This is a genomic window from Agromyces larvae (genome assembly GCF_022811705.1).
GTDB lineage: Bacteria > Actinomycetota > Actinomycetes > Actinomycetales > Microbacteriaceae > Agromyces > Agromyces larvae.
This window is the reverse complement of the sequence record NZ_CP094528.1, coordinates 2,656,186-2,771,528: the sequence shown is the minus strand read 5'-3', so window position 1 is coordinate 2,771,528 and position 115,343 is coordinate 2,656,186. Positions and strand designations below refer to the sequence as shown.

The 115,343-nt window shown below is 70.0% G+C and carries 97 protein-coding genes and 3 pseudogenes (1 of these 100 running past the window's edge); 56 read left to right on the top strand and 44 right to left on the bottom strand.

The features are described from left to right. Nucleotides 1-644: 644 nt before the first annotated feature. The 6 genes and pseudogenes from MTO99_RS13315 to cofD form a co-directional block, all read right to left on the bottom strand. Nucleotides 645-1,268: an ATP-dependent DNA ligase gene (locus MTO99_RS13315; RefSeq protein WP_243554125.1), complete on the bottom strand. Its 624-nt coding sequence runs from the start codon at nucleotides 1,266-1,268 to the stop codon at nucleotides 645-647. A 21-nt stretch (nucleotides 1,269-1,289) separates the two neighbouring features. Next, on the bottom strand, nucleotides 1,290-2,348 hold the full coding sequence (locus MTO99_RS13310; protein ID WP_243554124.1) for an IS110 family RNA-guided transposase: 1,059 nt from the start codon (nucleotides 2,346-2,348) through the stop codon (nucleotides 1,290-1,292). A 536-nt stretch (nucleotides 2,349-2,884) separates the two neighbouring features. Beyond that, nucleotides 2,885-3,562: pseudogene (locus MTO99_RS13305) on the bottom strand (ABC transporter ATP-binding protein); the annotation flags it as partial. Beyond that, nucleotides 3,559-4,641: a putative F420-0 ABC transporter permease subunit gene (locus MTO99_RS13300; protein ID WP_435520760.1), complete on the bottom strand. Its 1,083-nt coding sequence runs from the start codon at nucleotides 4,639-4,641 to the stop codon at nucleotides 3,559-3,561. The gene MTO99_RS13300 and the pseudogene MTO99_RS13305, both read right to left, overlap by 4 nt. A 50-nt stretch (nucleotides 4,642-4,691) precedes the next feature. Next, the gene (locus MTO99_RS13295) at nucleotides 4,692-5,744 is read right to left on the bottom strand and encodes a putative F420-0 ABC transporter substrate-binding protein (RefSeq protein WP_243554122.1); all 1,053 of its coding nucleotides are present in this window, start codon (nucleotides 5,742-5,744) and stop codon (nucleotides 4,692-4,694) included. A gap of 310 nt (nucleotides 5,745-6,054) precedes the next feature. Beyond that, nucleotides 6,055-7,074: a 2-phospho-L-lactate transferase gene (cofD, locus tag MTO99_RS13290; protein ID WP_243554121.1), complete on the bottom strand. Its 1,020-nt coding sequence runs from the start codon at nucleotides 7,072-7,074 to the stop codon at nucleotides 6,055-6,057. 154 nt (nucleotides 7,075-7,228) lie between these two features. Between cofD and MTO99_RS13285 the strand changes: the two genes are divergently transcribed. Next, a complete protein-coding gene (locus MTO99_RS13285) occupies nucleotides 7,229-10,144 on the top strand; it encodes an HYR domain-containing protein (protein ID WP_243554120.1) in 2,916 nt (971 codons plus the stop codon). Nucleotides 10,145-10,324: 180 nt separating this feature from the next. On the opposite strand, the gene MTO99_RS13280 is transcribed toward MTO99_RS13285, so the two are convergent. Further along, a complete protein-coding gene (locus MTO99_RS13280; protein ID WP_243554119.1) occupies nucleotides 10,325-12,463 on the bottom strand; it encodes a bifunctional lysylphosphatidylglycerol flippase/synthetase MprF in 2,139 nt (712 codons plus the stop codon). Nucleotides 12,464-12,710: 247 nt separating this feature from the next. Between MTO99_RS13280 and MTO99_RS13275 the strand changes: the two genes are divergently transcribed. Continuing rightward, a complete protein-coding gene (locus tag MTO99_RS13275; protein ID WP_243554118.1) occupies nucleotides 12,711-13,907 on the top strand; it encodes an ATP-binding protein in 1,197 nt (398 codons plus the stop codon). A 170-nt stretch (nucleotides 13,908-14,077) separates the two neighbouring features. Here MTO99_RS13275 and MTO99_RS13270 read toward each other — a convergent pair whose 3' ends face one another. After that, nucleotides 14,078-15,466: an aminotransferase class I/II-fold pyridoxal phosphate-dependent enzyme gene (locus MTO99_RS13270; protein ID WP_243554117.1), complete on the bottom strand. Its 1,389-nt coding sequence runs from the start codon at nucleotides 15,464-15,466 to the stop codon at nucleotides 14,078-14,080. Between the two features lie 236 nt (nucleotides 15,467-15,702). Here MTO99_RS13270 and MTO99_RS13265 point away from each other — a divergent pair, with 236 nt between their 5' ends. The 9 genes from MTO99_RS13265 to MTO99_RS13225 all read left to right on the top strand — a co-directional run bounded on the left by MTO99_RS13265 (nucleotide 15,703) and on the right by MTO99_RS13225 (nucleotide 26,509). Further along, a complete protein-coding gene (locus tag MTO99_RS13265; RefSeq protein WP_243554116.1) occupies nucleotides 15,703-16,551 on the top strand; it encodes a nitrilase-related carbon-nitrogen hydrolase in 849 nt (282 codons plus the stop codon). Nucleotides 16,552-16,704: 153 nt separating this feature from the next. Then, entirely contained in the window at nucleotides 16,705-18,141 is a 1,437-nt protein-coding gene (gene hydA, locus MTO99_RS13260; RefSeq protein ID WP_243554115.1) for a dihydropyrimidinase, read from the top strand. A 186-nt stretch (nucleotides 18,142-18,327) separates the two neighbouring features. Then, on the top strand, nucleotides 18,328-19,359 hold the full coding sequence (locus MTO99_RS13255) for a TIGR03842 family LLM class F420-dependent oxidoreductase (RefSeq protein WP_243554114.1): 1,032 nt from the start codon (nucleotides 18,328-18,330) through the stop codon (nucleotides 19,357-19,359). After that, entirely contained in the window at nucleotides 19,356-20,330 is a 975-nt protein-coding gene (locus MTO99_RS13250; RefSeq protein ID WP_243554113.1) for an ABC transporter permease, read from the top strand. Before MTO99_RS13255 ends, MTO99_RS13250 begins: the two co-directional genes overlap by 4 nt. Beyond that, nucleotides 20,327-21,265: an ABC transporter ATP-binding protein gene (locus MTO99_RS13245; protein ID WP_243554112.1), complete on the top strand. Its 939-nt coding sequence runs from the start codon at nucleotides 20,327-20,329 to the stop codon at nucleotides 21,263-21,265. Before MTO99_RS13250 ends, MTO99_RS13245 begins: the two co-directional genes overlap by 4 nt. Then, nucleotides 21,265-22,107 carry an ABC transporter permease gene (locus tag MTO99_RS13240; protein WP_243554111.1) on the top strand — a complete coding sequence of 281 codons (843 nt, stop codon included), beginning with the start codon at nucleotides 21,265-21,267 and terminating at the stop codon, nucleotides 22,105-22,107. The genes MTO99_RS13245 and MTO99_RS13240 overlap by 1 nt, the downstream gene beginning before the upstream one ends. A gap of 37 nt (nucleotides 22,108-22,144) precedes the next feature. Continuing rightward, entirely contained in the window at nucleotides 22,145-23,302 is a 1,158-nt protein-coding gene (locus tag MTO99_RS13235; RefSeq protein ID WP_243554110.1) for an ABC transporter substrate-binding protein, read from the top strand. A 104-nt stretch (nucleotides 23,303-23,406) separates the two neighbouring features. Beyond that, nucleotides 23,407-24,726 (top strand): aspartate aminotransferase family protein, encoded by a 1,320-nt coding sequence (locus tag MTO99_RS13230; protein WP_243554109.1) that lies wholly within the window; start codon nucleotides 23,407-23,409, stop codon nucleotides 24,724-24,726. 247 nt (nucleotides 24,727-24,973) lie between these two features. Next, a complete protein-coding gene (locus MTO99_RS13225; protein ID WP_243554108.1) occupies nucleotides 24,974-26,509 on the top strand; it encodes a CoA-acylating methylmalonate-semialdehyde dehydrogenase in 1,536 nt (511 codons plus the stop codon). 67 nt (nucleotides 26,510-26,576) lie between these two features. Here MTO99_RS13225 and MTO99_RS13220 read toward each other — a convergent pair whose 3' ends face one another. The 5 genes from MTO99_RS13220 to MTO99_RS13200 all read right to left on the bottom strand — a co-directional run bounded on the left by MTO99_RS13220 (nucleotide 26,577) and on the right by MTO99_RS13200 (nucleotide 31,833). After that, nucleotides 26,577-27,350 (bottom strand): enoyl-CoA hydratase/isomerase family protein, encoded by a 774-nt coding sequence (locus MTO99_RS13220; RefSeq protein WP_243554107.1) that lies wholly within the window; start codon nucleotides 27,348-27,350, stop codon nucleotides 26,577-26,579. Between the two features lie 76 nt (nucleotides 27,351-27,426). Beyond that, entirely contained in the window at nucleotides 27,427-27,714 is a 288-nt protein-coding gene (locus tag MTO99_RS13215; protein WP_243554106.1) for a DUF4143 domain-containing protein, read from the bottom strand. Nucleotides 27,715-27,768: 54 nt separating this feature from the next. Beyond that, nucleotides 27,769-29,937 carry an MMPL family transporter gene (locus tag MTO99_RS13210; protein WP_243554105.1) on the bottom strand — a complete coding sequence of 723 codons (2,169 nt, stop codon included), beginning with the start codon at nucleotides 29,935-29,937 and terminating at the stop codon, nucleotides 27,769-27,771. A 53-nt stretch (nucleotides 29,938-29,990) separates the two neighbouring features. Continuing rightward, nucleotides 29,991-30,872: a hypothetical protein gene (locus MTO99_RS13205; RefSeq protein ID WP_243554104.1), complete on the bottom strand. Its 882-nt coding sequence runs from the start codon at nucleotides 30,870-30,872 to the stop codon at nucleotides 29,991-29,993. Nucleotides 30,873-30,930: 58 nt separating this feature from the next. Then, complete coding sequence (locus MTO99_RS13200; RefSeq protein WP_243554103.1) at nucleotides 30,931-31,833, bottom strand: LysR family transcriptional regulator; 903 nt, start codon at nucleotides 31,831-31,833, stop codon at nucleotides 30,931-30,933. Between the two features lie 150 nt (nucleotides 31,834-31,983). On the opposite strand from MTO99_RS13200, the gene MTO99_RS19055 reads away from it, so the two are divergent. The 18 genes from MTO99_RS19055 to MTO99_RS13115 all read left to right on the top strand — a co-directional run bounded on the left by MTO99_RS19055 (nucleotide 31,984) and on the right by MTO99_RS13115 (nucleotide 54,881). Continuing rightward, the gene (locus MTO99_RS19055; protein ID WP_256461014.1) at nucleotides 31,984-32,106 is read left to right on the top strand and encodes a hypothetical protein; all 123 of its coding nucleotides are present in this window, start codon (nucleotides 31,984-31,986) and stop codon (nucleotides 32,104-32,106) included. 203 nt (nucleotides 32,107-32,309) lie between these two features. Further along, the gene (locus tag MTO99_RS13195; protein ID WP_243554102.1) at nucleotides 32,310-33,062 is read left to right on the top strand and encodes a Type 1 glutamine amidotransferase-like domain-containing protein; all 753 of its coding nucleotides are present in this window, start codon (nucleotides 32,310-32,312) and stop codon (nucleotides 33,060-33,062) included. Next, on the top strand, nucleotides 33,059-34,417 hold the full coding sequence (locus MTO99_RS13190; RefSeq protein WP_243554101.1) for an anaerobic C4-dicarboxylate transporter family protein: 1,359 nt from the start codon (nucleotides 33,059-33,061) through the stop codon (nucleotides 34,415-34,417). Before MTO99_RS13195 ends, MTO99_RS13190 begins: the two co-directional genes overlap by 4 nt. Nucleotides 34,418-34,424: 7 nt before the next feature. Continuing rightward, on the top strand, nucleotides 34,425-35,795 hold the full coding sequence (locus MTO99_RS13185) for a threonine/serine exporter family protein (protein WP_243554100.1): 1,371 nt from the start codon (nucleotides 34,425-34,427) through the stop codon (nucleotides 35,793-35,795). Between the two features lie 10 nt (nucleotides 35,796-35,805). Beyond that, nucleotides 35,806-36,381: an orotate phosphoribosyltransferase gene (gene pyrE, locus MTO99_RS13180; RefSeq protein WP_243554099.1), complete on the top strand. Its 576-nt coding sequence runs from the start codon at nucleotides 35,806-35,808 to the stop codon at nucleotides 36,379-36,381. After that, nucleotides 36,381-39,860 carry a hypothetical protein gene (locus MTO99_RS13175; RefSeq protein ID WP_243554098.1) on the top strand — a complete coding sequence of 1,160 codons (3,480 nt, stop codon included), beginning with the start codon at nucleotides 36,381-36,383 and terminating at the stop codon, nucleotides 39,858-39,860. Before pyrE ends, MTO99_RS13175 begins: the two co-directional genes overlap by 1 nt. Continuing rightward, a complete protein-coding gene (locus MTO99_RS13170; protein WP_243554097.1) occupies nucleotides 39,857-40,816 on the top strand; it encodes a ribokinase in 960 nt (319 codons plus the stop codon). Before MTO99_RS13175 ends, MTO99_RS13170 begins: the two co-directional genes overlap by 4 nt. Next, on the top strand, nucleotides 40,813-41,745 hold the full coding sequence (locus MTO99_RS13165) for a nucleoside hydrolase (RefSeq protein ID WP_243554096.1): 933 nt from the start codon (nucleotides 40,813-40,815) through the stop codon (nucleotides 41,743-41,745). Before MTO99_RS13170 ends, MTO99_RS13165 begins: the two co-directional genes overlap by 4 nt. Nucleotides 41,746-42,026: 281 nt before the next feature. Continuing rightward, nucleotides 42,027-43,643, top strand: a complete 1,617-nt coding sequence (locus MTO99_RS13160; protein ID WP_243554095.1) for an ABC transporter substrate-binding protein — start codon at nucleotides 42,027-42,029, stop codon at nucleotides 43,641-43,643. Continuing rightward, complete coding sequence (locus MTO99_RS13155) at nucleotides 43,643-44,653, top strand: ABC transporter permease (protein ID WP_243554094.1); 1,011 nt, start codon at nucleotides 43,643-43,645, stop codon at nucleotides 44,651-44,653. The genes MTO99_RS13160 and MTO99_RS13155 overlap by 1 nt, the downstream gene beginning before the upstream one ends. Nucleotides 44,654-44,656: 3 nt before the next feature. Continuing rightward, nucleotides 44,657-45,523 carry an ABC transporter permease gene (locus tag MTO99_RS13150; RefSeq protein WP_243554093.1) on the top strand — a complete coding sequence of 289 codons (867 nt, stop codon included), beginning with the start codon at nucleotides 44,657-44,659 and terminating at the stop codon, nucleotides 45,521-45,523. 1 nt (nucleotide 45,524) lies between these two features. Next, the gene (locus tag MTO99_RS13145; protein WP_243554092.1) at nucleotides 45,525-47,258 is read left to right on the top strand and encodes a dipeptide ABC transporter ATP-binding protein; all 1,734 of its coding nucleotides are present in this window, start codon (nucleotides 45,525-45,527) and stop codon (nucleotides 47,256-47,258) included. A 211-nt stretch (nucleotides 47,259-47,469) separates the two neighbouring features. Beyond that, nucleotides 47,470-48,627, top strand: a complete 1,158-nt coding sequence (locus MTO99_RS13140) for an acyl-CoA dehydrogenase family protein (RefSeq protein ID WP_243554091.1) — start codon at nucleotides 47,470-47,472, stop codon at nucleotides 48,625-48,627. Between the two features lie 91 nt (nucleotides 48,628-48,718). Further along, complete coding sequence (locus MTO99_RS13135; RefSeq protein WP_243554090.1) at nucleotides 48,719-50,254, top strand: NtaA/DmoA family FMN-dependent monooxygenase; 1,536 nt, start codon at nucleotides 48,719-48,721, stop codon at nucleotides 50,252-50,254. Beyond that, entirely contained in the window at nucleotides 50,251-51,564 is a 1,314-nt protein-coding gene (locus MTO99_RS13130) for an acyl-CoA dehydrogenase family protein (RefSeq protein ID WP_243554089.1), read from the top strand. Before MTO99_RS13135 ends, MTO99_RS13130 begins: the two co-directional genes overlap by 4 nt. Beyond that, nucleotides 51,561-52,982, top strand: coding sequence for an NtaA/DmoA family FMN-dependent monooxygenase (locus tag MTO99_RS13125; protein WP_243554088.1), 1,422 nt, complete (start codon nucleotides 51,561-51,563; stop codon nucleotides 52,980-52,982). Before MTO99_RS13130 ends, MTO99_RS13125 begins: the two co-directional genes overlap by 4 nt. Nucleotides 52,983-53,029: 47 nt before the next feature. After that, complete coding sequence (locus tag MTO99_RS13120; RefSeq protein ID WP_243554087.1) at nucleotides 53,030-54,067, top strand: aldo/keto reductase; 1,038 nt, start codon at nucleotides 53,030-53,032, stop codon at nucleotides 54,065-54,067. A gap of 100 nt (nucleotides 54,068-54,167) precedes the next feature. Continuing rightward, nucleotides 54,168-54,881 (top strand): NUDIX hydrolase, encoded by a 714-nt coding sequence (locus MTO99_RS13115; RefSeq protein ID WP_435520759.1) that lies wholly within the window; start codon nucleotides 54,168-54,170, stop codon nucleotides 54,879-54,881. Nucleotides 54,882-55,162: 281 nt separating this feature from the next. On the opposite strand, the gene MTO99_RS13110 is transcribed toward MTO99_RS13115, so the two are convergent. The 4 genes from MTO99_RS13110 to MTO99_RS13095 all read right to left on the bottom strand — a co-directional run bounded on the left by MTO99_RS13110 (nucleotide 55,163) and on the right by MTO99_RS13095 (nucleotide 59,197). Continuing rightward, nucleotides 55,163-55,960, bottom strand: coding sequence for an HAD-IIA family hydrolase (locus MTO99_RS13110; RefSeq protein WP_243554086.1), 798 nt, complete (start codon nucleotides 55,958-55,960; stop codon nucleotides 55,163-55,165). Then, nucleotides 55,927-57,012, bottom strand: a complete 1,086-nt coding sequence (locus MTO99_RS13105) for an ATP-grasp domain-containing protein (RefSeq protein ID WP_243554085.1) — start codon at nucleotides 57,010-57,012, stop codon at nucleotides 55,927-55,929. Before MTO99_RS13105 ends, MTO99_RS13110 begins: the two co-directional genes overlap by 34 nt. Nucleotides 57,013-57,180: 168 nt before the next feature. Then, a complete protein-coding gene (locus tag MTO99_RS13100) occupies nucleotides 57,181-57,843 on the bottom strand; it encodes a metal-dependent transcriptional regulator (protein WP_243554084.1) in 663 nt (220 codons plus the stop codon). A gap of 34 nt (nucleotides 57,844-57,877) precedes the next feature. Continuing rightward, a complete protein-coding gene (locus MTO99_RS13095) occupies nucleotides 57,878-59,197 on the bottom strand; it encodes an Nramp family divalent metal transporter (RefSeq protein ID WP_243559092.1) in 1,320 nt (439 codons plus the stop codon). Nucleotides 59,198-59,320: 123 nt separating this feature from the next. On the opposite strand from MTO99_RS13095, the gene MTO99_RS13090 reads away from it, so the two are divergent. The 4 genes and pseudogenes from MTO99_RS13090 (at nucleotide 59,321) to MTO99_RS13075 (ending at nucleotide 64,163) form a co-directional block, all read left to right on the top strand. Beyond that, nucleotides 59,321-60,016, top strand: a complete 696-nt coding sequence (locus MTO99_RS13090) for a TrmH family RNA methyltransferase (RefSeq protein ID WP_435520758.1) — start codon at nucleotides 59,321-59,323, stop codon at nucleotides 60,014-60,016. Between the two features lie 129 nt (nucleotides 60,017-60,145). Next, a pseudogene (locus MTO99_RS13085) lies at nucleotides 60,146-61,162 on the top strand (magnesium and cobalt transport protein CorA). A gap of 51 nt (nucleotides 61,163-61,213) precedes the next feature. Continuing rightward, nucleotides 61,214-63,952, top strand: coding sequence for a CocE/NonD family hydrolase (locus MTO99_RS13080; protein WP_243554083.1), 2,739 nt, complete (start codon nucleotides 61,214-61,216; stop codon nucleotides 63,950-63,952). A gap of 109 nt (nucleotides 63,953-64,061) precedes the next feature. Then, nucleotides 64,062-64,163 carry a PEP-CTERM sorting domain-containing protein gene (locus tag MTO99_RS13075; protein ID WP_243554082.1) on the top strand — a complete coding sequence of 34 codons (102 nt, stop codon included), beginning with the start codon at nucleotides 64,062-64,064 and terminating at the stop codon, nucleotides 64,161-64,163. Nucleotides 64,164-64,280: 117 nt separating this feature from the next. Here MTO99_RS13075 and MTO99_RS13070 read toward each other — a convergent pair whose 3' ends face one another. Beyond that, nucleotides 64,281-65,834, bottom strand: coding sequence for a PKD domain-containing protein (locus MTO99_RS13070; RefSeq protein WP_243554081.1), 1,554 nt, complete (start codon nucleotides 65,832-65,834; stop codon nucleotides 64,281-64,283). Nucleotides 65,835-66,178: 344 nt separating this feature from the next. Between MTO99_RS13070 and MTO99_RS13065 the strand changes: the two genes are divergently transcribed. The 6 genes from MTO99_RS13065 (at nucleotide 66,179) to MTO99_RS13040 (ending at nucleotide 75,506) form a co-directional block, all read left to right on the top strand. After that, on the top strand, nucleotides 66,179-67,606 hold the full coding sequence (locus tag MTO99_RS13065; RefSeq protein ID WP_243554080.1) for a PKD domain-containing protein: 1,428 nt from the start codon (nucleotides 66,179-66,181) through the stop codon (nucleotides 67,604-67,606). 14 nt (nucleotides 67,607-67,620) lie between these two features. Further along, nucleotides 67,621-69,195, top strand: coding sequence for a PKD domain-containing protein (locus MTO99_RS13060; RefSeq protein ID WP_243554079.1), 1,575 nt, complete (start codon nucleotides 67,621-67,623; stop codon nucleotides 69,193-69,195). A gap of 128 nt (nucleotides 69,196-69,323) precedes the next feature. After that, a complete protein-coding gene (locus MTO99_RS13055) occupies nucleotides 69,324-70,739 on the top strand; it encodes a PKD domain-containing protein (RefSeq protein WP_243554078.1) in 1,416 nt (471 codons plus the stop codon). Next, nucleotides 70,736-72,331, top strand: a complete 1,596-nt coding sequence (locus tag MTO99_RS13050) for a PKD domain-containing protein (RefSeq protein WP_243554077.1) — start codon at nucleotides 70,736-70,738, stop codon at nucleotides 72,329-72,331. The genes MTO99_RS13055 and MTO99_RS13050 overlap by 4 nt, the downstream gene beginning before the upstream one ends. After that, nucleotides 72,238-73,899, top strand: coding sequence for a PKD domain-containing protein (locus tag MTO99_RS13045; protein WP_243554076.1), 1,662 nt, complete (start codon nucleotides 72,238-72,240; stop codon nucleotides 73,897-73,899). Before MTO99_RS13050 ends, MTO99_RS13045 begins: the two co-directional genes overlap by 94 nt. After that, complete coding sequence (locus MTO99_RS13040; protein ID WP_243554075.1) at nucleotides 73,809-75,506, top strand: PKD domain-containing protein; 1,698 nt, start codon at nucleotides 73,809-73,811, stop codon at nucleotides 75,504-75,506. Before MTO99_RS13045 ends, MTO99_RS13040 begins: the two co-directional genes overlap by 91 nt. Nucleotides 75,507-75,668: 162 nt before the next feature. Here MTO99_RS13040 and MTO99_RS13035 read toward each other — a convergent pair whose 3' ends face one another. The 4 genes from MTO99_RS13035 to argG form a co-directional block, all read right to left on the bottom strand. Further along, nucleotides 75,669-77,615 carry a YhgE/Pip domain-containing protein gene (locus tag MTO99_RS13035; protein WP_243554074.1) on the bottom strand — a complete coding sequence of 649 codons (1,947 nt, stop codon included), beginning with the start codon at nucleotides 77,613-77,615 and terminating at the stop codon, nucleotides 75,669-75,671. Continuing rightward, nucleotides 77,612-78,259 carry a hypothetical protein gene (locus MTO99_RS13030; protein ID WP_435520757.1) on the bottom strand — a complete coding sequence of 216 codons (648 nt, stop codon included), beginning with the start codon at nucleotides 78,257-78,259 and terminating at the stop codon, nucleotides 77,612-77,614. Before MTO99_RS13030 ends, MTO99_RS13035 begins: the two co-directional genes overlap by 4 nt. A gap of 17 nt (nucleotides 78,260-78,276) precedes the next feature. Next, nucleotides 78,277-78,921 carry a TetR/AcrR family transcriptional regulator gene (locus MTO99_RS13025; protein ID WP_243554072.1) on the bottom strand — a complete coding sequence of 215 codons (645 nt, stop codon included), beginning with the start codon at nucleotides 78,919-78,921 and terminating at the stop codon, nucleotides 78,277-78,279. Nucleotides 78,922-78,995: 74 nt separating this feature from the next. After that, nucleotides 78,996-80,423 (bottom strand): argininosuccinate synthase, encoded by a 1,428-nt coding sequence (gene argG / locus MTO99_RS13020; RefSeq protein WP_243554071.1) that lies wholly within the window; start codon nucleotides 80,421-80,423, stop codon nucleotides 78,996-78,998. Nucleotides 80,424-80,528: 105 nt separating this feature from the next. Here argG and MTO99_RS13015 point away from each other — a divergent pair, with 105 nt between their 5' ends. Both MTO99_RS13015 and MTO99_RS13010 read left to right on the top strand, forming a co-directional pair. Further along, on the top strand, nucleotides 80,529-81,080 hold the full coding sequence (locus MTO99_RS13015; RefSeq protein WP_243554070.1) for a DUF3151 family protein: 552 nt from the start codon (nucleotides 80,529-80,531) through the stop codon (nucleotides 81,078-81,080). Nucleotides 81,081-81,085: 5 nt separating this feature from the next. Further along, on the top strand, nucleotides 81,086-82,372 hold the full coding sequence (locus MTO99_RS13010; protein ID WP_149160769.1) for an adenylosuccinate synthase: 1,287 nt from the start codon (nucleotides 81,086-81,088) through the stop codon (nucleotides 82,370-82,372). Between the two features lie 174 nt (nucleotides 82,373-82,546). On the opposite strand, the gene MTO99_RS13005 is transcribed toward MTO99_RS13010, so the two are convergent. Further along, nucleotides 82,547-82,765, bottom strand: a complete 219-nt coding sequence (locus MTO99_RS13005; protein ID WP_243554069.1) for an antitoxin — start codon at nucleotides 82,763-82,765, stop codon at nucleotides 82,547-82,549. Between the two features lie 114 nt (nucleotides 82,766-82,879). On the opposite strand from MTO99_RS13005, the gene MTO99_RS13000 reads away from it, so the two are divergent. Then, on the top strand, nucleotides 82,880-83,512 hold the full coding sequence (locus MTO99_RS13000) for a GNAT family N-acetyltransferase (RefSeq protein WP_243554068.1): 633 nt from the start codon (nucleotides 82,880-82,882) through the stop codon (nucleotides 83,510-83,512). Nucleotides 83,513-83,557: 45 nt separating this feature from the next. Here MTO99_RS13000 and MTO99_RS12995 read toward each other — a convergent pair whose 3' ends face one another. From MTO99_RS12995 to MTO99_RS12985, 3 genes and pseudogenes are all read right to left on the bottom strand, one after another. Further along, entirely contained in the window at nucleotides 83,558-84,064 is a 507-nt protein-coding gene (locus tag MTO99_RS12995) for a hypothetical protein (protein WP_243554067.1), read from the bottom strand. Then, nucleotides 84,061-84,492, bottom strand: a pseudogene (locus MTO99_RS12990) (RNA polymerase sigma factor); the annotation flags it as partial. The pseudogene MTO99_RS12990 and the gene MTO99_RS12995, both read right to left, overlap by 4 nt. Before the next feature lie 57 nt (nucleotides 84,493-84,549). After that, nucleotides 84,550-85,776 (bottom strand): IS256 family transposase, encoded by a 1,227-nt coding sequence (locus MTO99_RS12985; RefSeq protein ID WP_243553753.1) that lies wholly within the window; start codon nucleotides 85,774-85,776, stop codon nucleotides 84,550-84,552. A gap of 707 nt (nucleotides 85,777-86,483) precedes the next feature. On the opposite strand from MTO99_RS12985, the gene MTO99_RS12980 reads away from it, so the two are divergent. Beyond that, the gene (locus tag MTO99_RS12980) at nucleotides 86,484-86,819 is read left to right on the top strand and encodes a hypothetical protein (RefSeq protein ID WP_243554065.1); all 336 of its coding nucleotides are present in this window, start codon (nucleotides 86,484-86,486) and stop codon (nucleotides 86,817-86,819) included. Between the two features lie 79 nt (nucleotides 86,820-86,898). On the opposite strand, the gene MTO99_RS12975 is transcribed toward MTO99_RS12980, so the two are convergent. From MTO99_RS12975 to MTO99_RS12960, 4 genes are read right to left on the bottom strand one after another with little or no spacing between them, the layout of a single operon-like run. Then, complete coding sequence (locus MTO99_RS12975; RefSeq protein ID WP_243554064.1) at nucleotides 86,899-88,377, bottom strand: sodium/solute symporter; 1,479 nt, start codon at nucleotides 88,375-88,377, stop codon at nucleotides 86,899-86,901. 13 nt (nucleotides 88,378-88,390) lie between these two features. Continuing rightward, complete coding sequence (locus MTO99_RS12970; protein WP_243554063.1) at nucleotides 88,391-88,915, bottom strand: hypothetical protein; 525 nt, start codon at nucleotides 88,913-88,915, stop codon at nucleotides 88,391-88,393. Continuing rightward, nucleotides 88,912-89,664, bottom strand: a complete 753-nt coding sequence (locus MTO99_RS12965; protein ID WP_243554062.1) for a LytR/AlgR family response regulator transcription factor — start codon at nucleotides 89,662-89,664, stop codon at nucleotides 88,912-88,914. The genes MTO99_RS12970 and MTO99_RS12965 overlap by 4 nt, the downstream gene beginning before the upstream one ends. Further along, nucleotides 89,661-90,884, bottom strand: coding sequence for a sensor histidine kinase (locus tag MTO99_RS12960; protein WP_243554061.1), 1,224 nt, complete (start codon nucleotides 90,882-90,884; stop codon nucleotides 89,661-89,663). Before MTO99_RS12960 ends, MTO99_RS12965 begins: the two co-directional genes overlap by 4 nt. A 182-nt stretch (nucleotides 90,885-91,066) precedes the next feature. On the opposite strand from MTO99_RS12960, the gene MTO99_RS12955 reads away from it, so the two are divergent. Continuing rightward, nucleotides 91,067-91,465 (top strand): DUF485 domain-containing protein, encoded by a 399-nt coding sequence (locus tag MTO99_RS12955; RefSeq protein ID WP_243554060.1) that lies wholly within the window; start codon nucleotides 91,067-91,069, stop codon nucleotides 91,463-91,465. Continuing rightward, complete coding sequence (locus MTO99_RS12950) at nucleotides 91,465-93,084, top strand: monocarboxylic acid transporter (RefSeq protein WP_243554059.1); 1,620 nt, start codon at nucleotides 91,465-91,467, stop codon at nucleotides 93,082-93,084. Before MTO99_RS12955 ends, MTO99_RS12950 begins: the two co-directional genes overlap by 1 nt. A 383-nt stretch (nucleotides 93,085-93,467) precedes the next feature. Here the strand turns inward: MTO99_RS12950 and MTO99_RS12945 are convergent, their stop codons facing one another. Together MTO99_RS12945 and MTO99_RS12940 are read right to left on the bottom strand one after the other, a co-directional pair. Continuing rightward, nucleotides 93,468-93,659, bottom strand: a complete 192-nt coding sequence (locus MTO99_RS12945) for a hypothetical protein (RefSeq protein WP_243554058.1) — start codon at nucleotides 93,657-93,659, stop codon at nucleotides 93,468-93,470. Nucleotides 93,660-93,853: 194 nt separating this feature from the next. Next, nucleotides 93,854-94,459, bottom strand: a complete 606-nt coding sequence (locus MTO99_RS12940; protein WP_243554057.1) for a tyrosine-type recombinase/integrase — start codon at nucleotides 94,457-94,459, stop codon at nucleotides 93,854-93,856. Between the two features lie 61 nt (nucleotides 94,460-94,520). Between MTO99_RS12940 and MTO99_RS12935 the strand changes: the two genes are divergently transcribed. Further along, on the top strand, nucleotides 94,521-94,871 hold the full coding sequence (locus tag MTO99_RS12935) for a hypothetical protein (RefSeq protein ID WP_243554056.1): 351 nt from the start codon (nucleotides 94,521-94,523) through the stop codon (nucleotides 94,869-94,871). Here MTO99_RS12935 and MTO99_RS12930 read toward each other — a convergent pair. Continuing rightward, a complete protein-coding gene (locus MTO99_RS12930; protein WP_243554055.1) occupies nucleotides 94,868-95,176 on the bottom strand; it encodes a hypothetical protein in 309 nt (102 codons plus the stop codon). The genes MTO99_RS12935 and MTO99_RS12930 overlap by 4 nt on opposite strands. Before the next feature lie 145 nt (nucleotides 95,177-95,321). On the opposite strand from MTO99_RS12930, the gene MTO99_RS12925 reads away from it, so the two are divergent. After that, nucleotides 95,322-95,549, top strand: coding sequence for a hypothetical protein (locus tag MTO99_RS12925; RefSeq protein ID WP_243554054.1), 228 nt, complete (start codon nucleotides 95,322-95,324; stop codon nucleotides 95,547-95,549). Continuing rightward, a complete protein-coding gene (locus MTO99_RS12920) occupies nucleotides 95,546-95,956 on the top strand; it encodes a hypothetical protein (protein WP_243554053.1) in 411 nt (136 codons plus the stop codon). The genes MTO99_RS12925 and MTO99_RS12920 overlap by 4 nt, the downstream gene beginning before the upstream one ends. A gap of 64 nt (nucleotides 95,957-96,020) precedes the next feature. On the opposite strand, the gene MTO99_RS12915 is transcribed toward MTO99_RS12920, so the two are convergent. The 3 genes from MTO99_RS12915 to MTO99_RS12905 all read right to left on the bottom strand — a co-directional run bounded on the left by MTO99_RS12915 (nucleotide 96,021) and on the right by MTO99_RS12905 (nucleotide 97,309). Continuing rightward, nucleotides 96,021-96,626 carry a hypothetical protein gene (locus tag MTO99_RS12915; RefSeq protein ID WP_243554052.1) on the bottom strand — a complete coding sequence of 202 codons (606 nt, stop codon included), beginning with the start codon at nucleotides 96,624-96,626 and terminating at the stop codon, nucleotides 96,021-96,023. Beyond that, nucleotides 96,623-96,820: a hypothetical protein gene (locus MTO99_RS12910; RefSeq protein ID WP_243554051.1), complete on the bottom strand. Its 198-nt coding sequence runs from the start codon at nucleotides 96,818-96,820 to the stop codon at nucleotides 96,623-96,625. Before MTO99_RS12910 ends, MTO99_RS12915 begins: the two co-directional genes overlap by 4 nt. A gap of 144 nt (nucleotides 96,821-96,964) precedes the next feature. Next, nucleotides 96,965-97,309 (bottom strand): hypothetical protein, encoded by a 345-nt coding sequence (locus MTO99_RS12905; RefSeq protein ID WP_243554050.1) that lies wholly within the window; start codon nucleotides 97,307-97,309, stop codon nucleotides 96,965-96,967. 357 nt (nucleotides 97,310-97,666) lie between these two features. Between MTO99_RS12905 and MTO99_RS12900 the strand changes: the two genes are divergently transcribed. Further along, nucleotides 97,667-99,010 carry a hypothetical protein gene (locus tag MTO99_RS12900; RefSeq protein ID WP_243554049.1) on the top strand — a complete coding sequence of 448 codons (1,344 nt, stop codon included), beginning with the start codon at nucleotides 97,667-97,669 and terminating at the stop codon, nucleotides 99,008-99,010. A 597-nt stretch (nucleotides 99,011-99,607) separates the two neighbouring features. On the opposite strand, the gene lpdA is transcribed toward MTO99_RS12900, so the two are convergent. Next, nucleotides 99,608-101,008, bottom strand: a complete 1,401-nt coding sequence (gene lpdA, locus MTO99_RS12895; RefSeq protein WP_243554048.1) for a dihydrolipoyl dehydrogenase — start codon at nucleotides 101,006-101,008, stop codon at nucleotides 99,608-99,610. Between the two features lie 10 nt (nucleotides 101,009-101,018). Continuing rightward, nucleotides 101,019-101,633 (bottom strand): signal peptidase II, encoded by a 615-nt coding sequence (locus tag MTO99_RS12890; protein WP_243554047.1) that lies wholly within the window; start codon nucleotides 101,631-101,633, stop codon nucleotides 101,019-101,021. 103 nt (nucleotides 101,634-101,736) lie between these two features. Here MTO99_RS12890 and MTO99_RS12885 point away from each other — a divergent pair, with 103 nt between their 5' ends. Beyond that, a complete protein-coding gene (locus tag MTO99_RS12885) occupies nucleotides 101,737-102,735 on the top strand; it encodes a DMT family transporter (RefSeq protein ID WP_354002485.1) in 999 nt (332 codons plus the stop codon). Between the two features lie 4 nt (nucleotides 102,736-102,739). Here MTO99_RS12885 and MTO99_RS12880 read toward each other — a convergent pair whose 3' ends face one another. Further along, nucleotides 102,740-104,134, bottom strand: a complete 1,395-nt coding sequence (locus tag MTO99_RS12880) for a serine hydrolase domain-containing protein (RefSeq protein WP_243554046.1) — start codon at nucleotides 104,132-104,134, stop codon at nucleotides 102,740-102,742. A 110-nt stretch (nucleotides 104,135-104,244) separates the two neighbouring features. Here MTO99_RS12880 and MTO99_RS12875 point away from each other — a divergent pair. The 6 genes from MTO99_RS12875 to MTO99_RS12850 all read left to right on the top strand — a co-directional run bounded on the left by MTO99_RS12875 (nucleotide 104,245) and on the right by MTO99_RS12850 (nucleotide 109,496). Next, a protein-coding gene (locus MTO99_RS12875) for an IS5 family transposase (protein ID WP_435520756.1) occupies nucleotides 104,245-105,136 on the top strand; the annotation gives its coding sequence in 2 pieces (ribosomal slippage) (nucleotides 104,245-104,589 and nucleotides 104,591-105,136; 891 coding nt in all). A 68-nt stretch (nucleotides 105,137-105,204) separates the two neighbouring features. Next, a complete protein-coding gene (locus MTO99_RS12870; RefSeq protein ID WP_243554045.1) occupies nucleotides 105,205-105,579 on the top strand; it encodes a hypothetical protein in 375 nt (124 codons plus the stop codon). Nucleotides 105,580-105,746: 167 nt separating this feature from the next. Further along, entirely contained in the window at nucleotides 105,747-106,106 is a 360-nt protein-coding gene (locus MTO99_RS12865) for a GntR family transcriptional regulator (RefSeq protein ID WP_149160782.1), read from the top strand. Next, a complete protein-coding gene (locus MTO99_RS12860) occupies nucleotides 106,103-107,011 on the top strand; it encodes an ABC transporter ATP-binding protein (RefSeq protein ID WP_243554044.1) in 909 nt (302 codons plus the stop codon). The genes MTO99_RS12865 and MTO99_RS12860 overlap by 4 nt, the downstream gene beginning before the upstream one ends. Continuing rightward, entirely contained in the window at nucleotides 107,008-107,775 is a 768-nt protein-coding gene (locus MTO99_RS12855; RefSeq protein ID WP_243554043.1) for a hypothetical protein, read from the top strand. Before MTO99_RS12860 ends, MTO99_RS12855 begins: the two co-directional genes overlap by 4 nt. Before the next feature lie 86 nt (nucleotides 107,776-107,861). Continuing rightward, complete coding sequence (locus MTO99_RS12850) at nucleotides 107,862-109,496, top strand: alcohol dehydrogenase catalytic domain-containing protein (protein WP_243554042.1); 1,635 nt, start codon at nucleotides 107,862-107,864, stop codon at nucleotides 109,494-109,496. Between the two features lie 36 nt (nucleotides 109,497-109,532). On the opposite strand, the gene MTO99_RS12845 is transcribed toward MTO99_RS12850, so the two are convergent. From MTO99_RS12845 to MTO99_RS12825, 5 genes are all read right to left on the bottom strand, one after another. Continuing rightward, entirely contained in the window at nucleotides 109,533-110,729 is a 1,197-nt protein-coding gene (locus MTO99_RS12845) for a bifunctional 2-methylcitrate synthase/citrate synthase (protein ID WP_243554041.1), read from the bottom strand. After that, complete coding sequence (gene prpB / locus MTO99_RS12840; RefSeq protein WP_243554040.1) at nucleotides 110,726-111,634, bottom strand: methylisocitrate lyase; 909 nt, start codon at nucleotides 111,632-111,634, stop codon at nucleotides 110,726-110,728. Before prpB ends, MTO99_RS12845 begins: the two co-directional genes overlap by 4 nt. Continuing rightward, nucleotides 111,634-113,160 carry an MmgE/PrpD family protein gene (locus MTO99_RS12835; RefSeq protein WP_243554039.1) on the bottom strand — a complete coding sequence of 509 codons (1,527 nt, stop codon included), beginning with the start codon at nucleotides 113,158-113,160 and terminating at the stop codon, nucleotides 111,634-111,636. The genes prpB and MTO99_RS12835 overlap by 1 nt, the downstream gene beginning before the upstream one ends. 63 nt (nucleotides 113,161-113,223) lie before the next feature. Beyond that, nucleotides 113,224-114,420, bottom strand: a complete 1,197-nt coding sequence (locus MTO99_RS12830; protein ID WP_243554038.1) for a cytochrome b/b6 domain-containing protein — start codon at nucleotides 114,418-114,420, stop codon at nucleotides 113,224-113,226. A 425-nt stretch (nucleotides 114,421-114,845) separates the two neighbouring features. Further along, nucleotides 114,846-115,343, bottom strand: partial view of an electron transfer flavoprotein subunit alpha/FixB family protein gene (locus tag MTO99_RS12825; RefSeq protein WP_243554037.1) — the 3' end only. 504 nt of this gene lie beyond the right edge of the window; the window shows 498 of its 1,002 coding nt (coding positions 505-1,002); its start codon lies off the right edge, out of view; the stop codon is at nucleotides 114,846-114,848.

The following is a 115,343-nucleotide window of genomic DNA, read 5'->3' as shown; positions in this document are numbered from 1 at the left end:
CCCTGGCGTGGCATCATCGACGCTCCGGTGCGCAGGGCAGCAACGCACGGGGCACTTTTCCACCGCAACCTGTCCCAGGTTGGGACACCATGTGTTCGTGTCCCAACATGGGACACGGCAAGCGTCGGATGGAACTTGAAGCAGCCCTCCTCGCATATCGCAATGCGCGGTCACGACGACTCGCAGCGCAGGACGTCGAGGAAGACGCGCTCAAATTCGCTCTCTTCGAGGGCGGACAACTCGGTGGCCTGACCCCTTTCCGTGCGAGAACTCGCTGCGATGGTGCGGCTTCCGAAGACGACCGTCGCGCGTCTTCGGATCAGCGGCGCTGTCGGTGGCGGGGAGGGTTGGATCGCGGATGATCCGGTCGAGTACGTCGCCGCTCACAACTCAGCGTGGTCTCACGTGCCCTCGAGACAGATCGCCGAAGCGCCCTTCACCGTTGAGCACAACGACGACGGCAGCCATACTGTCCAAGTACGACCCCGGGGTGTTGCGAGGCTCAGGTCGATTAAGGGTGATCACACCGGCGGTTGAGCGACGGTGAGCGGGTCGAGTTCGGAGCGTAGCCGAACGAATCGCACCAGGTGGCGGAACGCACCGCCGGCCGTCGCGACCTCGGCCGAGATCTCGGCGACGACGGGTTACACAAGCGTGAGCTCGATCGGATCGCGGGCACCCGTGAAGCGCCCGCCGAGCGCAGCTGGCGCGAGCACCGCCGGCCACGGGTGCCCCGGGTCGGCCGCGCGCAGCTGCGCGCCGAGCTGTCGGCAGACGTGCGGCTGCAGCGGTGCGGAGCGCCCCGCGATCCGCAGTCGGCCGTTCTCGTCGTAGCGGCCGACGACGACCGCCTCGGGCCGCGTAATCGGACCGATGACGGCCCCGAGTACGACGTCGAGCGTCTCGCGGCGCTTGACCTTGATCCAGTCGAGGGCACCGCAGACGTAGGGGCCGGCGGCCGCCTTCGCGACGACCCCCTCGACGCCCGCGGCCGCGAGTTCGTCGAACCACTCCCGTGCTTGCTGCAGCTGGTCGGTGACCATCGAGAGGTGCAGCGTCGGCCGCCATTCGGCGCCGAGCTCGTCGAGCAGCTGGCGGCGCCGCTCGAGCGGGAGCGAGCGCACGTCAGCGGCGACGACGAGAATGGCTCTAAACCCGTCCCATTTGGGCTCATAGAGTGTGCCGCCGCGCAGCGCTGCCGCCGCCGGGAGTTCGGCCGCGGAGCGCGCCAGCGCGACCGCCGCGGCACCGCGAACGGGATTCGCCATGCGTTTCTCATATGTCAAGTGTTAGGCCGCGAGTGGGTGGCTCGCGGGGGTTTGTGCGGGGTGCTGGTCGGTGTGGAGGGCATGGAAGACGATGCGGACGAGGCGTCGTTTCAGGCAGCGGAGGGCTTCGACGGTGGAGTCGCCCGTGTCGAGTCGTTTGCGGTAGTAGGCGCGGCCGAGGCTGTCGAGTCGGATCTGGGTGACGGCGATGCGGTGAAGGGCTGCGTTGAGTTGCCGGTTCCCGGTGCGACTCATCCGGACCCGCCCTTTGGTGTTCCCTGACCAGACCGGCAGGGGTGCGACGCCGGCGTTCATCGCGAAGCATGCTTCGGACCGGAAGCGGTCGACGTTCGCGGTCTCTCCGGCGATCTTCGCCGCCGTCAGAGCGCCGCAGCCGGGGATCGCGAGCAGGTGCGGGTAACGGTCCTCGACCAACGCAGTGATCCGCTTCTCGAGGTCGTCGATGCGGGAGCTGCCCGCGTCAATGTCCGCGAGGACATCGCGTGCCAGTTCAGCGACCAGTCCGTCGCGGCCGTCCAACCAGTCCGCGACGCGTCTCCGTTGCTTGCTGATCGCGAACCCTTTCACCGGAACATCGAACTCGGGATCCAGTTCATGCAGATGCCAGCGGAGTCGGTTGATCTGACGGGTTCGTTCGCCGACCAGGTCTTCCCGCCTGTCGACGAGCAGTTTCAGTTCACGGGTCGACTCGTCGTGCGACGCGACCGGGAGGTCGGGTTCGCGCAGCGCCGCGCGGGCCACGGCCATCGCATCGATCGGATCGGACTTGCCCCGTTCCCGGGACGATGCGCGGGACTGGGCCATCAGTTTCGGCGGCACCCGCACCACGTCCTGCCCCGCCGCGAGGAGGTCGCGCTCGAGTCGTGCTGACAGGTGGCGGCAGTCCTCGATACCCCACCGCAACTCGCCAGGGAACTCGCGTCTGGCCCACCGCATCGCCGTCTCGTGGCCACCGGTCGTGGCCTTCACGGTCTTCTCACCGAGCTTGCGGCCCACGTCGTCGACCGCGACGAACGTGTGCGTGGCCTTATGGACATCCGCACCGATGACGATCACCATGGGAATCGTCTCCTTCCAACATCCGAACGGGACAGGTTGGGCCGGTCGGCGGACAAACCTCAGTCGGGGGCGATGCCACGCTCCTATCAAGTCACGCCGGCCGGTCCATCACACCCGGCATCGGCAAAACGCATGCACGCCAACCCGAAAGCGGCAGTCACGCTACGAGCCAGACACCAGGTGATCAGGATCCAACCACCGCGAAGCGGCACTGTCACCCTGACACTGAGGTCCACGCTACGCCCGTGAGGATGCCTCGCAGCGGGCCATCCGTCCCGACTCGCGCCGGGCATCCGTCCCGACTCGCGCCGGCCATCCGTCCCGACTCGCGCCGGCCGGCCGGCGCGTCAGCGCGCGATGCCGAGGTAGTGCACCACCGGTCGGCCGGTGCGCGGATGCCGGGTCACCTCGGCGTCCACGCCCCACACGTCGCGCACGAGCGACGCCGTGATCACGCGGTCGGTCGGGCCTGCGGCGACGACGCGGCCCTCGGCGAGCACCACCACGTGATCGGCGTAGGACGCCGCGAGGCCGAGGTCGTGCAGCGCGGCGAGCACGGTCAGTCCGTCGGCCGCGAGTCGGCGCAGCAGGTCGAGGGTCACCAGTTGGGCGCGCACGTCGAGGTGGTTCGTGGGCTCGTCGAGCAGCAGCAGCTCGGGCTCCTGGGCGAGCGCACGGGCGAGGTTGACGCGCTGGCGCTCGCCGCCCGACAGCTCGTCGTACCCGCGTGCGGCGAAGGGCGCGGCATCCACCGCCTCGAGGCTGCGCGCGACGACCTCGCGGTCGGCGGCCCGGTCGCCGCCCCACGCGCCCTGGTGCGGGATGCGCCCGAGCGCCACGACGTCGGCGACGCGCAGCCCCTGCGTGCGCGCGTCGCGCGTCTCCTGCTCGGCGAGCGCGATGCGTCGGGCGCGTTCGCGGCGGCGCAGCACGGCGAGGTCGTCGCCGCCGAGCAGCGCGAGCCCGGCATCGGGCCGTTCCACGCCCGCGAGCACGTGCAGCAGGCTCGACTTGCCGGCGCCGTTCGGCCCGACGAGCGCGCCGACGGTGCCGCGGGGCAGCTCGACGCCGACGTCGTCGAGCACGAGACGGTCGCGTCGGGCGAACCGCAGGTGGGCGACATCGAGGGCGGATGCCTCGGGCGCCGCGCCGTGCGTCGGGGCGGGCGCCGTGGCATCCGAGTGCGGAACCGTCGTCAGCGACGCATCCGTCATGCGCTCCTCCTCGACCTGATGAGCAGGGCGGCGAAGACCGGGCCGCCGACCAGCGCGGTGAGGATGCCGACCGGCAGCTCGCGCGGGTCGAAGATCGTGCGCGCACCGGTGTCCACCCACACCAGGAACACCGCGCCGGCGAGCGCCGACAGCGGCAGCAGGGCGCGGTGGCCCGGCCCGATCGCGAGCCGCACCGCGTGCGGCAGGATGAGTCCGACGAACCCGATCGCACCGCTCACCGCGACGAGCGCACCCGTGAGCAGCGCGGTCGCGATCAGCAGCAGCACCCGGGTGCGGGCGACGTGCACGCCGAGCGCCGCCGCCGCCGAATCGCCGAACGTGAACGCGTCGAGTGTGCGCCCGCTGCACAGCAGCGGCACGCCGACGACCGCGAGCGCCCCGCCCGCGAGCGCGACCGACCACCAGTCGGCGCCGGCCAGCGAGCCGAGCAGCCAGTTCAGGATCTCGCGGTAGCTGTCGGTCGTGGCGCTCCAGAAGATGATGAGACTCGTGACCGCGCCGAAGGCGGCCGACACGGCGAGCCCGGCGAGCACCGTGGTGGTGGGGCTGAGACCGCCGGCCGCGCGCGCGAGCCCGAGCGTCGCGGCGAGCGCGGCGAGTGCGCCGATGAACGCGGCCAGCGGCAGCATCAGCCCGAGACCGAGCACGAGCACGAGCACGGCGCCGACCGAAGCGCCCGACGACAACCCCAGCAGGTAGGGGTCGGCGAGCGGGTTGCGGGTGAGCGCCTGCATCACCGCGCCGCAGAGCGCGAGGCCGGCGCCGACCGCCGCCGCGGCGAGCACGCGGGGCATCCGAAGCTCCCAGACGATCGCGTCCTGCAGATGGGTGAGGTCGGAGGTGCCGAGCCCCAGGTGCGCGGCGACGGTGCGGATCACGTCGACCGGCGCGAGGCCGGCCGGGCCGATCGTGACGGCCGCCACGATCGACACCGCGAGCGCGACGGCCAGGCCGCCGGCCCAGAGGGCGGCGTTCGTGCGCCGACCGCCTACTGGTCGAGGAGCGAGCGTCAGCGAGCGTATCGAGACCTGGTGAGCGGCGTTGCGGGGTCTCGACACGGTCGCGTCGTTCCCTGCTCGACCAGCGGAGGCGGCACCCGCTGGGCGCATCAGCCCAGCTCCCCCAGCTGTTCGACGAGCGACTGCACCGCCGAGACGTTCCGCACGCCCGCCTCGGTCGCCGGGAAGTCGACCACGAGGTAGCGCCCCTGCTGCACCGCCGGCATCGCCGCGGTCGCGGGGTTGGCTTCGAGGTGCGCGATCTTCTGGTCGGCGGTGTTCCACGGCGCGTCGACGAGCACGATCACGTCGGGGTTCGCGGCGACGATCGCCTCCCACCCCATCGACGTCCAGGTGTCGTGCACGTCGCCGGCGACGTTCTCGAGCCCGGCGGCCGCCATGATCATCTGCGGCGCGCCGATGCCGGCGCCGACGTACGGGGTCTCGTCGCCCGAGCTGTACCAGAGCGCGGTGAGTCCGCGGTCGTCAGGGGCGACGTCGTCGAGCGCGGCGCGCTGGGCCGTCACGAGTCGCTCCGCGGCATCCGGCACGCCGAAGATCGCGCCGGCTTCCTCGAACTCGCGGAAGACCTCGTCGAACGTGAGCGGGTCGGGCATGTACCCCTCGCCCTTGCAGGCGGCGGGTGCGACGTAGGTGCGCACGCCGAGCTGCTCGAGCAGCGCGCGGTCGCCCGCGCCGTCGGCGGTGAGGTTCGACTCCCACCCGGCGAAGACGAGGTCGGGCTCGAGCGCGAGGGTCGCCTCCTGCGACGGCACCTTGTCGCTGACCACGGGCGGATCGGATGCCTCGCCGGCGAGCCCGGGCGCGCCGATCACGTCGTCGGGCACCGGCCCGTCGCTGAACGCGGTGCCGACCACCCGGTCGCCGAGACCGAGGGCGAGCAGCAGTTCGAACGTCGATGACTTGATCGTCACCACCCGCTCGGGCGCGGCGTCGAAGGTCACCTCGGTGCCGCAGTTGTCGACCGTGAGCGGGAAACCGGATGATGCGGTGTCGGCCGCCGACTCGGCGTCGCCGCTGTCGCCGTTCGCGCTCGGGGCGGCGCAGCCGGCCAGCAGGAGGAGCGCGGCGGGCAGGGCCGCGAGCGCGAGCGTGCGGCGGGTGCGGTGCGAGCGGGGACGACGGATGGTTCGCAATGGCATGGATGCTCCGGGGCAGGCGTGACGGCGTGGATGAGGTGCATCCGACGGAGGTCGGGGACTCACGGCCCACAGCCCGGGCCATCGCGACCGGCCACAGCTCGGCCGGCGGTCTTCGCCCAGTCTAGGTGCAGCGGTGCAGGGGAGGGCTCCCCATGTCCCGGTCGTCCCGTCGATCGCTAGCGTGCCGGAAAGGGAACACGAGGGGAACGCCGCGTCGGTCGACACCGCCTGCGGCGGCGTTCGGACGCGTTTCGGCGGGTTTCCGGCCAGGGTTGCCGCCGAAACGCGTCCGAACGCCGGGGGTGGAGGGTCAGGCGGCGGGGCGCAGCCCGCCGGCGAGGTCGAGCGCGTCGCGCGCGAGCGCGGCCGACGTGTCGACGTCGCGCATCCAGAGCGGCACGGCGCGCGTCGTGATGCCGTCGGCGGTCAGGGCGTCGGCGGCCGGGGCATCCGTCTCGTCGACGAGCCAGCCGTCGAGCAGGCCGCCCGAGCCGCGGGCGCCGTAGTGCCGCGCGACCGCGCCGGCGTCGGTCTCGACGCCGATCGCGTGCAGGCATGCGTCGGCCATGCCGCGCACGACCTTGCCGCCGATGATCGGCGAGACGCCCACGACGGGCGCACGTGTCGCCGCGAGCGCGTCGCGCATGCCCGGGATCGCGAGGATCGTGCCGATCGACACGACCGGATTCGATGGGGCGATGAGCACGACGTCGGCATCGGCGATCGCTTCGGCCACCCCGGGTGCGGGACGGGCTGCGTCGTTATTCCGCTGACGGAATGCGAGTGCGGGCAGCGCGGCGCGGTAGCGGGTCCACCACTCCTGGAAGTGCAGTTCGGCCGTCGCGGGGGCGCCGGGCAGGGGTGCCGCGCCGCTGAGCCCGGCCGCGTCGACGAGCACGTGCGTGTCGACCTCGGTGTCGGTCGCCGGAATGAGCCGTACCCCGATCGGCCAGCGTCGCTGGAGGCGTTCGCCGACCTGCGACGGGGTGAGTCCGTCGCGCAGCCACGAGGTGCGGGCGAGGTGGGTGCCGAGGTCGAGATCGCCGAGGGTGAACCACGGCCAGCCGACGCCCCACTCGCGCAGTTCGGCCGCGACGCGCTCGGTCTCGCCGGCTCGACCCCAGCCGCGTTCGGCGTCGTTCACGCCAGCGAGCGCGTAGAGGATGGAGTCGAAGTCGGGCATGAGGCGCACGCCTGCCAGCCACAGGTCGTCGCCGGTGTTCACCACGACGGTGATCTCGTCGCCGCCGCGGCGACGGGCGACCTCCTCGCGCACACCGCGCACGAACCGCGCGCCGCCCACACCGCCCGCCAGCACCGTGATCCGCATCGTCCCAGCGTAGGCGGCGGCCCGGCACGATCAGGGCCAGCCCTGATATCGCGAGGATTCCTCGTGGATCCTCTTGACGGGCATCCCCGCCGACTGGTTGCCTGAGCACCAGCGCAGCAGTCATCGTCGATTGGGGGCCGTGATGGCGTTGAGGATGTCCCGTGCACGGTCGGCCCGCGCCGCAACGAGGCGGCGTGCCGCCGCGGCATCCGTCGCCGTCGCCGCCGCCACCGGCCTGCTCGCCCTGGGGGTCTCGGCGCCCGCGTTCGCGGCACCGCCCGACTTCACCGACCCGCCCACCCGCCTGTACATGGCGCCGGCCGATTCGCTGCCGGTGTCGCTGCCCGACGGGTTCCCGACGATCATCCCCGAAGGGGAGCTGAAGTTCGACGGCTCGACCGACCTGATCTCGCAGGACGTGCGGTCGATCGTGGTCGAGTCGGGGGAGCAGGGGTGCGCGATGGTCGCGCCGGACTGGCCGTTGGGCGGGTGCACCGCCGTGCAGCTCTCGGTCTCGCACGGCGAGCTGACATTCGATCCGCTGCCCTCGGTCGAAGACGACGGCGACAGCGACGACGACGTGCTGAAGTTCCCCGACGGAGCCCTGGAGCGCGACAAGCACCTGCTCGACGACCTCCCCGCGCCCGCGGTCGCCCTGATCGGCACGACGGCGCAGGTGAATGCCGCGCTGCAGACGCTGGTCTACCTCCCCGATACCGATGAGGACGACGACGGCACGGCCGACGATCCTTACTCCTACAACGGCGCGAACCCCGAAACGCTCCTCGTGCAGCTCGGCGCCGGCGACCCCGCGATCGGCACCGCGTCGATGGACGTCGAGATCCGCGTGCAGAAGATCAACGGGTTCCCCGAGGTCACGGTGCCCGACCAGGTGTTCCAGGTGCCGTCGGGCGGCACGGGCTTCCTCGGTGATGCCGGCTCCGATGTCGGCGAACCCGATGAAGAGGACTGGAACGTCGTCGATGAGGACAACGACGAGCAGGACGACAACGACACCCTCGACGGGCCGGGCGACGAGTGGTTGCTCATCGCGTGGGCCGACTGCGGCATGTTCTCCATGCCCGCCTCGCCGTTCTCGATCTACGAAGACCTCGAGCAGCTCATGCAGGACACGCTCGACTTCGCGGTCTCACCCGACGAGGCCACCGAACCCGAGGCGTTCGCCGAGTACGAGGCGAACAAGGCGCTGGTGATCGAGGCGGCCATGAACGCGCTGCCCGACGAGGTCAAGAACCTGCCGTTCGCGACCGGCAACCCGAGCGATCCGCACAGCGCGTTCGCCGGCGTCGTGAGCGGGCTGAACGCGATCGACGACCTCAACTACGTCCTCGATCAGGTCGAATTCGACGCGACGGGTCTGGCCGACGTGACGTGCACCGTGCGGTTCCTGGTCAGCGACCTCGGTAACAACGGGCTGCCGTTGCAGTACCTCGGCGATCCGCCGTACGGCATCCAGGTGCCGTTCTTCGGATTCGACTTCGACACGAACGACTTCCCGACCGTCGAGAAGGTCGTCGTCGAGGTGGGCGAGGGCACCGAGATCCAGGTCGCGATGCCGACGGATGTCTCGATCCCCGAGGGCAGCGCCGACGTGGTGCCGATCACGGTGACGCCGACGACTCACCCCGCGTTCGACGTCATCGTCTCGACCTCGGCGGTGCCGCCGACGAGTGCGACCGACTTCTCGCCGATCACCGCCCAGACGTTCACCATCCCCGAGAACGCGGCGTCGATCGACATCCCGGTCGACGCGCTCGACGACGACGAGGTCGACCCCGATGAGACCTACTTCGTCTCGATCGACGGCTTCCCGGCCGACCCGCCGTTCCCGCCGGGCTTCGACGTCTCGATCACCGACGGCACGGCGACGGTCACGATCATCGACACCGATGTGCCGGTCGACACCGAGGCCCCGACGGTGACGATCAACCAGGGGGTCGGGCAGGTGGATCCGACGTCGGTGTCGCCGATCGTGTTCGATGTGCAGTTCAGTGAGCCGGTGACGGGGTTCACGAACGCGGATGTGGTGTTGTCGGGTTCGGCGAATCCGACGACGGCGACGGTGGTCGCGGTGGATGGCGATACGTACACGGTCGAGGTGTCGGGCATGAACGCGGACGGGTTGGTGATCGCGGAGATTCCGGCGGGCGCCGCGCAGGATGTCGCGGCGAATCTGAGCGAGGCGTCCACGACGTTCGACAACCAGGTGACGTTCCAGTTCGACGAGGGCGATGTGACCGCCCCGACGGTGACGATCAACCAGGGTGCCGCCCAGGTCGACCCGACCAGCGTGCTGCCCATCGTGTTCGACATCCTCGTCTCCGAGGCGGTCGCCGGCTTCGCCGCGAGCGACGTGCTGCTGGATTGGACCGGCCCCGGCGTTCCGACCGCGACGCTCGTGCCGGGCGCGACCGAGACGCTGTACACCCTCGAGGTCGACGGGCTGCTCGGCGACGGAACGCTCACCGCGAGCATCCCCGCCGCCGCGTTCACCGATGCGGCGAACCTGCCCAACGCGGCATCCCTCTCGACCGACAACTCGGTGACCTACGTGCTGCCGACGGCGAGCGACCCGCTGACCATCACGGCCCCCGACGACATCGTCGTCACGGCCGACCCGGGAGAGAGCGGGGCGAACGTCGACTTCCCGCCGCCGACGGTGACCGGCGGCATCCCGCCGATCACGACCGTGTGCGACGCCGCTTCGGGCGACTTCTTCCCCATCGGCGTCACGACGGTGACCTGCACCGCCACGGATTCGGCGCCGCCCGAGCAGATCGTGCTGTTCGCGGTGGTCAGCGATTCGTTCACGATCACGGTGAACGAGGCCACCGAACCGGGCGGCCCGGGTGAGGATCCGGGTGGCAGCGGCGGCTCGGGCGGCTCGGGCGGCGGTTCGGGCGGTGCCGGGGCGGGGCCGACCGGTCGGATCGCCTCGACCGGCGCCGAGGCTGAGGCAGCCCTGCTCGCTGCCCTCGCGCTGCTGCTCGCCGGTGCCGCGGCGGTGCGGATCGGGCAGCGCCGCCGCGAGGCATCCGCCCATCGTTGAAGCGACCCGCGCACTCGGGGCGACTCCGGCACTGATGCCACCTGCGCATCAGTGCCGGAGTCGGTGACGAGTGATGAGTCCGCGGGCCGAGCGCACCTCGGAACGTGCTTCCCGCATTCGAGCGCGCCACCCGCTCGCGCCGCGCTATCCGCTCGCGCCATGCCACCCGCTCGCGCCGCGCTATCCGCCCATCGTCAGCCCGGCGCGCACGAGCTGCGGCACCGAGGCATCGGGCAGGTACGCGCGCACCAGCGCGACGCCGATGCGCGCGAGATCGGCGCCGTCGCCGTACAGCAGGTACAGCGGTTCGGCGCGCGGGTTGAACTTCTGCTTGAACCGGTGCAGCGAGCGGAATCCATAGGCCGGTTCGAGCAGCGCGCCCAGTCGGTCGAGCACGCGCTCGACGGATGACTCGTCGTCGAGCTCCTCGGAGTGCGCGAGCGGCGCGCCCGAGAGCGACAGGAACTGCGCGCCCTCGTCGCGGAACGCGAGCGCCGACGACCCGATCAGGAACTCCATCACCGGGGGGAAGCCGCCCTCGCGCCGACGCATGAGATCGAGCGTCCACCCGCGCGGGGCGCCGCCGGGTGCGTACACGGGCAGCCAGCTCAGGAACCCTTCGATGGTGCCGTCGGATGTCTCGGCCAGCGCCATCCGCACCGCGGGGTCGAGCGCCTCATCGATCGACCCGAGGGTGAAGCGCATCTCGGGCAGGCCCTTGTCACCCACCCACTGCTCGGAGATCGCGCCGATCTGCGCCCGCACCGACCGCGGCTCGGTCGCGAGCGAGGCGAACCGGAACCGCACCCCCTCGCGTTCGGCGCGGTTCAGCGACGTGCGCACCGCGCCCCAGCGTTTGCCGGTGAACTCCAGGCCAGGCAGGTCGACGATGGTGTCCTCGGCGATCTGCAGCGCGTGCCATCCGCGCGGCATCGCGTCGCGAGCCGCGGCGCTCGCGCCGAACACGCACACGATGAAGCCCGCGTGCTCGGCGGCGGCGATGAACTCGGCGAGGGTCGCCCCGAGCCGATCGGGGGGCGCGATCGGGTCGCCGAGGACGAGCGCCACGCCCTGGTGCGTCTGGTAGGCGACGACGGTGTCGGGCGAACCGAAGTAGTGCCGGTTGTCGCGCCAGGTGGCCATCCACGACAGCACGCCGCCGCCGGTCGTCTCGACGGTGTGGCGCGTCTCCGTGAGGCGTGTCCCCGGCCGATCGGCGCCGCGGTCCCCCATCAGCCGCCGGCGCAACCGCGCGCGGAACGCCCGCGCGCAGACGAGCAACCAGACCAGCAGCACCGCCCACAGGAATCCGGTGGCGGCGGCGAACGCGAGCCCCTCGCGATCGTCGGGGTCGGCCGCGTCGAGCGTGCTGTCGAGGCCGCCGAGGAGTTCGGGGTGGGCGATGAGGAACACCGCGAGCGCGCCCGCGAGCACGTTCACCGTCGCGAGCACCAGCGTCGTGACCCATGCCGCCCGGTACCCGCGCCGCAGCCCGGTCGCGACGACCACCACGATCACGGTGTCGAGGAGCACGTCGAACAGGTCGATGCCGCCGGCGTAGGTCGCCCCGAACGGGCCGCGCGTGGGCACGAGGGCGGCGAGCACCTGCACGGCGGTGAGGGCGACGATCGCGACGAACGCGACGAACCGCTGCTCCCGCACGGTCGGCTTGGTGAACGACCGGGCGTTCATGAGCAGGACCGTGCCGACCGCGACCGCGTGCTCGACGTCGGCGATCGATCCGAGGAACAGCACGCTGACCAGCACGTACGCCGTGAGCACGAGCAGCGCCCGGCTGCGCCACGGGGACTCCAGGCTCGCAGCCGCCGCGGCCAGGCACGCCATGACCCCGCCCGACGGGCCGACGTCGACCTGGGTGACGAGCCCGGCGGCCCAGCTCGAGCCGAGCTCGGCGAACCCGGCGATGAGCACCGCACCCGCGATGACAGAGATCAGCTGCCCGCCGAAGAAGTAGGCCGCCGCGGCACCCGAGCCCCGGCGCACCTCGAGCCATCCGACCCCGAGCGGCACGAGCACGGCCAGGATGAGGTACCCCCACGGCGCGATCACGAGGAACGTGCCGGTGACGACCGTCCACCATCGGGCGTCGGCGAACGACGGCGCACCGTAGGCGAACGTCTCGTACCAGTCGGCCTCCGTGATCGGCCGCACCAGTCCGCCCGTCGCGATGCCGACGACGAGCAGTGTCGCCATGAGCGCGAGCGTGAACGGCACGCGGGCGAGAAACGCGATCGGGCGCGGGATGGTGCGTGCGGGCGCGGCGGTCGCCGCCGGTTCGCGTTCGGATGTCACGGTCATCGGATGCCTCCCCCAAGGCGTGTGCCCACGGTATCGGCGCGCGCCGCAGCGCGACAAGCGAGTGGCTGTGAGGCGGCTGGCATGGCGACCCTGTTCGCACTGGGTCGGCGGTCTTGAAGGGACACCCGGCGACCGCACGTACCCGGAGATGTGAAAGGGCCGGTCGTCAATCGTGAACGAGGCGCCGATATGGATGTATCTTCGCGTATAAGCAGATTCCATATACGACTTGAGAAAGGGTTAGAGAATGGAGTCGTTCAGGTCGAACCCGTTCCGCCCGGGCGCAGGTCGCGTCCCACCAGAACTCGCCGGCCGAGACGTCATCCTCGGGCAGGTCGCCGGTGTGATGGAACAGGTGATTGAAGCGTCCGAGGGTGACCGTCCGATCGTCATCTCCGGCCTTCGGGGCGTAGGCAAAACGGTGCTCCTGAACGAATTCGTCCGAAACGCGACGGAATCCCGTCGATGGATCGCCGTGAAGGTGGAAGCCATCGCGGGCGGCAGTCTCCGAAAGACGCTTGCGCAGGCGCTGCACTTGGAACTGCGAAAGCTCGCGACGCCCGGTGAGCAGATCCGAGATCAAGTGGCTCGCCTCCTCCGAGTCTTCCGGTCATTCCAGCTGACCGTCGACCCGGCCGGTACGTACTCGTTCGGGTTCACGGTCGAGGCGATGCCCGGTCGCGCGGACACCGGCGACTTCGAACGTGACATCCTCGACCTCTTCGAGGAACTGGGGCTCACGGCGAGGGATCTCGGCATGGGTGTTCTCGTAGCGATCGACGAACTGCAGGACGCACCGAAGACTGATCTCAACGGCCTGAATGTCGCATTGCACACGCTGGGCCAAGCTCCCCGGCCGGTGCCGATCGTGTTCATCGGTGCCGGCTTACCCTCGCTCCCGTCGGTACTCGCCGACGCGACGAGTTACGCCGAACGTCTGTACGACTATCGGCATCTCGGACTGCTGAATGATGCCGAGACCACGACGGCACTCACGAAACCGGCCGAAGCCCGGGGGGTTGAATGGGAGGAATCCGCGCTCGTGGCTGCGCGGCGAGCGATCGGCGGGTATCCATATTTCGCTCAGGCCTGCGGCAAGCATGTCTGGGACGCACGAGCAGTACCGGACCGCATCACGGACGACGACGCACGCGTCGGAATCGAACTCGCGCGCGACGAAGTCGACCGGGGGCTCTACCAATCGCGGTGGGACCGCGCCACACCTGCCCAGCGAGACATGATGAAGGCGATGGCGAAGGACAAGGATCGGCCATCCGCAATTCAGGACCTCGTCCAACGGACGGGGAAGTCGCGCACCAGCGACCTCTCGGTCTCGCGGAATGAACTCATCAAGAACGGGCACATCTACTCGCCCGACCGCGGGTACGTGGCGTTCACTGTCCCGGGCATGGCCGACTTCATCGCTCGGAAGCACTCGGACTGATCGTGGAGGATCTCACCGCGCCGCTCGCCGAGTTCGAGGCGGTGGCGAGTGCGCTCGAGGCGTCTGCCGGTTCGGAGTAGGCGTCAGGCAACCCGCACGACCCGGCGCAGGTCACGAGGTCTCGAGCGCGTCCTCGCTGCGCTCGGGCGCTCCTCGACCAGCGGTGGGCGCTACGCCCAGCGGTGCTCGAGGGAGTAGACGCCGGGCGGGTGGGGCAGGGCGGCTGCGGCGAGGGCGGCGGCGACGCCGGAGGCATCCTCGCGCATCATGCCCACCGTGACGCGCACGAACGCGCCGGGCACGAACGCGCTACCGCCCGCGCCGCCGTCCGCTGCGAGGAACGGCGAGCCGGGCGCGACGCGGATCCCCGCCGCCGCGAGCTGCACGAGCGCCGATCGCTCGTCGTGCACGGGCAGCCAGGTGTTGATGCCGTCGGACCGGGTCGGCTCGACGCCGAACCCCTCGAGCGCCGCAGCCAGCGCGCGCTGCCTGGCGTAGTACTGCCGGGTCGCCTCGGCGACCTCGTCCATCGACTCGCCGTCGGTGAGCAGGTCGACGAGGATCCGCTGCAGCATGCGCGACGTCCACCCGGGCCCGAGCATCCGGCGCGCGACGATCGGGTCGACGACCTGGGCCGGGCCGCCGATGGCCGCGATCCGCAGGTCGGGGCCGTGCGACTTCGAGAAGCTGCGCACGTGCAGCACCCGGTCGGGCAGCCAGCGGCCGAGGCTGACGTCGGCCGACGTCGAGATCTGCCCCGAATGGTCGTCCTCGATGACGAGCACGTCGCCGCCGTTGGGGTGGGTCGCGAGCAGGCGGGCGAGCCGCTCGGCGCGTCCGGCCGTCATCGATGCGCCGGTCGGGTTCTGGGCGCGCGGCTGCAGCAGCACGACCCGGGGCTTCTGCCCGAGCGCGGCCGAGAGCGACTCGGGCGTCACGCCCTCGGCATCGACCGCGACCGGCACCCGGCTCGCGCCGAGCGCGTCGAGCAGGTCGAAGAACGGCGGGAACCCGGGTACCTCGACGGCGACGCGGTCGCCGAAGCGCACGGATGCCTCGAGCGCGCGGCTCACCGCATCGAGCGCGCCGTCCACCACGGTGATCGCCTCGGCCTCGTACGGCCAGCCGTCTCGCAGCACGCGTTCGAGTTCGGGGATGACGGGCAGGTCGTGGTAGCTCGGGGTGTCGGCGATCGCCGACACCCGGGCGAGCGCGCGGCCGAGGCGCGGCAGCAGCAGGGGGTCGGGGGTGCCGCGCGAGAGGTCGAGCCGGGTCGGGCCCAGGTGGCCGGCGAGCCCCTGCGTGCGCGGCGGCAGCCACGAGGCATCCGCTCGCCTGACGAAGGAGCCGGCCCGCCCGCGCGACACGATGAGCCCGGCGCGAGACAGCGCCTGCCAGGCCTGGCTGACCGTCGCCGGGCTGACGCCGAGCTGCGCGGCGAGGGCCCGCACGGTGGGCAGCCGTTCGCCCGGAGCGAGCTGCCCGTCGGTGATGAGCCGCGCGATCGACGCGGCGATGTCGCTCGGCGACCCGCCGTCGATCTCGATCCCGTTCTGCACGGTTCCACCCTGTCTGCCTCTTGCCGCGAAGAGGGGCGACCCTCACAATGACTTACACGTACGTCACAGAGTGAAACACAAGGGAAATGTTCACGCCGAAGAATAACAGAACGGGTCGGATGGCCCGTCGCAGCGTTCTCGGCACCACCTCTCGGCGTCCCCCAGCGCCCCGGTAGGCAGCAGGCACCATCGCCCACCGCGGACGGCAATGACGCCGACCCGAAACAGGAGGCAGTATGACGATCGTCCGAGCGGCCATCACGCAGACGACCTGGACCGGCGACAAGGACTCGATGCTCGACAAGCACGAGCAGTTCGCGCGAGACGCCGCCGCGCAGGGCGCCCAGGTCATCTGCTTCCAGGAGCTGTTCTACGGGCCGTACTTCGGCATCACCGAGGACGTGAAGTACTACGACTACGCCGAGCCGGCCGACGGCCCCATCGTGCAGCGCTTCGCCGCGCTCGCGAAGGAGCTCGGCATGGTCATGGTGCTGCCCATCTACGAGGAGGAGCAGCCCGGCGTCTACTACAACACCGCGGTCGTCGTCGACGCCGACGGCACCATCCTCGGCAGATACCGCAAGCACCACATCCCGAACCTCGACAAGTTCTGGGAGAAGTTCTACTTCCGCCCCGGCAACCTCGGCTATCCGGTGTTCCAGACCGCGGTCGGGCCGATCGGCGTGTACATCTGCTACGACCGGCACTTCCCCGAGGGGTGGCGCGAGTTGGGCCTGAACGGCGCGCAGATCGTGTTCAACCCGAACGCGACCAAGCCCGGCCTGTCGAACCGGCTGTGGGAGATCGAGCAGCCCGCCGCGGCCGCCGCGAACGGCTACTTCATCGGCGCCGCGAACCGGGTCGGCCTCGAAGACAACGAGTACGGCGACCTCGCCGTGAACTTCTACGGCAAGAGCCAGTTCGTCGACCCGCAGGGCAACATCGTCGGCGACTACGGCTCCGAGACCTCCGAAGAGGTCGTCGTGCGCGACCTCGACCTCGACATGATCCGCCAGGTGCGCAACGCCTGGCAGTTCTACCGCGACCGCCGCCCCGAGTCGTACACGTCCATCCCGAAGCCGTAGTCGTTCGCTCCCTGAGCCTGTCGAAGGGAGCGGATCCGATCGCCGCCCCTTCGACAGGCTCAGCCCTTCGACAGGCTCAGCCCTTCGACAGGCTCAGCCCTTCGACAGGCTCAGCCCTTCGACAGGCTCAGGGAGCGGCGGAAAGGAATCCCCATGACCACCACACTCATCTCCGGCGGCACCGTCGTCAGCGCCACGGGCCGCGTCGCCGCCGACGTGCTCGTCGACGCCGAGCGCATCGTCGCGGTGCTCGAGCCGGGCAGCGAACTGCTCGGGTCGGATGTCGCGACCTCCGTCGACCGCGTCATCGACGCGACCGGCAAGTACGTGATCCCCGGCGGCATCGACGCGCACACGCACATGCAGCTGCCGTTCGGCGGCACCGAGGCATCCGACACCTTCGAAACCGGAACCCGCGCGGCCGCGCACGGCGGCACGACCAGCATCGTCGACTTCGCGGTGCAGACCTACGGTCAACGCGTCGAAGACGGGCTGGCCGCCTGGCACGAGAAGGCCGCCGGCAACTGCGCGATCGACTACGGGTTCCACCAGATCATCGGCGACGTGAACGAGGCCTCGCTCGACGCGATGCGGAAGCTGCCCGACGAGGGCATCACCAGCTTCAAGCTCTTCATGGCCTACCCCGGTGTCTTCTACTCGGATGACGCGCAGATCCTGAAGGCGATGCAGGTGTCGCGCGACACCGGCATGCTCACGTTGATGCACGCCGAGAACGGGCCCGCGATCGACGTGCTCGCCGCACAGCTCGTCGAGCAGGGCAAGACCGACCCGTACTACCACGGCATCGCCCGCGCCTGGGAGATGGAGGAGGAGGCGACGCACCGCGCGATCATGCTCGCGAAACTCACCGGCGCACCGCTGTACGTCGTGCACGTGTCGGCGAAGCAGGCGGTGGAGCAGCTCGCCTGGGCGCGCGACAAGGGGCAGAACGTCTACGGCGAGACCTGCCCGCAGTACCTGTACCTCTCGCTCGAGGAGCAGCTCGGGGCATCCAGCGACCAGTGGGGCGCCTTCGAGGGCGCGAAGTGGGTGTGCTCGACGCCGCTGCGCTCGCGAGCAGAGGGCCACCAGGACTCGATGTGGCAGGCGCTGCGCACCAACGACCTGCAGATGGTGTCGACCGACCACTGCCCGTTCTGCATGAAAGACCAGAAGGAGCTCGGGCTCGGCGACTTCCGCAAGATCCCGAACGGCATCGGCTCGATCGAGCACCGCATGGACCTCATGTACCAGGGCGTCGTGACCGGCGAGATCACGCTCGAACGCTGGGTGGAGCTCACCTCGACGACCCCGGCGCGCATGTTCGGCCTGTACGGGCGCAAGGGCGTGATCCAGCCGGGCGCCGACGCCGACATCGTCGTGTACGACCCGAACGGGCACACCTCGATCGGGTACGGGAAGACCCACCACATGAACATGGACCACTCGGCGTGGGAGGGCTTCGAGGTCGACGGGCACGTCGACACGGTCATCTCGCGGGGCAAGGTCGTCGTCGACGGGAACGAGTACCTCGGCGCCAAGGGCGACGGGAAGTTCCTGAAGCGCGGCCTGTCGCAGTACCTGATCTGAACGGATGGCTCGCTGAGCCTGTCGAAGCTCGCTGAGCCTGTCGAAGCTCGCTGAGCCTGTCGAAGCGAACGCTCTTCGACAGGCTCAGGGAACCGGGAAACGAAGGAACGGATGGCTCGCTGAGCCTGTCGAAGCGAACGCTCTTCGACAGGCTCAGGGAACCGGGAAACGAAGGAAGGAGCATCCATGGAATTCGGCGCCGTCCTCCAGACGAACCCGCCCGCCGCACGCACCGTGCAGCTCGCGAAGCTCGCCGAGGCGCACGGGTTCAGCCATGTCTGGACCTTCGACTCGCATCTGCTCTGGCAGGAGCCGTACGTCATCTACAGCCAGATCCTCGATCAGACCAAGCACATCAAGGTCGGTCCGTTCGTGACGAACCCGGCCACGCGCGACTGGACGGTGACCGCGTCGATCTTCGCGACCCTGAACGAGATGTACGGCAACCGCACGGTCTGCGGCATCGGCCGCGGCGATTCGGCGGTGCGCGTGACCAACGGCAAGCCGACGACGATGGCCGAGCTGCGCGAGTCGATCCACGTGATCCGCGAACTCGCGAACTCGCGACCGGTCGAGCACAAGGGCTCGACGCTGCAGTTCCCGTGGTCGAAGGGCTCGGAGCTCGAGGTCTGGGTCGCCGCCTACGGCCCGATGGCGCTGAAGCTCACGGGCGAGGTCGGTGACGGCTACATCCTGCAGCTCGCGGACGTCGACATCGCGAAGTGGATGATCCAGACGGTGCGGGATGCCGCGGAGCAGGCCGGCCGCGACCCGATGTCGATCAAGTTCTGCGTCGCGGCGCCGTTCTACATCGGCGACGACTGGGCGCACATGCGCGACCAGTGCCGGTGGTTCGGCGGCATGGTCGGCAACCACGTCGCCGACATCGTTGCGAAATACGGCCCTTCGACGGGTTCAGGGACCGGCGACGTGCCCGAGGCGCTGACCGCGTACATCGAGGGGCGCACCGGGTACGACTACAACACCCACGGGCGCGCCGAGAACGACCACGTCGACTTCGTGCCCGACGAGATCGTCGACCGGTTCTGTCTGCTCGGCACGGCGTCCGACCACATCGCGAAGCTGCAGCAGCTCGCCGAGCTCGGCGTCGACCAGTTCGCCGGATACCTCCAGCACGACAATAAGGAGGAGACGCTTCGCGTCTACGGCGAGACGGTCATCCCCGCGATGACCGAGCACCTGAGGGCGAAGTCATGAGCGGTTCTCGCTCCCTGAGCCCGAAGCTCCCTGAGCCTGTCGAAGGGCTCCCTGAGCCTGTCGAAGGGGCGAAAGCCCACCGCCGGGGCTCGCTTCGACGGGCTCAGCGAGCGTCGGCCGTCGGGTGGGGCATCGGCGGCATCCTCGCGCTCGTCGCACTGTGGGAGGCCTACAAGCTGCTCGCCCCGGCCGACGGCGTCGTGATCGGCGGGCTGCGCGTGCTGCCCCGCACCACCGACCTTGCGATGCCGCACGTCTGGGAGATGCTGGGCCGGCTCGCCGAGCCGGTGACGCGTTCGCCGAACGCGCTGCCGCTGTGGCTGGTCATCCTGCTCGCGGCGCTCACCACGCTCGGCATCGCGGCGGCCGGATGGCTCGTGGGCCTCGTCGTGGGCGTCGGACTCGCCCTCGTGATGCAGCGGTGGCGGCTCGCCGAGTGGGGCCTGCTGCCGTGGATCATCCTCAGCCAGACCGTGCCGCTCATCGCATTCGCACCCGTCGTGAAGAGCTGGGGGTCGCGCATCGAGATCGGTGCGCTCGAATGGCAGGACTGGATGTCGGTCGCCCTCATCGCGAGCTACCTCGCGTTCTTCCCGATCGCGGTCGGCGCGCTGAAGGGCCTGCAATCGCCCGACCGCATCCACACCGAGCTGATGCAGACCTACGCGGCCGGCTACTGGGCGACGCTATGGAAGCTGCGGGCTCCCGCGGCCGTGCCGTACCTGCTGCCCGCGCTGCGCCTTGGTGCGGCGAACGCCGTCATCGGCGCCGTCGTCGCCGAGGTGTCGACGGGCCTGCAGGGCGGCATCGGGCGCATCCTGATCCAGTTCGCCGGGCAGGCGTCGGGCGACCCCGCGAAGGCGTGGGGCCCGATCTTCGGCGCCATCCTGCTCGGCCTCGTCGCCGCGGGCTCGGTGGCCCTGCTCGGCGTGCTCCTGAAGAACTACCGACGCAACGAGGAGACGGCATGACCGACACTGGACGCGACGAGCCCTCGCGCGCTGAGCGCTCGCTCGCTGAGCGCTCGCCCGCTGAGCGCTCGCTCGCTGAGCCTGTCGAAGCGGGCTCCCTTCGACAGGCTCAGGGAGCGCCGGCCGTCGAGATCACCGGCGTCGACAAGGTCTTCGACACCCGCTCGGGCGACGTGCAGGCGCTCGAGGCGATCGACCTCACGATCGCTGCGGGCGAGTTCGTGTCGCTCATCGGCCCGTCGGGCTGCGGCAAGTCGACGCTCATGCGGCTCGTCGCCGACCTGGACGAGCCGAGCACGGGCACGGTGACGGTGTTCGGCAAGACGGCGAAGCAGGCCAGGCTCGACCAGGACTACGGCATCGCGTTCCAGCAGGCGGGGCTGCTGCCCTGGCGCACGGTCGCCGACAACGTGGCGCTGCCGCTCGAGGTGCACGGCGTGGCATCCGCAACCCGGCGCGACCGGGTCGCGCACCTGCTCGACATGGTGGGTCTGACCGAGTTCGCCGACCGCTACCCCGACCAGCTCTCGGGCGGCATGCAGCAGCGCGTCGCGATCGCCCGCGCGCTCGCCGAGCAGCCGCGGCTGCTGCTCATGGACGAGCCGTTCGGGGCGCTCGACGAGATGACCCGCGAGAAGATGCAGGCCGACCTGGTGCGCATCGCGGGCGAGACCGGTGCGGCCGTCGTGTTCGTCACGCACTCGATTCCCGAGGCGGTGTTCCTCTCCGACCGGGTGGTCGTGATGAGTCCGCGACCGGGTCGCATCCGCGAGATCGTCACCATGGAACTGGGGCCGGATGCCTCGAGCGGCACGCGTGCCGGACGCACCGAGGGCCTGCGCGAGGAGCGCGCGTTCTTCGACATGGTGACGGCCGTGCGCGAGGCGCTGCACGGGGCACCGGTCGCCGGCGCCCGCGGGGTGGAGACGCGCTGATGGCGAGCACGGCGAGCACGACGGCGAACACCACGGCGGTGATCGGGGCGCGCCTCGGCGCTTCGCGCGCCGCGCGCAACCGCCGCGAGACCGTGCTGCGAATCCTCGCGCCGATCGTGGTCGGGCTCGTGGTGCTCGGCATCTGGCAGTTCCTGGTCAGCGTCGTCGGCGTCTCCGACTACCTGCTGCCGAGCCCCGCGTCGATCGCCGAGGAGTTCGCCGCCTACTGGCCGTCGATCCTGCAGGCGTCGATCATCACCGGCACGAACGCCCTGCTCGGCCTCGTCGTCGGCTCGCTGCTCGCGCTCGTGCTCGCCGCGCTCGCCGCGCGCTGGCGCGCGATCGACCTGATGAGCGCACCGGTGGTGGCGTCGCTCGCCGTCATCCCGATCGTCGCTCTCGCGCCCGTGCTGAACTCGATGTTCGGCGCCGACAGCCAGTTCGGCCGGCAGGCGATCGCCGCGCTCGCCTCGTTCGTGCCGGTGTTCGTGAACACGCTGCGCGGGTTCCGCCAGACCGCGCCCGTGCACCGCGACCTGATGAAGGCGTACGCGGCGGGCTCGGGCCAGGTGCTGCGCAAGCTCACCCTGCCGACCGCGCGACCGTTCGCCCTCACCGGCATCCGCATCGCGTCGTCCCTCGCGGTGATCTCGGCGCTCGTCGCCGAATACTTCGGCGGCCCCCGCGGCGGGCTCGGCGGGCTGATCTCCACGTCGGCCGCGTCGAGCGCGTACGCCCGCGCCTGGGCGTACGTCGTGGCATCCATCGCACTCGGCCTGCTCTTCTACCTCGCCACCCTCGCCCTCGAACGGCTCGTCCAGCCCCACCGCGCCCAGCGGTGACCCGCACCATCCGACAACGCACCACGGAAGGATCGACATGAACCACAGCAGACCGCGTCGCCTCGCGACGTTCGGTGCCCTGGCCGCAGCCGCGGCACTCGTGTTCACCGCCTGCTCGTCGGGCGACTCCGGCGGAGACGGGGGAGGCGGCGGCGACGCCGGCGAGCTCACGCCGGTCAAGCTCCAGCTCCAGTGGCTGCCGCAGGGCCAGTTCGCCGGCTACTTCGCGGCCGCCGACCAAGGGTACTTCGAAGAGGAGGGGCTGGACGTCGAGATCATCCCCTCGGGCGGTGACATCGTGCCGCAGGACGCGCTCGCCAACGGCGACGTCGACTACGCGATCGCCTGGGTGCCGAAGGTGCTCGGCTCGATCGAGCAGGGCGCGAACCTCACCGACATCGCGCAGATCTTCCAGCGCTCAGGCACCCTGCAGGTGTCGTGGGCCGACTCGGGCATCGAGGAGGTCGCCGACTTCGAGGGCAAGAAGATCGGCTCGTGGGGCTTCGGCAACGAGTGGGAGATCTTCGCCGCGATGGCGGCCGAGGGCCTCGACTCGACGACCGTCGAGATCATCACGCAGGACTTCAACATGAACGCGTTCCTGCAGGGCGACATCGACGCGGCGCAGGCGATGACGTACAACGAGTACGCGCAGCTGCTCGAGTCGGTGAACCCCGACACCGGCGAGCAGTACCAGCCCGAGGACTTCAACGTGATCTCGTACGAGGACACCGAGGGCGCCATGCTCCAGGACGCGATCTGGGCCGACACCGAGCGGCTCGAGAGCGACGAGGAGTACCAGGAGACCACGGTCAAGTTCCTGAAGGCCGTCATCAAGGGCTGGGTGTTCGCCGCCGAGAACCCCGAGCAGGCGTCCGAGATCACGATCGCGGCCGGCAGTGGCTGGGGCCCCAGCCACGAGCTGTGGATGGTCAACGAGACCAACAAGCTCATCTGGCCGTCGCCCGACGGCATCGGCATCATCGACGAGGCCGCCTGGGACAAGACCGTCGCGGGCGCGCTCGCCGCGGTCAACGAGTCGGGCGCCCACCTCATCACCGAGGAGCCGCCCGCGTCCGCGTGGACGAACGAGTGGATCCAGAAGGCGCTCGACGAGCTCGACGGCGAAGGCCTCGACCTGACCGGTGAGAACTGGTCGCCCATCGAGGTCGAGCTCCAGGAGGGCGGCAACTAGCACCCGCGATCGGCCGCTCCCTTCGACGGACTCGGGGAGCGGCCGGTCCCGGCCCCTGAGCCTGTCGAAGGGCCAGCGGTCCATCCAAGAGAAAGGCACACCCCATGACCGACGACACCGTCGCCGACCTCGACGCACTGGCGCGCGAGCTCGACCGGGCGCACGTCTTCCACTCCTGGTCTGCACAGTCGCAGGCCTCCCCGCTCGTGATCGCGAGCGGCCGTGGCTGCCGCGTGTGGGATCACGCCGGCCGCGAATACCTCGACTTCTCGAGCCAGCTCGTGAACGTCAACATCGGGCACCAGCACCCGGGCGTCGTCTCGGCGATCCGCGAGCAGGCCGAGCTGCTCACCACCGTCGCACCCGCCACCGTGAACCTCGCCCGCGGCGAGGCGGCCAAGCGCATCGTCGCGCGCGCGCCCGAAGGATTCCGGCGCGTGTTCTTCACCAACGGCGGTGCGGATGCGAACGAGAACGCGATCCGGATGGCACGGCTGCACACCGGCCGCGACAAGATCCTGTCGACGTACCGCTCGTACCACGGCAACACGGGCGCGGCGATCGTGTCGACGGGCGACTGGCGTCGCGTGCCGAACGAGTTCGCCCGCGGGCACGTGCACTTCTTCGGGCCGTACCTCTACCGGTCGGAGTTCTGGGCGACGACGCCCGAGCAGGAGACCGAGCGAGCGCTGCACCACCTGCGTCGGGTGATCGAGGCCGAAGGGCCGACGTCGATCGCGGCGGTGCTGCTCGAGACGGTGCCCGGTACCGCCGGCATCCTCGTGCCGCCGCCCGGCTACCTCGCGAGGGTGCGCGAACTGTGCGACCGGCACGGGATCCTGCTCATCCTCGACGAGGTGATGGCCGGATTCGGTCGCACCGGCCGGTGGTTCGCGTTCGACGGGTACGACGTGCGGCCCGACCTCATCACGTTCGCGAAGGGCGTGAACTCGGGGTACGTCCCCGTCGGCGGCGTCATCATCGACGAGCCGATCGCGCAGACCTTCGACGACCGGGTGTTCCCCGGCGGCCTCACCTATTCGGGGCATCCGCTCGCGATGGCCTCGATCGTCGCCGCGCTCGACGCCATGGAGTCCGAGGGCATCGTCGACAACGCGCGCGCCATCGGCGAAACCGAGATCGGGCCGGCGCTCGCCGACCTCGCCGACCGGCACGCGGTCATCGGCGAAGTGCGCGGCGAGGGCGTGTTCTGGGCGGTCGAGCTCGTCGCCGACCGTGAGACGCGCGAGCCGCTGCCCGCCGCGGCGGTGGGCCGCATCAAAGCCGCGCTCGTCGAGCGCGGGCTCCTGCCGTTCGTGCAGGACAACCGCATCCACGTGGTGCCGCCGTGCGTGGTCACGGCGGAGGAAGTGGCCGAAGCTCTGGCGATCTACGATGAAGCCCTGAGCACCGAACTCACCTGAGACGTTCGGCCCCCTGAGCCTGTCGAAGGGGTCGGGATCACGATGGCTCGCCTCGACAGGCTCGGCGAGCGGATGGATGGACGTTCGGCCCCCTGAGCCTGTCGAAGGGGTCGGGATCACGATGGCTCGCTTCGACAGGCTCGGCGAGCGGATGGATGGACGTTCGGCCCCCTGAGCCTGTCGAAGGGGTCGGGATCACGATGGCTCGCCTCGACAGGCTCGGCGAGCGGATGCATGGAGGCATCTCATGAGCCAGACACTGACCGAAACCCCCGCCCGGGCCGAAGAGGTCGGCACCGTCGACCACTGGATCGACGGGGCATCCGCCTCGGGAACCGGCGACCGCAGCGGGCCGGTCTACGACCCCGCCCGCGGCGTCGTGCAGAAGCGCGTGCGGTTCGCGAGCGCCGCCGATGTCGACACCGCGGTGCAGGCCGCGAAGCGGGCGCTCGCCGACTGGAGCGCGACCTCGATCTCGAAGCGCCAGGGCGTGCTGTTCGCGTTCCGCGAGCTGCTGAACGCCCGCAAGGGCGAGCTCGCCGAGATCCTCACGAGCGAGCACGGCAAGGTGCTCTCCGACGCGGGCGGCGAGATCGCGCGCGGCCTCGAGGTCGTCGAGTACGCGTGCGGCATCGCCCAGCTCATGAAGGGCGAGTACAGCGAGCAGGTCTCGACCGGCATCGACGTGTACACGGTGCGCCAGCCGATCGGCGTGGTCGGCATCATCTCGCCGTTCAACTTCCCGGCGATGGTGCCGCTGTGGTTCTTCCCGATCGCGATCGCGACCGGCAACACGGTGGTGCTGAAGCCGAGCGAGAAGGACCCGAGCGCCGCGATCTGGATGGCCCGGCTGCTGCAGGAGGCCGGCCTGCCCGACGGCGTGTTCAACGTCGTGCACGGCGACAAGGAGGCGGTCGACGCGGTGCTCGAGCACCCCGACATCGCCTCGATCTCGTTCGTCGGCTCGACCCCGATCGCGCAGTACATCTACGAGACGGCGGCCCGCAACGGCAAGCGCGTGCAGGCGCTCGGCGGTGCGAAGAACCACATGCTCGTGCTGCCCGACGCCGATCTCGACCTGGTCGCCGACTCGGCGGTGAACGCGGGATTCGGCTCGGCGGGGGAGCGCTGCATGGCGATCTCCGTCGTGCTCGCGACCGACTCGATCGCCGACGACCTCGTGGCCAAGGTGAAGGAGCGGATGGCGGGTCTGAAGACCGGCGACGGCCGCCGCTCGTGCGACATGGGGCCGCTCATCACCGAGCAGCACCGCGACAAGGTCGCGACCTACATCGACCGCGCGGCCGGCGACGGTGCGACGGTCGTGGTCGACGGGCGCGACGGGGAGTTCGACGGCGAGGCATCCGGCTTCTGGCTCGGCCCGACCCTGATCGACCGGGTGCCGCTGGACTCACCCGTGTACACCGACGAGATCTTCGGGCCGGTGCTGTCGATCGTGCGCGTCGAGGGGTACGAGGAGGGTCTCGACATCATCAACCGCGGCAAGTACGGCAACGGCACCGCGATCTTCACGAACGACGGCGGCGCCGCGCGGCGGTTCCAGCGCGAGGTGCAGGTCGGCATGGTCGGCGTGAACGTGCCGATCCCGGTGCCGGTCGCGTACCACTCGTTCGGCGGCTGGAAGGCGTCGATGTTCGGCGACGCGAAGGCGTACGGCCCCGCGGCCGTGCAGTTCTTCACGCGCGAGAAGGCGATCACGAGCCGCTGGCTCGACCCGGCGACGCACGGCGGCATCAACCTGGGCTTCCCCCAGCACGACTGATCCCAACCTTCGCCGGTCGAGGAGCGTCGCGTTTCGCGCGACGATCCTCGACCGGCGCGGAAGGCGGTCAGCGCGCCGTGAAGGCGGCGATGCGGGCCTGCGCGGCCGGCGTCTCGAAGGCGGCGCCGATGGTGCGGGCCTCGTCGTCGAGCGACGCGGCGAACGAGCGTTCGGCGGCCGCGCGCACCAGGCGCTTGGCCTCGCGATAGGCGCCGGATGCCGCGACCCACGCCTGCGCGATCGCGAGCGCGCGGTCGGCGAGCGCGTCGGGGGCGACCGCCTCGGTGACCAGCCCCCACTCGACGGCCTCGGCCGCGCTCAACCGTCGCGGGGTCAGGGTGAGCTCCAGCGCGCGGCGCTGGCCGACCGCCTCGGGCAGCAGCCAGCTCACCCCGCAGTCGGGCGTGAGGCCGACGTCGGCGTACCCGCTCTGGAACACCGCCTGCTCGCTCGCGACGATCAGGTCGGCGACGAGCATGAACCCCAGCCCGCCGCCGGCGACGACGCCCTGCACGGCGGCGACGATCGGGACGCCGCTGTCGCGGAGCATCCGGTGGCCCTCGTGGATCTCGTCGGCCAGCGCCGTGATCGTCGCACCCGCCGGCCCGTCGGAGGAGGCCGCGAGTTCGCTCATCGCGCGCAGGTCGCCGCCCGCGCAGAACGCGCGCCCGACGGCGTCGAACACGATCGCGTGCACGTCGTCGCGCTCGGCGACCTCGTGGGCGATCTCGTTCCAGCGCCGAATCGCGTCGGGGTCGACCGCGTTCAGCCGGTCGGGGCGGTTCAGGGTGATGCGGCCGATGCCGTCGGAGACCTCGAAGAGGATCGCGTCGTTGCTCACCCTGCGAGCCTAGACGAGCGGTTCTCGCGGTTCCGGCTCGGCGATGGTTTGTCCGTACCGTCCGTTCGCTCTGCGACTACGGGCCGAGCGTGGTGATCGGGATCACCTGCACGCCATCTGTGCGACGGTAACCGTATCCGGTGCTCGTGATGACGCCGAGGACCGCAGGAACACCGTGGCGTTCTGTGTCGACGGAGGCCGTGAACCGCAGCAAGGACCTCGCTGCGTCGTCCGCGGCGGTCGGATCCAGCTTGACCTCGAACGCTCCCCATCGGCCGTCGCGGACGGTGACCACTGCGTCGACTTCGTTGCCGTTCGAATCCCGCCACGATTCCACCGTGCCGTTGAGCGGCTGGGTGTACACCCGGAGTATCAATCGACGTTCTGCCGCAATTCCGGTCGACGTTCTGCATGACGCTCAGGCGCGGTCTTGCGCACCGAGCCGCCGCGACTCATCGCCGCGCCCAGCCCGCTCGTCGCGCCACAGCTTCGACGGCCACCAGATGGCCGGGCCGATGTCGTACGACAGCGCCGGGATGACGAGCGATCGCACGACGAGCGTGTCGAGCAGCACGCCGAACGCGACGATGAACGCGATCTGCACGAGGAACAGCACGGGGATCACCGCGAGTGCCGCGAACGTCGCGGCGAGCACGATGCCGGCGCTGGTGATCACGCCGCCGGTCACGGTGAGCCCGCGCAGGATGCCGGGCCGGGTGCCCAGGCGCGCGGACTCCTCGCGCACGCGCGTCATGAGGAAGATGTTGTAGTCGATCCCGAGCGCGACGAGGAACACGAACCCGTAGAGCGGCACCGCCGGGTCGGCGCCCGGCGAACCGGCGACGGCGAAGACGACGGATGCCACCCCGAGCGCCGCCGCGAACGACACGATCACGCTCGTCACGAGCAGCACCGGCGCGAGGATCGACCGGAGCAGCAGCATCAGGATGACGAGGATCACCGCGAGCACGAGCGGGATGATCACCGTGCGGTCGTGGATCGACGCCGCATCCGAGTCGAGCATGGTCGCGGTGTAGCCGCCGACGAGGGCGTCGGGGTCGACCGCCCGCACGGCGTCGCGCAGGTCGGTGACCGCCTGCTCCGCGACATCCGAGTCGGGCGCGCCCTCGAGCGTGGCTTGCAGCATGACCTGCCCGTCGACGACGGTGGGCTCGAGCGGTGCGAGCGTCGGGATCGGGAACGGCGGTGCATCGGTGCCCGCCGGCATGGTGCCGGTCGGCGAGTTCTGCGACACCGCGACCACCGCCGAGACCCCGTCGACCTCGAGCGCGGCGTCGGCGAGCGCGGTCAGGTCGGCTTCGGCGCCGACGATGAGCGCCGGGTTGCCGGCGCCCGCCGGGAAGTGATCGCCGATCACCTCCTGGCCGTCGCGGGCCTCGCTCTCGCCGAGCACGACGTCGCTCTGCGGCACGCCGTCGGCGTCGAGCACGAGCACGCCGAGTCCGGCGACGAGCAGGGCCGCGGTCGAGATCACCCAGACCGCGCGGGCGTGCCGCGAGACGAGGCGCGCCACCGCGGGCCAGAACCCCTTCGCGTCGGGGGAGGTGAGGTCGGGCTGCGGGTCGCCGAACTTCGGCCGCTGCGGCCAGAACGCGGCCCGTCCGATCGCGAGCATGACCGCGGGCAGCAGGGTGAGCGTCGCCGCGAGCGCGAACACGATGCCGACCGCGGCCACCGGGCCGAGCGCCCGGTTCGAGTTGAGTTCGCTGAGCAGCATGCAGAGCAGCCCCGCCATCACCGTGCCGCCCGACGCCACGATAGGCGCGATCGAGCGGCGCAGCGCCAGCCAGGTGGCATCCCATTTCGATTCGTGGTCGCGCAATGCCTCGCGATAGCGCGCGATGTAGAGCAGCGAGTAGTCGGTCGCGGCACCGATCACGAGGATGAACAGGATGCCCTGCACCTGACTGTTGATGTCGATCGCGCCGATCTTCGCGAGCAACCAGACCGCGATGATCGACCCGGTGAGCGCGATGAGCGCGGTCGCGAGCACGACGACGGGCAGCAGCGGCGACCGGTACACGACGAGCAGGATGAGGAACACCGCGCTGAACGCGACGAGCAGCAGGAACCCGTCGATGCCGGCGAACGCCTCCACGAGGTCGCCGATGAACCCGGCGGGGCCGGTGACCCACACGCCGAGCCCGTCGGGGCGGTCGACGTCGGCGGCCTGGCGCATCGCCGCGACCGTCTCGTCGACCTCGCCCGAGGTGGAGGCGACGAGTTCGGCCGCGTCGCCGTCCTCCGAGGGGATGGGCGGGCTCACTTCGTCGACGCCGTCGAGGTCGGCGAGCCGGCCGGCGAGGTCCTCGGTCCAGGCGAGGTCGGCGTCGGTGAGTCCGCCGTCTCGTTCGACGACGACGATCGCCGGGCGCCCGGTCGCCTCGCCGAGGAACTCGTCGCGCAGTTCGTTCACCTGCGTGGCTTCGGCGCTGCGGGGCAGGTAGCCGGCCTGGTCGTTCGTCGCGACCTCGGAGATGCGGCCGAAGAACGGGCCGCCGACGGCGGCGAGGGTCAGCCACGCGAGGATGACGACGGCGGGCAGGACCACGCGCAGCGTTCTCATGCGTCCATGGTGTCGGCGCCAGATGCCCCGCGCCACCCGTTGCGCGCCGGCTCTCAGTCGATGCGGGTCAGTGCGACCATCGCCATCGTGCGCGAGTCGCCGTCGATGCAGGTCTGGTAGAGCAGGTCGTGCCCCTGCGGCAGGTCGGCGGTGGTGTGCGTCGTCTGGTCGAGCATCGCGGCGACGCCGTCGACGCGGTATGTGCCGGCCAGCACGCCGTCGAGGACGACGTACGTGCCGGCGTCGCGCGGGAACTCCTTGCCGGTGCACGACCAGTGCTCGGCGATCGCGGGCAGCCCGTAGGCGGCGCTCAGGTCGACCGAGCCCTGGCAGGCGTCGAGCTCGGCGGTCCAGCCGGCGGCCCAGACGTGCTCGCGGTACGCGCTCGCCCGCACCTGCTCGAGCCACGCGTCGCGGGCGGCGACGGCGTCGCGTACGGCGGTGGTCGCGACGCGCACGTCGTCGGCGGCGTCGCCGAGCGCGGCGTCGAGCCGGGTGAGGCGACCGGATGCCTCGTCGAGCGCGCCGGCGGTCGAGCGCACGTCGTCGGGGCTGAGCGAGTCGTCGAGATCGGTCGCATTGACGAGCAGGTCGGATGCCTCGGCGAGTGCCGGCTCGGCGTCGGCGCTCGCCGCGGCGAGGGGGTCGAGTGCGGCCGACAGCGCGTCGCGCGCGACCTCGTCGAGCGTTCGGCCGGATGCCGCGTCGAGCGCCGCGCGGGCGTCGGCGTCGACCGTGCGCGCCGCATCGAGCGAGGCATCCAACCCGTCGACGGACGCGTCGAGCGCCTGCCGCGAGGCATCCAGTTCGCTGCGCGCGTTCGCGAGGTCGATGGCCTGGCCGCCGACCCAGGCCGCGCCGGTGAGCAGCGCGATCGCCGCAGCCGCCGTCGCGGCGACCATCGCCATCCGGCTGCGTCGCGCCCTGTCCGCCATCCGCCCATTCTCGCGCGGATCCGCCGGCCGCGGGTGTTCGTGCGGGACGGATTCGCGGTTACTCGCCGAGGCGTGCGGCGCGGGAGACGAGCACGTCGAGCACGGTGCGCACCGCGAGGCGCTCGGCGACGTCGGGTCGGGTGAGGGCGACGATGCGACGGGCGGATGCCACGCCGCGCAGCGGCTTCAGCACCATGCCGGGCGGCACGGGGCCCGATGTGTACCGGGGCACGAGTGCGATGCCGAGGCCGGCCTCGATGAGCGCCTCGATGATGCGCATGTCGCTGATGCGCTGCGACACCTCGATGCGCCCGCCCGCCTGCTGTTCGATCGCGTGCAGGATGCGCTCGAACGGGAACCCGGGCGGCACGCCCAGCCAGGTCTCGTGGACGAGGTCGTCGGCCGTGACGTGCGAACGCGCCGCGAGCCGGTGGTCGGCGGGCAGGCCGACGTCGAGCGGTTCGGTGAGCAGCGGCACGGCGTTCAGGCCCCGGCCTCCCCACGGCAGGTCGCCGGGCATCGCGTGGGCGAGCACGATGTCGTGGTCGTTGGCGAGGTCGGCGTACTCGTCCATCTCGGGGTCGAGGTCGGTGGCGTGCACGACGAGCCCGGCGACGCTCGCGAGGTCGGTGAGCACCGCCGGCAGCAGCGTGGCGCCGATCGTGGGGAACGTGAGCAGGCTGACCTCGCCGCTCGGATGATTGCGGAACTCGTCCCACAGGGCTTCGGCGCGAGCGATCGCGACGGCGACCTCGGTCGCGCTGCGGGCGAGCGCGTGGCCGGCGCTGGTGAGCGCGATGCCCCGCCCCTCGCGCTGGGTGAGGGGCATCCCGGCCTCTCGTTCGAGCACTTTGAGCTGTTGCGAGACGGCCGACGGGGTGCGGCCGGCGGCCTCGGCGACCGCGGTGACGCTGCCGCGTTCGGCGAGTTCGCGGAGCAGGTCGAGGCGCTTCACATCCATGTAGTCAGGCTACATGGTCATTAAAGAATTGTGAGCTTGTGCTGAACGGTTTGCCGGGCCACAATGAGAGGGTCGATGCGGACGCGGACCACTCTGGGACGGTGTCTCCGCGTACCTGCGGATTGCACCTCACCTCGAAAGGAACCGGCCGTGACGATCGCACTTCTCCTCCTGGGCGCACTGAGCGTCGCCGGTGTCGTCGGAACCTTCGTCGTCACCGCGCGTGACGGGTACCGCCGCCAGCCGAGGGAGACCTTCGCGCGCACCGTCTAGGTCGCGCGACCCGGGGCTCGGCCCCGAACGAAGAGCCGCAACGCGAGAGAGGGACACCTCGCGATGCGGCTCTTCGCATCTGCGCCGGCGGCGCGCAGAGCGAGCGCGTGATCCGCGCAGCGCGCGCTCCGTGACATCCTCGACACCGTCTCGATCCGGGCGCTAGGTTGACCTCCAAGGGGAAGCGACACTGGGGGGTGCCGATGGCGCACGTGGTCGCGACGGGGGCGGGCAAGGCGATGATGGAGCGCCGAACCGACCCGACGCACGAATACATCCTGCGACTCACGGGCAAGGAGCGCCCGCGCGTGCTGTTCGTCGGCACGGCCACCGGCGACGAAGCGCCGTACATCCTGAGCTTCTACACGACCTACGACTCCGACCGCTGCGCGCCGCACCACCTGCCGCTGTTCCACCGGGCGGTCGACGACCTCGCGGGCTTCGTGCGGGGGTTCGACGTCATCCACGTCGGCGGCGGCAACACCGCGAACATGCTCGACGTGTGGAAGCGGCAGGGCCTCGACGAGATCATGCGCGACCTGTGGGAGGACCCGGGGTCGAACGTGGTGTTCACCGGCGGGTCGGCCGGCGGCATCTGCTGGTTCGAAGGCGGCACGACCGACAGCTACGGGCCGACGCTGCAGGTGCTGCCCGAGGGCCTCGGATTCCTGCACGGCAGCTTCTGCCCGCACTACGACGCCGAGGACCAGCGCCGACCGCTCTTCCACGACGCGCTGCTGAAAGGCGAGCTCGCGACGGGGTACGCCGTCGGCAACCTGCAGTCGCTGCACTTCACGCGGTCGGGTGACGCGATCGAGTTGGTCACCGCGATCAGTCCCGTCGAGGATCCGCTCGCCCTGCGCGTCGAAGCGGTCGACGGCAGGATCGTCGAGACGCAGCTGCCCGCGAAGGTGCTCGCCGGTGCCGGCCCGATCGCGGCGGGGCCGAGCTCGTGAACGACAACATCTGGATCCTCCTGCTCCAGCTCCTGGTGGTCGTCGCGGCCATCTACATGGGCACGCGCACGAGCGGCATCGGGCTCGGCGTCTGGGGTCTCGTCGGCGTCGCGGCGCTGGTGTTCCTCTTCCCGGGCACCACGCTGGGATCGCCGCCCGTCGATGCGGTGTTCATCGTCATCACCGTCGTCACCGCGGCCTCGGTCATGCAGGCAGCGGGCGGCATCGACTGGATGGTGTCGGTCGCCGCGAAAGCGATCCGGTCGAGACCGAAGTCGGTGGTGTTCCTCGCGCCGGCCATGTCGTTCCTCTTCACCGTCGGCGCCGGCACGGGCAACATCTTCTATCCGCTGCTGCCCGTCATCTACGACGTGTCGTACCAGCAGAAGATCCGCCCCGAGCGCGCGCTGTCGGTGTCGGCGGTCGCCTCGCAGGTCGGCATCCTCTGCTCGCCAGTGTCGGCGGCGACCGCGTCGATGGTGGTGCTCCTCACGCCGCAGGGCGTCGATCTCGGCAAACTGCTGATCATCATGTGGCCCGCATCCGTCATCGGGCTCTTCCTCGCCGCGCTGGTGATGCTGCGGCACGGCAAAGACCTCGACGACGACCCCGAGTACCAGCGCCGGCTCGCCGCAGGGCAGATCAAACCGCCGGTCGAGGATGCGCACGAGAAGAAGCTGCCGGCCACCGCCGTGCTCTCGGCATCGCTCTTCCTCGGCGGCGTGGCGCTCATCGTGGTGTTCGGCCTGTTCGAGGGCCTCCGCCCGGTCGTCGGCACCGACAGCGACGGCGACCCCGAGCGGATGGCGGTCTCCGCCATCATCGAAGTGATCATGGGCGTGATCGCGGCGCTCATCTTCGTGTTCTGCAAGGTCAAGGCATCGGATGTCCCGAAGCAGTCGACGTTCCCCGCCGGCATCGTCGGGGCGATCGCGCTGTTCGGCATCGCGTGGCTCGCGAACACCTTCGTCGCGAACAACAACGACCTGATCGTCGACGGGCTCGGGTCGATGGTGTCGGGCTCGAGCGCGTTCATCGGCGCCGTCCTGTTCGCGCTGGCGCTGTTCCTGGTGGCGATGCTCACCACGAGCCAGTCGTCCGCGACGAACGCGATCGTGCCGATCGGCATCACGATCGGGTTGCCCGCGTCGCTGCTCGTCGGGCTCTGGCCCGCGGCGATGGGCATCTACACGCTGCCGGCGAACGGCAGCCAGGTCGCGACCGTCGCGTTCGACCAGACCGGGACGACCCGGATGGGCAAGTTCGTCGTCGACCACTCGTTCCAGTTGCCCAACCTCGTGTACATCATCAGTGCCATCGTGGTGGGGGTCATCCTGTCGTTCGTGATCGTCTGATCGGGCGATGTCGGAGCTCAGCGAGGACACCGCCCTCCGCCGATTCCTGCTGGGATTGGCGGAGGGCATGCTCGCGGCCGACGACGGCGTCGACCGCGTCGGCGACACGATGCGCGAGGTGAGCCGGGCGTACGGGCACGACGAGGTCGACTTCTTCGTGCTGCCGACCCTCACCCTCGTCGAGACCGGCGGCGGCGACACCCCGAAACTCGGATTCCGCACCTCGTCGCGCGCGAAGCTCCGCTTCGACCAGATCGCCGCCCTGTACGAGCTCATCGCCCGGGCGAAGCAGGCGGCGATCGATCCGCGCGACGGCATCGACCGGCTGAACGAGATCGGTGCGATGAAGCTCGAGCGGCACTGGGGCTGGCGCGTGTTCGGGCACGCGCTGCTCACCACCGGGCTGGCGCTGCTCTTGGCACCGACCTGGCAGGGAGCACTGCTCGCGTTCGGGCTCGGCGCGGTGCTCGGATTCGCGAAGCTGATCCGATCGCCCACGCTGCAGCTCGTGTTCCCCGTCGTCGCGGCGTTCGTGTCGGCGCTCGCCGTGTTCCTCCTCGCACCGGCGATCGAGGTCGGCGACCCGATCCGACTGATGATCGCGCCGTTGGCGACCTTCCTTCCGGGCGGTGTGCTCACGACCGCCGTCATGGAACTCGCGGCCGGCCAGATGGTCTCCGGCGCCTCCCGGCTGGTGACCGGCCTCGTCACGCTCGGGCTGCTGTCGTTCGGCATCATCGCGGCGGGCACGATCATCGGCGTCGGCTCGTCGTCGTACGTGCCGCTCGTGACGACCGAGTCCTTCCCGTGGTGGGCGGCGCCCTTCGGCCTGGTGTTCTTCGCCGTCGGCAACTATCTGCATTTCGCGGCGCCCGCGCGCACGTTCTGGTGGGTGTTCCTCGTCATCCTCGTCGCGTACGTCGGGCAGACGATCGGCGGGTGGATCTTCGGGCAGAGCCTCAGCGGCTTCATCGGCGGGTTCGTGATCGCGCCCGTGGTGCTGTGGATCGCGAGCCTGAAGCACGGTGCGCCGTCGCAGCTGACCTTCCTGCCGGCGTTCTGGCTGCTGGTGCCGGGCGCGGCTGGGCTGGTCGGGCTCACCGAGGCGATCCAGAGCCCGAACGGGGCTACCGAGGACTTCGCGGCCGCGCTGGTGTCGGTCATGTCGATCGCGATCGGAGTGCTCGTGGGCACCGCCGGGTATCGCTTCGTCGAGCACGGTGCCGAGGAGGTGTCGAACTTCCACGTCGACGTGCCGGCACTGCACGAGACCGAACGACCGCCGCTGTGGGCGCGGCTGCTGCCCGGGACACCGCGGTCGTTCTGGCGGCGTCCTCACGGGGAACTCCCCCCTTCCTCCGAGGCCGACGGCACGTAAACTCTCACCCGTGACTTTCGCAGAGCCCTCGCCCGATGCCGCCGACGTGCGCCGCCGGCTCATCGACCACATCTCCGCCGACGCCGTCTTCCACGGAGACTTCACGCTGACCAGCGGCAAGAAGGCGACCTACTACGTCGACCTGCGCAAGGTGAGTCTCGACCACCGGGTCGCGCCGCTCATCGGGCAGGTCATGATCGACCTCATCGCCGAGGTTCCCGATGTCGCCGCGGTCGGCGGCATGACGATGGGCGCCGACCCGATCGCGGCCGCGGTTCTGCACCAGGGTGCCGCCCGGGGCCTCGCGTACGACGCCTTCGTCGTACGCAAGGAGCCGAAAGACCACGGTCGAGGCAAGCAGGTCGAGGGGCCCGACCTCGAGGGCAAGCGCGTCATCGTGCTCGAGGACACCTCGACCACGGGCGGCTCGCCGTTGAAGGCGATCGAGGCGCTGCGCAAGGTCGGCGCCGAGGTCGTCGCCGTCGCCGTCGTCGTCGATCGCGACACCGGCGCACGCGAGGTGATCGAGGCGGCGGGCGTTCCCTATCTGTACGCGATCGGCCTGGCCGACCTGGGGTTGGCCTGATGGCACGGCACGAATCGCTCCCCGGCGGCGACCCGCTCGACCTGCGCGGTGCCGACTCGTTGCTGCGCGAACTCGCCAACGGCGGCCGGGCGACGCCGCAGGCCGCGCCGGCGCAGCCCTCGGCCCCCGCACCGTATCCCGAGCCGACGCGCTCGCCCTACCCCGAGGCCGGGTACCCCGCCCCGCGCCGCACGTCCGCTCCTGAGCCCGCGCAACCGGCCGCACCGTCGCCGACGCGCGGCGAGCAGCCCGACTGGTTCTCGCTCGCCGAGCCGGTCGCCCCGCCCGAGCCGCCGCGCGCCCCCGAGCCGGTCGCCGGGCAGTTCTCGGTGCCCCCGCGCGGAGCGCCCTTCCAGGGCAGCTCGGTACCGCCGACGGCTCCGCCCGCGGCCGCCGGTCCGGATGCCTCGTGGGGTGCGCCGCCCGCACCGGTTCCCGGGCCCGCCACTCCCACCGCACCGTACGCGCTCACCTGGGGTGAGCCCGAGCGGCGCCCCGACCTGGGCACCGAAGAGGGGTTGCGGTCCGCGTTCCGCCGACTCGCGGACCCCGATGCACTCGCGGCATCGCAGCCTCCGGTGCCTCCGGTGCAACCGGTGCCTCCGGCGCCTCCGGCGCCGGTTGCGCCCGCTGCGCCCCCTGCATCGGCTCCGGCCGCGCCGTGGCAGGGTGAGCAGGCGCCGGTTGCGCCGTGGCAGGCCGAGCGGGCACCCGTTGCGCCGGTTGCGCCGTGGCAGGACGAGCAGTCGTCGGTTGCGCCTGCCACGCCCTGGCAGGCCGAGCAGTCGTCGGTTGCGCCTGCTGCGCCGGTTGCGCCGTGGCAGGCCGAGCAGTCGTCGGTTGCGCCTGCCACGCCCTGGCAGGCCGAGCAGTCGTCGGTTGCGCCTGCCGCGCCGTGGCAGAGCGAGCAGCCTCCCGCACAGGCGACCCCGCCGGCACCGTCGGCCGAGGCACCCGCCGAGGCGACCGCCGGTCAGCCCGAGCAGGACTTCGATCCGACCGACCCGTTCGCGGGGTTCACGCCGCCGCCGGTCGCGCGCAGATCGTTCACGCCGCTGCCCCCCGACGGTGCGCGATCCGCGAACGACTACAGCGCCGAACTGTGGTCGGCGCTGAACGAGCCCGAGCCGACGCCGTGGTCGCCCGACCCCGTCACCCCTCCCGCTCAGCCGCAGAGCTGGGAACAGCCGCAGCCGCAGAGCTGGGAACAGCCGCAGCCGCAGCCGCAGTCGTGGGACGAGCCGCAGTCGCAGCCGAAGAGCTGGGAACAGCCGCAGCCGCAGCCGCAGAGCTGGGAGCAGCCGCAGCCGCAGTCGTGGAACGAGCCGCAGCCGCAGCCCCAGAGCTGGGAGCAGCCGCAGCCCCAGAGCTGGGAGCAGCCGCAACCGCAGCCGTGGAACGAGCCGCAGGCGCAGCCTCAGCCGGAGTCGCAGGGCTGGCATCAGCCCGAACCCGACCCGCAGTCGTGGAGCCAGCCCGGAGCGCAGCCGCAGCCGTGGGATCCGCCTGCCGCGCCGCAGGGCTGGGAGCAGCCCGAGCAGCAGACGCAGGGCTGGGAGCAGCCCGAGCAGCAGACGCAGGGCTGGGAGCAGCCCGAGACCGCTCAGTCGTGGGATCAACCGCAGGCCTGGGAGCAGCAGCCCGAGCCGGCGCAGCAGACGTGGGGGCAGCCGGTCGAACCGGTTCAGCCCGAAACGTGGGATCCGTCGCCGCAGAGCTGGGATGAGCAGCACGCCGAACAGCCCGGATCCTGGCATCAGCCGGTCGAGCCGCAGTCGTGGGATCAGCAGCAGTCGTGGGATCAGCAGCCCGAGCCGGCCCAATCGTGGAACCAGCCCCAACGCTGGGACGAGCCTGCCGAGCAGCCCCAGGCGTGGGAGCCCCAGCCGCAGGGCCCGCAGAGCGGGCAACCTGCTGCACCGCAGTGGCACGAGTCGCCACAGCCCTGGTCGCCGGAGGAGCCGGCGGCCGCGAGCGACGATGCCGGATTCCCGTTCCTCGAGGTGCGGGGTCCGAGCGACGCCGGCGCCGCGGCCGCGTCGGGGTGGACCCTCGGCGGTGAGCTCCCCGAGCTCGCCGATGAACCCGATCTGGCCGCACCCTCATGGGAGCAGTCGTCCGCGCGCGGGCAGTTCGGTCGACCCGAGCCGGTCGACGACGTGCTCGCAGCCCTGACGGGCGGCGCTGCCGCGAAGGCGCCGGCATCCGAGGCATCCGACTGGCCCGCTGCGTTCGGTGCCGCACCGGCCGGATACGACGACCCGCCGCAGCGCGAGCCGCTGACGACGACCGGATCGTTCGACGGCATGTCGGCGCTGGGATTCGACGCGCTCACCGAAACGGGTGAGTTCGCCCGCGGCGACCTCGTCGCGTACGACGATGCGCCCGACGAGCCGCGGGGGCTCCGGGGCTGGTTGCAGCGTCGTCGTGACGAGCGCGACGCCGAACTCGATGACGACGACGAGTATCCGGCCGACATCGGCGAGCCCGTGTACCAGTGGGGCCTGCGGCCCGACCCCGGCTTCGTCGACCCGCGTGTGGGCGGCACGTCGCCCGTTCCGCAGTTCCACGAGCCGCAGGCGTTCAGGTCCGAGCCCACGCCGACGGCGCGGTTCGACGTCGCCGCCTTCGCCGCGGCCGATGCGCCGCGTGACCCCGCGACCGGTGGGGAACCCCTCCCTCAGGATCCGGGCGACTGGTTCCCGGCGTCGACGCCGGCCGGTGGCGGCGCGCCGTTCCCGGCCCCGCCGGCGGCGGCACCCGGTGGCGGCGGCGGTTTCCCGGGCGGCGGCTACGGCGGCGGCAACGGCGGCTCCGGCGGCTACAACGGCGGCTCCGGTTCGGGCGGCGGCGATCGCGGCCCGGGTGGCCCGGGTGGCGCGGGCGGCGGCAGCGGCTCAGGCGGCAACCGCGACGGTTCGGGCCGAGGCCTCCGCCCGCTGCTGTGGATCGCGGGCGGCCTGGTGGCCGTGCTCATCCTGGTCGGCCTGTTCATCCTCGGTACGCGACTCATCGGCGGTGCGACCGAGGCGTCGCCCTCGCCGGCGACCACGCCGACCGAGACGGCGGCGCCCGAGCCGACCGCACCCCAGCCGGCCGGCGCCCACGCCTGGGACACCCTGTTCGGCGGCGAGTGCCTCGATCCGTTCACCGATCCGTGGGCCGAGGAGTTCACGGTCGTCGACTGCGCGCAGCCGCACGCGGCCCAGCTCGTCTACCGGGCGAGCGTGAACGCCGACCCGGCCGCGGCGTTCCCGGGTGAGGAGGCGCTCGCCGCGCAGATCACCGCGACCTGCACCACGGCGGGCATCATCGACCAGGCGGCGGCCGCGGCGGTGCCCGACCTGCAGGTGCAGGGCACGTTCCCGGTCACGCAGGAGCAGTGGGATTCGGGGCAGCGCAACCTGTACTGCTTCGTGAACCGCTCGGGCGGCGAGCCGATCACCGGAAGCCTGCAAGGCCCCGGCCCGGCAGCATGAGTGCAGCCGGCCGCGTGGTCGTGGTCGGGTCGCTGAACGTCGACTCGACCGCGTACGTGCGGTCGTTCCCCGCGCCCGGCGAGACGATCACCGCGCACGGCCTGCGCGTCGCGCTCGGCGGCAAGGGCACCAACCAGGCGGTCGCGGCGCACCGGTTCGGCGCCGACGTGGAGTTGCTCGCGCGCGTCGGCGACGACGCCAATGCGCGGCTCGCGCGGGACACGCTCGCGGGCTTCGGCCTGGCGACCGACGGGCTCGGCATCGAACCGGATGCTCCGACCGGCGTCGCGCTCATCACCGTCGCCGACTCGGGCGAGAACACCGTGATCGTCGCGAGCGGTGCGAACGAGCGGATGTCTCCCGCCGTCGTCGCCGGCGCGCGCGAGCGGGTCGCCGACGCGGGCGCGGTGCTGACCCAGGGCGAGCTTCCGGTCGCGACGATCGAGCGGATCGCCGAGGTCGCCCGTGAGGCCGGCACCCGGTTCGTGCTCAACCTGGCCCCGCCCGTCGAGGTGTCGCCCGACACGCTCGCGGCCGCCGATCCGCTCGTGGTCAACGAGCACGAGGCGCGTGCGGTCGGCATCGAGCCGGGCGATGCGATCGACGGATGGCTCGCCGCCGCGTCGGCCGCGGTCGAACGCGGGCTCGCGCAATCGGTAGTGGTCACGCTGGGGGCGGCGGGTGCGGTCGCAGCCGAACGCTCCGACGCCGATGGGCGCGTGACCGCGTGGACGCAGCCGGCGCCCGAGGTCACCCCGGTCGACACCACCGGCGCGGGCGACGGCTTCACCGGCACGCTGGCCGCGGCGCTGGCCGCGGGGCATCCGCTCGTCGATGCCGTGCGCCTCGCGACCGCAGCCGGAGCGCTCGCCGTGCAGCAGCGCGGCACGGTCGACTCCTACGCCGACCGCGACGCGGTGGTCGCCGCCGCGGACGCCCTCGAGGGTGCCGCGTGAGCCTCCCCGTCATCCTCGACTGCGACCCCGGCCACGACGACGTCTTCGCGCTGTGGTTCGCGGCGGGGCATCCGACGCTCGACCTGCGCGCCGTGACCACCGTCGGCGGCAACGTGCCGCTCGAGTTCACGCAGCACAACGCGCGCGTCGCACTCACCGTCGCCGGTGTCACCGATGTGCCGGTGGCGGCAGGGGCATCCGGACCGCTCGAACGTGCGCTGCAGACCGCCGAGTGGATCCACGGAGCCAACGGCCTCGGCGGCCCTGAACCGCCCGAGCCCACGGTGCCGCTCGACCCGCGCACGGCGACCGAGCTGATGGCCGACACGCTGGCCGAGGCATCCGAACCCGTCGCGATCATCGCGACCGGGCCGATCACCAACGTCGCCGTCCTGCTGCGCGACCGGCCCGAGCTCGCACCGCGCATCCGCGAGATCGTCTGGATGGGCGGCTCCACCGAACGCGGCAACGCGACCCCCTACGCCGAGTTCAACGCGCTCGTCGACCCCGAAGCGCTCGACCTCGTGGTGCGCAGCGGCGTGCCGTTCACGATGGTCGGCCTGAACGTGACGCACACCGCGCTCGTGACCGGTGCGGTGCGTTCGCGGATCGCCGCGCTGGGCAGCCGCACGGGCGCGTTCGGCGACGAACTGCTCGACTTCTTCTGCCGCACCAACGACGAGGTGTTCGGCATGCCCGACGGCCCGCTGCACGACCCCGTCGCGGTCGCCGTGCTCGCCGACCCGGGCTGCGTCGAGGTGGTGCGCACCCGGCTCGACATCGAGCTCGCGGGCACCGAGACGGCCGGCGCCACCAGCGTCGATTTCGACGGGATGCTCCGCCGCGAGCCGAACGCGAACGTCGCCGTCGCGCTCGACGTGCCGCGCTTCTGGGACGCGGTGCTGGAGGCGCTGGCGCGGTTGGGGTGAGGGATGGGTCGCGGCAGGCGACCATCCACGATGCATCCCCGTTCGTCGACGATCACGCGTGTCAGAGCGTCTACAAGACATCCAGATGTCTTGTTCGCGCAAATGACTGAGCATGACGGCGCGTGACCCTGGATGGCACCGTATTTCGCATTTCGTGCGGTTGTGACGGGCGTGCTCGCAGCGTCCCACAGGACGGCTCAACATGGTGATTCGCCCGACGCGATCCGCGTCGCGGGCGCCACCCCAGAAGGAGCCGTCTCACCATGACTCACCGACCACGAATGCTCGCACTGCTCGGCGCAGGCGCCGTCGCGACCCTCGCGCTGGCCGGCTGCGCTGGCGGCACGGAGAGCGCAGCTCCCAGCGATGGTGGGACGCTTGTCTATGCGACCGGCAAGGACATCAGCTGCCTCGACCCGCACGTCGGTGGAGACATGCCGCAGGCCTCGATCGCCGCCCAGTACCTCGATTCGCTCGTTTCGCAGGATGCGAAGGGCGACATCCACGAGTGGCTCGCGACCGACTGGACAGTCTCGGATGACGGCCTCACATGGACGTTCACGATCCGCGACGATGTGAAGTTCACCGACGGGACTCCGGTCGATGCCGCTGCCATCAAGGCGAACCTCGACCACATGGTGGACCCCGCGACACAGTCGGGCACGGCAGGCGGATACTTGAAGCCTTACGTCTCGAGTGAGGCGGTCGATGCAACGACCCTCGTGGTGACGCTCAACCGGCCGTATGCGGCTTTCCTCGAAGTGCTCGCGCAGCCGTTCCTCGGGATCCAGTCGCCCACCGCGCTCGCGCGGAGCCTCGACGAGAACTGCACTTCTCCGGTCGGCAGCGGCCCGTTCAAGATCGTCGCGTACACGCCGCAGCAAGAGGTCGTGCTCGAGCGGAACGAGGATTACAACAGCGCGCCTCCGTTCGCCGAGCACACCGGAGCGGCCTCGATCGCGAAGATCGTCTGGCGCATTATCCCCGAGAATGCGACGCGATACGGGGCGCTCCGGACCGGAGAGGTCGACGCCATCGACTTCCTGCCGCCCGAGAACTTCGCAGAGGCGGAAGCCGACGACCGGATTGCACTCAACCTCAACGATCGCCCGGGCAACCCGACTTCGCTCGCCCTCAACGTGCAGCGCGCACCCTTCGACGACCTCGACGTGCGCAAGGCCTTCCTGCTATCCGCGAACACGAAGCAGAGCGTCGAGAGCATCTTCCTCGGGACGGCAACCTACTCGGGCGGACCGCTCAGCCACGTCACTGGGTTCTACTCATCGGACTTCGAGGATGCGTTCGCATATGACCTGGATCAGGCGAACGATCTGCTGGACAAGGCCGGATGGTCGACCCGCGACGGGGACGGCTATCGGACGAAGGAAGGCAAGCGCCTCACGGTTTCGCTGCCCCTGACACCGGCTGAGAACCCGGCCGCGCTCGTCGAGTTGCTCACGCAGATCCAGGCGAACGTGAAGGACGCTGGGTTTGACCTCGAGATCGACAATGTGGACAGCGCGACCGGATTCGAACGGAACAGCACCTTCGATTACGACCTGCGCAGCCAGTACTGGAACACGAACACCGCGGACGTCCTCCGTATCGTGTTCTCGACGGAGTACCTTGAGTCGGCCGGATGGATCCCCAATGGATCGGGGTACAGCAACCCCGAACTCGACCAGATCCTGAACGACGCGCTCGCGACCACTGACCGCGATGCGCGCGAGCAGCTCTACTACGAGGCGCAGCGCATCATCAGCGGTGACGCTCTGCAGCTGACGCTGTACTCGCAGAGTACGCAGCTCGCGAGCCGTGCCGACAAGGTCGATAACGTCATCGTCGAGCCCTCGCTGTCGCTTCCGTACCTGTACGACGCCGCAGTGACGAGCGACTGATGTCAACGCTGCAACAACTGGATGCTCCGCGAGCCGGCGCGGTCGCGGAGCATCCAGCGGTCGGAACGTCCGGACGTTGGTTGCGTCGTGTGCTCGTACACGTGTTCGGCTCAGTCGTCGTGGTCCTCGCCGTTGTCACGATCACCTTCTTCGCGTTGAAGCTCGTGCCGGGTGACCCGGCACTGATCATTCTGGGGGCGTCGGGTGCTGCACCGAGCGAGGAGACCGTCGCGGCGACTCGCGCGCAGTACGGTCTCGACCAGCCGGTGTTCATCCAGTTCGCCAACTACATGATCGGCCTCGTCCGCGGTGACCTCGGGGTCTCGTACATCTATAAGTCGCCCGTCGCGCCGCTCTTGTTCCCGCAGGTTTGGCCGACGCTGCAACTCACGATCGTCTCGATCGTTCTCGCGTGGGCGCTCTCCCTCGCGCTGAGCTTGCTCACAGTGCGCAGAGGGCGGTTTGCCGATGCCTTCGGACGGGGAGTTGAAGTGCTGTTCGCCGCGATCCCGCCTTTCTGGATCGCTCTTACCCTCCTCGTGGTCTTCGCGTTCACCCTCGGATGGTTCCCGGTTGCAGGAAGCGAGGACCCGCGATCGATCGTCCTCCCCGCGCTCGCGCTGGCGATCCCGCTGGCGGGCTTCCTGGCACAGGTGACGAGGGAGTCGTTCGACGACGCGCTTTCCCAGCCGTACGCGTTGAGTGCGCGTGCCCGCGGAGCGAGCGACCTGCGGGTGCGCATCGTCCACGCGCTGCGCCACGCGCTTCTGCCGGGGCTCACTCTCTCGGGATGGGCGATCGGCTCGCTTATCAGCGGTGCGGTCGTCGCCGAGGTGATCTTCGCCAGGCAGGGGCTCGGAAGGAGCCTCGTCGACGCGATCGTCAAACGAGATGCACCGATCGTGCTCGCAGTGGTGCTGCTGATCGCGGTCGTCTACATCGTCGTGAACCTCATAGTGGACCTGCTCTACCGAGTGGTCGACCCTCGCATCGCACAACGGGAGGACTGAATCGTGGTCGTCATCCAAACCGATGCTCGAGTCGCGACGAGACCGAATCGACTCGTCGCGGAACTCCGTCGGACCCCGCCCGGCGCGGTGGTCGCTGGTGTCTTCCTGTTTCTGATCGTCATCGCCGCCATCTGGCCCAGCCTGCTGCAAACGCACGATCCCTTCGCAGTCGACGCCACCGGTAACTTCGCCGCGCCCGGTCTGAGCCACCTCTTCGGCACCGACCAGAACGGTCGCGACGTGTATTCGCGGGTGGTGGAGGGCACGGCGCAATCGTTGCTCGTCGGAATCGGCGCGACCGTCGTCGGCCTCGTGCTCGGCGCCGCGCTCGGGGTGACGGCGGGCCTGGCCCGAGGACGCACAGACCGGGTCATCGCGCGCGTGCTCGAGGTGCTCTTCGCGTTCCCGAGCCTCTTGCTCGCGTTGCTGTTCATCGTCATCGCAGGCTCGGGCGTCGTCACGCTCGTCTTCGCGGTCGGCATCGGCACGGCGCCCGGGTACGCACGCATCCTGCGGGTGCAAACGATCTCGGTGACGGGCTCGGCCTACGTCGAGGCGAACGTGATCCTCGGCCGGAGTCCGGCGCACATCCTTCGCCGAACCATCCTCCCGAACGTCGCCCGACCGCTCCTCGCGCTCGCGACGTTGGGCGTCGGACAGGCGATCGTCTGGGCGTCAGCGCTCAGCTTCCTCGGGCTCGGCGCCGAACCGCCTGCGGCCGAATGGGGCACGATGCTCGCCGACGGCCGTAACTACGTGCAGCTCGCCTGGTGGATCGCGGTGTTCCCCGGGCTCGCGATCACCGCGAGCGCGCTCGCGACCACTGTCGTCGGGCGTCATATCCAACGACGGATCGAAGGGAAGGCCTGAGATGACGCACCTCGAAACACCAGCGGGCGAGGACCTCGTCAGTGTCGAAGGGCTCGACATCGGGTTCGACACACCGAGCGGGCGGGTGCAGGTCGTGCACGACGTCACCTTCACCGTGCGGGCCGGACGAGCGCTCGCGCTCGTGGGCGAGTCGGGGTCGGGCAAGACCGTCACGGCGAGAAGCCTGCTCGGCCTGAGCGGTGAGGGCGCGACCGTCACCGCTCGCCGGCGCGACCTGCTCGGGAGGGACGTGCGGAACCTCGACGAACGCGCCTGGCGGAAGATCCGTGGCCGCCACGTCGGATTCGTCCTGCAGGACGCGCTCGTGTCGCTCGATCCGCTTCGAACGATCGGTCAGGAGATCGACGAGGGGTTGCGGATCCATCGCTTCGGCTCGAAGCCGGAGCGCGGTCTGCGTGCCATCGACTCGCTCGTCCGCGCGGGGGTACCGGAGCCCGAACTGCGCCGCGACCAGCGGTCGGGAGAACTCTCGGGCGGTCTGCGCCAGCGTGCCCTCATCGCACAGGCGATCGCGCTCCAGCCTCGGCTGATCATCGCCGACGAACCGACGACGGCACTCGACGTGACCGTGCAAGCGCAGATCCTCGACTTGCTCGGAAGTCTCAAAGCAGACGGGAATGGTCTCCTGGTGATTTCCCACGACCTCGCGGTCGTCGCCGAACTCGCCGACGAGGTCGCAGTGATGCAAGATGGTCGCATCGTCGAGCACGGTCCGACCGAGCAAGTGCTCGGCGACCCGCGGCATCCGTACACGAAGCGCTTGCTCGCGGCGGTCCCGGCAGCCCATCCCAAGGGCACCCGACTGTCCGAGCTCCCGCCGGCCGAGATCAGACCCCGCACGCACCGGCCCTCGGAGCTGTCCGAAGCCGCGCCTGCGATCGAGGCCGAAGGCCTCGTCAAGCGGTACCGGGGCCCCGATGGCCGCATCCGGACCGTCGTGGACGAAGTCGGATTCACGTTGCGTACCGGCACCTCGCTCGGGATCGTCGGCGAATCGGGTTCGGGCAAGTCGACGACGGCGCGTCTCGTGCTCGGATTGATCGCGCCCGACGCGGGGCAGGTGCGGATCGGCGGACTCCCGTGGGTCCCCTCCGGGGAACATGATCGGCGGCCGCATCGCCCCGAGATCCAGCTCGTCCAGCAGGATCCCCTGAGCGCCTTCGATCCGCGTCACACCGTCGAGAAGGTCCTGCTCGACGCGCTCGATGCCGGCGGAGTGCCGCGCTCTGCGCGGGCCGATCGACTGACCGAGCTCCTCGACCAGGTGGGACTCGCCCGAGTGCTCTCCACTCGCGTGCCGCTCACACTCTCTGGTGGTCAGCGGCAACGCGTCGCGATCGCACGCGCGCTCGCGGTCGAACCGAAGGTGCTCGTCCTCGACGAGCCAGTGTCTGCGCTCGACGTCTCGATCCAGGCGCAGGTCCTCGATCTGTTTGCGGACTTGCAGCGCGAACTCGGGCTCAGCTACCTCTTCATCAGCCACGACCTCGGCGTCGTGCGACACGTCGCGGACGACGTCCTCGTGTTGAAGGACGGCCGCGTCGTGGAGTCCGGGTCCGTCGACGACATCTTCGAGCACGCGCAGCACGACTACACGCGGACTCTGCTCGATTCGGTGCTCAGCCTTCCGACCGGGACCGGCGGCCAGGACGACGGCGGCGACCCGAATGGGAGCACGACCGGGAACCGCGAGCTGGAAGGAGCGATCCGATGAGACCGGAGTGGACGAAGGGCGGCCCTGGAGGAAACATCTCGCGATCGGCTCTTCACGCATGGACCGTGGCTTCCCGGGGATCAGCCAGCGCCGCCCGCGGCGCGTTCATCGACGCGAAAGCGTTCCAGAAAGCCGAGGTCGGCAGATGAGCCGTGTGAGTGAGATGAGCAGTATCCGGGCGTCGGCTTCCGACGTGTCGCGATTCCAACCCGTGTTCGATCGGATCGCCGAGGACGCCGTGCAGCGCGAAGTCGAGCGGCGGTTGCCCCACCGCGAGGTCGGCTGGCTGCGCGATGCAGGATTCACCGCCGTGACTGTTCCGCAGTCGCTCGGCGGCCTCGGAGCGTCCGTGACCGAGCTCTTCCGCCTGCTCATCGAACTCGGCGAGGCGGATTCGAATATTCCGCAGTTGCTGCGGGCGCACTTCACGGCGGTCGAAGGGTGGCTCGTGCAGCCGCCGTCGCCCGAGCGGGACCGACGCCTCCGGCTCGTAGCCGAGGGCGCCGTGTTCGGCAACGCGAGCCACGAGCGGAGCACGGCGGGTGTGGGCGACTACGTCACCCGACTTCGCTGGCACGGTGACGAGTTGCTGCTCGACGGCGTGAAGCACTACAGCACCGGATCGATTTTCGCCGACAGGATCTGGGTCGCCGCAGTCGACGAGCTCGGCGACCACGTGAGTGTCGTCGTCGACGCAACGGCCGAGGGCGTCACCCGGAACGACGACTGGGATGGCTTCGGACAGCGGTTGACGGGCAGCGGGACGACGCGTTTCGAGAGCGTCGTCGTCGATCCGAGCGAAGTCGCTCCGCAACAGGACGGCCCGACGCATATCACCGGCTTCCTGCAACTCGTGCTCCTTGCGAGTCTCGTCGGGGTGGGGCGAGCCGCGCTTCGCGACGCCATCGACTTTGTCAGGAGCCGGACCCGCGTCTACAGCCAGGGCCTCGCCACCGCCGCTGTCGATGACCCGCTCGTTCAGCAGGTCGTCGGTCGCATCTCGGCACTCGTGCAAGCGGCCCAATCGGCCACCCTCGCGGCGGCAGCCGCGGTCGAAGATGCGCACGATGCGATTGGGGGCGGCGAGTCACACATCGAACCGTTGCTCCGTCGAGCGGAGCGCGAGACTGTCCAGGCGCAACTCATCGTCACCGATCTCATCCTCCAGGCGACGACGTTGCTGTTCGAAGTAGGCGGGGCTTCAGCCACGAGCGAATCACGGCGACTCGACAGGCACTGGCGGAACGCTCGCACTGTTTCATCGCACAATCCGGCGATCTATCAAGCTCGCGCGCTCGGCCGGGAGCTCCTCACAGGCGATGGTCTCATCTACTCGTGGAGCACAGGCGAGAGCCCGAGAGGGGCCTGACACCCCGGCCGCTCCGCCTCATCGCATCCATCCCGGCCTTCGAGCCGGACGCACCCGCCGTACCGAACCGAACCCAGGAGCAGATCGCATCATGACCACCCCGCTGCACTTCAACGCGTTCGTGATGAACACGAACTCCCACATCCACCACGGCCAGTGGCGGCGGCCCGACGCCGGCCAGGTCGACTTCGAGAACGTCGAGCTCTGGATCGACCTTGCGAAGAAGCTCGAAGCGGCGAAGTTCGACGCGCTGTTCTTCGCCGATGTGACCGGTGTGTACGGCGATGCCGATGCCGACTTCGACGTGTACATCCGCGAGGGTCTGCAGATCCCGTCGAACGACCCGATTCCGCTCGTCGCCGCACTCGCGGTGCACACCTCGCGCATCGGGCTCGCCCTCACCTCGAACGTCGCGCAGAGCCACCCGTACCAGTTCGCGCGGCAGGTTTCGACGCTCGACCACATTTCGAAGGGCCGGGTGGCATGGAACATCGTGACGGGACTGCAGGACAACGGGGCGCGCAACTTCGGATACCCCCGCCTCACCGACCACACCGAACGCTACGCCTGGGCGGAGGAGTACGTCGATGTCGCCTACAAGCTCTGGGAGGGCTCGTGGGACGACGGCGCGCTGCTCAAGGATCGTGAGCGGGGCGTGTACTCCGATGCCTCGAAGATCCACAAGATCAACCACGAATCCGCGCGGTATTCGGTGCAGGGGCCGCACCTGCCCTCGCCGTCGCCGCAGCGCACCCCCGTGCTGTATCAGGCAGGGTCGTCGACGTCGGGGCGTGCGTTCGCGGCCAAGCACGCCGAAGCGACCTTCATCATCGCGCCGACCCCGGCGCTCGCGAAGCAGCTCATCGACGACACGCGTCGGCAGGCGGTGGAAGCGGGTCGCCTGGCTTCCGACATCAAGTTCTTCCAGGGGCTGTCGTTCGTCATCGGCGACACCGAGGAGGAGGCGCAGGCGAAGGCCGCCGAGTACGAGCAGTACGTCTCGATCGACGGCTATCTCGCCCACTCGGCGCTCGTCGACAAGACCGGCCGCGTCTACGACCCCGACACCCCGCTGAAGGACGTCGACACGAACACGGCCAAGGGCTTCGGCGAGTGGGTCTCGAAGGCGATCACCGACCGCGAGCCGCTCGTGCGCGATGTCGCCCTCCTGATCTCGCGTTCGACTCGCGTCGTGGGGACGCCCGAGCAGATCGCCGATGCGCTCGAGGAGTGGCAGGCGGCCGGCGTCGATGGCATCAACGTCATCAACTGGGTCATCCCCGGCTCGTTCGAGGAGTTCGCCGAGAAGGTGCTGCCGGTCCTGCGCGAGCGCGGGCTCGCCCAGCGCGAGTACGGGCCCGAGCCGACGCTGCGCGGCAGCCTTTTCGGTGCCCCTCGTCTGAACGAGCGGCACCCGGCGGCGAAGTACCGCGGGGCGTTCCGACCCGGCGGATGGGCAGCGGTGGAGGCCGCCCGAGCGGGCGCCTCGGAACTCGCGCAGTCGGATACAGCGGGTGATGTCGATGCCGCTACCGGACTTCCGCTCGAGGCTGACGGACAGTCCGCAGCATCCCCCCGACCCGGAACCTCCGGCGACGTCGAGCTCTCGGCCGAGGCGGCGAGATGAGCGAGGTGATCGCGGCGTCGCGCCTGGCAACCGCGAGCGCTCGCCTGGCACCGGTCTTCGCTCGGATAGCCGAGACCGCGGGTGCTCACGAGCGGGCCGCTACTCGACCGTACGACGAGACGCAGGCGCTCGCCGACGCAGGCTTCGGTGCGCTCCGGGTGCCGACAGAACTCGGAGGCGGCGGTCTGACGGTCGCCGAGTTCTTCGCCGTGCTCGTTGACCTCGGTGCCGCCGACTCGAACCAGCCGCAGATCTGGCGCAACCACATTGCGTTCGTCGAGGATCGACTCGCTGGCGGAACCGATCGCGACCGGCAGTGGCTCGCGCGAATCGCCGGCGGTACGGTGATCGGCGGGGCGTGGTCCGAGACCGGCACTGCGTCGATCCTGGGTGAGACGCGACTCGAACGGGTGGACGGGATCCTGCGGCTGAACGGGGTGAAGTACTACAGCACGGGTTCGATCTACGCCGACCATGTCGGCGTGCTGGCCCTCGGTGACGATGGGGCACCCGTGATCGCGCTGGTCGCGTCCGATACGCCCGGCGTCGAACTGATCGACGACTGGGGCGGGTTCGGGCAGCGCGCGACCGGCAGCGGTACGACGCGGCTGATCGACGTGCCGGTCGCCGACGACGCCGTGTTCTCGTTCGACGACCGGCACGTGTCGCAGGAGGCCGTGTACCAGCTCGTCCTGCTTGCTGCGCTCGCCGGCGTCGCCCGTGCGGTGCGCGACGACGCGGTGCAGCGGGTGATCGCTCGCACGCGGTCGTATCCGCATGCGCTCGCGCCGAATCCGCGTGACGATGCCCAAGTGCAGCAGGTGGTCGGCCGGATCGCGGGGCACGCCGCCGCGGCCGAGGCCTCGGTCGAGCGGGGTGCGCGCGCGGTCGATGAGGTGTGGCGCACGATCGGTACCGGCGGCGACCTGCAGGCCGCCGCGAGACGAGCGGCCGTCGCAGTCTACGAAGCGCAGCTCACGGCAACAGATGCGGCGCTGCATGCGTCGACGCTTGTATTCGATGCTCTCGGATCATCGGGGGTGCAGGCCGATGCGGCGCTCGACCGGCACTGGCGCAACGCCCGCACCCTCACCTCGCACAACCCGCGCATCTACAAGGAGCGGGTGATCGGGGCGTATCTGTTGAACGGAACCGATCCGCTCAGCATCTATACGATCGACCAGCCGGATGCCGCGGCGCGCGTCGGGACATCCGATGACGATGGGGCATCCGATGAGAGCGGGGTATCCGATGAGATCGGAGCATCCGAACCGACCGGCGTCTCAGACGAGCCGGAGGCATCCGCGTGACCGAGAAGAAGCAGCTCATCCTGAACCTCTTCGAGATGGCGTGCATCAGCCACATCTCGCACGGCTTGTGGCCGCTGCCCGGCAACAACCGGCACCGGTTCGATGAACTCGAGTACTGGACCGAACTCGCGCTCATCCTCGAGGACGGCGGGTTCGACGCCGTGTTCCTCGCCGACGTGATCGGTGCCTACGACGTGTTCCGCGACGGGCCCGAGACGGCGCTTCGTGAGGGGCTGCAGAGTCCGAACCTCGACCCGCTCCTCATCGTTCCCGCGATGGCAGCCGTCACGAAGCGGCTCGGGTTCGGCGTGACGTTCTCAACGACGTACGAGCCGCCGTTCGCGTTCGCACGCCGGGCGTCGACGCTCGACCATCTCACAAAGGGTCGTTTCGGCTGGAACATCGTCACCAGCTACCTGCCGAACGCTGCACGCAACTTCGGGCTGGATGGTGAGATCCCGCATGACCGCCGCTACGAGCTCGCCGACGAATACCTCGACGTGCTCTACAAGCTGTGGGAGGGGTCGTGGGATGACGACGCCGTGGTCTACGACCGCGAGCGGCGTATCGCGACCGACCCGTCGAAGGTGCGGTACATCGACCACGTCGGCGAGACGCACCGCGTCGCCGGCCCGCATATCGTGCACCCATCGAGGCAGCGCACGCCCGTGCTGTTCCAGGCGACGGGATCGCCCGCAGGCACCGAGTTCGCCGGTCGGCACGCCGAACTCGTCTTCACGGGCGGGCGGACGACGGAGGAGTTCCGTGCCAACAAGCGCAACATGCAGGAGGCTGCAGTGCGCAATGGCCGAGCGGCCGAAGATGTGAAGTTCATCGCCAGCGCGGTCGTCGTGGTGGGCCGCACCGAGGAGGAAGCGGCCGACAAGTGGCGGCTCTTCCAGGAGCACGCGTCGATCGACGGGTACCTCGCGCACGCGAGCCTGCCTGTCGATCTCACGACGGCACCGCGCGACATCAGTGTCGCCGAGGCGATCGAGCGGTCGGGAAAGCAGCTCGATCGAGCCCCCATGCTCCCTCTGCATCTGACCGTCGGCCAGCTCCTCGACAGTCTCGTGGGCGGGCGCCGTGAGCGGTTCCACGTCGTCGGCACGCCGAAGGTCGTCGCCGACGAGATCGAGCGCTGGCTCGATGTGGACGGCATCGACGGGATCAACCTGCGCCAGTTCCACTCGTTCGGCACTGCGCAGGACTTCGCGGAGCTGGTCGTTCCCGAGCTTCGTCGGCGTGGAAGGCTCCAGACGGATGCCTCGGCGACGAGCCTGCGTGATCGACTGTTCGGTCGCGGTGACCGTCTGCCGGACACGCATATCGCGGCCCGCTACCGCGGGGGCGCGAACTTCGACGTGCCAGTGCCGCCGCTGCGGTTCCCGGTGGGCGGACAGGGCGCCGCCGCCTAATTCCGCTCGCCGCCAACTGACCGCACGCCCACCCTGAGGAGCTCCGCATGACCGCAGACCACCACGCCTCGATCCCCGACGTCGCGCTCGGCGACGGCCTCGTCGTGCCCGCCCAGGGGTTCGGCGGCATGGCGCTGAGCGGCTCGTACGGGCAGGTCGACCCCGATGCTGCGCTCGCGACCCTGCACCACGCGGTCGACGCGGGCGTGCGCTTCATCGACACGGCGAACATCTACGGCCGCGGCGAGAACGAGCGACTCGTGGCCCGGCTGCTCGCCGACCGGCGCGACGAGGTGGTGCTCGCGACGAAGGTCGGCATCCTGCCCCAACCCGATGCCGACGGCGTCCGGTTCCGCGGTGACCGCGCGTACCTCCGCGAGTCGGTGCGGGCGAGCCTGGAGCGGCTCGGCACCGAACGCATCGACCTGTACTACCTGCACCGAGTCGACCCGCGTGTGCCGATCGAAGACAGCGTCGGCGCGCTCGCCGAGCTCGTGACCGAGGGGCTGGTCGGCCGCATCGGCGTGAGCGAGGTCACTGCTGACGAGCTCGAGCGCGCTGTCGCGGTGCATCCGATCGCCGCGGTGCAGAGCGAGTGGTCGCTGTGGAGCCGCGACGTCGAGGCGCAGGTCATCCCCGCGGCACGCCGGCTCGGCGTCGGCTTCGTCGCGTACTCCCCGCTCGGGCGGGGCTTCTTCGCGGGCGGCGTGAGCTCCGAGCTCCCGGTCGACGACGCGCGTCGCCGGTTCCCCCGGTTCGGCGAGCAGGCGCTCGCGCAGAACCTGGAGGCGCTCGCCGTCGCCGAGCGCGCGGCGGAACGCGAGGGCCTCACCCGCGCACAGGTCGCGCTGGCGTGGGTGTACGCGCGCGGGCGCGAACTGGATATCCCGGTCGTCCCGATCCCGGGCACGCGTCGGCCCGAGCGGATCGACGAGAACCTCGTCGCGGTGGGGGCGAGACTCTCGGCCGAGACGCTCGCCGAGCTCGACGCCCTCGCCGGCCTCGTCGAGGGTGAGCGGGCGCCGTCGACCAACGGCATCTCGGCGTTCCGCGAGGCGGCCGCGCCGGTCGTGCCGGTCGGCTGACCTCGGGATCTGCGCGACCGGGGAGCTACCGGCCGGCCGACCGTTCCGCGGGGTCGAACCGCCTGGCCGGATGCCCCGTGCCGGGGGATAGCCTGGCAGGGTGACCACGAGCGCGTCGACAGCCCCGGAGGGCTCGGCGCGCGCTGAGCTCGAGCGGCTCGTCGCGCGATCCGACCTGCTCGATCAGTGGCGCGACGCCCGGGGTCTGCCCGAGGCACCCGACCCCCGGCCGGCCGCCGTGCTGATCCTCTTCGGCGTGCTCGACGGGCGCCCGGCCGATCACGACGCGCAGGCGACGGCGGTGTCGCGCGACCTCGATCTGCTGCTGCTCGAGCGGGCGGCGACCCTGCGCTCGCACGCCGGGCAGGTGGCGTTCCCCGGCGGGCGACAGGACCCGGGCGACGACGGACCGGTCGCGGCCGCGCTCCGCGAGGCGCGCGAGGAGACCGGGCTGGATGCCACGGGCGTCGAGGTGCTGGGCACCCTGCCTGAGATCCCGGTGCCGGTGTCGGGCCACGTCGTGACGCCGGTGCTTGGCTGGTGGGCGCGGCAGAGTCCGGTCGGGGTGGTCGACGTCGCCGAGTCGGCGCACGTGTTCCGCACGCCGGTGGCCGATCTGCTCGATCCGGCGAATCGGTACACGACGGTGTTCCGCCGCGGAGGTCAGGTGTGGCGCGGGCCCGGATGGCTCGTGACCGCCGCCGGGGTCGAGCATCTCGTCTGGGGATTCACGGCGGGCATCCTCGACGCCCTCCTCGACGCGCTCGGCTGGACCGAGCCCTGGGACCGCTCCCGCGAACTCGAACTGCCGTAGCACCGCGCCACCGCCCCCGCCCCGCCCAACCTGCGCCACCGCCCGCCGCCCCGGCCAACCCGCGGCACCGCCCGCCGCCCCGGGCAGCACCCGCCACCGCGGCGCTGCGCCAGTTCGGCGGGCTCCGCGCCAGTCGAGTTGGCGCAGGGGACGCGGAAGTGGCGCAGCGAGCGGGAAGACGGGCGGCAGGCTCCAGGCGCAGCGAGCGGGAAGACGGGCGGCACGCTCCAGTCGCAGCGAGCGGGAAGACGGGCGGCAGGGCGGGCGGCAGGCCCGCTCCGCTACAGCTCGGTCTCGACCGGTTCGGATGCCACGAGCTCGAACACGCCCTCGACCACCTCGTCGGGGCGGAACGGGTACTTCTCGATCTCGGCCTGGTCGCTGATGCCGGTGAGCACCAGCACGGTGTGCAGGCCCGCTTCGATGCCGGCGACGATGTCGGTGTCCATGCGGTCGCCGATCATCGCGGTGTTCTCGGAGTGCGCGCCGATCTTGTTCAGCGCCGACCGGAACATCATCGGGTTCGGCTTGCCGACGACGTAGGGCTCCTTGCCCGTCGCCTTGGTGATGAGCGCCGCGATGGCCCCGGTCGCCGGGAGCGGCCCGTCGGCGCTCGGGCCCGTGGCATCCGGGTTGGTCACGATGAAGCGCGCGCCGCGCCCGATGAGCCTGATCGCCTTGGTGATCGCGTCGAACGAGTAGTTGCGGGTCTCGCCGACGACGACGAAGTCGGGGTCGGTCTCGGTCATCACGAAGCCCGCCTCGTGCAGTGCGGTGAGGATGCCGGCCTCGCCGATGACGAACGCCGACCCGCCGGGCACCTGCTGCTTCAGGAAGTCGGCGGTGGCGAGCGCCGACGTCCAGAGCCGGTCTTCGGGCACGTTCAGCCCCGACGCGCGCAGCCGCGCGGAGAGGTCGCGCGCGGTGAAGATCGAGTTGTTCGTGAGCACCAGGTAGGGCGTGCCCGCGTCCTCCCACTGCTGCAGCAGCTCGGCGGCACCGGGCAGGGCGTGGTTCTCGTGTACGAGCACGCCGTCCATGTCGGTCAGCCAGCACTCGACCTCGTCGCGTCGTCCCATGCATCAAGCGTAGGGCGAAGGCTCGCGCCATCGCGCGCCGCGAGGACATCGGCGACTCCGTCGGTGATCGGCAGGCCGGTCGCGCGTTCCACGAACAACCACGATCCGGCGGGGTCGAGGTCGAGCAGCACGTGCTCGCCGTCGGCGGTGCGGCGCAGGTCGACGGTGGTGAATCCGAGGCCGAGGCGTCGGGCCAGTCCGACGAGCGCCTGCCCGAGGCTGCCGGGCAGTTCGGCCCGCCGCACCCGGGTGATCGAGTTGCCGCGCCGCAGCTCCCATGGGCGCAGCGAGTCGACGGCGTCGATCTCGGCGGTGAACACCGCGTCGCCCGCGATCGTGACGCGCAGGTCGACGCCGTCGATGTACTCCTGCAGCAGGGTGGGTGCGTGGCGCACACGGTCGAGTCGGGCCAGTTCGGATGCCTCGAGCCGATGCGTGTCGCCCACGCCCTCGCCGTGCGGGCGCAGCGACTTCGTGACCACGGCGCCGTGCCGGGTCGCGAACTCGCGCGCCCGGTCGGGGTCGCGGGTGACGATGGTGTGCGGCAGGGCGAAGCCGAGTTCGGCTGCGGCGGTCCACTGCAGCAGCGAGTGGCGGGCCGCGTCCTCGGCGGCGGGCGGGTTCAGCCAGTCGATCGCGAGCGAGGCGAGCACTCCCTCGAGCACCTCGTGCGACTCGCGCAGCGCGGCGACGAGTGCGGGGCGGGTGAACCGGCCGGCGACGGGCCGGCGCCACCAGCCGACGCCGGCGCGGGCGAGATCGACGTCGTCGTCGGCGGGCTCGGCGCGTGAGGCGGGCTCGGAGCGCGCGGCGATGTCGGCGCGCGAGGCGGGTTCGGCGTTCGCGCCGCGCTCGGAGAGCCCGTGGCGCCCGGCGCGCCCGGTTCGCAGGTGCAGTTCGGGGTGGTGTCCGGCGCCGAAGGCGAGTTCGAGCGAGCCGGCCCCGGCGAGGTCGGCGGTGTCGAGCCGGACGACGCGTCGGCCGGCCTCACGGAGTCGATCGACGACGGCGGTCGCGTGCGCATCGTCGCGCGCCGCCGCGACGAGGATCACGCGGGGGCTCCGGTCAGGGCGGGCACGTGCTGCGCGTCCATGAGTCCTCCGATCGGGGGCGGGCAGGTCGCCGTGGCAGCATCCTCCCCCGCAGGGCCGGGACGGGGCATCCGGGATGTCCCTGAGAAGGCCGGTGGCGCGCGGATCGCGCGGGTGGATGCCGCCCGTTCAGACCGAGAGCCAGATGGCCGCGGCGACCTCGCGCGGCAGCGCGCGTGCGGATGCTCCGCCGCCGGCCTGCACCGTCACCGCGTCGGTCGTGACCTCCGTCACTTCGAGCGTCACTCCGGGGCCGATGCCCGCCGCGTCGAGCTCGCGCAGCACCGCGCCGTCGCGGTCGCTGATGCGCATCACCCGGCCGACGTGCCCGGTCTCGGCCTCGGCGAGCAGCACGAACGGTTCGCGCGAGACCGTGCCGTCGCGGTGGGGGATCGGGTCGCCGTGCGGGTCGACGCGCGGGCGTCCGAGCCGGGCGTCGATCGCCTCGAGCAGCCGGTCGCTGAGCGCGTGCTCGAGCACCTCGGCCTCGTCGTGCACTTCGTCCCACGCGTAGCCCATCTCGCGCACGAGCCACGTCTCGACGAGGCGGTGCCGGCGCACGACGGCGAGCGCCTGGCGGCGCCCTTCGTCGGTGAGCCGCACCGCCCGATACGGCGCGTGCGAGACGAGCCCCTGCGCGGCCATCTTCTTCACCATCTCGGTGACGCTCGACGGGGCGACGCCGAGTTTGGCCGCCAGCACCGACGGCGTGATGGGGTCGGGCTGCCACTCGGTGTGCGAGTACACCGTCTTCAGGTAGTCCTCGATCGCGGGACTCGGGCTGCCGGGCATCGAGGTCAGGATACCGGCGGATGGTGCGCGGTGCTCACGCCCCGGTGAACACCAGCCACAGCAGCAGTGCGTTCAGGGTGATCAGGAAGACGGATGCCGCGACCCCCGCCGCGGTCGTGGCCCAGTGGTTGCGCCACCGCCCGAGCAGCCCGGCCTTCGCGGTGAGTGCGATGAGGGGGATGAGCGCGAACGGGATGCCGAACGACAGCACGACCTGGCTGAGCACGAGCGAGAGCGTCGGGTCGAACCCGAGCGCGAGGATCGCGAGCGCGGGCACGAGCGTGATGAGCCGGCGCAGCAGCAGCGGGATGCGCACGTGCAGCAGGCCGTGCATGATCTCGGCGCCCGCGTAGGCTCCGACGCTCGTCGACGCGAGACCCGAGGCGAGCAGCCCCACCGCGAACAGGGTGGCGATCACGGGTCCGAGGGAGGCGCCGATGGCGGTGTAGGCGCCCTCGAGCGAGTCGGTGCCCTCGACGCCGGAGAGGTTCACGGCGGCCAGCAGCAGGATGCAGAGGTTCACGGTGCCGGCGATCGCCATCGCGACGGTCACGTCGACCCTGGTCGCGCGGACGAGCACCTCGGTCGGCAGCGTCGTCGCGGTGCCGGGTTCCGGCGGGGGAGCCGGGGCATCCGCGGCAGCTGTGGCAGCCGGGGCATCCGCCGCCCGTCCGCCTGCCGGGCGCGCTGAGAACCGGTCGCGCGCGAGCGCCGAGTGCGCGTAGATCGCGTGCGGCATGATCGTCGCGCCGAGGATGGAGGCCGCGAGCAGCACCGAGTTCGCGTCCGCGAACCGGGGCACGAGGCCCGCGACGAGCCCGGCCGGGTCGGGCGGCGCGATGAAGACGCCGACGCCGAATCCGACGGCGATGATCACGAGCAACCCCATGATCACGAACTCGAACGGGCGCGCGCCGCGCCGCTGCTGCAGCACGAGCAGCCCGATCGAGACCGCGCCGGTGATGAGCCCGCCCCAGATGAGCGGCACGCCGAACAGCAGGTTGAGCGCGACGGCGCCGCCGATCACCTCGGCGAGGTCGGTCGCCATCGCGACGAGCTCGGCCTGCAGCCAGTAGGCCCGGCGGGCCCATCGGTTGCGCAGCCGCTCGCCGAGGACCTCGGGCAGGCTGCGGCCGGTGACGATGCCGAGCTTGGCCGACAGGTACTGGATGAGCCAGGCCATGACGTTGCCGATGACGACGACCCACACGAGCAGGTAGCCGTACTGGGCGCCGGCGGTCATGTTGCTCGCGACGTTGCCCGGGTCGAGGTACGCGACACCGGCGACCAGCGCGGGGCCCAGCAGCCAGGCGACGCGCGGCACGGATGCTCCGCCGTCGCGCGTGCGGGGCATCCGGGTCTCGACGTCGATTTTCGGCATGCCGAAATCTTACCTATTTTTCGGTGAACCGAAACCCTCCTGCGCCGGCGCGTTCCGGTGGCGTGGCGCCGGGCGCTGCGCGGGTAGCGTGGGCGGGTGGACCACGAACACGCGGATGCCCCGGAGCCCGGTGAGCCGGCCGAGCCCGGTGAGCCGGCCGAGCCGGCCGAGCCCGTGCTCACGCACGGCGTCGGCCCCTGGCCGGGCGGCGAGTCGGAGTGGCCCGATGATCCGCGGTTCGACCCCGAGCTGCTGCGAGACGGCGACCGCCGCAACGTCGTCGACCGATACCGCTACTGGCGGATGGATGCGATCGTCGCCGACCTCGACGAGCGCCGCCACGCGTTCCACGTCGCCATCGAGAACTGGCAGCACGACCTGAACATCGGGTCCATCGTGCGCACCGCCAACGCGTTCGCCGCCGACACCGTGCACATCATCGGCCGCCGCCGCTGGAACAAGCGCGGCGCGATGGTCACCGACCGGTACCAGCACCTGCAGTACCACGAGGACGTCGCCGCCTTCGCCGCCTGGGCGCACGAGGCATCCGTACCGATCATCGCGATCGACAACGTGCCGGGCTCGGTGCCGATCGAGGCATTCGACTGGCCCGAGCGCTGCGTCCTGCTGTTCGGCCAGGAGGGCCCGGGATCCACGGCCGAGGCGCTCGAAGCCGCCGACGCGATCGTCGAGATCACCCAGTACGGCTCGACCCGCTCGCTGAACGCGAGCGCCGCCGCCGCGATCGCGATGCACTCGTGGGTGCTGCGCTGGGCGGCCCCGCCGGCGTGAGTCGCGGCATCCGCCCGGCGACGCGCACCACCCGCCCGGCGACGCGCACCCGCCCGCCGCACCCGCCCGGCGCGCCCGCCCGGCGCGCCCGCCGCACCGGCGCCCGCCGCCTGCGCGACACTGGTGGCGATGCCAGTGATCGACAACGCCGTCTACCGCGACGGCGCCCGGGTGCTCAGCCCGGCGAGCCTCGAGGAGACGTTCGAGGCGCTCGACGAGCACGGCGGCTTCGCGTGGATCGGGCTGTACCGCCCGACCGACGACGAGTTGCAGGCCGTCGCGCGCGAGTTCGACCTGCACGGTCTGGCCGTCGAAGACGCGGGCAAGGGGCATCAGCGCGCGAAGCTCGAACGATACGGGGACACGCTGTTCGTCGTGCTGCGTCCCGCCCGCTACCTCGACGACGTCGAGGAGGTCGAGTTCGGCTAGGTGCATCTGTTCATCGGCGAGGCCTTCGCCGTGAGCGTGCGTCGGGCCGAGTCGCCCGACCTGTCCCGGGTGCGCGGGCGTCTCGAAGCCGACCCCGATCTGCTGCGCAAGGGCCCCGAGGCGGTGCTCTACGCCGTGCTCGACGAGGTGGTCGACGAGTACGGCCCGGTCGTGGCCGGCCTCGAGAACGACATCGACGAGATCGAAGACCAGCTCTTCTCCGGCGATCCGGCGGTGACGCGTCGCATCTACGATCTCGCGAGCGAGGTGATGGAGTTCCAGCGGGCGACTCGGCCGCTGCTCGACATGTTCATCGCACTCGAGGGCGGGTTCGACGTGTACGGGGTCGACGTCGAGCTCCAGCGCTACCTGCGCGACGTGAAAGACCATGTGATCCGGGTGATCGAGCGCGGGGAGGGGTTCCGGCAGCTGTTGCAGAACGCCCTGTCGGTGCACGCCACGCTCGTCACGCAGCGCCAGAACGACGAGATGCGCTCGCTCACCGAGGCGAGCTACGCGCAGGCCGAGCAGTCGAAGAAGGTCGCGAGCTGGGCGGCGATCATCTTCGCGCCGTCGCTCATCGCCGGCATCTACGGCATGAACTTCACGCACATGCCCGAGCTCGACTGGTGGCTCGGGTATCCGTTCGCGATCGCGCTCATGGCGGGGTTCGCCGGGGGGCTCTATCTGGTGTTCCGCTCGCGGAAATGGCTCTGATCGAGCGAAACGCTTGACACCGGGGGTGTGTGACACGGTACACAGGAGCCCATGAGACGAACTCGGCTTCTTCCACCGGTTCCACGTCTGCAGCGGTCCCGCCGGGGACCGCTCATCATCGGCACGGCCCTCGCGGCCCTGCCGCTCGCCCTCGGCGGCATCTCCGCTCCCGCCGCCTGGGCCGCCGACGCCATCGCGCTCGACGACGGAGTGAGCGCGCCCGTCTACGACTACGCCGACGCGATCCGCGAGCGCGTCTACATCCCCGTCGCGGGGGTCGACCAGGACCTCGACGGCGAGGACGACGTCACGCGGATCGAGATCATCCGCCCCGCCGAGTCCGACGACGGGCTCGAGGTGCCCGCGATCATCGACCCGAGCCCGTACTACACGACGCTCGGGCGCGGCAACGAGGGCGAGTTCATCTCCGACACCGACGCCGACGGGCTGAACGACTCGTGGCCGCTGTTCTACGACAACTACTTCGTGCCCCGCGGGTACGCGGTGATCCTCGCGCAGATGGACGGCACGGCGGGGTCGACGGGGTGTCCGATGCACGGCGGGCCCGGAGACATCCAGAGCATGAAGGTCGTGATCGACTGGCTGCAGGGCCGGGTCGAGGGCAGGAACGCGGCCGGCGACCCCGTCGCCGCGACCTGGCACAACGGCAAGGCCGCGATGATCGGCAAGTCGTACGACGGCACGCTCGCCAACGGCGTCGCCGCCACGGGCGTCGAGGGCCTGACCACCATCGTGCCGATCTCGGCGATCTCGAACTGGTACGGCTACTCGCGCACCGGCGGCGTCGCCCACAACACGAACTACCCGTCGGGCCTCGCGAACACCGTGACGAATCTCGAGCGGCGGTCGCTCTGCGCCCCGACCCGCACGCTGCTGAACGGCATCGACGGCGACGAGTCGGGCGACGTGAATCCGTTCTGGGCCGAGCGCGACTACCGCACCTCGATCGACGATCTGCACGCCTCGGTGTTCCTGGTCCACGGACTGAACGACGACAACGTGCGGATGAGCCAGGTCGGCGACTACTGGAACGCGCTCGCCGAGCGCGACATCCCGCGCAAGATCTGGCTCGCGAAGGTCGGCCACGTCGACCCGTTCGACTTCCGTCGCGCCGAGTGGGTCGACACGCTGCACCGCTGGTTCGACCACTGGCTGCTCGACATCGACAACGGCATCATGGACGAGCCGCAGGCCACGGTCGAGACCGCGCCCGAGCAGTACGAGGATGTCGCGAGCTGGCCGGTTCCGGGCACCGAACCGGTCGACGTCTACCTGGGCGCGACCGCGCCAGGTGCCGCCGGTGCGCTGCGCTTGCAGGCGGCGGCCGAGCCTGCGTCGCTGTCGTTCACCGGGCCGGCCGGGTCGATCACCGAGGGAAATGCGATCAACACCCCGACCGGCTCGCAGGCCCAGCGCCTGGTGTTCCTGTCGGAGCCGCTCACCGCGGACCTGCGCGTCTCGGGCACGGCTCGGGTCGAGCTCGCCGCGTCGCTCGGGGTCACCCAGGCGAACCTGTCGGCCCTGCTCGTCGACTACGGCCCGTCGACACCGACGCCCCGTACGGGCGAGGGGGTGCAGAACACCGCGACGACGACCTGCTGGGGCGCCGAGAGCGACGCCGACGACGCGTGCTACCTCGAGGTCGCGCGACGCACCTCGACGGTGGACACCTGGCGGGTCTCGCGGGGCGCGCTCGACACGTCGAACCGCGAGTCGCTCATCGAGGGCGAGGGCACGCCCCTCGTCGCCGGTCAGCCGTACGCGTTCTCGTGGCCGCTCGAGCCGTACGACACCACGTTCGCCGCCGGCCACCGGATCGGCGTGGTGGTGACGACGAACCTGTCGGGCTACAACCTGGCCGGCACGGCGAGCGCGACCGTCACGGTCGACGCCGCCGCGAGCCGCGTGGTGCTGCCCGTGGTCGGCGGGCTCGGCGCGGCGGCGGCCGCGGGCGGGCTCGGCGCACCCGCGCCGGTGTCGTTGTCGTTCGACGTCGCCGACCGAGGCGTGCCGATCGAGCCGCAGTCGGTCGCGTTCGGCACGGCGCCCGTCGTGCCGGCCGACCCGGTGTCGACCGACGGCTGGTGGCTGTTCGACGGCTGGTACGCCGACGCCGCCCTCACCACGCCGTTCGACTTCGCCGCACCGCTCGTCGCGGACGCCACCGCGTACGCGAAGTGGAAGCCCGCCGACGCGACGGCGCCCGGCAAGGCGACGCTCTCGAACACGAGCGGGTGGGCGTACGGCCTGCACGACGGCACCTACGAAGTCGTCGCGAACCTGTGGTGGGGCGTGCCGGGCCGCGAGCTGCGGCTCTACGAGAACGGCGTGCTCGTGAGCACGCAGGCGCTCACCCCCACCGGCACCTCGCAAGAGGCACGGGTGGCGTTCACCGGCAAGCCGAACGGCACCTACGTCTACACCGCAGAGCTCGTCAACTCGCGCGGCGCGACGGCGGCGAGTTCGACCACGGTGAAGGTCACGGATGCAGCTCCGGCCAAGCCCGTGGTGTCGCACGACAACTGGGATCGAGACGGCGTGTTCACGGTCACCGCGAACCTGTGGTGGGGCACGAACGCGACGTCGTACCGGTTCCTCCTCGACGGGGTCGAGGTGGGCTCGGGCGAGCTGACGGCGGCGACGCCGGCCGCGCAGGCGGCCACGGTCGCGCTGACGGGTGTCGCGCCCGGCGCGCACACGCTCGTCGCGGTGTTCGCGAACGCGAACGGCGAGACGGCGTCCGCGCCAGTGAAGGTGGAGGTGCGCTGACCGGGGTACGCAGCCTCGACCGGCTCCCGCCCACCAGGGCGGGAGCCGGTTGCGCGCCGCCTACCCGATGAGGCTCGGCTGCAGGTCGCGCACCGTGCGGAAGTGCGTCATGCTCGTCACACCGATCGCCCTCGCGATGCTGTTGGCCGTCGCAGGCGCAGCGCTCCTGCTGCGCCGTCGGTCGCAGGCCGGGTCGCGTTCCGAGCACTGATCGTCCACGGGAACGGGCGTCGCGGCGGCGCGGCGCCTGTTCCGCTCCTCGGGGCTCAGCCGCGCTGCCCGTCACCACTTCGTGCGGCCGGCATGAGTGCGCGGTTCCGCGAACAGGTCACGGTTGCCGGCCGCGGCGCCTCCCCAGGCCCACTGCGATGCCACCGGCGATCACCAACGCCGCCGCCGCTACCGCGAACCCGGCTCCGCCGAATCCCGATGAGTCGAACCCGGTGGGCGGCAGTTCGGCCGACACCCCGGGCGCGGGTGCTGCGGGCACAGTCACGGTGACCGTCGCGATCGCGGAGGGGTCGCCGTTGCGCAGGAGCTGCTGACCGGTGTAGACGTCTTCGGTCGAGGTGCCCCCTGAGCTGGTCAGGCGCACTGACGCCGTATATTCACCGGGCTGCGTGTACTCGTGCTCGACCACGGGGGTCGATGTGACCAGCGTGGTGCCGTCACCGAAGTCCCACGCGTACTCCGCGATCGACCCGAACTCCACGGTCGAGCCCGACGCGTCGAACGTCACCGGTGAGTTCGGCTCCGACGCCGTCAACCGTGCGATCGGCGCCTGATCCGGCGTCACCGCCAGACCGAGAAGGCCGGAAGCTTCGAACGGGGACTGGGAGAGCGTCGCCAATGTCCCGGCATCGTGCGCGCTCACCAACGGCGTCTCGGACCCGGCCGGCGTCGACCGAGTCGCCGAATAGACACGCGACCCGTCGGGCGCGACTGCGAGATCCCCGGTCTCGTATGGGAAGGGCGTTGAAGTGGTCACCGTCATCGACGTGATGTCGACCGAAGTGAGCTCTGCCGTAACGTCCCCCACCCCGGCCAGCGTGTAGACGTACGCGCCGTCCGGCGCCATCGCAAGTGCCCCGTAGGAGAGATCGAGATCGAGCCTGAGATCGGTGATCTCACCTGTGGTCAGGTCCAGCCGTGTCACCGCAGGCACCCCCGACTCCTCCACCGTTCTGCCGACTTCGCCACTGAGCACCGCGGTCGATCCGTCCGGTGTCAGCACCAGCGCACGCGCGTAGTGGTCGGCCAGCGGAATCGTCCTCACCGGATCGAGCGTTGTCGCGTCGAATGCACGCAACTCGGAGATCGGGTTGAATCGCGTGCCTGCACACAGGAGCCAGACCGTGCCGCCATCAGGGGCGAACGCCACCGCAGCCGCCGATGTGGCATCGCCTGTGCACCCGTCGAAACGCTCGAACGCGCGAGTGGCCACGTCGCCTCGGGCATGCGGCAGCATGACCACCGATCCGTCGGGACTCACCGCCAGTGACCTCGGCGACCCGACGCTTGCGTCCTGCCAGATCATCTCTCCCGTCGACGCGTCGAAAGCCGCGAACCCACCAACCGTTCCCCCGAGGTCGTCCACGAAGGTGCCGAACGAGTACACGGTTCGCGCATCGGGCGAATACGCGAGTGCTGTCACCGTGTAGCCGGGCAGGTTCGTCTGCCTGACCGATCCGTCATCCGCTGTCACGAACCCCAGGGCCCCCCAGTTCCCTTCCCACTCGCCGCCCGGCAGGGGAACGTTGAGACCGGTCACGACCTCCCACGAACGACCCGCGGTAGGTGCCGCCGCGGCCTGTGCGCCCGCAGGAGCCAGCGTCAGCACCGCAAGCGACGCCAGCGCCAGGGCGGAACCGATCCGTCGCACGGTATGTCACCGTCCTTTCGCGCACGCCGATGGTCGTCACCGTATCGTCAGCGATACCCCGCGACAAGGGTGCACGCCTGCCCGGCACGCTTGCGGCCGCGCACGACACGTCACTAGGTTGATCAACATCGACACGCACGGGGGGGCCCGCGATGCGATACCTCGGAGCGGCGCTCGTTGTGGCCACACTCGTCCTGCTCGGAATCGTTCCCACAGCCACAGCCACAGCCGCAGCCACAGCCACAGCCGCAACGCCACCCGATGACACGGGTCGCTCGTGGGAAGTCGCGGCGGCGCGTTGGGATTTCATCCGGGGCCCCGGATCCACCGTGTACACGGGCGCGTTGGCATTTCTGAACGTCGATGACGGCTCGGTGCGTGAACTGCCGTGGGGAGACTACGCGCCCGGTGATGTTGCCTACGCCCCCGATGCTCGGACCCTGTACACCGTGGGCCTGATCAGCATCGGCGATACGATCTTCGATGCTGAGGTGCATCTCGCAGCTCATGATGCGTCCTCCGGTGACGTGAGGTGGACGGTACCCCTCTCTGACAGCCAAGAACGACTGGCGGTCAGCCCCGATGGGTCAATCGCGATAACCACGAACGACAGGATCGATCTGACCACGCGCCAGGTGGTTCCTTTCGACGCGTGCGGCGGGACAGTCAACGACGGTCCGATCGACGTCGCCTTCAGCCCCGACGGCAGCACCGCCTGGATCGTCTGCAGATTCCGCGATCCTGACCGTGCGGAGTTGCGCGCGTTCGACCCCGCGACCCTCGATCTTCTCCGCACCATTGAACTCGCCCACGATGTGACCGGCCGCATCGCGTTGACCCCCGACGGGTCGACGGCGGTGCTCTCGGGCGCGCGGCTGAATCTGCCCGTCTTCAACCAGCGAGCGGTCCGTGTCGATCTCGCAACCGGGGCAGTCGCCGATATCGCCACCGACTCGTCGTTCATGTTGGGGTCGATCTCGATCGCGCCCGACGGCACCCGCGCGTATCTCAGCGTTCAGCAGGGATCGGATGACAGCCAGGACTCGCTGTGGGCTGTGGACATCGCGACGATGACTCTTGCAGCTTCGGGCCCGCTCGAAAACTATGGGACGCATCCGATCGTCACGCCCGACGGTGCGGAGGTCTTCGCGACAGGGTACGGCCCGTGGGGCGAGGCCGGCGAACGTGCCAAAGCGATCTCGGCGCACGACGCTGCCACGCTTACCCCACTCGGCGCGACACCACCGCTCCCAGGCGCCTACCATCTGGCGGTCACCCCTGATCAGGCACCGGTGGCGCGGTTGACCGCGTCGGAGCCGAACTCTCCGGTGACGTTCGATGCGTCGGCCTCGACGGTGGAGTTCGGGTCGATTGCGGAGTACGCGTGGGACTTCGGCGACGGCGTGAGCACCGTGACCACGACCCCGACCGTGGAACACGAGTACGCCGAACCGGGCGAGTTCACCGCGACCGTTCGGTTGACGAGTTCGGGTGGTACGTCGACCGAGGATGTGTACACCGGTCACCAATTGCTGCGTAACGGCGACGCGTCGGCGGTGGCGACGGTCACGGTCGCGGTTTCCGAGCCCGCGGTGCCCGAGCCCGCGGTGCCCGAGCCCGCGGTGCCCGGGTCGGGGGTGGCGGGTGCGTTGCCGCCCGCCGGGTTCAACGGGGCGACGTGGGTGATCGCGGGCATCGGGATGCTGCTGACCGGTGCGATCGCGGTGGTCATCGTCCGCCGCCGGGTGCAACCCCAACGGAAGGACGCATGATGCGACGAATCGGAGTGGTGTTCGCGATGGTCGCACTGGCACTGCTCGGGATCCCCTCCGCGGCTAGGGCCGCCACATCACCCGCCGACGACACGGGCCGCTCGTGGGAGGTTGCCGTATCGTCACTGGCCAGTGACGATACGGCAGGTGAGTACGCACTGAGCTTCCTCAGCGTCGATGACGGTTCGGCGCGTCAGGTCGGGCTGCAGGACTACGACTCCGTAGATGGCCTCGCCTACGCGCCCGACGCGCGCACGCTGTACACCGTCGGTTTCGTCGTCGACGAACTCGATTACGAGCATCAGGTCGTGACAGCCCACGATGCGACGACCGGTGACGTCCTGTGGAGCACAACCGCCGGCGATGCCGGCTCGAGATACTTCCCGATGATCGCCGTGAGTCCGGACGGCGCGGTCGCGATGACAACGGGCAACGACGAGGCCAGGGTAGATCTGGTCACCCGCGCGTCTACGCCGTTCGACGCGTGTGCGGGTGGCTTCGGCTTTGCGACTGGCGCCGCGTTCAGTCCCGACGGCAGAGCCTGGTTCGTGTGCAGGCCCGCACTGCCCGCCGCCGGCATCGAGTTGCGTGCGTATGACGTGGCGACACTCAGCCTGGTCGACACCGTCGAGATCCCAGGCTTCTATCCCCGCGACTCGCGCATCGCTATCACACCCGACGGGTCGACCGCGGTGCTGTCGAACGCGGCACTGGCGACCCCCCCATCGGTAGAAACGACGCTGCGCATCGACCTTGTCACTGGGGCACACGGCGCGATCGAGCAGTTCACCGCCGGAAGCATCGCGCTGTCACCTGACAGCGCCCGAGCTTGGGTCGCAAGCTCTTGGTACGCCGACGACCGCGCACTTCACGCGGTCGATCTCGATGCGACCGCGGTCATTGCCTCACTTCCGCTCGCGGTGGGCACGTTCGCGAACCCCCTCGTCACTCCCGACGGCAGCCGGATCTACATGATCACCGAAGAAAACACAGGCGGTGGGTGGGAGTACGCGGTGTCGCGCCACAACGCCGACACCCTCGCCGTGCTCGGCGATACGCCACTGCCCGGCTTCGGCGTCGACCTGGCGGTCACCCCTGACCAGGCGCCGGTCGCGCGGCTGACCGCATCCGAGCCGAACTCGCCGGTGACGTTCGACGCGTCGGCCTCGACGGTGGAGTTCGGCACGATCGCCGAGTACGCGTGGGACTTCGGCGACGGCGCGAGCACCGTGACCACGACCCCGACCGTGGAGCATGAGTACGCCGAACCTGGCGAGTACACCGCGACCGTTCGGCTGACGAGTTCGGGCGGCACGTCGACCGAGGATGTGTACACGGGCCAGCAGATGTTGCGTAACGGCGACGCGTCGGCGGTGGCGACGGTCACGGTCGCGGTTCCCGAGCCCGCGGTGCCCGAGCCCGCGGTGCCCGAGCCCGCGGTGCCCGGGTCGGGGGTGGCGGGTGAGTTGCCGCCCGCCGGGTTCCAGGGGGCGTGGGTGGTGATCGTGGGGTTCGGGATGCTGGTGGCCGGTGCGCTCGCGGTGGTCATCGTCCGCCGCCGGGTGCAACCCCAACGGAAGGACGCATGATGCGACGGACTGGATCGACACGGGCGCTCACCGCACTTGCCGTGGTCGGGATCGCAGCCGCCCCCGCAGCCCCAGCCACGGCCGCCACACCACCAGACGATGACACGGGCCGGTCGTGGGAAGTCGCCGTGGCCTCGTTGGATCTCACCCGTGATCCCTGGACGTTTTCGGGCTCGTTGGCATTTCTGAATATCGATGATGGGTCGTTGCGCCAGACGCCGTGGAGTGACTACGCGCCAAATGCTCTCGCGTACGCGCCGGACGCCCGCACCCTGTACACCGTCGGCGCTGTCGGCGACGCAGAGGTTGCAGAGGTCTCACTCTTCGCTGCTCATGATGCATCCACCGGCGACGTGCTCTGGACCGTGACGGTCTCCGGCTGGGATGACCTGGCGGTCAGTGCCGACGGGTCGGTCGCGATGACCGGGCGCGACAAGATCGATCTGACGACGCACTCCGTCGTGTCGTTCGACCCGTGCGATGAGACCAGCAATCATGACGTTTGGGATGTCGCTCTGACTCCCGATGGCAGCACTGCTTGGTTGGTGTGCGGCCGGTCGGGTTTCGGCAGCCAGTTGCGCGCGTACGATGTCGCCACACTCAGCCTGGTCGACACCATAGAGTTCTCAGCCTTCGTCGGCGGCGGCATCGCCATCACCCCCGACGGGTCGACCGCCATGCTCTCGCCGCTGTACGGATGGTACGTACTTCGCGTCGATCTGGCCACCGGTGCCGTCGCTGACCTGGCGACCGACTTGTTGTTGTCCGGGTCGGTCTCGATCTCACCCGACGGCACTCACGCCTACTTCGCCTCGAGCAGGGTTTTCGACGTCTCGGGTGCGCTGCACGCGGTCGATATCGCCACGATGAGCATCACCGCGTCGGGTCGGCTCGTGAACTACGGGACGGATCCGATCGTGTCACCCGACGGCGACCACGTCTTCGCCGTCGGGCGAGAGGAGTGGGACACGATCGAGGGGATCTCGACGCACGATGCTGCCACTCTCACCCCACTCAGTCATACGCCGCTCGACGACGCCCTCTCCTTCCGCCTGACGGTCACCCCTGATCAGGCGCCGGTGGCGCGGTTGACCGCGTCGGAGCCGAACTCGCCGGTGACGTTCGACGCGTCGGCCTCGACGGTGGAGTTCGGGTCGATTGCGGAGTACGCGTGGGACTTCGGCGATGGCGTGAGCACCGTGACCACGACCCCGACCGTGGAGCATGAGTACGCCGAACCTGGCGAGTACACCGCGACCGTTCGGCTGACGAGTTCGGGTGGTACGTCGACCGAGGATGTGTACACGGGTCACCAGTTGCTGCGTAACGGTGACGCGTCGGCGGTGGCGACGGTCACGGTCGCGGTGCCCGAGCCCGCGGTTCCCGAGCCCGCGGTGCCTGGGTCGGGGGTGGCGGGTGAGTTGCCGCCCGCCGGGTTCAACGGGGCGACGTGGGTGATCGCGGGCATCGGGATGCTGCTGACCGGTGCGCTCGCGGTGGTCATCGTCCGCCGCCGGGTGCAACCCCAACGGAAGGACGCATGATGCGACGGATCGGAACGACAGCAGCCCTGGCGGTGCTCGCCGTGCTCGCCGTCACCCCCGCGGCCACCGCCGCGGCCCCGCCACCCGATGACACCGGCCGCTCGTGGGAAGTCGTGGCCTCCCTTCGCTTCCCGACGGCAGACGGCGAACAGATCGGCGTCGGCGCACTGGCGTTCCTCAGCGTCGATGACGGTTCCCTGCGGCAGACGACCTGGCCCGACGACCTACCCACCGGGCTCATGTTCACGCCAGACGCCCGTGCGCTCTATAGCACCGGGGACAATGTGACCGATGACGGCGAGGTGTCAGAGTGGTTCTCCGCGTTCTCGGCACGCGATGCGGCAACGGGTGAAGTGGACTGGTCGATCACCCGGATCAGCAGCTTCATTGAGGTGGCGCTGAGCCCCGACGCGTCCATCGCCGCGACCGGATCGAGCTTGGTGAACCTCGAGACGCGCGCGGTTGATCGGTTCGACGCGTGCGTCGGTCAGGCGCCGTTCTTCTATGCGACGGCGTTCAGCCCCGACGGCGGCACGATCTGGTACTTGTGCCGGGGTTTGCGCCCCTCTCCCGACACCGAACTGCGTGGGTACGACGTGGCAACGCTCGCCCCGACCGCGACGTTCGTGCTCACGAACCACCGCCTGGATCGGATCGTTCTCACCCCAGACGGGTCGGTCGCCGTATCGACGGGTGATCGGGTTGCCGACGATGGGTCGGTTGTGCCGGTCGTCACCCGCATCGATCTGACAACGGGCGCACTCACAGACCTCGCGTTCGAGCACGATCTCGGCTTGGACGCTGCGGTCTCGCCCGACGGTGCCCGCGCGTACATCAGCGAACGCTCCGATGACGACTTCGAGGGTGTGCTTCATGCGATCGATCTGGCCACCATGACGACCGCGGTCTCCGCTCCGCTCGCCGACAATGGCGTACTTGGTGCTGTACTCGCCGTGACCCCCGACGGTGCTCGCGTGTACGCAGCCTCGCATTTGGATGAGACCTTGGACGAGCCCGACCAGATACGCCTGTCAGCACACGACGCAGATACGCTGGCCGTGCTGAGCGAGACGTTCCGGGAATCCGACGTGGCCTTCGACCTGACGGTCACCCCTGACCAGGCGCCGGTGGCGCGGTTGACCGCGTCGGAGCCGAACTCGCCGGTGACGTTCGACGCGTCGGCCTCGACGGTGGAGTTCGGCACGATCGCCGAGTACGCGTGGGACTTCGGCGATGGCGTGAGCACCGTGACCACGACCCCGACCGTGGAGCATGAGTACGCCGAACCTGGCGAGTACACCGCGACCGTTCGGCTGACGAGTTCGGGTGGCACGTCGACCGAGGATGTGTACACGGGCCAGCAGATGTTGCGTAACGGTGACGCGTCGGCGGTGGCGACGGTCACGGTCGCGGTGCCCGAGCCCGCGGTTCCCGAGCCCGCGGTGCCTGGGTCGGGGGTGGCGGGTGAGTTGCCGCCCGCCGGGTTCAACGGGGCGACGTGGGTGATCGCGGGCATCGGGATGCTGCTGACCGGTGCGCTCGCGGTGGTCATCGTCCGCCGCCGGGTGCAACCCCAACGGAAGGACGCATGATGCGACGGACTGGATCGACACGGGCGCTCACCGCACTTGCCGTGGTCGGGATCGCAGCCGCCCCCGCAGCCCCAGCCACGGCCGCCACACCACCAGACGATGACACGGGCCGGTCGTGGGAGGTCGCCGTGGCCTCGTTGGATCTCGCCCGTGATCCCTGGACGTTTTCGGGCTCGTTGGCATTTCTGAATATCGATGACGGGTCGTTGCGCCAGACGCCGTGGAGTGACTACGCGCCGAGTGCTCTCGCGTACGCGCCGGACGCCCGCACCCTATACACGGCTGGCTGGGTCGGCGACGCAGAGGTTGCAGAGGTCTCACTCTTCGCGGCTCATGATGCATCCTCGGGCGACGTGCTCTGGACGTCGACCATCTCCAGCTATTACGGACTGGCTGTCAGCCCCGACGGGTCGGTCGCGATGACCGCGCGCGACAAGATCGATCTGGCAACGCACGAGGTGGTCTCGTTCGAGCCCTGCGTCGAGACCGTGGCTGATCAGCCCGTCGACGTGGCCTTCAGCCCCGACGGCAGCACTGCCTGGATCGTCTGCAGGTTCTGGGACGGTGGTGCTCCTTCGCAGCTGCGCGCGTACGACGTGGCCACACTGAGCCTGATCGACACCATCGAGCTGACCCCCGAGGGCACCGGCGGGATCACCGATGTCCTCGGAGGCATCGCCATCACCCCCGACGGGTCGACCGCCATGCTCTCCGGCGCGTGGTTGCGTTCCGTGGAGCCCTTCATCAATCAGCGGGCACTTCGCGTCGATCTCGCAACCGGGACGGTAGCCAGCATCGTCACCGCCGGCTCGATCATGCTCGGGTCGGTCTCGATCTCGCCCGACGGCACCCGCGCGTACCTCAGCACCCAGCAATTCTTTGGAGAGGAGCAGAGCGCACTTTGGTCGCTCGATGTCGCGACGATGACGCTTGCCGCTTCGAGCCCGCTCGAAAACTATGGGACGTATCCGATCGTCACGCCCGACGGTGCGAAGGTCTTCGCGACAGGGTACGGCCCCTGGGGCGAGGCCGGCGAACGCGTCGCTGGGATCTCGGCGCACGACGCTGCCACACTCGCCCCGCTCGGCGCGACACCACTCCCAGGCGCCGAGAATCTGACGGTCACCCCTGATCAGGCGCCGGTGGCGCGGCTGACCGCGTCGGAGCCGAACTCGCCGGTGACGTTCGACGCGTCGGCCTCGACGGTGGAGTTCGGGTCGATTGCCGAGTACGCGTGGGACTTCGGCGATGGCGCGAGCACCGTGACCACGACGCCGACCGTGGAACACGAGTACGCCGAACCGGGTGAGTTCACCGCGACCGTTCGGTTGACGAGTTCGGGCGGCACGTCGACCGAAGACGTGTACACCGGCAAGCAGCTGCTGCGTAACGGCGACGCGTCGGCGGTCGCGACGGTCACGGTGACGGTGCCGGCTGCGGTGTCGACGAAGCTGCCGCCGACCGGGTTCCAGGGTGCGTGGGTGGCGATCGTGGGGTTCGGGATGCTGGTGGCTGGCGTGACGGCGGTCACACGACGCCGAGTTCAACATGGACGAGAGGGCGCATGATGCGACGAATCGGTGCGGTGCTCGCGGTGACTGGACTGGCACTGGTGGTGGTCGCCCCCGCGGCCGCGGCCACGGCCGCCACGCCACCAGACGACGACACGGGCCGGTCGTGGGAAGTCGCAGCGACGCGTGGGTACCTCGACCGCAGCACAGGTTCCAATGTGTGGACGGGCGCGGTGGCGTTGCTGAACGTCGACGACGGTTCGGTGCGTGAGTCGCCGTGGGGCGATTACCTGCCAGGCTATGTGGCGTACGGTCCCGACGCCCGCACGCTATACACGATTGGCTCGGTCGACGGTCCGAGCGGCGAGGATGAGCTGCTTTTCGCGGCTCATGATGCATCCTCGGGCGACGTGCTCTGGACGTCGACCATCTCCAGCTATTTCGGACTTGCTGTCAGCCCCGACGGGTCGGTCGCGATGACCGCGCGCGACAAGATCGATCTGGCAACGCACGAGGTGGTCTCGTTCGAGCCCTGCGTCGAGACCGTGGCTGATGCGCCCCGCGACGTGGCCTTCAGCCCCGACGGCAGCACTGCCTGGATCGTCTGCAGATTCTGGGACGGTGGTGCTCCTTCACAGCTGCGCGCGTACGACGTGGCCACACTGAGCCTGATCGACACCATCGAGCTGACCCCCGAGGGCACCGGCGGGATCACCGATGTCCTCGGAGGCATCGCCATCACCCCCGACGGGTCGACCGCCATGCTCTCCGGCGCGTGGTTGCGTTCCGTGGATCCCATCTTCAATCAGCGGGCACTTCGCGTCGATCTCGCAACCGGGACGGTAGCCAGCATCGTCACCGACTCGTCGTCCATGCTCGGGTCGGTCTCGATCTCGCCCGACGGCACCCGCGCGTACCTCAGCACCCAGCAATTCTTTGGAGAGGAGCAGAGCGCACTTTGGTCGCTCGATGTCGCGACGATGACGCTTGCCGCTTCGAGCCCGCTCGAAAACTATGGGACGTATCCGATCGTCACGCCCGACGGTGCGAAGGTCTTCGCGACAGGGTACGGCCCGTGGGGCGAGGCCGGCGAACGCGTCGCTGGGATCTCGGCGCACGACGCTGCCACACTCGCCCCGCTCGGCGCGACACCACTCCCAGGCGCCGGGAATCTGACGGTCACCCCTGACCAGGCGCCGGTGGCGCGGCTGACCGCGTCGGAGCCGAACTCGCCGGTGACGTTCGATGCGTCGGCCTCGACGGTGGAGTTCGGGTCGATTGCGGAGTACGCGTGGGACTTCGGCGATGGCGTGAGCACCGTGACCACGACGCCGACCGTGGAGCACGAGTACGCCGAACCGGGTGAGTTCACCGCGACCGTTCGGTTGACGAGTTCGGGTGGTACGTCGACCGAGGATGTGTACACCGGTCACCAGTTGCTGCGTAACGGCGACGCGTCGGCGGTCGCGACGGTCACGGTCGCGGTGCCCGAGCCCGCGGTTCCCGAGCCCGCGGTGCCCGGGTCGGGGGTGGCGGGTGAGTTGCCGCCCGCCGGGTTCAACGGGGCGACGTGGGTGATCGCGGGCATCGGGATGCTGGTGGCCGGTGCGCTCGCGGTGGTCATCGTCCGCCGCCGGGTGCAACCCCAACGGAAGGACGCATGATGCGACGAATCGGAGCGGTGCTCGCGGTGACTGCACTGGCCGCACCTGCGGTGCTCGGGATCACTCCCGCAGCCACCGCCGCCATACGACTCGGGAGGTGAGCCGGCGCCGGGCGGCTCCACGCCCGATGAGGCAGGGTAGTGGCTCTCGACCGCACTCCGCTCACCCGATGAGGCTCGGCTGCAGGTCGCGCACCGTGCGGAAGTGCGTCATGCGCGTCACGCCGATCGCGGCGACGACGAGCGCGGCAGCGAGCCATCCGATCAGCACGAGTGCGTCGCCGCCGGCGCGCGCGAGGTCGCCGTCGTACATGACCTGCCGCATCGCGTCGACCACGTAGCCCATCGGCAGCACGTGGTGCAGCCAGGCGAGTGGGGCGGGCAGGGTCTGCCAGGGGAACGTGCCGCCGGCGGTCACGAGTTGCATGACCATGAGCACCAGCCCGATGAACTGCCCGACCGACCCGAGCCAGACGTTCAGCGCGAGGATGATGGCCGCGTACGTCGCCGACGCGAGCAGCAGCACGCCGACGGCCATGCTCGGGTGTGCGATGCGGAACCCGAGCGCACCGGCGAGCACGAGGAACAGCGCGACCATCTGCACCGCCCCGAGCACCGCGGGTGTGAGCCATCCGGCGAGCGTGACGCGCACGGGCGAGTGCAGCGCCGTCACAGCGCGCCGCGACACAGGCTTCACGATGAGGAACAATGCGTAGATGCCGATCCAGCCGGCGAGTGCGGCGAAGAACGGCGCGAGCCCGGCGCCGTAGCTGCCCGCCGCGGTGACCGCGCTGGTCTCGAGGTCGACCGGGTCGGCGATGGTCGCGGCCTGCGCGGCGCGGGTCGCGGCGTCGGTGTCGGGAATCCGCTCGGCGCCGTCGGTGAGGGCGCCGTGCAGGTCGTCGGCGCCGGTGGCGAGCTCGCCCAGGCCGGTCGCGAGCGCGGCGCTGCCGTCGCGCAGCTGCACGGCCCCGGCGGCTGCGGTGGATGCACCGTCGGCGAGTTGTGCGGCCCCCGTTGCGAGATCGGATGCTCCGGCCGCAGCCTCGCTCGTGCCGGCCGCGAGTCGGGAAGCGCCGTCCGCGACCTGCCGGCTGCCGTCGGCGAGCGCGTCGATCTTCCCGACGACCTCTTGCACCCGGCCGTTGCCGTCGGCGACGCGGTCGGCGAGCGGGTCGAGCTTCGCGAGCACCGCGTCGATGGTCGCCTGGTCGACCCCGCGCGCGGCGAGCTCCTCGGCGATCGCCTGTCGCGCTTCGGGCACGCGGGCGGCGGCGTCGGCGACCGCGTCGCCCACCTGGTCGGCGGATGCCGCGAGCTGCGCGTTGCCGTCGGCGACCTGTGCGGCGCCGGCGTCGAGGTCGGATGCCCCGGCGGCCAGCTGCGCGGTTCCGTCGACGAGCCGGGCCGAGCCGTCGGCGAGCTGTGCGCTGCCAGCTGCGAGCGCTGCCGTGCCGTCGGCGAGGGCGGCGGATCCGGTCGCCAGCTGCGCCGAGCCGTCGACCGCGGACACCGCGCCGTCGGCGAGGCGGCCGGCCCCGTCGGATGCCTCGACGAGCCCCGACCGGATCTCGCTGATCGACGTGAGCAGGGTGTCGGCGGCCTCGCGGTTCACCTGCTGGGCGACGGCCGCACGGATCCGCTCGACGGCCTGCGTGCCGATGGTGGTCGCGAGGTAGCTGTTGGCGTCGCTCGTCGAGAGCACGAGCTGCGCCTGTCGCGGAGCATCCGTCGACACCGAGGCGAGCGCCTCGGAGAAGTCTTGGGGGATGGTGACCGAGAAGTCGTACCGCGAGTGGTCGAGACCGTCGGCGGCTTCGGCGTCGCTGACGACGTGCCAGTCGAACGCCCCGTCGGCGACGAGCTCGTCGGCAACCTCCTCGCCGACGTTGCGCACGCCGTCGGTCGCGTCGGCGTCTGGCGTGCCGACGTCGTCGACCACGAGTGCGACCGGCACCTCGGGGAACTTCGCGTACGGGTCCTGGTTCGCCCAGAGGTACAGCCCGCCGTAGAGCACGGGCACCGCGAGCAGCGCGACGAGCGCGATGCGCGACATCCGGGTCGCCGTGAGCCGGCGGAACTCGGCCGTGATGAGCTGCGGGATCTTCACGCGAGCCCTCCTTCGGCGAGCAGCAGGTCGTCGGCATCGTCGGCGGCATCGGGTCCGTTCAGGCGGTCGAGCATCGCGGCCGCGCCGATCGCGGCGGCCGACGCATCGCCCGCGATGACGAGCACGGCGAATCCGCGGTCGGCGAGGTCGCGGGCGAGGGTCCACCACTCGACCGGGTCGCCGCCGTGGCGGTCGGGTGAGACGAGCACGAGCCCCTCGACGCCGTCACGCAGAATGGCCAGTTCGGTGAGCAGTCGCAGTCGAGCGGCGGGTGCGACGGTGGCGATCGGATGTCTCGCCAGCTGCCGTAGCGCGAGGTCGTCGAGCCAGCGCGCGACCGAAACCGGGTTCGAGGGGATGCCGGCGAACACGAGCTCCTCGGCCGCTACCCCGGCGACCGTGACGTCGGGGGCCGGGTCGGAGACCGCGGGCGCGTCGATGAGCGCGATCCGGCGACGGATGGTGCCCGACCCGGCGCGACCGTCGATGGTGACGGTGCCGGTGTCGGGGCGCATGCGGCCCGACGCGATGAGCCCGAGCACGGTGGGGCGCTGTTCGGTCTCGGCGCGCACGAGCGTCGCGCGGCCCGACTCGAAGCCGACGGTCGTGGCGGGCAGCACCTGCCCGTTGCGGCCCTTGCTCACGCCGCGAAGCTCGACCCTCATGCCGAGCGCACCGCCCGCAGTGCGGGTGCGGATTCGATGAGCGCGCCGGCCTCGCGCCAGCCGAGGCCGACGGTCGACAGCACCGACAGCATCACGAGCCCGGCACCCTGCGCGCGGTCGAGCCCGCTGCGGACGGACTCGGCGAGCACGGCGATCGCCGACTCTTCGATGAGGCGGGCGAGCAGCCCCGGCGGCAGGTCGCCGCGGAGGGAACCGCTCAGGATGCCTCGTTCGACGATGCCGCGGATCGTGCTGCGCAGCGGAGCGAGCGCCTCGGCGGCGAGCTGGACGTAGGCGTCGGAGACCGCGAGTCGGGCGACGACGCGCACCTGCTCGACCTCTTCCCAGATGCGGGCGCCGAGCAGGGCGAGGGCGACGCGCTCGTCGCCGCCGATCGCCGACCGGGCGACCGCGTTGAGGCGGTCGGCACCGTGGGCGATGAGCGCACGCACGAGGGCCTCGCGATCGCGGAAGTGGCCGTAGAGTGCCCGACGGCTGAGTCCGGCGGCCGCAGCGACCGCGTCGAGCGGGGCGTCGGGCGACTCGGCGAGCACGCGTGCGGCGGCGATGAGGATGGCTTCACGGTTGGCGACGGCGTCCCGACGAGGTGCGCGTCGCTCCGCGTCGGTGACGGAGGGCATGACCCCAGTCTACGATCTTGCACACTTGTGTGCAAGTTTTCGTGAGGCCCTCCGCCGCTCGACCGGCGACTGCGTCAGTCCGTGCCGAGGTCGAACGCGGCGGCCTCGTTCACCGCGTCGGTCGCGACATCCAGCTCGGTCTCGCCGGCGCCGGACGCGATCTCGGCGGCCTGGCCCTCGCGCAGGTCGCCGACCAACGCGGCGGTCGCGCCACCGACGATGCCGAGGTGCGCGTACTGCTCGAGGCGGGCGCGCGAGTCGGCGATGTCGAGGTTGCGCATGGTGAGCTGGCCGATGCGGTCTTCGGGGCCGAAAGCCTGGTCGCCGACCCGCTCCATCGAGAGCTTCTCGGGCACGTAGCTGAACGCCGGGCCTCGGGTGTCGAGGATCGTGTAGTCGTCGCCGCGGCGCAGACGCAGCGTGACCTCGCCGGTGACGGCCGAGCCGACCCACTTCTGCAGCGATTCGCGCAGCATCAGCGACTGCGGGTCGAGCCAGCGACCCTCGTACATGAGCCGGCCGAGCCGGCGGCCCTCGGCGTGGTAGTTCGCGATGGTGTCTTCGTTGTGGATCGCGTTCAGCAGGCGCTCGTAGGCGATGTAGAGCAGTGCCATGCCCGGCGCCTCGTAGATGCCGCGCGACTTCGCTTCGATGATGCGGTTCTCGATCTGGTCGCTCATGCCGAGGCCGTGGCGGCCGCCGATGCGGTTCGCCTCGAGCACGAGGTCGACCGCGTCGGTGAACTCGACCCCGTTCAGCGCCACCGGTCGGCCCTGCTCGAACCGCACGGTCACGTCTTCGGCGGGGATCTGCACCGATTCGTCCCAGAACCGCACGCCCATGATCGGCTCGACGATCTCGATGCCGGCGTCGAGCTCTTCGAGCTTCTTCGCCTCGTGCGTCGCACCCCAGATGTTCGCGTCGGTCGAGTACGCCTTCTCGACGCTCGCCCGGTACGGCAGGTCGCGCGCCTGCAGCCACTCGCTCATCTCGGTGCGGCCGCCGAGTTCGGAGACGAACGCGGCGTCGAGCCACGGCTTGTAGATGCGCAGGCGCGGGTTGGCCATCAGGCCGTAGCGGTAGAACCGCTCGATGTCGTTGCCCTTGTAGGTCGACCCGTCGCCCCAGATGTCGACCCCGTCCTCGCGCATCGCGCGCACGAGCAGCGTGCCAGTGACGGCGCGACCGAGCGGGGTGGTGTTGAAGTACGTCTTGCCGCCCGAGCGGATGTGGAACGCGCCGCACGCGAGGGCGGCGAGCCCCTCTTCGACGAGCGCGGCCCGGCAGTCGACGAGCCGCGAGAGCTCGGCGCCGTACTCGAGCGCCCGCCCGGGCACCGCCTCGACATCGGGCTCGTCGGGCTGGCCGAGGTCGGCGGTGTAGGTGCACGGCACGGCACCCTTCTCGCGCATCCACGCGACGGCGACCGACGTGTCGAGCCCTCCGGAGAAGGCGATGCCGACGCGCTCGCCGACGGGAAGGCTGGACAGGACTTTCGACATGGCCTCCAGCCTAATCGGGTGCGGTCGGGTGCGACGACGGGCGGATGCCACGACGCCGCATTGCGCCGCTCGACGCATCGAAAAGGCCTCGCGATAAGGTTGAGTGTGACTGCAGACGAAGCAACGCCTGAGCGCGAGGCCGGTCTGGCCGACGAACCCGAGGTGCGCGAGGCGCTCGCCGACGGCGATCGCGCCGCCGTCCACGGGGTCGTCGCGGAGCATCCGTCGTCGCCTCTGGCCTGGACCGAACTGGCCGACCTGGCCGATTCCGAGGGCCGCCCGCTCGAGGCGTTCGCCTACGCGACCGTCGCCGTCGACCTCGCCCGAGACCAGCTCGCGGCCGCCGGGTGGAGGCCAGGGGCATCCGTGTCGTGGGCGGAAGAGCCCAACCGCGCCTACCTGCGCGGGCTCGACGCGAAGCGCCGCGCCGCCCTCGCCCTCGGCCTCGACGATGTCGCGGCGAACGCGGCGGCCGAGCTCGCCAGCGCCGACGACTCGGCGCCAGCGCGCATCGCGAGCGAGTTCACCCCGACCCAGCAGCTCTCGCTCGCCGACCTTCGTGCGGCCCAGGACGCGGCCGACGCCGCCGACGCAGCCGATGCCGCCGATGCCGCCGGCACTGCCGAACCCTCACCCGACCCCTCCCGAGAGGACTGATACCTATGCCCGCAGCCGTACTCGTCGGAGCGCAATGGGGCGATGAAGGCAAGGGCAAGGCGACCGACCTGCTCGGCTCGCGCGTCGACTACGTCGTGAAGTTCAACGGCGGCAACAACGCGGGCCACACCGTCGTCATCGGCGGCGAGAAGTACGCCCTGCACCTGCTGCCCAGCGGCATCCTCAGCCCGAACGTGGTGCCGGTCATCGGCAACGGCGTCGTCGTCGACATCGAGGTGCTCTTCGAAGAGCTCGACGCGCTCGAAGCACGCGGGCTCGACACCTCCAAGCTGCGGGTGAGCGCGAACGCGCACGTCATCACGCAGTACCACCGCACGCTCGACAAGGTGACCGAGCGGTTCCTCGGCAAGCGCCAGATCGGCACCACCGGCCGCGGCATCGGACCGACGTACGCCGACAAGATCAACCGGGTCGGCATCCGCATGCAAGACCTCTTCGACGAGGGCATCCTGCGGCAGAAGGTCGAAGGAGCGCTCGACCAGAAGAACCACCTGCTCGTGAAGGTGTACAACCGGCGCGCCATCGGCGTCGACGAGATCGTCGACGAGCTGCTGTCGTACGCCGAGCGCCTGCGCCCCATGGTCGGCGACACCGCGCTCGAGCTGAACCAGGCGCTCGACGCCGGCAAGACCGTGCTGTTCGAGGGCGGCCAGGCGACCATGCTCGACGTCGACCACGGCACGTACCCGTTCGTCACGTCGTCGAACGCGACGAGCGGCGGGGCGATCACCGGCTCGGGCGTCGCGCCGAACCGCATCGACCGCATCATCGCAGTCGTGAAGGCGTACACCACGCGCGTCGGCGCCGGTCCGTTCCCGACCGAGCTGTTCGACGAGTGGGGCGACTTCCTCACCGAGCGCGGCGCCGAGTTCGGCACCACCACGGGCCGCAAACGGCGCACCGGATGGTACGACGCGCCGATCGCCCGCTACGCGTCGCGCATCAACGGCGTCACCGACTTCGTGCTCACCAAGCTCGACGTGCTGACGGGCGTCGAGAAGATCCCCGTGTGCGTCGCGTACGACGTCGACGGCACGATCGTCGACGAGGTGCCGGTGTCGCAGTCCGACTTCCACCACGCCAAGCCCGTGTACGAGGAGTTCCCCGGCTGGACGGAGGACATCTCGGGCGCCCGCACGTTCGAAGAGCTGCCCGCGAACGCGCAGAGCTACGTGCGCGCGCTCGAGGCGATGAGCGGGTCGCGCATCTCGGCCATCGGCGTGGGCCCGGCGCGCGACGCGATCGTGCAGGTGCACGACCTGCTCGACTGAGTTCGCTGCGCTGGTCGGAGGGCGGCTCGCTTCGACAGGCTCAGCGACCACCGGTCCCTGAGCCTGTCGAAGCCCCCTGAGCCTGTCGAAGGGCCTTGGGCCTGTCGAAGGGCCTTGGGCCTGTCGAAGCCCCCTGAGCCTGTCGAAGGGCCCTGGGCCTGTCGAAGGCGACCGCTACTGGTTGCCCACCGACTTGTCGATGTTGTCGCGCACGCCGTCGACCTGGTCGGCGTACTTGCCGCCGGTGACCTTGTTGGCCGCGTCGGCCACGCCGTCGAGGATCTTGTCCGAGATGTCCTCGGCCTGCTCGCTCTTCAGCACCTCTTGGATCTTGTCCTTGTTCTGTTCGACGAACTCCCCCGCCTGCTTGGCGAGGTCATCGAGACCACTCATGGAGGTTCCCCCTTCCGGTCGGCGACATCGCCGCCACAGGCCAGCCTATTGCGGGGCGGCGGCGCCCGGTAGGCCTGGTGGGCGTGGTCGGCACGCGCCGGGTAGTGTCGACGCGTGACCGCGACCCGCCCGCCCGCCGAGCCGCTGATCGGCCGGTTCATCCGCCTCGACCCGTTCGCCCCCGACGACCTGCCGGGCCTGCGCGCCGCGCTCGTGCACCCCGAGGTGTTCGCCGGCGGCTACGGCGGTGGCCCCGCGGGTCTGCCGCACGACGACGCGGAATGGGCGGCGTTCGCTGCGGGGCAGTGGCAGCCCGGCCCGACCCAGATGCCGTGGACCATCCGAATCGTCGGCGGCCCCGACGACGGCACGATCGTCGGCACGTCGACGCTCGGTGATCTCGACCTCGCGAACGAGGCCGCCCACATCGGCTGGACGGGGTACGACCCGCGCGTGTGGGGCACCGCGGTCAACGCCGAGGCGAAGCGGCTGCTGCTCGGGCTCGCGTTCGACCACGGCTTCGAGCGGGTGAAGATCCAGACCGACGTGATCAACGCGCGCTCGCGCGCGGCGATCGAGAAGCTCGGTGCGGTCTTCGAGGGAATCGTGCGGCACGCGAAACGGCGGGCGGATGGCTCGTGGCGGGACACGGTCGTCTACTCGGTGCTGCGCGACGAATGGCCCGCGGTGCGTGCCGGGCTCGATGCACGGCTGGCCGCGTTCGACGGACCGGTCACGCTGACGTAGCGATGGACGATCCGCCTCCGATGCGTGGGGGGCGTCGAGCGAGAACTAGTCGATGGGCGCCACCGTCAGACCCAACCAGGAGCAGAGTTCTTCAGACGTGTTGTCGGCTCGAGCAGGAAACACCGCCGTCACGCCGTCGTTCTGAAGGCATGGCACCAGATCAGGGACTTCATGGTTCGGCTTGCCGGCAGGCGGGGCAGAAGACTTCAGGCCGATGGCACCGATTCTCCACGCGGCCGCGCACATCTCGACAGGGTCGGTGCTCGTGGGCTGCGGCTGTCCATTGCCATCCGTTGCTTCACCGCCCACGACCGTGATGAACGGCGCAGTCGTGTCTGCCGCCTCGTAGCATTTGGCGGCGGTCTCCCGCATCACAGGGTTTGCGAGAACAACCCAAGCGGCTCCCATCACCGACGCACTGATCGCTCCAACTGCGCCGATCACCACTGCTCGCCTGATGTGACGCGCACGGCGCGTCACTCTCCCCACCCGGGCCATGAGGTCTCGACCGAGCTCGTCATAGTCTCGAGCGGTCGGTTCGAACGCGTTCATCTCTCCTCCGTTCTGATGTATGCGGACACATCCGCTCGGAGTGCGGCTCGCGCGCGGCTCAATCGATTGCGAACGACGGCATGGGTGGTTCGGAGCCTGGCCGCAGCTTCCTTGTAGGTCAGCCCTTCGACAATGCAAAGGCGCAGTATCTCGCGATCAAGCGGCTGCAACTTCAGCACTGCGGTATCGATGAATCGCTGGAACTCGTCGCGGGCGATGATCGCCCCGGGATCGAAAGTCGAGTCCATCGAGTCGCTGTGCTCGAGTGGTTCCGCGGCTCTTCTGCCCAGATAGCGGCGCCGATTGGCGGACAAGTATCGAGCGCTCGTCAAGAGCCAGGGCAGCACGGAGTTGCCGACAAGTCGTATTCTTCGACGTTTCTTCCACAGGAGCAGGAAGGTGTCCTGCATGACCTCTTCCGCATCCGGGTGGCGTCCCTCTGAGTGGTGGAGTTTCTCAACACCGGCGAGGTCAGCTGCTTCTGATTATGCCGCGATGAGTTCGGGGATGCTGTCCTCCTCTCCGGTGGTGTTCAGCAGGGCCATGGAGGCGTCGCTGAAGTAGCGGCGGTCGGCGCTGTCCCATTCGTCGTGCTGCTCGATCAGGACGTGCCCGGCGAGGCGCAGCAGCGCGGCAGGGTTGGGGAAGGTGCCGACGACGTCGGTGCGGCGCTTGATCTCCTTGTTCAGCCGTTCCAGCGGGTTCGTGGACCAGATCTGCTGCCAGTGCGCGGCCGGGAACCCGGTGAACGCGAGGAGCTCATCGCGGGCATCCTCGAGCATCTCGGCGATGGCCGGATGGGAGCGTTCGAGCATGCGAACGACCTCCCCGAACTGTGCTTTGACGAGGCTGGCCTTGCCGCGCGGGACGAACACGGTGCGGATGATGGAGGCGACCATCGGGCCGGCGACCTTGGGGACCTTCGCCAGGACGTTGCGCATGAAGTGAACCCGGCAGCGCTGCCACGAGACGCCTTGGAACGCGACCTGGATGGCTTTGATCAGCCCGGAGTGGGCGTCGGAGATCACCAGGCGCACTCCGCCGAGACCGCGGGCCTTCAACGACCGGAAGAACGCCGTCCAGAACGGCTCGGACTCCGTATCGCCGACGTCGAAGCCGAGGACTTGCCGGGTGCCGTCGGAGGCGACGCCGATCGCCACGACGATCGCCTGCGAGACAACCTGACGACCGACACGGGCCTTGCAGTAGGTCGCATCGACGAACACATACGGGTAGTCCTGGGCGTCCAGCGGCCGTTCGCGGAACGCGGCGACGTCCTCGTCGAGGTCCTGGCAGATGCGAGACACCTCGGACTTGGAGATCCCCGAATCGGCGCCGAGCGCCTTGACGAGGTCGTCGACCTTCCGGGTCGAGACACCGTGGACGTAAGCCTCCATCACGACCGCGAACAGCGCCTGATCGACCCGGCGGCGCCGCTCCAGCAGCGACGGGAAGAACGACCCCTGTCGCAGCTTCGGGATCCGCAGATCCAGATCCCCGGCCGTGGTGGTCAGCGTCCGCGGACGCGACCCGTTACGGACCGCGACACGCCCCTCCGAGCGTTCGTAGGACGCGGCGCCGATGAACGCAGTCGCTTCCGCGTCGATCAGCTCCTGGTAGAGCTTCTGCGTCGCGAGCCGGATCCGGTCGCTGACATCGGTGGACTGCAGTTCCCCGAGGAGCTCGAGGAGGGCAGACTGGTCTAGAGCCATCGTGCGTTTGTGTCTTCCTGTGAGTGACTTTGATCGGTACTCACTGACCATCGCACGATGGCTCACCAGCGTCTACGACGCCGCGAGCCCTGCCGGAAACCCCACCACACCCGGGGACGCCACCCGCATCCGAGCGAGACGACAACTCGACGAAAGCACGCGCGAAGACAACCCGCCGGTAATCTTCATAGATCTCGGTCAGTGCTGTTGTGTCGCCGCCGCTGAGCCTCTCAAGACGGGAGCGATCGTCGCTCAGTTCCTTTGGCATCGTGTCCTATCGCTCAGCGCTTCTCTGATGCGGTCTCTCAAGGGATTGTCCCGGCAGAGTCGAGCGTCTCAAGCAGGCCGGATCTCGAGTACATGGCTCCTCGTCCGATGGATCCGTGCGCAGCTCGGAGCTCGCCTCGACTCCACACTGTTCGTGCGACACCAAAGCGTCTCAGATCGAAATGAGGCATAGGACACGCGCCCGGTGCGGTGCTTTGATCCATCTACCTGGTTCGATCGAATCGACCGTTGGGGTCGTCGAGTTCGACTCGGTCGAGTGACTCATGAGATGGGGTAACACTATGCGCGCAGCACGACACGCTTCATTGCTCGTCTTCCCTGTTCTTCTGGCCTCTCTCACCAGTTGCGCGGCTCCTCTGGCCGTCGCCGAACCGCCGGTCACCGCATCACCCGAACAGGCTGGCGAACTCCGAGGAGGCGTGACCGAGGAGGAGTACGTGAGTGCCTTCGAGCGTTTCAGCGACTGCATGACCGCGTCAGGAAACGACCTCTTCGCCGTCGAGAAGAAGGACTATCTCATCACGTTCTCGTACAGCGGCGATGCAGCTTCTGACGGGTCGTACCAGCGCTGCTATGTCGCCGAGTTCGAGCAGGTCGACACCGAGTGGCAGCTCGCGAACTACGGAGCCTCTGAGAGCGCGGAGTTCCTGCGCGCTTGCCTCGAATCCAGGGGTATCGTGCCGGTCGACCGCGCGGAAGATCTCGCCCCGCAAGCAGAGATGGCCGGAATAGATCTGAAGGACTGCGCGAAGTAGAGCGATGTCACGTGGGACTCGGCCGATCTGAGAGCGCCATAGCGCATGAGAGGGCCCCCGACCAGCGCGCATCCGCTGTCTAGCGGGGCGTGCGCCGCACCTCGGGCACGTGCAGTCGGCGCAGGAAGGCGTCGGCGCCGCGCGGTGCCCCGCGTCGGTCGGTGCGCGAGACGACCACCGTGGTGAGCACCGCGATCGGCACCGTCCAGGCCGCGGGCTGCTCGAACGCGGCGGCCGCGGCCGGCCAGGCTGCGCCGAGCGCGGGGCCGCCGAGGATCGCCGCACCAGACAGCACCGCCCCGGTGAGCATGCCGGCGATCGCGCCGCGCGCGGTGAGGCCCCGCCACCAGATGCCGAGCAGCAGGATCGGGCACAGCGTCGACGCGGTGAACGCGAACACCAGCCCTACGCTGCCGGCCAGGCCCGACGGCGACGTGACGAGCGCCACCAGCAGGGGCACGAGCGTCGACCCGACCGCCGCGATGCGGAATCCGCGCACGCTGCCGCCCAGGAGGTCCTGGCTGATCACGCCGGCGAGCGACACCACGAGCCCCGACGACGTCGACAGGAACGCGGCGAAGGCACCGGCGATCACCAGCGCGGTGAGCAGGTCGCCGAGCGGGCCGTCGACGAGGCGGTCGGGCAGCAGCAGCACGAGGGCGTCGGCGTCGCCGGATGCCGCGAGGTCGGGTGCGAACGCCCGCCCGAGCAGTCCGAACGCGGTGGGGAACAGGTAGAACGCGCTGAGCAGCACCAGCACGATGACGGTCGTGCGTCGCGCGGCGGAGCCGTCGGGGTTCGTGTAGAACCGCACCAGCACGTGCGGCAGCCCGAGCGTGCCGAGCAGCAACGCCACCATGAGCGACACGGTGCGGTAGACGTCGAGCTCGCCGGGCCCGGATGCGGCGGGGAACGCCTCGGCGAGCGCCAGCTCGGGCTCGACGCCGCGCCCGCCGACGATGAGCAGCAGCGCGATCACCGGCACCGCGAGCGCGGTGAGCTTCAACCAGAACTGGAACGCCTGCACGAACGTGATCGACCGCATGCCGCCCGCCGCGACCACGACCGCGACGATCACCGCGACCGCGAGCGACCCCGCCCACGCCGGCAGCCCGGTCGTGATGCGCACGGTGAGGGCCGCGCCCTGCAACTGCGGCACGATGTAGAACCAGCCGATGACGATGACGAGCAGGCTCGTCACGCGGCGCACCCAGCGCGATTCGAGCCGCGCCTCGGTGAAGTCGGGGATGGTGTACGCCCCCGACCGGCGCAGGGGCGCGGCGACGAACAGCAGCAGCATGAGGTATCCGGCCGTGTACCCGATCGGGAACCACAGCCCGGCCGAGCCGGTGAGCAGGATCAGCCCGGCGATGCCGAGGAAGCTCGCCGCCGACAGGTACTCGCCGCCGATCGCCGACGCGTTCCACCACGGCCGCACCGTACGACTGGCGACATAGAAGTCGCTCGTGGTGCGGCTCACGCGCAGCCCGTAGAAGCCGATCAGTGCGGACGCGAGCGCGACGGCGACGATCGCCGCGTACCCGATCGCGGGGTTCACGCGCCGCCCCCGTTCACGCGTCCTCCGTGAGCGAGCGGTACCTCGCCTCGTTGCGCGAGGCGCTGCGCACGTACAGCACCGCGACGGTGATCGCGAGCGGATACACGCCCACCGCCAGCAGCAGCCACGACAGCGGCACGCGGAACACGAAGGTCTCGTCGAGGTCGGGCACGAGCGAGATGACGAGCAGGAACGCGATGGTCGCGCCCACGAACCCGCCCGCGCAGACGAGCGCGACCCGCAGCTGCGAGCGGATGAGCGAGCGCACGTACTCGCCCTGGATGTCGCTGGTCGGTGCGCTCGCGCGGCTCCAGGCGACGGATGCTCCGCCCGGCCGCGGTGCGGTCACGCGCACGCGCTGAGGTGCTGAGCTCCCTGAGCCTGTCGAAGGGAGCTCGCCGTTGGCCGTTCGGCTCCCTTCGACAGGCTCAGGGAGCTTCCCTTCGACAGGCTCAGGGAGCTTTTCCTCGACGGGCTCAGGGAGCTTTCCTTCGACGGGCTCGGGGAGCTTTCCTTCGACGGGCTCAGGGAGCTTCACGACCGGGCCCGGAACGTCGTCGACTCGACCCGCTCGCGCAACCCCGGCAGCAGACGTCGGCTGACCGGCAGCTCGGCGCCGCCGACCGTGACGCTCGGGTGATCCCCGCCGAGCCGCACCCGGGTGAGGTGCGGCAGCGCCACCAGGTACGACCGGTGCACGCGCACGAACCCGGCCTCGGCCCACTGCCGCTCGAGATCGGCCATCGGCACCCGCACCAGGTAGCTCGCCTCCTCGGTGTGCAGCCGGGCGTAGTCGCCCTGCGCCTGCACGTACCGCACGTCGTCGCGTCGGATCATGCGCGTGGTGCCGCCGAGCGTCACCGCGATCATCTCGGGCTGGGCCACCGGCATCGGGCCGGTCGCGGTCGACGGCGACGCGTTCGCTCGCAGCGCCTCGACCACCCGGCTCACCGAACGCTGCAGCCGCTCGGCGCGCACGGGTTTCAGCAGGTAGTCGACGGCGGCGAGGTCGAACGCCTCGAGTGCTCCCTCTTCGTCGGCGGTCACGAACACGAGTGCGGGGGTGTGCTCGAACCGGCCGAGGGCGCGCGCGAGGTCGAAGCCCGAGAGCCCGGGCATGTGGATGTCGAGGAACGCCGCGTCGACCGGCTCGCGGCTGAGCAGCCGGATCGCCTCGGAGCCGCTCGACGCCTGGTGGATGACACCGATCCGCGGGTCCTGCCGCAGCAGGAATGCGAGCTCGTCGACGGCGGGCTGCTCGTCGTCCGCGATCAGAACGCTGATCACCGTTCCATCCTCTCTTCGGCGGCGGGCGGGTGGATGCTGCGACCAGGCTGCGACTTCGGCACGCGCATGCGCACGAGGGTGCCGGCGCCGACGTTCGTCTCGACGACGAGCCCGTGCTCGTCCCCGTAGACCTGCCGGAGCCGGGCGTCGACGTTGCGCAGCCCGACGTGGTCGCCGGGCGGTCCGCCCGCGAGCACGCGCTCCAGCGTCTCGGGGTCGATGCCGACGCCGTCGTCCTCGACGGTGAGCTGCGCGAACGCGCCCTGGTCCTCCGCGGTGATCGTGATGCGCCCGCCGCCCTCCTTCGCCTCGAGACCGTGGCGCACCGCGTTCTCGACGAGCGGCTGCACCGACAGGAACGGGATGACGGTCGACAGCACCTCGGGGGCGATCTGCAGCGTCACCTGCAGGCGCTCGCCGAACCGGGCGCGCTCGAGCCGCAGATACGAGTCGATCGACCGCAGCTCTTCGGCCACGGTCGTGAAGTCGCCGTGCCGCCGGAACGAGTACCGGGTGAAATCGGCGAACTCGAGCACCAGTTCGCGGGCGGTGGCCGGGTCGGTGTTGATGAACGACGCGATGGCGTTCAGCGAGTTGTAGATGAAGTGCGGGCTGATCTGGGCGCGCAGCGCCCGAACCTCGGCCTCGGCGAGCGCCGCGCGGCTCGCGTCGAGCTCGCCGAGCTCGACCTGCGCGGCCACCCAGTCGGCGACCTCGCCGGTGGCGCGCACGAGCCCCGCCCGCACGGGCGACGCGAACGCCACAAGCGCCCCGGCCGCACGCCGGCCGACGAGGATCGGTGCGGCCGCGGCATCCGTCTCGCCCGTCGCCGTGGGCACCCGGCGCTGCAACTGCGCGCGGCCCGAGTCGACCGCCTCGGCCGCGAGCTGAGCCGCCGCCGGGGCGAGCGCGTCGTCGCCGTCCACCGCGACGACCCCGGTCGCGTCGGCGAGCACGAGCGTGTCGCAGCCGAGCAGCGCGCGCAGGTGCTTCACCGCGCGGGCCGCATCGTGCCCGCCCGTCTCGGCGCCGCCGAGCCCGCCGCGCAGATGCGTGGCGGCGCGGGATGCCAGGTGCAGGGTGCGGTAGGTGGCCCGCTCCTCGTCGGTGCCGAGCTCCTTCGACGCGAGCACGAGCCGACGCAGCAGCACGACGATGCCGACCGCCAGGGCACCGGCGACCACGCCGGCCGCGGTCGCGAGCAGCGTCGACTCGGGCACCTGACCAAACTAGCCGTCGTTCGTCGTGCTCGCCGCGCCGTTCGTCGCACCAGCACCGCCGTTCACCGACGATGAGCGGCGCGGTGTTCCCGCTCGCCGGCGGCGTCACCAGAATCGTTGCACTGCGAACGCAGCGGCGCGGCTGCAGCCGCGCCTCGACCCCCCTCGAAGGAGTAGACGCCATGGGCAACGACGCCCTGAGCTCCGAGACGACGGCACCGCCCGTCGACTTCGGAGCCGTCCAAGCATCACCCGAGTTCCAGAAGCTGCGGAAAACGCACCGCAGCTTCGTGTTCCCCGTGCTGGCCGCGTGCCTCGTCTGGTACCTCGCCTACGTGCTGCTGGCCAGCTATGCGCACGACTTCATGTCGACGCCGGTGTGGGGCAGCGTCAACGTGGCGATGATCCTCGGCCTGGCGCAGGTGGTCACCACGTTCGCCGTCACGACCTGGTACGTCAGCTACGCGAACAAGCACCTCGACCCGAAGGCCGAGCAGATCCGCGATGAGATCGAGGGCGGCGACTTCGGGTCGACCGCGTCGGGCGTCGGCTCGGCAACCGCTGAGGAGGCGACCCGCTGATGCTGCACTTCGAATCCACCGCCGCCACGGCTGCAGCCGACAACTCGTGGCTTAACATCGGCATCTTCGGCGTCTTCGTCGCGATCACGCTCGTGATCGTGTTCCGCGCGAGCCGCAACAACAAGACCGCGTCCGACTACTACGCCGCGGGCCGTTCGTTCACCGGGGGGCAGAACGGATCGGCGATCGCGGGCGACTACCTCTCGGCGGCGTCGTTCCTCGGCATCGTCGGCGCCATCGCCGTCACCGGGTACGACGGGTTCCTCTACTCGATCGGGTTCCTCGTGGCGTGGCTCGTCGCGCTGCTGCTGGTCGCCGAGCTGCTGCGCAACACCGGCAAGTTCACCATGGCCGACGTGCTCTCGTTCCGGCTGAAGCAGAAGCCGGTGCGCATCGCCGCGGCGATCACGACGCTCGTCGTGTGCTTCTTCTACCTGCTCGCGCAGATGTCGGGTGCCGGCGGTCTCGTGTCGCTGCTGCTCGGGGTCGGCGACCAGGTCGGCCAGGCCGTGGTGATCACCGTGGTCGGCGCCCTGATGATCCTCTACGTGCTCATCGGCGGCATGAAGGGCACCACGTGGGTGCAGATCATCAAGGCGATCCTGCTCATCGCGGGCGCCGCCGTCATGACGGTCTGGGTGCTCGCGCTCAACGGCTTCAACTTCTCGACCCTGCTCGACAACGCGGTCGCGGTCGCCGAGAACCCGGCGATCCTCGACCCGGGCCTGAAGTACGGGGTCTCGGACGCGTCGAAGATCGACTTCATCTCGCTCGGCCTCGCGCTGGTGCTCGGCACCGCGGCGCTGCCGCACGTGCTGATGCGCTTCTACACGGTGCCCACCGCGAAGGAGGCCCGCAAGTCGGTCGTCTGGGCGATCTGGCTGATCGGCATCTTCTACGTGTTCACCCTCGTGCTCGGGTACGGTGCCGCGGCGCTCGTCGGTCCGTCGGTCATCACCGCCGCGCCCGGCGGCGTGAACTCGGCCGCCCCGCTGCTCGCCTTCGAGCTCGGCGGGCCGCTGCTGCTCGGCCTGATCTCGGCGATCGCGTTCGCGACGATCCTCGCGGTCGTCGCCGGCCTCACGATCACCGCGGCCGCGAGCTTCGCGCACGACATCTACGCGTCGGTCGTGAAGAAGGGCAAGCCCGAGGCGGGCGCCGAGGTCAAGGTCGCCCGTCGCACGGTGGTCGTCATCGGCATCGTCGCGATCATCGGCGGCATCGCCGCGAACGGCCAGAACGTGGCGTTCCTCGTGGCGCTCGCGTTCGCGATCGCCGCGTCGGCGAACCTGCCGACGATCGTGTACTCGCTGTTCTGGAAGCGGTTCACCACCAAGGGCGCGCTCTGGAGCATGTACGGCGGCCTCATCTCGGCGCTCGTGCTGATCGCGTTCTCGCCGGTCGTGTCGGGCTCCGAGGCATCCATGCTGAAGACCGCGGACATCGACTTCGCGTTCTTCCCGCTCTCGAACCCGGGCATCATCTCGATCCCGCTCGCGTTCCTGCTCGGCTGGATCGGGACCGTCCTCGACAAGTCGAAGGAGGACCCGACCAAGCAGAGCGAGATGGAGGTGCGCTCGCTCACGGGCATCGGCGCCGAGAAGGCGGTGCAGCACTAGGCCGCGCTGCCGTCGGCCCGGAGCCGACCAGACCCCGGCGGCGGGCGGGGGAGCCCGCCGCCGGACCGGCTCGACACGGCCAGGAATGCCTGCCCAGGGCGTGTCGAACAACGAGGACGGGGTCGGATGCCACGAGCATCCGGCCCCGTTCTTTCGTGTGGGCACGTGGTCGCGTGCCGGCCGCCCGCCGCCCGCCGCCCTCCGGCCGCTCCCCGGCCGGCGTCGTGCGCACGCCCACGCCCGGCTCTGCGCCAGCACGACGCCCGCTGCGCCGGTTCGACTGGCGCAGAGCGCGTCGAAGTGGCGCAGGCGTGGGTCGGGCCGGTGGGCCGGCCGTTCGCGGGGGCCAGGGGGCGGGGGCCGGGGGCCAGGGGGCGGGAGGCTCAGCGCCGGCGCAGTCGCGCGATCCCGATGATGAGCAGCAGCAGCCCCACGATCTCGACGACCGGCCCCACGATCGCCCAGATGAGCACGCCGCTCATGGCGGAGCCGGGCAGCACGCCGAAGCCCTGCAGCGTCCAGACGATGCCGACGGCCATCAGCAGCGCGCCGACGAGGATCATGAGCCAGTTCATCGCATCCGCCCCTCGATCACGTGTCGATCATGGCACTGTCGATGCCGCCGGTGCGCCAGCACGACGCCCTCTGCGCCAGATCGGCTGGTGCAGAGGGCATCGAAGTGGCGCAGACGTGCGCCGGTGGTGCAGGTGCCGGCGGAGGCGCAGACGGCCGGCGCCTACATGTTGATCATGTGGGAACTACCCCGGAATCACTGGGGAGTAGCGGCCCCAGTCCGCGAGGAGTCCGCAAGATGTTCGGCGAACACCTTCGCGATGGCGGCGCGACCTGTCTCATCACGCTCCGGCCAGAGGTGCCCGTACACGTCGAGAGTGATGCTCGGGGAGGCGTGACGCACCAGCGTGGAGACGGTCTTGACGTCCAGGCCGGACGCGATCAGGAGGGACGCGTAGTAGTGGCGCAGGTCGTGCAGGCGGAACCCGTCGGGCAGCCCGTTGACCTTCTCTCGAGCGGCCTTGAACTCGGCGTTCAGCATCGTCGTCGACGCCTTCCGCCCGAATGGGTTCACGACGATCGTGTCGGACCCGAACTTCGCCGGCATCTTGTTCAGCTCGAGCGCGAGATCCGAAGGGATTGGGATCGGCGTTCGTGACTGCTCCGTCTTGAGTGGCTCCCCATCGTTCTGGATCGCGGGCGTGATGACGCCGCGCATGAAGTCGACATCCGTGGTGCGGAGAGCGACGATCTCGCCGCGTCGGAGGCCCGCGAAGGCACCGAGCAGGATTGCCGGCTTCAGCCCTTCCGGCATGGCGTCGTGCAGCGCCCAGACCTGCGCTGTGGACGCGACGTACGGCACTTGTGAGCCCTTCTTCGGGCTGGTGCGGCGCGATACTGGGGAGCGGGGGATCAGGCACGACGTGAGCGAGCTGGACCGCCTACTTGCCGACGCGGAGGGGCACTGTTGGCCGGGCGATTTGGACGAGTCGGCGTGGCGTGTGCTCACTAACTGGGCGTTCCAGACCGCCTGCCTTCAGGCGGACGAGGCGGAGAATCGAGCGTGGGAGGAACGGATGGGCGAACTGGTACGGCAGGGGCTGTCGTATGAGGAGTTCACCGCACAGCGGATGGGTGCGCTCGATGAGAGGGTGCGATCGCGGAAGCTGACGCAGGCGAACCTGCGCTACTCGCTGGGCTTCCGCGGCGCGCGAAGGACCGCGCTGATACGCCGCGAGGTCCGCAGCGTGTTCGATGCGTGGGTTGTCGTCTAGAAGTCCAATGCGTCAGGGATTTCAGCAGCCTCGATCATCAGGGCGATAAACCCCAGATAGCGGGACGTGGGGCCCGCCACTCCTTCGCCATAGAGCGTATCGGGTGCAATCATCACTGGTAGCGGCTCCACGTTCTGTTCGGCGCAGTGCTTTTCATAGGCGGCCCGGAACCGCCGAAAGTCCCAGCATTCGCCGGTGCGCGAGAATGGCAGAATGGCCGGCATGGAGCGATGGCGGCCCTTCGGTAGATGGTTGCGGCGGCCCGGGTTCACCCTCGCCGGCGTCCTCGCCTTGCTGATCAGCATCGGGTTCACGGGTTGGCTTGCGATGTGGGCGTCCTCGGAGGAGCCGCCATCTGGCGCACAGAGCCTCCTCTTCGTCGTCCTCACAGCAGTCGCGCAGTTTGCAAGCGTGATGCTTTTCGCGCGAGGTCGGCCAAGCACGAGTTCGGTGAAGATCGCATTCCGACATCTGGTAGAGATTGGCAAGGCGGTTCACACCGCGCGCTCCGTCGCCGAGGCAGCTGTAGATGACGGTTCGGCCGGGGGCGCCAGGACGGCGCTGGGTGACCTGAGTGTCCGTCTGAGCGCGATTGAGGACCAGGTCGCAAGCTCGATTCAAGACTGGACAGATACACATGATCTGAGCCCGGTCACCACCCCTGAGGAGAAGCCGTGATCGAGGCAAAGGTTGCCCGCGTGCTCAACACCACGGATGTGGCGCTGAACAAAGGCTCCGACGCGGGAGTCGAGGTTGGAATGAGGTTTGCGATCCTCAGCGACAAAGGAGAGGACATTCGCGATCCAGATACCAAAGAGGTACTGGACTCAATTCAGATCGCCAAGACCCTAGTGAAAATCGTCTCCGTCACCCCGAGGCTGTCAGTCGGCCGGACGTTCCGCACCATCGAGTCAGTCGGATTCAACCGGATGTTGTTCGGCGAAACTAAGCGCCATGAATCGCTTCGATCAGATGAGTCACGTGTTCAGCAGGAACTGGACCCGAATGAGTCCCTTGTGAAGGTCGGCGACAAGGCAGTCCAGTACGTCGGGGAAAGATTTCCCGGGATTGTCTACGAGTTCTGACATACACGTGTACGCGCGCCTCACGCGCGCGCGTAGGTGTGACCGGTGTACGTGGACCGGACGGTTACCAATCCTTGATGACGCAACAGGCGGTGATGAAGTCGCGATCTTCCATACCGCGGGGCGCCTCTGCGACGCTGACGTGTCGAAACCCGGCGGGCTCGTAGAGACGTTCGAAGACCTTTTGTTGGGCGTCGACCACAAGGAACCGGCCCGCGACGTAGCTGCGTGCTCGTTTCACGACTTGCTTTGCTTCGTCGACCAGGATGGTTCCGGGAAGCTGATGGTTCGAGTATCGGTCTGAGCGGGCGAGTTCGGCGATGGAGTACGCGCCGGTCTGTTCCATCGTGATCGAGCCCATGAGCCGTTTCCGTGCTGAGTTCGATGCGTTGCTGAAGTCGAGCGACGTCAGGCCGATGGTGAAGAAGCCGGCGACTTCAATCCCGTACTCATCGTCGGGCGTGATCAGCACGTAGGTCCTGCTGTGCCCGTGAGCTTCCCACCTGTGCACTTCCGACCGTGCGAAGTTTTGCAGGTGAGTCGATCGTGAACAGTCGAATGCGGCGAGTCGCTCGTGCACACGATCCCGCAGCGTCGAGTACTTGTCCTGCGCGATGTCAGAGAGTGCGAAGACGTCGTACTCGATCGCGGGCTGTTGCGGCCCGCTCACCGCTTAGCGGAGGAAGCTCGGCGCGCCAACCTGTCGAGTTCGGAGAGCCGGCCGCTCGATGTGCTGGCGTCGCCCAGTTGCGACGTGAAGCCCGGCGACGAGACCGGCGCGCTTCCCTTGCTGACCATCGCCGCCAGTTCGGAAGCCCCCTTGTCGGAGAGTACGTAGACTCCGCCGAGGGCTGCCGTGGCCATGCGATCATCTCCCAAGATCTGTCGGATTGGTCGGATACGACCGGTTGGTGCGATACGACACGTTAGCATGCGAGCATTCGCGGATCCTTTGAATTGCGAATGGTGCCGCCGATCCTGATCACCCACTACGGGGGACACAGGGGCTCAGCCGTGGTGCCGGCGGAGGTTGTACAGCGCGTAGCTGATCCGCCGGTGCGCCTTGGTCTCTCGCCCGTCACGGAGCCGGATCGTGGAGGTGGTGAGTAGCTGGTTGATGAGTTGGTCCTCCTTCTCGAGGCGTGCAACTGCAGCACCGATCCGGTGTGCTTCTGCGGTTGTGGTTGTCTGCCAGTCGTTCTCGAACCAGAGGTGGAACTCGCGGGCGATGTTGGTAACGGATCCGGGGGAGATGCCGAATTGGCGTGCGGTGGCGTTTCGACCGCCGCCATCCCGGATGGCATCGGCAACTGCTTCGCGGAGGGCTCGGGAGAGCGGCATTCGTTTCGGCATGAGCCCTCCCTTCTCATATCAAGAGTAGCCGCGACAGCCAACAAAGTGGTGCCGGCCCAGAGGCTGCACAGGCTCGCGGGATGCGGCTACCACTCACCCCGGCGTGCGCGGCCACGTGCGTGTTTGATCCAACCAGCCCGTGCCTCAGCGTACGTGCGGCTGCCTGAGCCTCTTCGCCCGCAACTGCAGCGCCAGATCGCGACCGCGTACCCTGCGCGGTTCTCCGCCTCGTCGAGGCCAAGGAATTCGTGCATGAATGCGACGCTAGCCAGTCCCTCCGACACTGGTACTCGGCGCGACAGGCGGACTAGGACGTGGGGGTCGCGCTGGACGACGGCACCGGGGAAAGATTCAGCCATGGCCGAGCGAGCTCCGTTGAACGAGAAGCAATTCGAGGTGTTGGGGTGGATCGCCGAAGGCCATCCGCCAGACAGGTACGAGGGTTTCGCGCAACGGATCACGGCACGTGCGTTGGAGCGACGAGGGTTGGTGACCATCACCGGCCAAGGCGATATGTGGGCGGCGACCCTTACGGATGCCGGCGTGAAAGCTCGTGCTCACCCCGTCAAGAAGATCGAGACTCGGCGGAAATGTGACGAGATCCTCACGCTCGTCATGGAAGCTCCTGACGGGAAGGTGCGGATGGAGGGCTTGTCTGAGCAGGCGGTCGGGAGCATCAAGAAGCATGCGCTGAGTTCGCCGCTGAGGCCGCTGCACAAACGGCTCGACGCGAAGCCGGTAGGCGGTTGGGGGAGCAAGGTCTTCGACTGGTTCCTAAGCGATCACCTCGCTGATGAGGTGCCGGCATTCGCGATTACGGTTCGGGCGCGTCTCGTTCGACCGCATCCGATTGTGACGGAGTACAAGCGCGAGAAACAGTGGCATTTCGTTAGTGGTGCCTTGGTTGATCGAGTATGTCGGATCCTGCAGGGCGTCCTTGAAGCGCTCGAACGCGAGGGGATTGCGTATAAGCGAGTGGCGTACGGTCCAGTGCTGGAGATCCGCGATGACGGGCGTGTTTACTACCTCGAGATCAAGGAAATCGCGGCCCCGGGTAGCAAACACAGGAACTTCCAGTGGAACGATCCAGAGTTCCTCGCAATGCCGGCGTGGCAGAAGGCGCGCAACGGTTGGTCGTTCCAGCCAAGTGGCCGACTGAGCGTCGCTCTCAACACGAACCGCACGGTCAAGACGGCGCAGATCAAGGACAACCGGTCCGGTCGAGTCGAGGACAAGCTCACCGAGTTGTTCCACCAGATCCCTATGCACCGGCTGGCCGCTGAGCGCAATCGAATTCGTGCGAAAGAAATCGCGATCGAACGCGAGGAGGAGTGGCGAGTCGAACGCCAGAAGGCGATCCAGCGGCTCACCGAGTCGCGGCGCGCTGAGGAGCTCCACCGCCAAGTCGAGCTGTGGCGGCAATCGCGCGAGATCCGGGACTTCGTGGCTGCTCTCGAGGCCACCGCAGCGCAGCTGATTGCGGATGATGCGGACGCATGTCGTGAGTGGGCTACGTGGGCAAGCGCCTACGCGGATCAGCTTGATCCCACGCTCGGTGCCCTGCGGATGCCGGCTCCACGCCCCTTCCGGGCGGACGATCTCGCACCGTTCTTCCCAGGGTTCGATCCGTCGAACCCACAATGGCGGCGGCCGGCACCGTGGAGCTGGGGGTTCGAGAAGGTGAATCCGGAGACGGCGTAGCGGCAAGTCGCGTTGCGTGCTCGTTGTGGCTGTCTGTCAACGAATTCAGTGCGGGGTGAGTACCTCGGCTCGGACGCCGTCGATGGATCGGCCGATGGATCCTGGCTCGTCGGGCTTCCCCTTCCACACTTCGTTCCGAAACACGTAGATGCCGGGGTGGCCGAAAGGACCGGGATCCTTCCACGGAAGAGGGCCCGTACGTGTATCGAGATGCGGCGTTGGTGACTTCATGCGCGCCAACGTACGCCGCCGCCACGGTGGCGCATCAGGGCTGGCCCCCGAACGCCGTCTACACGGACGGTGCCTCCAGGACCGCGACGCCATATGTCCGACATACGGGGATGCCCGCGCGGCTCGGGTAGCACCGGGTGTCAAATACGCGGCCATTTCGGGGGGAGGGTGAGCAGTTCCTCGCCAACCCCGTCAGCATCGCCAGCCTCCTGGGACGCTGGGTGGGGACTGTGGGGCTCGTGATGAGTCCGCAATCAGTCCGCAAGAAGTTCGAACGCGTCCAATCATGCCCAACACCTGCCAATAAGGGAATGGCTGGCCAACGGGCAAATCCGTTGACCAGCCATCATCACCAGTCACGCGTGACTACATGTTGATCATGTGCCCGGCCAGCCCGTGGAACGCCTCCTGCAGCGCCTCCGACAGGGTCGGGTGGGTGTGCACGTTGCGGGCGAGCTCGAGGGCGCCGAGGTCCCACTTCTGCGCGAGGGTGAGCTCGGGCAGCAGCTCCGAGACATCCGGCCCGACCATGTGGCCGCCCAGCAGCTCGAGGTGCTTCTTGTCGGCGACGAGCTTCACGAAGCCGACCGGGTCGCCCAGGCCGTTGGCCTTGCCGTTCGCCGAGAACGGGAACTTCGCGACGACCACGTCGTACCCTTCGTCGCGGGCCTGCTGCTCGGTCAGCCCGAACGAAGCGACCTGCGGCGAGCAGAACGTGGCGCGCGGCATCATTCGGTAGTCGCCGAGTTCCATGGTCTCGGCGTCGCCGATGGTCTCGGCTGCGACGACGCCCTGCGCCTCGGCGACGTGCGCGAGCATGAGCTTGGCGGTGACGTCGCCGATCGCGTAGATGTGCGGCACGTTCGTGCGCATCCGCTCGTCGATCGCGATGGCGCCGCGCTCGGTGAGCGTCACGCCGGTCGCCTCGAGGCCGAAGCCCTCGACGTTCGGCGCGAAGCCGACCGCCATGAGCACCTTGTCGGCCTCGAGCGAGCCGGGCTGCCCGTCGGCGCCGGTGTAGCTGACCGTGACCGAAGAGCCGTTGTCGACGACCGTGTCGACGCGGGTCGACGCGAGGATCGGGATGCCGATGTTGCGGTACTGGCGGGTGATCTCCTTCGAGACCTCGACGTCTTCGTTCGGCAGCGCGCGGTCGAGGAACTCGATCACGGTCACCTCGACGCCGTAGTTGCGCAGCACGTACGCGAACTCCATGCCGATGGCGCCGGCGCCGACGATCGCGATCGAGCGGGGCAGCTCGCGCGTGAGGATCTGCGTCTCGTAGGTGACGACGTTCTGCGAGAGCTGCACGCCCGGCAGCAGGCGCACGCGCGACCCGGTCGCGATGATCGCGTTCGCGAAGGTCAGCTGCTCGACCGAGCCGTCGGCCTTGCGCACATCGATCGCGTTCGGGCCGGTGAAGACGCCGCGGCCGTCGAACTCGGCGATGCCGTTCTTCTTCATCAGGAAGTGCACGCCCTTGACGTGCTTCTCGGAGACCTGGCGGCTGCGGTCGAACGCGGCGCCGAAGTCGAACTGCACGTCGCCCGAGATGCCGAAGGTCTTGGCCTGGTCGTGGAAGATGTGCGCGAGCTCGGCGTTGCGCAGCAGCGCCTTGGAGGGGATGCAGCCGACGTTGAGACAGACGCCGCCCCAGTAGCGCTCCTCGATGACGGCGACCTTCTGGCCGAGTTGGGCGGCGCGGATGGCGGCCACGTACCCGCCGGGGCCCGCGCCGAGGACGATGACGTCGAAGTGGGTGGTCATGGGTTCCAGCCTAGAACCGGTCGGATGCCTCGTGCCCGGGGTTGTCCGCAGGCCCGGCGTCCTTCGCAGGGCCGGCGTCGTTCGCCGGCCGCAGCGGCACGCCGCGCACCACGAGCAGCACCACGAGCACGGCTCCGCCGAAGATCGCGATGTCGGCGACGTTGCCGATGAACCAGTGCGCGTAGGCGATGAAGTCGACCACGTGGCCCTGGCCGAACCCGGGCTCGCGCAGCAGCCGGTCGAGGAAGTGCGTGATCGCGCCGCCGAGCAGCAGCCCGAGGCAGATCGCCCAGGCGCGCGAGCGGGTGCGCCGCACGAACCACGCCGCGACGACGATGCCGACCCCGGCGAGGATCGTGAAGACCCACGTGCTGCCCGTGCCGAGCGAGAACGCGGCACCGGGGTTGTACACGAGCTGGAGCCCGAGCAGATCGCCGAGCAGGGGAGTGCGCACGCCCGGTTCGAGCGACTGCTCGGCCCAGAGCTTGGTGAGCTGGTCGGCCGCGATGACCGCGATCGCGACGGCCACGGCGATCCACGGCGCCGCGGCGGTCCATCGGCCCGGATGCCGCGAGGGCTCCGGCTCGGGCTCGGGCTTGCGGTCGGGCTCGGACTGCTCAGTCACCGGAACATCCTCGCACGGGTCGGAACTGCCGACCTTCGGCGGGTTCCGGACAGCGTGGTCGGCGGCCGATGCGGTACGCCGACCGCGGTCGTACGCTCGTCGCGTGAGTTCCCGCACCACCGATTCGACCGCGTCCGCCGACACCGCGTCCGCCCGGGTCCGGCGACCCTCCGCGCTGTCGGCCTGGTTGCAGTTCCTCGGCATGGGGCTCGTGTGGGGTGCGAGCTTCCTGTTCATGAAGGTCGCGCTCGAGGGCGTCTCGTTCGGGCAGGTCGCCTGGTCGCGCACCATGCTGGGTGCGATCGCGCTCGGCCTGGTCGTGCTCGTCACGCGGCCCAGGGTGACGGATGCCTCCGGCACGGCCGGCCCGGTGCTGCCGCGCGAACCCGTGGTGTGGGGGCACTTCCTCGTGGTGTCGCTCACGACGTGCGTCATCCCGTACCTCAGCTTCGCGTGGGCCGAGCAGTACGTGTCGTCGAGCCTCGCGTCGATCTACAACGCGACGACGCCGATCATGACCGCCCTGATGGCGACGCTGGTGTTCCGCGTGGAGCGGCTCGGCGGCAGCCGGTGGTTCGGCGTGGGGCTGGGCATCCTGGGGGTGCTCGTCGTGATCGCGCCGTGGCAGCTCTCGGGGCTCACGGGGAGTCTGGCGGGACAGCTCGCGTGCCTGCTCGCGACGCTCTGCTACGGGTTCACGTTCGGGTATCAGCGCCGGTTCCTCAGCCACCGGCCGATCGCGCCGGCGACGTTCGCGTTCCTGTCGATCGGGGTGTCGGCGGTGGTCATGCTCGCGCTCACGCCGTGGCTCGCGATCGGGCCGGTGACGCTCGACTGGCGGGTGGTCGGTTCGCTGCTGGCGCTCGGCGTGCTCGGCACGGGACTCGCCTACATCTGGAACATCAACGTGCTGCGGGCCTGGGGGCCGACCGGGGTGTCGACCGTGACCTATGTGACGCCGGTGGTGGGGGTGGCGCTCGGCATGGTGCTGCTCGGCGAGCAGTTGAGCTGGCACGAACCGGTCGGCGCCGTGCTGGTGCTGCTCGGCATCCTGTTCGCGCAGGGCAGGCTCCGGATGCCGGGGCGCCGCGTCGAGCCGTGAGCAGCTACGCGACGTCGGGGCGGGTCATCAGCGGGGCTCGGAGGTGCCGCAGCAGGTCCGGGCCGGTCAACGGCACCGTGGTCCACACCGCGTGGGCCGTCCCTTCGCGGGGGTCGACCGTGAGGCGGACGCGATGCGGACTGCTGATGACGTAGACGTCGGCGACGAAGGCGTCGCCGTCCCAGGCTCCGGCGGCGCGGATCGGGCGCCCGAGCGGCGAGCTGTGCTCCCATCGCCCGTCGCCGATCCGGAGGTCGAAGAGCCCCTCGAATCGCGCTCGCCAGCCGTCGTGCGTCGGTTCGAGCAGCACCGCCGTGCCGTCGGGAAGGGCGGAGTCCGCAGGCGAGGAGTCGAGCGTCGCGGCGACGGGGAGTTGCGGGCCGGGCGGACCGCCGGGTACGGGCAGCGGCAGTGAGAGCGTGCGCAGCCGCTCGGCGAGGGCTTCGTCGTCGGCCGGTGCGGCTGCCTGGTCGATGCCGGGGAGCAGGCAGTCCCAGACGGCGTCGAGCACGTCCTGCGCCTGCTGCACGGTGCGCTCTGCCGACGTCACGACCACGACGAGGTCGTGCGCGGGCACGACGATGCAGTGCTGCCCGTAGGCGCCGCTGCCGTGGAAGCCGTGGCGCGACATCCAGATCTGATAGCCGTAGCCGCTGAGATAGTCGGCGCCGACGCCGCCCTCGTCGTAGGGGCGGCTCTCGACGTGCGATCGGGTTGCGAGCTCGACGTAGTCGCGGGGCACGAGTTGCCGCTCGCCCCAGCGGCCCCCGCGCAGCAGCAGCTCGCCGAACGCGGCGACCGCTTCGGTCGTCAGGTGGAGCCCGTGGAATCCGAACGCGAGGCCGCTCGCGACGCGGTCCCATTCGCCCGCCTCGATGCCCATGGGGTCGAACAGCCGCTCGTCGAGGTAGTCGGGAAGCTCGCGGCCGGTGACCCGTTCCACCATGCGGGCCAGGATGAAGGTGGTCGCGTTGTCGTAGGTGTGGAGCGTGCCCTCGGGTGCGGCGAACGGCAGTCGCAGGAATCCTCTGACCAGATCGCCCGGCTCGAGCCGCCAGGCCTCCTCGAGGGTGTCGGTCGGATGCCCCGCGGTCATCGAGAGCAGGTGGTGCGCGGTGATGCGCCGCCCCTGAGCGGTTACGTCGTCGGGGACGTGCTCGGGCAGCACGTCGACCAGGCGGTCGTCGAGCGAGAGCAGGCCGTCGGCGATCGCGAGACCGACCGCGATCGAGGTGAACGACTTCGTCAGCGAGTAGAGGAGGTGCGGCTGTGCAGCGGAGTACGGTGCCCACCACCCTTCCGCCACGATGCGCCCGTGACGCACGACCATCAGCGAGTGGCATTCGATCGCCTGCTCGTCGAGCCGGTCCAGCAGCGCCGTGACGGCGAGGGGGGACACCCCTTCTCGCGAAGGAGCCGAGCGGGGCAGGAGCATGCGGGGCGGCATCCGGTCACCCTAGGCCGTGTTGCTAAACACCTTCAGCCTCCGAGTCGGCGAGTCTTGAACGCGTGTCGCGTGATGTGATCTCTGACGAGGCCTGGGCTGTGATCGGTCCGCTGTTCCCGAGGGAGAAGTTGACGGGGCGGCCGCCGGTGGATCGGCGCACGGTGGTCGAGGCGACGGCATGGCGGTTTCGTACGGGCGCGCCGTGGCGAGACGTGCCCGAGCGATTCGGGAACTGGAACACGATCTACAAGAACTTCAACCGGTGGTCCGAGCAGGGCGTGTGGGCGCGGGTGCTGGAGAAGACGCAGTCGCTCGCGCAGCAGTCCGGGGACCTGGATTGGGTCGCGTCAATCGACTCCACTATCGTGCGCGTGCACCAGCACGGCGCGACACTTCCCCGCACCACAGGGGGCTCTGTCGAACTACAAGAAATTCGGTGACGAGCCGTCAGATCATGCGATCGGCCGCTCCCGCGGCGGATTGACGACGAAGAACCACCTGGTCTGCGACGGAAGGGGCAGGGCTCTCGCGTTCATCCTCACCCCCGGGCAAGCGGCGGATACAAGCATGCTTGCCGCGACGCTGAGTGAGATCCGCGTTCCGGGTGCTCGGGGCAGGCCACGGTCCCGGCCGGAGCGTGTGCTCGCTGACAAGGGCTACCCGTCGAAGGCGAACCGGGCATGGCTGCGAGAGCGCGGGATCGCCGCGACGATCCCCGAACGCGACGATCAGATCGCGCACCGACGCAAGCGCCGCGGACGACCGATCGACTTCGGCGGCCAGCAGCGGGCCCGCTACCGCGGCCGCAACGTCGTCGAGCGGTGCTTCAACAAGCTCAAGCAGTGGCGCGGCATCGCGATGCGCTCAGACAAGACCGCCCGCAACTACCACGCCGGCCTCTGCCTCGCCGCGACGCTCCACTGGATCTCGAGCACCGGGAAGATCCCGACTTAGGTTCGAGCGGGCAGTGTCTGGACGTGCCTCAGGTCCCGAGCCCGGAGCTACCCAGATAATCTGGGGGCATGCCTGCCCGGAACTCATTGAGGATCGAAAACGGGAACCTCATCATCGTTCCCAAAGGACTGGACAAGCTCTGGGGCTTCAGGAGGAAGCTCACCGTCCCGCTGTCCAGTGTTACGAATGTGTCCGTGGAACCCGCCCCCTACCAGATTGCTACTGGATGGCGTGGCCCGGGACTGGACATCTCCGGCAAGCTCGTCGGCACATTTCATCCCAAGGGTGAGCGGCATTACTGGAACTACTCGGGAACCGGCGCCGCACTCAGCATCCGGCTCGACGAAGCCGAGCACTTCCGCCAGCTCTACCTATCCGTGGACGATGCTGCGACTTCGCGGCAGCTGATCCTGCAGGCCACGCCGTCGCGGTCAACGAAGTAGCCAGCCGATAGAGATCGAGCTCTCACACCCGCCAGGCTTTAGCAACACGTCCTAGCGGCACTTCGTGGTGTTCGAACGCGTCCCGGCCGGATGTCGCGCAGGGGGTTGACATCACCGCGGTTCAGTGGTTCATTAGTCGAGTAATGAACCAACAGAGTTAGGCGGGTATGGACGAATCGCGCCCGATCTTCATCCAGATCGCCGAGCAGGTCGAGAACGACATCATCGACGGCACCCTGCTCGAGGGCAGTCAGATCCCGTCGACCAATGAGTTCGCGGCGTTCCTCCGGGTCAACCCGGCCACCGCGCTGAAAGGGGTGAACCGCCTTGTCGACGACGGCATCGTGGAGAAGCGGCGGGGCATCGGCATGTTCGTGACGGCCGGCGCCAGGGAGCGTCTCATCGAGCGCCGGCGGGCCGAGTTCGCCGCGCAGTACCTCAGACCACTCATGGTCGAAGCCGAGAAGCTCGGCATCGGCCCCGAAGAACTCGCGGCGATGGTCCGCGCAGAGAGGATCGCATCATGACCCGCACCGTCGCCAGGGCGACCGGGCTCACCAAGCGCTACGGCTCGTTCACGGCCGTCGACGCCGTCGACTTCACGCTCGAGGAGAACCGCATCTACGGGCTCCTCGGCCGCAACGGGGCCGGCAAGACGACGATCATGCAGTTGCTCACGGGCCAGCTGTTCCCCGACGCCGGCGCCCTCGAGGTCTTCGACCGCGAACCGGCCGAACACGCCGACGTGCTGCGCCGCATGTGCTTCATCGCCGAGTCGCAGCGCTACCCCGACAGCTTCAAGGCCGCGCACGTCTTCAAGGCCGCGCCCTGGTTCTTCGAGCACTGGGACGCCGAGTTCGCCGAGCGGCTCATCGCCGACTTCCGGCTGCCGCTGAACCGCTACGTCAAGAAGCTCTCGCGCGGGCAGCTCTCGGCCGTCGGCGTGATCGTCGGGCTCGCGAGCCGCGCGCCGCTCACGTTCTTCGACGAGCCCTACCTCGGCCTCGACGCCGTCGCGCGGCACATCTTCTACGACCGCCTGCTCGAGGACTACGCCGAGCACCCCCGCACGATCGTGCTCTCGACGCACCTGATCGACGAGGTCGCGAACCTGCTCGAGCATGTCATCCTCATCGACCAGGGCCGCATCCTGTTCGACCGCGACGCCGACGAGCTGCGCGGGTCCGCGACGACCATCGCCGGGCCGCGCGCCGCGGTCGAGTCGTTCACGGCCGACCGGCCCGTCATCGGCCGCGACAACCTCGGCGGGCTCGCGTCGGTCACGATCGACGGCCGGCTCGACCAGGCCGAGCGGGTCACGGCCGCCGAACTCGGGCTCGAGCTCGCGCCGGTCTCGCTGCAGCAGCTCATCATCCACCTGACCGGCACCGACCTGAGTGCCGACTCGACCGACCGGGAGGTCGCCGCATGAGCGCCGTCATCGATCAGCCGATCGTGCGCACCGAGGCCCGTTCGCGGGCCCACGAGATCTGGCGCGTCGTGCGCCTGCACGCCGTCAACCCGTCGGTGTTCTTCGGCATCCCGTGGATCATCCTCGGCTCCGCCTGGGCCATCATGATGGTCATCGGGCTCATCATCACGGGCGCGGGCGGCCCTGCCGAGAACATGGCCGTGGGCATGCGCTACAGCTGGGCGGTGCTCTCGCCCCAGTGGTACCTCGTGGTCGTCGGCGTGCAGGCGATCGGCCTGACCTTCTCGTTCGCGCTCGGCTTCGGCACCACGCGGCGCGACTTCTGGATCGGCACGAGCGTGATGTTCGGCATCGTCTCGTTCTTGAACGCCGTCGCGATCGCCACGCTCGTGCAGATCGAGAAGGCGACCGGCGGCTGGGGGATCGGCATCGCGATGTTCGATTCGCTCTGGTACGGCCAGCAGGGCTGGCTCACCGACTTCTACACGACGCTGGCGATGCAGTTGCTGGTGTTGTTCATCGGCGCGAGCGTGACGACGGTGTACATGCGGTGGCGCATGCGGGGCATGCTGGTCGTGACGTTCAGCGCGATCGCGCTGTTCCTCGCCTTCATCGCGACCATGACCTTCAGCAACGGCTGGATGTCGCTCTTCACGTGGTTCGCCTCCATCGGCATCGTCGGCGGATTCACGATCGTGCTCGGGCTCGCCCTGGTCTGCGCCCTCGGCGGGTACCTCGTGATCCGGCGGGCGACTCCCCGCTGATCGCACGACCCGCCGCGTGCAGGAACCCGGCCGTGCAGTAATGTGAATCTCGATTCACATTACTGCACGGCCGAGCGAGGTTCCCGATGACGAGTGTCCCCCTGATCACGGCCCGCGATCTGGCGGCGGTGGTGCGAACGCCCGGCGGCGAGCCGCTGCTCGAGCCGGTCACGGTCGCGGCCCCCGGGCCCGGCGAGCTGCTCGTGCGCATCCTCGCCTCGGGCGTGTGCCACACCGACCTCGTCGCGATCGACGGCGGCACGGGGTATCCGCTGCCCGCGGTCTTCGGGCACGAGGGCGCGGGCGTCGTCGAGGCCGTCGGCACCGGCGTCGACCGGGTGCGGGTCGGCGACCGGGTGGTGCTCGGGTTCGACTCGTGCGGGGCGTGCCGGGCGTGCCGCGACGGGCATCCGTCGTCGTGCGCGCGGTTCGCCGACCTCAACAACGCCCCCGTGCGCGACGCGCTCTCGATCGCCGACAGCGGCGAAGCGCTCACCACCGGATGGATGTCGCAGTCGTCCTGGGCGACCCGGGTGATCGCGCGCGAGTCGAACGCGGTGGTGATCGCCGACGACGTGCCGCCGAGCATCGCCGCGCCGCTCGGCTGCGGCGTGCTCACGGGTGCCGGCACCGTGTTCAACGTGCTGCGCCCCGGCGCCGACGACGGCCTGCTCGTGATCGGCGCCGGCGCGGTCGGGCTGGCCGCGGTGATGGCGGCCGCGGTCGCCGGATGCCGCGACATCCTGGTCAGCGATCCCGTGCCCGCCCGCCGTGCGCTCGCGCTCGAGCTCGGTGCGACCGCCGCGGTCGCACCCGACGACCTCGCGGGGCTGCTGCGCACGACCGGCCAGATGCGGTACGTGCTCGACACGGTCGGCACGCAGCCGGCGATGGATGCCGCGATGGCCGCGCTCGGCCCGCGCGGGGTGTGTGCGACGGTCGCGCTGCGCCCCGGTGCGAACCGGCTGTCGATCGCCCAGGGGCGACTGCTCTGGGGTCGCACCCTCACCGGCGTCATCGAGGGCGACGCGGTGCTCGACCGCGACATCACGCGCCTGCTGGCCCTGTGGCGGGCGGGGCGGTTCCCGGTGGAGCGGCTGGTCGCCGAGTACGACTTCGATGACATCGGCCGGGCGGTCGCGGACGCGCGCGCGGGCCGCGCGGTGAAGGCGGTGCTGGTGCGGCGGGATGCCACGGATGCCACGGATGCTTCGCTGCGCGAGCCGCTCGCGCCGGCGACCGAGGCCGTGGCCGGCGAGGCATCCGACCCGCTGCGCACACTGCGCGACCGATCGCTGTCGGATGCCGCGCTCGCCGAGCTCTGGCGCTCGCTGCCGCCGGTGCGCACCGACGAGCTGCGCGGGTTCTGGCGGGGATGGGCGGTGACGACCGGGCACCGCGCCGAGCGGCTGCTCGATCGCATGCGGTGGGTCGGCAAGCGGTTCCGCGCCGACGACGACGTCGACCCGATCGTGTGCCGCGGCGCCGACGGAGGGCTCGTCGCCGACACCGGCTTCTCGAAGGGCGGCGCCTCGCTCTGGCGGATCGAGCGCGACGGCGTCGTCACCGCCGCGATGGTGTACGACGCGTTGCCGATCGTCGACAGCTTCACGCGCCTGTCGGCCGATGCGGTGCTGGGCGTGATGGGCGGGCGCGACACGCGCGACGACGGGCGCGAGTTCTACTTCGTGCTCGAACGCGACGAGACCCCGCCCGCCTGACGGCGAACGGGGTCTCCGGCGCGGGTCGCCCGCAGCTCACGCCCCGAGCGCCTCCTCGGGCCGCTCGGCCGCCGCGAGGGCGGCGGCATCGGGCACGTAGCCCTCGACGTGCCGCTCGGCCGGCCCGTCGTACGCCGAGAGCGGGCGGATGAGCGCGTTCGACGCGGCCTGCTCGAGGATGTGCGCCGTCCACCCGGTCACGCGCGATGCGACGAACAGCGGCGTGAAGGTGAGCGTGTCGAACCCGATGAGCGCGTACGCGGGCCCCGACGGGAAGTCGAGGTTCGGGTAGATGCCCTTGCGGGCGACGAACTCGGCTTCGAGCGCGTGGGTCAGCTCCGCGACATCCGGCCGGTCGTAGTGGGCGACGAGCGTGTCGAGGGCCGCCTGCATGGTGGGCACCCGCGAATCCCCGCGCTTGTAGACCCGGTGGCCGAACCCCATGATCTTGCGCTTCTGCGCGAGCGCGTCGTCGAGCCACGCGCCGACCCGGGAGGCGTCGCCGATCTCGTCGAGCGTGTGCTGCACCGCTTCGTTCGCGCCGCCGTGCAGCGGCCCCTTCAGCGCGCCGATCGCGGCGACGACCGCCGAGTGCAGGTCGCTGAGCGTCGAGGTGACCACCCGTGCCGTGAACGTCGAGGCGTTGAACGAGTGCTCGGCGTAGAGGATCATCGACCGGTTGAACGCGTCGACGACGACCGGGTCGGCCTCTTCGCCGAACGTCATCCAGAGGAAGTTCGCCGCGTAGTCGAGGTCGTCGCGCGGTTCGATCGGTTCGAGTCCGCGTCGGCGGCGCTGACCGTAGGCGACGATCGCGGGCAGGGCGGCGAACAGACGGATGCTCCGCGCGAGGTTGTCGGCGGGGCTGCCGCCGACCTCGAGCACGCTGTCGATGCCGGCGGTCTCGATCGCGCCGATGACGCTGACCGCGGTGCGCACCTCGTCCATCGGGTGCGTGTCGAGCGGCAGCAGGTCGATGGCCGCGCGCACGCGCGGGGCGAGGGCGCGGTGGGCGCGCTCCTCGCGGCGCAGGTCGGCGAGTTCGTCGGCGGTCGGCAGTTCGCCGTGCCAGAGCAGGTGGGCCACGGCCTCGAACGGCTGGGTCGCGGCGAGCTCCTGCACCGGGTAGCCCCGGTAGAGCAGGGAGTTCGTCTCGGGGTTGACCTTCGAGATCGCCGTCGTGTCGACGACGACGCCGGCGAGCCCCTTCTTGATGTCGGTCGGTGCGGTCACGGTCGCTCCTTCGTGATGGTGAAGTTGTAGATGTCGGTGTCGAAGTGGTTGTAGCCGGGGTAGTCGACGAGGTCGTAGAGCTCGGCGCGGTGCTGCATCTGGTCGAGTTGCGTTTGCAGCGAGCCGGATGCTTCGAGTTCGTCGAGTCCGCGCATCGCGGAGCCCATCGCGAGGCGCAGCAGCGAGACCGGCCAGATCACCAGGTTCATGCCCACATCGCGCAACTGGTCGACCGTGAACAGGTCGCTCTTGCCGAACTCGGTCATGTTCGCCAGCAACGGCACGTCCACCGCGTTGCGGACCGCTTCGAACTCGGCCAGGGTCGCCATCGCCTCGGGGAAGATCGCGTCCGCACCCGCATCCACCAGCGCCTTCGCACGGTCGATCGCCGCATCCAACCCCTCGACCGCACGGATATCGGTACGCGCCATGATCAAGAAGTTCTCATCCCGGCGCGCGTCGACCGCGGCCGCGATGCGCTGCAGCGCGGTGTGCTGGTCCACGACCTGCTTCCCGTCCAGGTGCCCGCACCGCTTCGGATTCACCTGATCCTCGATATGCAGGCCGGCCAGGCCCGCGTCCTCGAGCTCCTGCACGGTGCGGGCCACGTTCATCGGCTCACCGAACCCGGTATCCGCATCGATGATCGCCGGCAACTCCGTCATCCGTGCGATCTGCCGACCCCGCCCCGCGACCTCGCTGAGCGTGGTCAACCCGATATCGGGCAACCCGAGATCGGCCGCGAGCACCGCACCCGAGACGTACACCCCCTCGAACCCGCGCTGCTCGATCAACCGCGCCGACAACGGGTTGAACGCACCCGGGAACCGCAACAACTCCCCCGACGCGAGCCGCTCACGAAACGCACGCCGCTTCTCATGCGCCGGAGTCTTCGCATACAACATCAGAAGAGCCCGGTCGGTGCGGGGAAGGCGGTGAGCACGCCGGGCGCAGCCACGATCGTGAGCTGTCGCACCTCGTCGGCGGTGAGCTGGGGCAGTCGCTGCGCGAGGTCGAGGAACCGCTCGATCTCGGCCGCTTCGAGGGTCTGCTCGGCGAGGGTGCGGAACTTCTTCACGTAGTCGGCCCGCGCGAACGGGCAGGCACCGAGCGGGTGCGCGTCCGCGACCGCGATCTCGTCGACGATCTCGCCGCCGTCGGCGAGCTTGATCACCACCCGACCGCCGAACGCCTTCTCGTTCGGGTCGTCGGAGTGGTACCTGCGGGTCCACTCGGCGTCCTCGGCCGTGGTGACCTTCTTCCAGAGTTCGACGGTGTCGGGTCGGTGGGCGCGTTCCGGCGCGTAGGAGTGAGCGTGATGCCACGCGCCGTCCTGCAGGGCGACGGTGAAGATGTACGGGATCGAGTGGTCGAGCGTCTCGCGCGAAGCATCCGGATCGTATTTCTGCGGGTCGTTCGCACCCGACCCGATGACGTAGTGCGTGTGGTGCGAGGTGTGCAGCACGATCGATGCGATCGCGGACGGGTCGGCGAGGTCGGGCCGCTCGGTGTGCAGCTTGCGGGCCAGGTCGATCCAGGCCTGCGCCTGGTACTCGGCCGAGTGCTCCTTCGTGTACGAATCGAGGATCGCCCGCTTCGCCTCGCCGGGTGCGGGCAGCGGGACGTCGTATGAGGCATCCGCCCCGTCGAGCAGCCACGCGATCACGCCGTCCTCGCCCTCGTAGATGGGCGACGGGCTGGTCTCGCCGCGCATCGCACGGTCGACCGCCTCGACCGCCATCTTCCCGGCGAACGCGGGCGCGTGCGCCTTCCACGTCGATATCTCGCCCTTGCGCGACTGGCGCGTCGCGGTCGTGGTGTGCAGCGCCTGCCCGACCGCCTGGTACACGGTGTCGACCGGCAGCCCGAGCAAGGTGCCGATGCCGGCCGCGGCCGACGGCCCGAGGTGCGCGACGTGGTCGATCTTGTGCCGGTGCAGCGAGATGGCGCGCACCAGATCGATCTGGATCTCGTACCCGGTCGCGATGCCGCGCACGAGCGCCGCGCCGTCGGCGCCGACATGCTGCGCGACGGCCACGATCGGCGGGATGTTGTCGCCCGGGTGCGAGTACTCCGCCGCGAGGAACGTGTCGTGGAAGTCGAGTTCGCGCACCGCGACCCCGTTCGCCCACGCCGCCCACTCGGGGCTCGTGCGCCTGACGGCGTCGGCACCGAACACCGTCGCGCCTGCGCCGCCGGTGGAGACGGGGTGCGAGAGCGCCTGGCTGCGTGCGGCGATCACGGGCGCACGGGTCAGGGATGCCGCGGCGACCGCCGCGTTGTCGATCACGCGGTTCACGATCATGTCGACCACGTCGTCGTCGACGGCCACGGGGTCGGCGGCCACCTCGGCGATGCGCCACGCGAGCTGGCCCTCCTTCGGCAGGTGCTCGTCGCTGCGGTGGACACGGGTGGGATGGGGCTGGGTCATGGTCCTCTTCTCGGGGGTGGGGGAGGGATGCGTCTGCGCGACGCCGTCTTCTCGGAACGGGGGTTATCGGGCGGTCACGGTGCCGAACAGCCGGGCGATCGGTGCGAGCACCAGCGGTCGAGCGGCCACGACGGCACCGACGATGACGACGAGCGATGCGGCGAAGAACCAGAACCCCGTCCAGTCGTCGGCGGAGGCGGTCGGGTCGGCCGAGCCGCGCGCGGCGTACATGTGGTTCAGGTTGCGCAGCGCCCCGGTCGCGAACACGAGCAGCACGTGCACGACCGTGAACGCCACGAAGTAGAGCATCACCGGGAAGTGCACCCGGCGAGCCCACTCCATCGGGATGACCCGGGCGAGCCCGCCCTGCCGTTTCGGCCACCACATGCTCATGCGGTAGCCCGTGATCGCGGCGAGCGGGGCGGCGAGGAACACCGTCGCGAAGTAGGCGAGCTGCTGCAGCGAGTTGTAGTTCACCCAACCGTTCTCGGTCGGCCAGTCGAGCGAGGCGTACTGCAGCGCCGCCGACAGCGCGTTCGGGAACACCTCCCAGCTCGTCGGCACGATGCGCATCCACTGCCCGGTCGCTGCGAGCAGCACGACGAAGAGCACGCCGTTCGCCAGCCAGAACACGTCGAGCGACTGGTGGAACCAGGCGGGCAGCCCGATCTTCGCCTTCGGGTCGCGCTTCGGCGCCCACAGCGCCTTGGGTCGGCGCTCGGTGCGCACCTGCAGGCCCGACTTCACGATCAACGCCATCAGGAACACGTTGAAGAAGTGCTGCCAGCCGAGCCATGCCGGGATCCCGACGGGCGCCGCGTCGGGCAGGCGGTACTCGCCGGGGTAGGCGACGAGGAAGTCGCGCATGGCCGGCAGGTCGAGCAACCACCGCGTGCCCAGCACGACGAGCGCGGCGACGACCAGCACGCCGACGAGGCCGACGGCGGTCGCGCCGACCCACTGCCGCGTCGTGAACGGCCCGTGGCGAACGGGTTCGGGTGCCGAAGGCGCGGTCGACCGCGCTTCGGACGCGCGCGCAGACGGTTCGGGCGCGACGGATGCTTCGGCGGATGCCACGGGTTCGGCCGATGCCTCGGATTCGGCGGATGCCTCGGGTTCGGCGGATGCCACGGGCTTCACGTCGGCCGCTTCCGCGACGATCGGTGCCCCGGCGCGCTCGGGTGCGAGCCCCGCCGGCGGCCAGGGCTCGCCGCCCGCGACCCGCGGCAACCCGCGGCGCAGCGCGACCGTGCCCGCCACCGTGGGACGAGGCGTGCGTCCCGGATCCGAGGACCCGGTCGCGAGGTCTCGAGTCGCGTCCTCGCTGCGCTCGGGCGAACCCGTCTCCGCTGGTCGAGGAGCGGGCGACGAAGGAGCACGCGTCTCGAGACCCGGTGAGACGACGGCCGGAGCCGATGCGGGCGGCCAGGGCTCGCCGCCCGCGACCCGGGGGAGCCCGCGCCGCAGGGGCCGTACCGGCTGAGCGGACCCGGTCGCGAGGTCGCGAGACGCGTCCTCGCTGCGCTCGGGCGAACCCGCCTCCGCTGGTCGAGGAGCGGGCGACGAAGGAGCACGCGTCTCGAGACCCGGTGAGACGACGGCCGGAGCCGATGCGGGCGGCCACGGCTCGCCGCCGGGCACCCGCGGCAGCCCGCGTCGGAGGTTCGTCGTCGAGGTGGCCATCGTCACGCCCGCTTCGACTCGAGGGCCTCGATGAGCTGCGGCACCACCCGGAACACGTCGCCGACGACGCCGAAGTCGGCGATCTCGAAGATCGGCGCGTCGGCGTCGGTGTTGACCGCGACGATGGTCTTCGCCGTCTGCATGCCGGCACGGTGCTGGATCGCACCCGAGATGCCGAGCGCGATGTAGAGCTGCGGCGACACCGAGACCCCGGTCTGGCCGACCTGATGCGCATGCGGGATGTACCCCGCGTCGACCGCCGCACGGGACGCGCCGACGGCCGCGCCGAGCGCGTCGGCGAGCCGGCCGACGAGTTCGAACTGCGCTTCGGACCCGAGACCCCGCCCGCCCGACACGACCTTCGCGGCACCGCGGAGCTCGGGCCGCGTCGAGGTCGCCTCGACGGCGTCGACCGAGCCGACGGTCGCGCCGCGTCGGCCCGACGGCGTCACCTCGAGCCGCTCGACGACGGGGGCGTCGACCGCGGCGGCGCGTGCGTC

Coding starts and splice junctions, on each gene's coding strand:
- MTO99_RS12855 (WP_243554043.1), top strand. CDS start 107,008: ATGAGCGCCGTCATCGATCAGCCGATCGTGCGCACCGAGGCCCGTTCG.
- MTO99_RS13025 (WP_243554072.1), bottom strand. CDS start 78,921: ATGCCCTCCGTCACCGACGCGGAGCGACGCGCACCTCGTCGGGACGCC.
- MTO99_RS12985 (WP_243553753.1), bottom strand. CDS start 85,776: ATGGCTCTAGACCAGTCTGCCCTCCTCGAGCTCCTCGGGGAACTGCAG.
- MTO99_RS13160 (WP_243554095.1), top strand. CDS start 42,027: ATGCTCGCACTGCTCGGCGCAGGCGCCGTCGCGACCCTCGCGCTGGCC.
- MTO99_RS13005 (WP_243554069.1), bottom strand. CDS start 82,765: ATGAGTGGTCTCGATGACCTCGCCAAGCAGGCGGGGGAGTTCGTCGAA.
- prpB (WP_243554040.1), bottom strand. CDS start 111,634: ATGTTGTATGCGAAGACTCCGGCGCATGAGAAGCGGCGTGCGTTTCGT.
- MTO99_RS13185 (WP_243554100.1), top strand. CDS start 34,425: ATGTCGGAGCTCAGCGAGGACACCGCCCTCCGCCGATTCCTGCTGGGA.
- MTO99_RS13200 (WP_243554103.1), bottom strand. CDS start 31,833: ATGGATGTGAAGCGCCTCGACCTGCTCCGCGAACTCGCCGAACGCGGC.
- MTO99_RS13100 (WP_243554084.1), bottom strand. CDS start 57,843: ATGCCCGGCAGCCCGAGTCCCGCGATCGAGGACTACCTGAAGACGGTG.
- MTO99_RS13315 (WP_243554125.1), bottom strand. CDS start 1,268: ATGGCGAATCCCGTTCGCGGTGCCGCGGCGGTCGCGCTGGCGCGCTCC.
- MTO99_RS13230 (WP_243554109.1), top strand. CDS start 23,407: ATGACCGACGACACCGTCGCCGACCTCGACGCACTGGCGCGCGAGCTC.
- MTO99_RS13010 (WP_149160769.1), top strand. CDS start 81,086: ATGCCCGCAGCCGTACTCGTCGGAGCGCAATGGGGCGATGAAGGCAAG.
- MTO99_RS13110 (WP_243554086.1), bottom strand. CDS start 55,960: ATGGGACGACGCGACGAGGTCGAGTGCTGGCTGACCGACATGGACGGC.
- MTO99_RS13275 (WP_243554118.1), top strand. CDS start 12,711: ATGGAGTCGTTCAGGTCGAACCCGTTCCGCCCGGGCGCAGGTCGCGTC.
- MTO99_RS13095 (WP_243559092.1), bottom strand. CDS start 59,197: ATGCCCCGCACGCGCGACGGCGGAGCATCCGTGCCGCGCGTCGCCTGG.
- lpdA (WP_243554048.1), bottom strand. CDS start 101,008: ATGACCACCCACTTCGACGTCATCGTCCTCGGCGCGGGCCCCGGCGGG.
- MTO99_RS12930 (WP_243554055.1), bottom strand. CDS start 95,176: ATGCTGATCAGCAAGGCGAGGACGCCGGCGAGGGTGAACCCGGGCCGC.
- MTO99_RS12835 (WP_243554039.1), bottom strand. CDS start 113,160: ATGACCCAGCCCCATCCCACCCGTGTCCACCGCAGCGACGAGCACCTG.
- argG (WP_243554071.1), bottom strand. CDS start 80,423: ATGTCGAAAGTCCTGTCCAGCCTTCCCGTCGGCGAGCGCGTCGGCATC.
- MTO99_RS13285 (WP_243554120.1), top strand. CDS start 7,229: ATGTCCCGTGCACGGTCGGCCCGCGCCGCAACGAGGCGGCGTGCCGCC.
- MTO99_RS13240 (WP_243554111.1), top strand. CDS start 21,265: ATGGCGAGCACGGCGAGCACGACGGCGAACACCACGGCGGTGATCGGG.
- MTO99_RS13075 (WP_243554082.1), top strand. CDS start 64,062: ATGCTCGTCACACCGATCGCCCTCGCGATGCTGTTGGCCGTCGCAGGC.
- MTO99_RS12900 (WP_243554049.1), top strand. CDS start 97,667: ATGGCCGAGCGAGCTCCGTTGAACGAGAAGCAATTCGAGGTGTTGGGG.
- MTO99_RS13050 (WP_243554077.1), top strand. CDS start 70,736: ATGATGCGACGGATCGGAACGACAGCAGCCCTGGCGGTGCTCGCCGTG.
- MTO99_RS12865 (WP_149160782.1), top strand. CDS start 105,747: ATGGACGAATCGCGCCCGATCTTCATCCAGATCGCCGAGCAGGTCGAG.
- MTO99_RS13135 (WP_243554090.1), top strand. CDS start 48,719: ATGACCACCCCGCTGCACTTCAACGCGTTCGTGATGAACACGAACTCC.
- MTO99_RS12905 (WP_243554050.1), bottom strand. CDS start 97,309: ATGCCGAAACGAATGCCGCTCTCCCGAGCCCTCCGCGAAGCAGTTGCC.
- MTO99_RS13195 (WP_243554102.1), top strand. CDS start 32,310: ATGGCGCACGTGGTCGCGACGGGGGCGGGCAAGGCGATGATGGAGCGC.
- MTO99_RS13245 (WP_243554112.1), top strand. CDS start 20,327: ATGACCGACACTGGACGCGACGAGCCCTCGCGCGCTGAGCGCTCGCTC.
- MTO99_RS13155 (WP_243554094.1), top strand. CDS start 43,643: ATGTCAACGCTGCAACAACTGGATGCTCCGCGAGCCGGCGCGGTCGCG.
- cofD (WP_243554121.1), bottom strand. CDS start 7,074: ATGCGGATCACGGTGCTGGCGGGCGGTGTGGGCGGCGCGCGGTTCGTG.
- MTO99_RS13310 (WP_243554124.1), bottom strand. CDS start 2,348: ATGGTGATCGTCATCGGTGCGGATGTCCATAAGGCCACGCACACGTTC.
- MTO99_RS12945 (WP_243554058.1), bottom strand. CDS start 93,659: ATGAACTGGCTCATGATCCTCGTCGGCGCGCTGCTGATGGCCGTCGGC.
- MTO99_RS12870 (WP_243554045.1), top strand. CDS start 105,205: ATGCCTGCCCGGAACTCATTGAGGATCGAAAACGGGAACCTCATCATC.
- MTO99_RS13120 (WP_243554087.1), top strand. CDS start 53,030: ATGACCGCAGACCACCACGCCTCGATCCCCGACGTCGCGCTCGGCGAC.
- MTO99_RS12995 (WP_243554067.1), bottom strand. CDS start 84,064: ATGAACGCGTTCGAACCGACCGCTCGAGACTATGACGAGCTCGGTCGA.
- MTO99_RS13170 (WP_243554097.1), top strand. CDS start 39,857: ATGAGTGCAGCCGGCCGCGTGGTCGTGGTCGGGTCGCTGAACGTCGAC.
- MTO99_RS13205 (WP_243554104.1), bottom strand. CDS start 30,872: ATGGCGGACAGGGCGCGACGCAGCCGGATGGCGATGGTCGCCGCGACG.
- MTO99_RS12955 (WP_243554060.1), top strand. CDS start 91,067: ATGGGCAACGACGCCCTGAGCTCCGAGACGACGGCACCGCCCGTCGAC.
- MTO99_RS13225 (WP_243554108.1), top strand. CDS start 24,974: ATGAGCCAGACACTGACCGAAACCCCCGCCCGGGCCGAAGAGGTCGGC.
- MTO99_RS13250 (WP_243554113.1), top strand. CDS start 19,356: ATGAGCGGTTCTCGCTCCCTGAGCCCGAAGCTCCCTGAGCCTGTCGAA.
- MTO99_RS13145 (WP_243554092.1), top strand. CDS start 45,525: ATGACGCACCTCGAAACACCAGCGGGCGAGGACCTCGTCAGTGTCGAA.
- MTO99_RS13295 (WP_243554122.1), bottom strand. CDS start 5,744: ATGCCATTGCGAACCATCCGTCGTCCCCGCTCGCACCGCACCCGCCGC.
- MTO99_RS13175 (WP_243554098.1), top strand. CDS start 36,381: ATGGCACGGCACGAATCGCTCCCCGGCGGCGACCCGCTCGACCTGCGC.
- MTO99_RS13080 (WP_243554083.1), top strand. CDS start 61,214: ATGAGACGAACTCGGCTTCTTCCACCGGTTCCACGTCTGCAGCGGTCC.
- MTO99_RS12910 (WP_243554051.1), bottom strand. CDS start 96,820: ATGGCCACGGCAGCCCTCGGCGGAGTCTACGTACTCTCCGACAAGGGG.
- MTO99_RS13235 (WP_243554110.1), top strand. CDS start 22,145: ATGAACCACAGCAGACCGCGTCGCCTCGCGACGTTCGGTGCCCTGGCC.
- MTO99_RS13130 (WP_243554089.1), top strand. CDS start 50,251: ATGAGCGAGGTGATCGCGGCGTCGCGCCTGGCAACCGCGAGCGCTCGC.
- MTO99_RS13210 (WP_243554105.1), bottom strand. CDS start 29,937: ATGAGAACGCTGCGCGTGGTCCTGCCCGCCGTCGTCATCCTCGCGTGG.
- MTO99_RS12850 (WP_243554042.1), top strand. CDS start 107,862: ATGACGAGTGTCCCCCTGATCACGGCCCGCGATCTGGCGGCGGTGGTG.
- MTO99_RS13265 (WP_243554116.1), top strand. CDS start 15,703: ATGACGATCGTCCGAGCGGCCATCACGCAGACGACCTGGACCGGCGAC.
- MTO99_RS12860 (WP_243554044.1), top strand. CDS start 106,103: ATGACCCGCACCGTCGCCAGGGCGACCGGGCTCACCAAGCGCTACGGC.
- MTO99_RS13255 (WP_243554114.1), top strand. CDS start 18,328: ATGGAATTCGGCGCCGTCCTCCAGACGAACCCGCCCGCCGCACGCACC.
- MTO99_RS12950 (WP_243554059.1), top strand. CDS start 91,465: ATGCTGCACTTCGAATCCACCGCCGCCACGGCTGCAGCCGACAACTCG.
- MTO99_RS13280 (WP_243554119.1), bottom strand. CDS start 12,463: ATGACCGTGACATCCGAACGCGAACCGGCGGCGACCGCCGCGCCCGCA.
- hydA (WP_243554115.1), top strand. CDS start 16,705: ATGACCACCACACTCATCTCCGGCGGCACCGTCGTCAGCGCCACGGGC.